At 38.4% G+C, this 84,231-nt stretch carries 77 protein-coding genes and 1 riboswitch; of the genes, 52 read left to right on the top strand and 25 right to left on the bottom strand.

Annotated features, from left to right (window positions below; translation table 11 throughout):
* The first annotated feature begins 252 nt into the window (after positions 1-252).
* The 5 genes from ACERII_RS18375 to ACERII_RS18355 all read left to right on the top strand — a co-directional run bounded on the left by ACERII_RS18375 (position 253) and on the right by ACERII_RS18355 (position 6,504).
* Positions 253-1,926 (top strand): CocE/NonD family hydrolase, encoded by a 1,674-nt coding sequence (locus ACERII_RS18375; RefSeq protein WP_373644237.1) that lies wholly within the window; start codon positions 253-255, stop codon positions 1,924-1,926.
* Between the two features lie 132 nt (positions 1,927-2,058).
* Positions 2,059-2,763 (top strand): response regulator transcription factor, encoded by a 705-nt coding sequence (locus tag ACERII_RS18370; protein WP_373644236.1) that lies wholly within the window; start codon positions 2,059-2,061, stop codon positions 2,761-2,763.
* Entirely contained in the window at positions 2,760-4,118 is a 1,359-nt protein-coding gene (locus tag ACERII_RS18365) for a sensor histidine kinase (RefSeq protein WP_373644235.1), read from the top strand. Before ACERII_RS18370 ends, ACERII_RS18365 begins: the two co-directional genes overlap by 4 nt.
* Before the next feature lie 3 nt (positions 4,119-4,121).
* Positions 4,122-4,856: a PepSY domain-containing protein gene (locus ACERII_RS18360; RefSeq protein ID WP_373644234.1), complete on the top strand. Its 735-nt coding sequence runs from the start codon at positions 4,122-4,124 to the stop codon at positions 4,854-4,856.
* An 898-nt stretch (positions 4,857-5,754) separates the two neighbouring features.
* A complete protein-coding gene (locus tag ACERII_RS18355; protein WP_373644233.1) occupies positions 5,755-6,504 on the top strand; it encodes a PepSY domain-containing protein in 750 nt (249 codons plus the stop codon).
* 157 nt (positions 6,505-6,661) lie between these two features.
* On the opposite strand, the gene ACERII_RS18350 is transcribed toward ACERII_RS18355, so the two are convergent.
* Positions 6,662-7,381 (bottom strand): 2OG-Fe(II) oxygenase, encoded by a 720-nt coding sequence (locus tag ACERII_RS18350; RefSeq protein ID WP_373644232.1) that lies wholly within the window; start codon positions 7,379-7,381, stop codon positions 6,662-6,664.
* 423 nt (positions 7,382-7,804) lie between these two features.
* On the opposite strand from ACERII_RS18350, the gene ACERII_RS18345 reads away from it, so the two are divergent.
* The gene (locus ACERII_RS18345; protein ID WP_373644231.1) at positions 7,805-8,365 is read left to right on the top strand and encodes a GNAT family N-acetyltransferase; all 561 of its coding nucleotides are present in this window, start codon (positions 7,805-7,807) and stop codon (positions 8,363-8,365) included.
* Between the two features lie 19 nt (positions 8,366-8,384).
* Here ACERII_RS18345 and ACERII_RS18340 read toward each other — a convergent pair whose 3' ends face one another.
* From ACERII_RS18340 to ACERII_RS18330, 3 genes are all read right to left on the bottom strand, one after another.
* Entirely contained in the window at positions 8,385-9,257 is an 873-nt protein-coding gene (locus ACERII_RS18340; RefSeq protein ID WP_373644230.1) for a metallophosphoesterase, read from the bottom strand.
* A gap of 178 nt (positions 9,258-9,435) precedes the next feature.
* Complete coding sequence (locus tag ACERII_RS18335) at positions 9,436-10,797, bottom strand: PFL family protein (protein ID WP_373644229.1); 1,362 nt, start codon at positions 10,795-10,797, stop codon at positions 9,436-9,438.
* 15 nt (positions 10,798-10,812) lie between these two features.
* Positions 10,813-11,088, bottom strand: coding sequence for an ACT domain-containing protein (locus ACERII_RS18330; RefSeq protein ID WP_373644240.1), 276 nt, complete (start codon positions 11,086-11,088; stop codon positions 10,813-10,815).
* Positions 11,089-11,180: 92 nt separating this feature from the next.
* A riboswitch (glycine riboswitch) is annotated at positions 11,181-11,256 on the bottom strand.
* Between the two features lie 379 nt (positions 11,257-11,635).
* Here ACERII_RS18330 and ACERII_RS18325 point away from each other — a divergent pair.
* From ACERII_RS18325 to treR, 6 genes are all read left to right on the top strand, one after another.
* Positions 11,636-12,088 carry an NUDIX hydrolase gene (locus tag ACERII_RS18325; RefSeq protein WP_373644228.1) on the top strand — a complete coding sequence of 151 codons (453 nt, stop codon included), beginning with the start codon at positions 11,636-11,638 and terminating at the stop codon, positions 12,086-12,088.
* A gap of 107 nt (positions 12,089-12,195) precedes the next feature.
* The gene (locus tag ACERII_RS18320; RefSeq protein ID WP_373644227.1) at positions 12,196-12,738 is read left to right on the top strand and encodes a histidine phosphatase family protein; all 543 of its coding nucleotides are present in this window, start codon (positions 12,196-12,198) and stop codon (positions 12,736-12,738) included.
* A gap of 102 nt (positions 12,739-12,840) precedes the next feature.
* Positions 12,841-13,656 carry a FixH family protein gene (locus ACERII_RS18315; protein WP_373644226.1) on the top strand — a complete coding sequence of 272 codons (816 nt, stop codon included), beginning with the start codon at positions 12,841-12,843 and terminating at the stop codon, positions 13,654-13,656.
* Positions 13,657-13,888: 232 nt separating this feature from the next.
* Complete coding sequence (locus tag ACERII_RS18310; RefSeq protein WP_373644225.1) at positions 13,889-14,308, top strand: hypothetical protein; 420 nt, start codon at positions 13,889-13,891, stop codon at positions 14,306-14,308.
* Positions 14,309-14,556: 248 nt separating this feature from the next.
* On the top strand, positions 14,557-16,245 hold the full coding sequence (treC, locus tag ACERII_RS18305) for an alpha,alpha-phosphotrehalase (protein WP_373644224.1): 1,689 nt from the start codon (positions 14,557-14,559) through the stop codon (positions 16,243-16,245).
* Between the two features lie 24 nt (positions 16,246-16,269).
* Complete coding sequence (treR, locus tag ACERII_RS18300; RefSeq protein ID WP_373644223.1) at positions 16,270-16,986, top strand: trehalose operon repressor; 717 nt, start codon at positions 16,270-16,272, stop codon at positions 16,984-16,986.
* A 64-nt stretch (positions 16,987-17,050) separates the two neighbouring features.
* Here the strand turns inward: treR and ACERII_RS18295 are convergent, their stop codons facing one another.
* The 5 genes from ACERII_RS18295 to ACERII_RS18275 all read right to left on the bottom strand — a co-directional run bounded on the left by ACERII_RS18295 (position 17,051) and on the right by ACERII_RS18275 (position 19,932).
* Complete coding sequence (locus ACERII_RS18295) at positions 17,051-17,923, bottom strand: hypothetical protein (protein ID WP_373644222.1); 873 nt, start codon at positions 17,921-17,923, stop codon at positions 17,051-17,053.
* A 122-nt stretch (positions 17,924-18,045) separates the two neighbouring features.
* A complete protein-coding gene (locus ACERII_RS18290; protein WP_373644221.1) occupies positions 18,046-18,258 on the bottom strand; it encodes a PLDc N-terminal domain-containing protein in 213 nt (70 codons plus the stop codon).
* A gap of 206 nt (positions 18,259-18,464) precedes the next feature.
* A complete protein-coding gene (locus tag ACERII_RS18285) occupies positions 18,465-18,629 on the bottom strand; it encodes a YfhD family protein (protein WP_373644220.1) in 165 nt (54 codons plus the stop codon).
* Between the two features lie 38 nt (positions 18,630-18,667).
* Positions 18,668-18,793, bottom strand: a complete 126-nt coding sequence (locus tag ACERII_RS18280) for a YfhE family protein (protein ID WP_373644219.1) — start codon at positions 18,791-18,793, stop codon at positions 18,668-18,670.
* A gap of 239 nt (positions 18,794-19,032) precedes the next feature.
* Entirely contained in the window at positions 19,033-19,932 is a 900-nt protein-coding gene (locus ACERII_RS18275; RefSeq protein WP_373644218.1) for a TIGR01777 family oxidoreductase, read from the bottom strand.
* Positions 19,933-20,365: 433 nt separating this feature from the next.
* Here ACERII_RS18275 and recX point away from each other — a divergent pair, with 433 nt between their 5' ends.
* The 3 genes from recX to ACERII_RS18260 all read left to right on the top strand — a co-directional run bounded on the left by recX (position 20,366) and on the right by ACERII_RS18260 (position 23,589).
* Complete coding sequence (gene recX / locus ACERII_RS18270) at positions 20,366-21,184, top strand: recombination regulator RecX (RefSeq protein WP_373644216.1); 819 nt, start codon at positions 20,366-20,368, stop codon at positions 21,182-21,184.
* A 193-nt stretch (positions 21,185-21,377) separates the two neighbouring features.
* The gene (locus ACERII_RS18265; RefSeq protein WP_373644215.1) at positions 21,378-23,048 is read left to right on the top strand and encodes an L-lactate permease; all 1,671 of its coding nucleotides are present in this window, start codon (positions 21,378-21,380) and stop codon (positions 23,046-23,048) included.
* A 226-nt stretch (positions 23,049-23,274) separates the two neighbouring features.
* Positions 23,275-23,589, top strand: a complete 315-nt coding sequence (locus tag ACERII_RS18260) for a YfhH family protein (RefSeq protein ID WP_373644214.1) — start codon at positions 23,275-23,277, stop codon at positions 23,587-23,589.
* Between the two features lie 92 nt (positions 23,590-23,681).
* On the opposite strand, the gene sspK is transcribed toward ACERII_RS18260, so the two are convergent.
* Entirely contained in the window at positions 23,682-23,834 is a 153-nt protein-coding gene (gene sspK / locus ACERII_RS18255) for a small, acid-soluble spore protein K (RefSeq protein WP_373644213.1), read from the bottom strand.
* A 148-nt stretch (positions 23,835-23,982) separates the two neighbouring features.
* On the opposite strand from sspK, the gene ACERII_RS18250 reads away from it, so the two are divergent.
* Entirely contained in the window at positions 23,983-24,249 is a 267-nt protein-coding gene (locus ACERII_RS18250; protein ID WP_373644211.1) for a YfhJ family protein, read from the top strand.
* Between the two features lie 52 nt (positions 24,250-24,301).
* Here ACERII_RS18250 and ACERII_RS18245 read toward each other — a convergent pair whose 3' ends face one another.
* The gene (locus ACERII_RS18245; RefSeq protein WP_373644209.1) at positions 24,302-25,285 is read right to left on the bottom strand and encodes a metal-dependent hydrolase; all 984 of its coding nucleotides are present in this window, start codon (positions 25,283-25,285) and stop codon (positions 24,302-24,304) included.
* Between the two features lie 172 nt (positions 25,286-25,457).
* Here ACERII_RS18245 and ACERII_RS18240 point away from each other — a divergent pair, with 172 nt between their 5' ends.
* The 9 genes from ACERII_RS18240 (at position 25,458) to ACERII_RS18200 (ending at position 35,598) form a co-directional block, all read left to right on the top strand.
* Positions 25,458-25,763 (top strand): hypothetical protein, encoded by a 306-nt coding sequence (locus tag ACERII_RS18240; RefSeq protein WP_373644208.1) that lies wholly within the window; start codon positions 25,458-25,460, stop codon positions 25,761-25,763.
* A 39-nt stretch (positions 25,764-25,802) separates the two neighbouring features.
* A complete protein-coding gene (gene mutY, locus ACERII_RS18235) occupies positions 25,803-26,903 on the top strand; it encodes an A/G-specific adenine glycosylase (RefSeq protein ID WP_373644207.1) in 1,101 nt (366 codons plus the stop codon).
* On the top strand, positions 26,904-27,662 hold the full coding sequence (locus tag ACERII_RS18230; RefSeq protein WP_373644206.1) for an SDR family NAD(P)-dependent oxidoreductase: 759 nt from the start codon (positions 26,904-26,906) through the stop codon (positions 27,660-27,662).
* Positions 27,663-28,497: 835 nt separating this feature from the next.
* Positions 28,498-29,256 (top strand): DeoR/GlpR family DNA-binding transcription regulator, encoded by a 759-nt coding sequence (locus ACERII_RS18225; RefSeq protein WP_373644205.1) that lies wholly within the window; start codon positions 28,498-28,500, stop codon positions 29,254-29,256.
* Positions 29,253-30,164: a 1-phosphofructokinase gene (gene pfkB, locus ACERII_RS18220; RefSeq protein WP_373644204.1), complete on the top strand. Its 912-nt coding sequence runs from the start codon at positions 29,253-29,255 to the stop codon at positions 30,162-30,164. The genes ACERII_RS18225 and pfkB overlap by 4 nt, the downstream gene beginning before the upstream one ends.
* Positions 30,165-30,181: 17 nt before the next feature.
* Positions 30,182-32,062 (top strand): PTS fructose transporter subunit IIABC, encoded by a 1,881-nt coding sequence (locus ACERII_RS18215; protein ID WP_373644203.1) that lies wholly within the window; start codon positions 30,182-30,184, stop codon positions 32,060-32,062.
* A 594-nt stretch (positions 32,063-32,656) separates the two neighbouring features.
* Entirely contained in the window at positions 32,657-34,270 is a 1,614-nt protein-coding gene (locus tag ACERII_RS18210; RefSeq protein WP_373644201.1) for a gamma-glutamyltransferase family protein, read from the top strand.
* A 222-nt stretch (positions 34,271-34,492) separates the two neighbouring features.
* Entirely contained in the window at positions 34,493-35,062 is a 570-nt protein-coding gene (locus ACERII_RS18205; RefSeq protein WP_373644200.1) for a chromate transporter, read from the top strand.
* Entirely contained in the window at positions 35,059-35,598 is a 540-nt protein-coding gene (locus tag ACERII_RS18200) for a chromate transporter (RefSeq protein ID WP_373644199.1), read from the top strand. Before ACERII_RS18205 ends, ACERII_RS18200 begins: the two co-directional genes overlap by 4 nt.
* Before the next feature lie 110 nt (positions 35,599-35,708).
* On the opposite strand, the gene ACERII_RS18195 is transcribed toward ACERII_RS18200, so the two are convergent.
* The 3 genes from ACERII_RS18195 to ACERII_RS18185 all read right to left on the bottom strand — a co-directional run bounded on the left by ACERII_RS18195 (position 35,709) and on the right by ACERII_RS18185 (position 37,533).
* Positions 35,709-36,050, bottom strand: coding sequence for a DUF4181 domain-containing protein (locus tag ACERII_RS18195; RefSeq protein ID WP_373644198.1), 342 nt, complete (start codon positions 36,048-36,050; stop codon positions 35,709-35,711).
* Positions 36,051-36,217: 167 nt separating this feature from the next.
* Positions 36,218-37,174 carry an NADPH:quinone reductase gene (locus tag ACERII_RS18190; protein WP_373644197.1) on the bottom strand — a complete coding sequence of 319 codons (957 nt, stop codon included), beginning with the start codon at positions 37,172-37,174 and terminating at the stop codon, positions 36,218-36,220.
* Positions 37,175-37,308: 134 nt separating this feature from the next.
* Positions 37,309-37,533 (bottom strand): cytosolic protein, encoded by a 225-nt coding sequence (locus ACERII_RS18185; RefSeq protein WP_373644196.1) that lies wholly within the window; start codon positions 37,531-37,533, stop codon positions 37,309-37,311.
* Positions 37,534-37,670: 137 nt separating this feature from the next.
* On the opposite strand from ACERII_RS18185, the gene fabL reads away from it, so the two are divergent.
* The 6 genes from fabL to ACERII_RS18155 all read left to right on the top strand — a co-directional run bounded on the left by fabL (position 37,671) and on the right by ACERII_RS18155 (position 44,508).
* Positions 37,671-38,426 carry an enoyl-[acyl-carrier-protein] reductase FabL gene (fabL, locus tag ACERII_RS18180; RefSeq protein WP_373644195.1) on the top strand — a complete coding sequence of 252 codons (756 nt, stop codon included), beginning with the start codon at positions 37,671-37,673 and terminating at the stop codon, positions 38,424-38,426.
* Between the two features lie 173 nt (positions 38,427-38,599).
* The gene (locus ACERII_RS18175; RefSeq protein ID WP_373644194.1) at positions 38,600-38,776 is read left to right on the top strand and encodes a gamma-type small acid-soluble spore protein; all 177 of its coding nucleotides are present in this window, start codon (positions 38,600-38,602) and stop codon (positions 38,774-38,776) included.
* A gap of 1,305 nt (positions 38,777-40,081) precedes the next feature.
* On the top strand, positions 40,082-40,546 hold the full coding sequence (locus ACERII_RS18170) for a DUF3939 domain-containing protein (RefSeq protein WP_373644193.1): 465 nt from the start codon (positions 40,082-40,084) through the stop codon (positions 40,544-40,546).
* 23 nt (positions 40,547-40,569) lie between these two features.
* On the top strand, positions 40,570-41,097 hold the full coding sequence (gene ntdP, locus ACERII_RS18165; protein WP_373644192.1) for a nucleoside tri-diphosphate phosphatase: 528 nt from the start codon (positions 40,570-40,572) through the stop codon (positions 41,095-41,097).
* A gap of 250 nt (positions 41,098-41,347) precedes the next feature.
* The gene (locus ACERII_RS18160) at positions 41,348-43,090 is read left to right on the top strand and encodes an ABC transporter ATP-binding protein (protein WP_373644191.1); all 1,743 of its coding nucleotides are present in this window, start codon (positions 41,348-41,350) and stop codon (positions 43,088-43,090) included.
* Between the two features lie 506 nt (positions 43,091-43,596).
* A complete protein-coding gene (locus ACERII_RS18155; protein ID WP_373644189.1) occupies positions 43,597-44,508 on the top strand; it encodes a glycoside hydrolase family 43 protein in 912 nt (303 codons plus the stop codon).
* A 206-nt stretch (positions 44,509-44,714) separates the two neighbouring features.
* On the opposite strand, the gene ACERII_RS18150 is transcribed toward ACERII_RS18155, so the two are convergent.
* From ACERII_RS18150 to ACERII_RS18140, 3 genes are all read right to left on the bottom strand, one after another.
* The gene (locus ACERII_RS18150) at positions 44,715-44,930 is read right to left on the bottom strand and encodes a hypothetical protein (protein ID WP_373644188.1); all 216 of its coding nucleotides are present in this window, start codon (positions 44,928-44,930) and stop codon (positions 44,715-44,717) included.
* A gap of 472 nt (positions 44,931-45,402) precedes the next feature.
* Entirely contained in the window at positions 45,403-46,281 is an 879-nt protein-coding gene (locus ACERII_RS18145) for a carbohydrate ABC transporter permease (RefSeq protein ID WP_373644186.1), read from the bottom strand.
* Between the two features lie 26 nt (positions 46,282-46,307).
* Entirely contained in the window at positions 46,308-47,159 is an 852-nt protein-coding gene (locus ACERII_RS18140) for an ABC transporter permease (protein WP_373644239.1), read from the bottom strand.
* 208 nt (positions 47,160-47,367) lie between these two features.
* Between ACERII_RS18140 and ACERII_RS18135 the strand changes: the two genes are divergently transcribed.
* The 3 genes from ACERII_RS18135 (at position 47,368) to ACERII_RS18125 (ending at position 52,626) form a co-directional block, all read left to right on the top strand.
* Positions 47,368-49,083: a sensor histidine kinase gene (locus ACERII_RS18135; RefSeq protein ID WP_373644185.1), complete on the top strand. Its 1,716-nt coding sequence runs from the start codon at positions 47,368-47,370 to the stop codon at positions 49,081-49,083.
* A 9-nt stretch (positions 49,084-49,092) separates the two neighbouring features.
* Positions 49,093-50,715, top strand: a complete 1,623-nt coding sequence (locus tag ACERII_RS18130) for a response regulator transcription factor (RefSeq protein WP_373644184.1) — start codon at positions 49,093-49,095, stop codon at positions 50,713-50,715.
* Between the two features lie 228 nt (positions 50,716-50,943).
* A complete protein-coding gene (locus ACERII_RS18125) occupies positions 50,944-52,626 on the top strand; it encodes an extracellular solute-binding protein (RefSeq protein WP_373644183.1) in 1,683 nt (560 codons plus the stop codon).
* 112 nt (positions 52,627-52,738) lie between these two features.
* On the opposite strand, the gene ACERII_RS18120 is transcribed toward ACERII_RS18125, so the two are convergent.
* Entirely contained in the window at positions 52,739-53,818 is a 1,080-nt protein-coding gene (locus ACERII_RS18120; protein ID WP_373644181.1) for an FUSC family protein, read from the bottom strand.
* Positions 53,819-54,204: 386 nt separating this feature from the next.
* Here ACERII_RS18120 and ACERII_RS18115 point away from each other — a divergent pair, with 386 nt between their 5' ends.
* The 4 genes from ACERII_RS18115 (at position 54,205) to ACERII_RS18100 (ending at position 58,631) form a co-directional block, all read left to right on the top strand.
* Positions 54,205-54,909: a response regulator transcription factor gene (locus ACERII_RS18115; RefSeq protein WP_373644180.1), complete on the top strand. Its 705-nt coding sequence runs from the start codon at positions 54,205-54,207 to the stop codon at positions 54,907-54,909.
* A complete protein-coding gene (locus ACERII_RS18110; RefSeq protein WP_373644179.1) occupies positions 54,906-55,907 on the top strand; it encodes a sensor histidine kinase in 1,002 nt (333 codons plus the stop codon). The genes ACERII_RS18115 and ACERII_RS18110 overlap by 4 nt, the downstream gene beginning before the upstream one ends.
* 83 nt (positions 55,908-55,990) lie before the next feature.
* Positions 55,991-56,755 carry an ABC transporter ATP-binding protein gene (locus ACERII_RS18105; RefSeq protein ID WP_373644177.1) on the top strand — a complete coding sequence of 255 codons (765 nt, stop codon included), beginning with the start codon at positions 55,991-55,993 and terminating at the stop codon, positions 56,753-56,755.
* A complete protein-coding gene (locus tag ACERII_RS18100; protein WP_373644176.1) occupies positions 56,730-58,631 on the top strand; it encodes an ABC transporter permease in 1,902 nt (633 codons plus the stop codon). The genes ACERII_RS18105 and ACERII_RS18100 overlap by 26 nt, the downstream gene beginning before the upstream one ends.
* Before the next feature lie 661 nt (positions 58,632-59,292).
* Here the strand turns inward: ACERII_RS18100 and ACERII_RS18095 are convergent.
* Positions 59,293-63,792 carry a glutamate synthase-related protein gene (locus ACERII_RS18095; RefSeq protein ID WP_483867433.1) on the bottom strand — a complete coding sequence of 1,500 codons (4,500 nt, stop codon included), beginning with the start codon at positions 63,790-63,792 and terminating at the stop codon, positions 59,293-59,295.
* Positions 63,793-64,081: 289 nt separating this feature from the next.
* Positions 64,082-65,377, bottom strand: coding sequence for a glutamate-1-semialdehyde 2,1-aminomutase (locus tag ACERII_RS18090; RefSeq protein ID WP_373644175.1), 1,296 nt, complete (start codon positions 65,375-65,377; stop codon positions 64,082-64,084).
* Positions 65,378-66,013: 636 nt separating this feature from the next.
* Between ACERII_RS18090 and ACERII_RS18085 the strand changes: the two genes are divergently transcribed.
* The 3 genes from ACERII_RS18085 to ACERII_RS18075 are packed head-to-tail and all read left to right on the top strand — an operon-like array spanning position 66,014 to position 68,607.
* Positions 66,014-67,024, top strand: a complete 1,011-nt coding sequence (locus ACERII_RS18085; RefSeq protein WP_373644174.1) for an ABC transporter ATP-binding protein — start codon at positions 66,014-66,016, stop codon at positions 67,022-67,024.
* A complete protein-coding gene (locus ACERII_RS18080) occupies positions 67,017-67,817 on the top strand; it encodes an ABC transporter permease (RefSeq protein ID WP_373644173.1) in 801 nt (266 codons plus the stop codon). The genes ACERII_RS18085 and ACERII_RS18080 overlap by 8 nt, the downstream gene beginning before the upstream one ends.
* Positions 67,818-67,821: 4 nt before the next feature.
* Positions 67,822-68,607: an ABC transporter permease gene (locus ACERII_RS18075; RefSeq protein WP_373644172.1), complete on the top strand. Its 786-nt coding sequence runs from the start codon at positions 67,822-67,824 to the stop codon at positions 68,605-68,607.
* Between the two features lie 1,563 nt (positions 68,608-70,170).
* Here ACERII_RS18075 and ACERII_RS18070 read toward each other — a convergent pair.
* Together ACERII_RS18070 and ACERII_RS18065 are read right to left on the bottom strand one after the other, a co-directional pair.
* Complete coding sequence (locus tag ACERII_RS18070; RefSeq protein ID WP_373644171.1) at positions 70,171-70,473, bottom strand: hypothetical protein; 303 nt, start codon at positions 70,471-70,473, stop codon at positions 70,171-70,173.
* Between the two features lie 57 nt (positions 70,474-70,530).
* Entirely contained in the window at positions 70,531-70,758 is a 228-nt protein-coding gene (locus ACERII_RS18065) for a hypothetical protein (RefSeq protein WP_373644170.1), read from the bottom strand.
* A 1,462-nt stretch (positions 70,759-72,220) separates the two neighbouring features.
* On the opposite strand from ACERII_RS18065, the gene ACERII_RS18060 reads away from it, so the two are divergent.
* The 3 genes from ACERII_RS18060 to ACERII_RS18050 all read left to right on the top strand — a co-directional run bounded on the left by ACERII_RS18060 (position 72,221) and on the right by ACERII_RS18050 (position 75,469).
* Positions 72,221-72,649 carry a potassium channel family protein gene (locus ACERII_RS18060; protein ID WP_373644169.1) on the top strand — a complete coding sequence of 143 codons (429 nt, stop codon included), beginning with the start codon at positions 72,221-72,223 and terminating at the stop codon, positions 72,647-72,649.
* Between the two features lie 74 nt (positions 72,650-72,723).
* Positions 72,724-73,194: a thioredoxin-dependent thiol peroxidase gene (bcp, locus tag ACERII_RS18055; protein ID WP_373644168.1), complete on the top strand. Its 471-nt coding sequence runs from the start codon at positions 72,724-72,726 to the stop codon at positions 73,192-73,194.
* Between the two features lie 346 nt (positions 73,195-73,540).
* Positions 73,541-75,469, top strand: a complete 1,929-nt coding sequence (locus ACERII_RS18050; RefSeq protein WP_373644167.1) for a hypothetical protein — start codon at positions 73,541-73,543, stop codon at positions 75,467-75,469.
* 89 nt (positions 75,470-75,558) lie between these two features.
* Here the strand turns inward: ACERII_RS18050 and ACERII_RS18045 are convergent, their stop codons facing one another.
* Together ACERII_RS18045 and ACERII_RS18040 are read right to left on the bottom strand one after the other, a co-directional pair.
* Positions 75,559-76,386: a hypothetical protein gene (locus ACERII_RS18045; protein ID WP_373644166.1), complete on the bottom strand. Its 828-nt coding sequence runs from the start codon at positions 76,384-76,386 to the stop codon at positions 75,559-75,561.
* A 14-nt stretch (positions 76,387-76,400) separates the two neighbouring features.
* Positions 76,401-77,207, bottom strand: a complete 807-nt coding sequence (locus tag ACERII_RS18040; RefSeq protein ID WP_373644165.1) for a hypothetical protein — start codon at positions 77,205-77,207, stop codon at positions 76,401-76,403.
* A 166-nt stretch (positions 77,208-77,373) separates the two neighbouring features.
* Here ACERII_RS18040 and ACERII_RS18035 point away from each other — a divergent pair, with 166 nt between their 5' ends.
* The 7 genes from ACERII_RS18035 (at position 77,374) to perR (ending at position 82,296) form a co-directional block, all read left to right on the top strand.
* Positions 77,374-77,742 carry a GntR family transcriptional regulator gene (locus ACERII_RS18035; protein WP_373644164.1) on the top strand — a complete coding sequence of 123 codons (369 nt, stop codon included), beginning with the start codon at positions 77,374-77,376 and terminating at the stop codon, positions 77,740-77,742.
* Positions 77,739-78,620: an ABC transporter ATP-binding protein gene (locus tag ACERII_RS18030; RefSeq protein WP_373644162.1), complete on the top strand. Its 882-nt coding sequence runs from the start codon at positions 77,739-77,741 to the stop codon at positions 78,618-78,620. Before ACERII_RS18035 ends, ACERII_RS18030 begins: the two co-directional genes overlap by 4 nt.
* Positions 78,607-79,302 (top strand): hypothetical protein, encoded by a 696-nt coding sequence (locus ACERII_RS18025; protein ID WP_373644161.1) that lies wholly within the window; start codon positions 78,607-78,609, stop codon positions 79,300-79,302. The genes ACERII_RS18030 and ACERII_RS18025 overlap by 14 nt, the downstream gene beginning before the upstream one ends.
* A 181-nt stretch (positions 79,303-79,483) precedes the next feature.
* Positions 79,484-79,936, top strand: coding sequence for a hypothetical protein (locus ACERII_RS18020; protein WP_373644159.1), 453 nt, complete (start codon positions 79,484-79,486; stop codon positions 79,934-79,936).
* 490 nt (positions 79,937-80,426) lie between these two features.
* A complete protein-coding gene (locus ACERII_RS18015) occupies positions 80,427-81,377 on the top strand; it encodes a D-2-hydroxyacid dehydrogenase (protein ID WP_373644158.1) in 951 nt (316 codons plus the stop codon).
* 23 nt (positions 81,378-81,400) lie between these two features.
* Complete coding sequence (locus ACERII_RS18010; RefSeq protein WP_373644157.1) at positions 81,401-81,694, top strand: cyclic-di-AMP receptor; 294 nt, start codon at positions 81,401-81,403, stop codon at positions 81,692-81,694.
* Positions 81,695-81,858: 164 nt separating this feature from the next.
* Positions 81,859-82,296 carry a peroxide-responsive transcriptional repressor PerR gene (perR, locus tag ACERII_RS18005; RefSeq protein ID WP_373644156.1) on the top strand — a complete coding sequence of 146 codons (438 nt, stop codon included), beginning with the start codon at positions 81,859-81,861 and terminating at the stop codon, positions 82,294-82,296.
* A gap of 104 nt (positions 82,297-82,400) precedes the next feature.
* Here the strand turns inward: perR and ACERII_RS18000 are convergent, their stop codons facing one another.
* The gene (locus tag ACERII_RS18000; RefSeq protein WP_373644155.1) at positions 82,401-82,754 is read right to left on the bottom strand and encodes a YgzB family protein; all 354 of its coding nucleotides are present in this window, start codon (positions 82,752-82,754) and stop codon (positions 82,401-82,403) included.
* A gap of 154 nt (positions 82,755-82,908) precedes the next feature.
* Here ACERII_RS18000 and ACERII_RS17995 point away from each other — a divergent pair, with 154 nt between their 5' ends.
* The gene (locus tag ACERII_RS17995; protein ID WP_373644154.1) at positions 82,909-83,799 is read left to right on the top strand and encodes a nucleotidyltransferase-like protein; all 891 of its coding nucleotides are present in this window, start codon (positions 82,909-82,911) and stop codon (positions 83,797-83,799) included.
* Positions 83,800-84,231: the final 432 nt, after the last annotated feature.

Below are 84,231 nucleotides of genomic sequence, written 5' to 3'. Positions count from 1 at the left end.
AATTGCTAAACCCGCACATATATTCACCAAACCCGCACATAAAATTGAGAAGCCCGCACATAAATCGTAAAAATTCGTTCCACCTGAGTAAAGATCGTACACAAAGTGAGAAAAAACAATTACCTTTTTAAAAAATCTTTTAAAAGCACACTTAATCTCTTTCAATTTGTAAATCCATCACATTAAATTAGAGGAATAACCTCTCGAAACTCGAAATAATAGAGTAATAACGAAATGAAGGAGTGTGTTTGTGTGGCTCGACAAGAAAAAGTAGAAACTAGAGTAATTCGTAATGTTCGTATACCTATGAGAGATGGTGTGGAGCTATCGGCAGATGTGTATCGACCGGTTCAGGAAGGGGAGTATCCTGCAATTGTTGTGCGAACTCCTTATTTAAAAACGAGTGATGTAATCCATAAAACAGGTACCTATTTTGCAGAGTACGGATATGCCGTTGTATACATTGATGTGCGCGGTCGCGGTGATTCTGATGGCGCCTTTGTTCCTTATCGAAACGATGGAATTGATGGGTATGATTGTATTGAGTGGGTTGGGGCTCAAAGTTGGTGTACTGGAAAAGTAGGTACAATGGGTGGTTCCTATCTCGGACGAATTCAGTGGTTAACTGCGCTTACAAAGCCACCGAGTTTAAAAGCGATGATTTCTGCCGTAACTCCATCGGACCCATTTGTAGAATGGCCAACAGGATTACCGAACCCTCAACATCTTTGTTGGGTGTATATGACAAGTGGGCGAGTCATGCAGAATGTGGATGTAGTTGAGTGGGAGAAAGTTTATGATCACTTACCTATGATCAACATGGATAAAGAAGCAGGATTTGACTTTCCACAATGGAGAGAAGAAATTAGTCATGCAAAACTCGATGACTGGTGGAAGCATATTTGTTATCAAGATAAATTTGATCAAATTGATGTTCCAGCCCTGCACGTATCTGGTTGGTACGACGATGAGCAGGTTGGTACACCACTAAACTTTATGGGAATGACCAACTCTGGAGAAACGGAGCACGCAAGAAAAAATCAGCGAATGCTGATGGGACCATGGCCACATCAAATCAATAAATCTACGAAGTTAGGTGATCTCGACTTTGGTCCAGATTCTCAGATTGATTTAAACGGCTATCAACGTCGTTGGTTTGATTATTGGTTAAAGGATTTTGATAACGGGATCATGAAAGAGCCATCCATTGACATGTTTGTGATGGGTGACAATGAGTGGAGACAAGAGAATGAATGGCCACTTGCTCGTACGAAGTGGACACTATATTATTTACATAGTAAAGGAAATGCGAACAGTCGCTTTGGAGACGGTCGATTAGATACCGAACCACCGACAAACATTAATAGTGCACCAAACGATGAGTATCTTTATGATCCAGCAAATGCCGTTCCGTTTATCACAGATATGATTTCTGCACAGATTGGTGGTCCAGATGATTATGCTGCCATTGAACGAAGAGACGATGTGCTTGTTTATACAACACCGCCACTCGAGGAAGATACGGAAGTAACAGGGCCAATTAAGGCAACACTGTTTGCGTCCTCCGATGCGAAGGACACGGACTTTATGGTAAAGTTATTGGACGTACGACCAAATGGTTTTTCCCAGCGGTTAACAGATGGAATGGTGCGAGCGAGGTTCCGCGAAGGGATGGAGAATCCGACTCTTATTGAGCCAGGGAAAATTTATGAGTATGAAGTAGATTGCTGGAATACGTCTCATGTTTTCAAAAAAGGTCATTGTATCCGAATTGAAATTGCATCTAGTGCATTTCCTAAATATGACCGAAATTTAAACACAGGAGATGTGTTGGGTCAAACAACAGAAATGAAGGTAGCGAAGCAAACAATTTATCACGATGAGGAGCATCCATCTTCTGTATTGCTTCCAATTATTCCTAGATAAAACGAAGGGGTTATCGTTAGTCAAAACGATAGCCTCTTTTTATATTGGAAAATTTGTTTCCTTTTCCATTTTGACAGTTTTGTGTAATATGATAAGTAAAATCGGGAAAAACGAAAGGGAACGGTGGAGAACATGAGCCAGGAGCGTATTTTAGTTGTGGAGGATGAAGTGAATATTGCCCGGGTTATTCAACTAGAGTTAGAGTACGAAGGATATAAAATAGATGTGGCGGAAGATGGTTTGATAGCGTGGCAAATGCTTCAAGAGGGTACGTGGGATCTAGTTTTATTAGATGTCATGCTGCCGAAACTCAGTGGGATGGAAGTGTTAAGAAGACTACGTGGAAGTGGGAATAGCACACCTGTTATCATGCTTACAGCCAGAGATGCTGTCGTAGATAAGGTAACTGGGTTAGATCAAGGGGCGAATGATTATGTGACGAAGCCATTTGAGATTGAGGAGCTCCTTGCGAGAATTCGTGCTTGTTTAAGAGTAAACGGAAATCAAACAGCGGCTAACGAAGAGTCAGAGCAAGTTTTCCAGTTTTCTGATCTAAAAGTAAATACAGTCACAAGGGATGTTGTTCGGGGAAAAACGGAAATTGAACTAACACCGAGAGAATTTGATCTGCTCGTTTTTTTACTACAGCACCCAAATCAAGTGTTAACGAGAGAGCAATTAATGGATAAGGTTTGGGGATTTGATTATGTGGGAGACACGAACATCGTGGACGTGTACATTCGATATTTGCGACAAAAAGTTGATAAGGCCTTCGATAAACCTATTATTCAAACGGTTCGTGGTGTTGGATATGTGATGAAGGAGTTAAAGGAATGAAGTTATCTCATCGTATTAGCTTGTTTTCCACATTTTTTCTTCTAATCTTACTTTTACTAGTGAATATGAGTATTTATTTTGTGTTCGAAAGTCAAACGACGAATGCGGAGCTGAACCGTGCCGTATCGAGAGCCCATACGATCGTAGAGGCGATTCGTCCAACAGGAATGGAATCTCATAATCCTAGTGAGATGCTTCAAGCATATGTACCTGGAGATGGGATGGTCCGAGTTATTCGGGAAAACGGAAGACCCATTGTTTCCGTAACGAAAGAGCTTCACCTGAATGATATAGAAACGATGTACACCAATCAGGAGCAAATGGAAAAAGCCAATTTTGATGGGTCTTATTATGCTGTCGTTCGGACTCCTGTTATTTGGTCGGATGGATCCATCGTAACTCTTGAAGTATATGAACCCATGGTATTCTACGAAGAAGCTGTAAGTACGTTACAGATTATATTGATTGTCGCATCATTATTGATTATCGTACCGTCGTTTTTTGCTGGAAGAGCGTTAAGTCGATTTATTCTACAACCGATAAAGGCGTTGGTGGCAACGATGAATGAAATTCGGGAGCAAGGAACCTTTAAGAAAATTGAGGTAAGAGAACAGTCTAAGGACGAGCTCGATCAAATGGGGATCTCGTTTAATCATATGATAGACTTGTTGAAGAAAAACTTTGAGCGACAACAGCAATTTGTGTCAGATGCGTCTCATGAATTAAAAACTCCATTAACGGTGATTGAAAGTTATGCGCGATTGCTAAAGCGTTGGGGTATGCAAAAGCCAGATGTGCTGGAGGAAGCTGTCGAAGCTATTTTTTCTGAATCGCAGCGAATGAAGGAAATGACGAATCAGATGCTTGCCCTTGCCACAGATGATTCGGCAGCACATAGTAATGTGAGTCCTGTTGAGTTGAAAAAAATAGTGGAAGAAACAGCGCATAAATTGGAGGTTGCTTTCCAAAGAGATATCAACGTGCAGTCGCAGTGGGAGCGATTAGTGGTTCAAGGTGATGAAGGGAAGTTAAAACAGTTACTGTTCATCCTACTGGAGAACGGATTGAAATATAGTGACGAAAAATTGGATGTTGTTTTAGCCGAAAAGGGAGAGTCGGTGGAAATAGCGGTTAAGGATTATGGTGTTGGGATTCCGGATGAGGATATTCCACGGGTGTTTGAGCGGTTTTTCCGTGTTGATAAGGCGCGTAGTCGGAAAACGGGTGGTTCTGGCTTGGGTCTAGCGATTGCGAAGGGGATTGTGGATGTTCATATGGGTGATATTCGTGTGGAGAGTTTGGAGGGTGTTGGTTCGACGTTCTTCGTTACTTTGCCTAAAGGGGAAGGGGGGTGATTTGTGGTGAAGAGGTTGTATTTGTTTCTTGGTGTAGGTGCGGTGTTGTTGGTTGGTGTGGTGTTTGTGTTGATGATTTCTTCGACGGATGCTGCGTTGTTGGAGGAAGAGGTGGCGGAAATTGTTAGTGATCGATTCTCTGGTCAAGTCACTTCCATTGAGTTGGTGCAGCGAAATGGTCATCCGTATTATGATGTGGAGTTTCTTTCGCCGAACGGGGTGTATTACATTCAAATGGATGGGGAGTCGGGGCTGATCCATATTATGAATAAGTTGGCGGACCGGGATGATGAGTATGTGGACGGTCCTGGGCATGAGATTTCTCCAATTGGAATGGAAGAAGCGGAGCGTATTATTAAGGAAACGGTGTCGGAGGATTCTCGAGTTCTCAATTTGGAGTTAGTGGAGCAGGAGGGGAGACTCATTTATCGGATTCAGTTGGAGCAACCGGATGGTATTGGTCGATTTGAAGTGGATGCTTTGACGGGAGAGATTTTGCTTTATTCTATTGATGCTGTGGAGGATGATGATTCTTCGGCTGGGCCAATTACTCGTGATCGTGCGATTGAGATTGCGTTAGGTGAGGTCAATGGGGAAGTGGATGACGTGGATTTAGAGGAGCAGAATGGCAGGCTTGTTTATGAAATTGAGATTGAAAACAAGGAGACGGACAGAGAAGCGACGTTAATCATTGATGCATATACGGGAGAGATCCTTTCGGTTGAGTGGGATGATTGAGGATAGGTAGTAGGGGCAAACGCTAATGGTGAGGAGATTAGCGTTTGTTTTTTGTTTTGGGGGAGCAAAAATATCGTCCCTCTGTCTAGAACTAGGCGTCATGGTGACCGAACGAGGAAGAAAAAGGTGAGTTGGGTAACTATGAAGGTTTGATGGTGACCGAACCAGGAAGGGAGGGCGAAGTTGGGTAACTATGAAGGCGTTAAAGTGACCGAACCGGGAAGAAAAAGGTGAGTTGGGTAACTATGAAGGTGTTAAAGTGACCGAACCAGAAAGAAAAGGCGAAGTTGGGTAACTATGAAGGCGTTAAAGTGACCGAACCGGGAAGAAAAAGGTGAGTTGGGTAACTATGAAGGTGTTAAAGTGACCGAACCGGGAAGAAAAAGGTGAGTTGGGTAACTATGAAGGTGTTAAAGTGACCGAACCGGGAAGAAAAAGGTGAGTTGGGTAACTATGAAGGCGTTAAAGTGACCGAACCGGGAAGAAAAGGGTGAGTTGGGTAACTATGAAGGTTTGATGGTGACCGAACCAGGAAGGGGGGCGAAGTTGGGTAACTATGAAGGGGGTAAAGTGACCGAACCGGGAAGAAAAAGTTGAGTTGGGTAACTATGAAGGTGTTAAAGTGACCGAACCAGGAAGGGAGGGCGAAGTTGGGTAACTATGAAGGGGGTAAAGTGACCGAACCGGGAAGAAAAAGGTGAGTTGGGTAACTATGAAGGTGTCATGGCACCCGATGGAGGAAGAAAAGAGAAAGTAGGGTAATCATGAAGACTCACTTCATTCGGCTTCCAATTCCCACATTCTATTAATTCTCATCAATTTCTCATTTTTCTCTAAGGGTGTTTTCATTTTCCTTGATTAAGATAAGAGTATCAAAGAAATCAAGGAGGAAACAAACATGTTAAAGAAAGTAATTGTTATTTTAGTAAGTGTGTTTTTAGTTGGTGGAGCTGCGATTGGTTTTGCATCGAGTCAATTCAATGAGGATGTGGATGACAGAGATGTGAGTAATGAGGTGAAAAGTGTTGCTGGTGAGCTGAACGATGATGATTCTAATGATAGCAGAGTGATCATTACTGCAGGAGAAGCGGTTAGAATTGCACAAGGTGTAGCTGAAGGTGATAGTGATTCGAACGATGATGATCGTGGCAATGTCTCTTCTGGAAATGGAACGATGATCAATGTAGATCAGGCAGTGTCCATTGTGAGAGAGCTTTTCGAGAATGGAAAAATCGATGATATTGAGCTTGAAACAAAAAGAGATCGTCTTGTTTATGAGATCGAAGTAGAGTTTAATGACAATGATGGTGATGTTTATATTGATGCATTTACTGGTGAAGTGATTTATATTGAGGATGATATTCGTAAATATGCGAAAACAACTGGGAATGTAAGCACGAATCCTACTCGTTCAGAAAGTAGATCTTCTGTAAGTACACCGGCTAATTCTGAGATGATAACTCCACAGCAAGCAGCTGATATTGCGCTTAACTTTGTAGGTAGAGGGTATGTTGATGATATTGAGCTAGAAACAAAGAATGGAAGACTAGTATATGAAGTGGAAGTAGAATTCGGAGATGACGATGATGATGTAGAAGTTTACATCGATGTTTTCACTGGAGAAATAGTTTATGTTGATTATGATTGATTAGGTAGTGAGATTTTCCAGGGATAGGTTCTCTTGAAAGATACAAAGGGGTAAATGATACATGAAAAAGGCATGGGGAAACTGGTAGTCCAGGTGCCCATGCCTTCTTATATATTATGAAAAATATTTTGTTAATTTTCGTAGCTAGCGACTCTTCTTAGTTTACTTGCTTTCTTCTCATCCACTGGGTTGCCGCCCATTTATCCCCTATGATTACAGGTGCTCCACCATGTAATGTAAGCTCGTTCAAAGCTGGATCATTATAAAAGTATTCAAAATACACGGCCATTCCCTTTTGTGGAGATACGGAGAATTTAAGTTTCGGAAAATAGGTTTCTCCACCATGCTCCACATCACTTAGATACATAACAAGCGTGCTAATCCGAGGGTTATTTACTCGATTGCTTGCCGATGAGAAATAGTCAAAATGAGCTTTGTATTCTTGACCAATTTGATAATGGAGAACTTGAACGCCTTCTCCATGTTCTACAGGAATACTCATGATTTGTGAGATTCTTTTTTCTATTCTAGCAACAACCTCGTTTTCTCCTTCTTGTAAAAACGTGCTGCTACTAGTTCGCAGTTCATCTACTGATCGTGTATTTCCTATTTTCGAACGTTCCATTTTATCTTTGGATAACTGAATTAATTCATCACACTCTTCCTCACTTAATACATTTCCTAGAATGACGATGAGAGGTTCCTCTAACCTAGCAATAATCTTAATTTCACGATCATCTGTTATAATCTTATTCCCAACATGACTAAATATCGTCGCTTCTTTCATTGGAAGATCTTTCGCATCCATTGTCAACTTTTCATCAACCTCTTTACTAATAATTTGATATTTCAGAAAAATTAAGATTGATTTATACATTCGTTTTTCTATTTATCCTGTACTTCCCTCCTGTATGTCGAAATGGATAAGATATTACTGTGGAAATGTATATTCATTTTACATCTTGTAAACTAGTATTTCTACTCTTTTTTTAGGGGAATTAATGATGTGATGTGGGGCCCTTGTTGTTAATTAAATATCCTTAAAAATCAAGCACGGTTTTGTCAAATAAAGCACGTTTTCTTGACATATCGAAGCTTCTTCAGGACGGTTTTGTCAAATTACAAGGAACGTCATACTCTTTTTTTTCAAACAATAGCTTATCAAGGAATCGCGGACCTTTCGGAAATTAACATTGAATTAAAATAAACGTTCTCCATTAACAAAGCTTTTCAAAAAAAGAAAGCATTTGTGAGTGTATCATGTTAGAATACTCTTTAATATCGAAAGGGGGCGAAGCGAGTGAAGCCAATTTTGTTAGATTTCCCAAATGAGTTTTACACAGAAAGATTATTAATCCGTATGCCGAGACCAGGTGATGGAAAGGTAGTTCACGAGGCAATGACTGCATCAATGGAGGAATTAAAGCCTTGGATGCCGTTTGCGCAAAAAGAGCAAACAGTAGAAGAAGTGGAGCAAAACATTCGCGAAGCACATGCGAAATTTTTAACTCGAGAGGACTTAAGGTTACTAGTTTTTCATAAGGAAACGGGTGAATATATCGCATCTTCCGGGTTACATAGAATAGATTGGGATGTTCCTAAGTTTGAAATAGGCTACTGGATCGATACTCGTCAAAGTGGGAAAGGTTATATCACCGAAGCAGCTGGACGTATTGCGGAATTTGCCTTTGAAGAGTTTAAAGCAAGACGTGTAGAAATTTGTTGTGATGAGAAAAATATAAGAAGCCGCGCTGTAGCGGAGAGGTTGGGATTTTCACTTGATGTTATTTTAAAGCATGATGATGTTTCAGCAGATGGTACCGAGCTTCGAAATACTTGCATCTATTCAAAAATCAGGTAGAGGAATATCTACCTGATTTTTACTTTGCTACCAACTCCACTACAATAATCTCTGGTCGATTAAATAGTCTTTGAGGAATGATGCTATTTCCGAGACCACGATTCACAATGAGAATAGAGGAGTCTAGCTCATGCATTCCTGCAGTATACGTTGGGAATAAGCCCTGGTTAGGAGCAACTAACCCGCCGATAAACGGCAAACGAACCTGTCCTCCATGCGCATGACCGGAGAAGATAAGGTCCATTTCATGGGAAGCATAAAGACCTAAATGCTCAGGACGGTGAGATAAGAGAATAGTATAGTTGTCTGGAAACCCTAGTTCCTCAGTTATCGAGGAGAGTTGGTCGTTAATAAACTCTCTATCATTTCCGGGGCTGCTCATAGGATCATCGATGCCTAGAATAGTTATATGTTGATCACCCATAGCAACTTGTTCAAATGTATTTCTTAGAACGATAACTCCATGTGTCTCTAATTGTTCTTCCAACTCTGAAAATCCAGTACTATACCATTCGTGATTTCCTGTAACGAAATACACTGGTGCTAGTTCCACAAGACCCTCCATTAACACAATACCTGCTTCTAAGTTTGGTTTAGAATGATCTACTAAATCCCCTGTGAAAACAATGATATCCGGTTCAAACGTTTCTACTTTTCTAATAAGAGTCTTTTGATTTTCTCCAAAGTATTTGTTGTGCAAATCGGAGAGCTGAACAATTTTATATCCATCGAAGTTAGATGGTAGTTTTTCAGATTGTATTTCAAGTTTCGTCACGGTTAAAACATTGTTTTGTACATATAGAAATATGGATGTTGCCCCAATCAAAATAACAGCAGTGATAAATACTTTGATCCATTTATGTTTTTGAAAAATGAGAAGTTTCCGTTCCACCCTATTTTCTCCTTCGAATGCTAGATTTTCAGTTTAGTATAGCACTAACTTTTGGAAGTGAATAGTGGGCAGGAGGTTCTTGAGTTGGGGGCCATTGTAGTATCACCTACCACGGTAGCAGGTTAGACAGGATGGCATGTAATTGGTGTAGTTCCACCAATCACACGCCTCCCACAAGTTAATTAATCAACGCCTGCAAAGGAGCTGGGATTCTTCCACCACGGCTAATGAGTTTTTCCGAACTAAATGGGTTTACGCCCATAACAGGTGCACGACCCAATAGACCACCAAATTCGACCATTTCCCCTTCTTTTTTCCCAGGAACAGGAATAACACGAACAGCTGTTGTTTTCTTATTAATCATGCCAATCGCAGCTTCGTCAGCAATAATCGCCGATAACGTTGCAGGAGTAACATCCCCTGTTAGGGCAATCATATCGAGTCCGACGGAACATACACAGGTCATTGCTTCGAGTTTTGATAGTGTTAGGGCACCTTCTTCAATTCCACGAATCATCCCGTTGTCTTCGCTAACAGGGATGAAGGCCCCGCTTAAACCACCAACATAAGAGCTGGCCATAGCTCCACCTTTTTTCACAGCATCATTCATTAAAGCAAGAGCAGCGATTGTTCCATGAGTTCCAACTCGTTCTAACCCAATTTCTTCAAGGATTTCTGCAACACTATCGTTCATGGCATTTGTTGGAGCTAATGATAAATCCATGATTCCAAATGGTACACCAAGACGTTCAGCAACAACACGGCCTAGTAATTCTCCAGCGCGAGTAATCTTAAAAGTAGTCTTCTTAATAACATCAGACACTTGACCTAAGTCAGCATCGGGATAGCGTTTCAATGCATTTAGTACAACACCCGGTCCACTAACACCAACGTTGAGAACGACTTCCCCTTCGCCAGCACCGTGAAAAGCACCAGCCATAAACGGATTGTCTTCCACAGGATTACAGAATACAACGAGCTTGGCACATGCAATTCCGTTCTGGTCCTTTGTTAGCTCAGCGGCATTCTTGATAATTTCTCCCATTTGGCGAACCGCATCCATATTAATTCCCGTTCGTGTTGTAGCAACGGAAATAGATGCGCATACTCGTTCAGTAACGCTAAGGGCTTCGGGTAGTGCGTCAAGTAACACTTGATCTCCTTTTGATATTCCTTTATGAACGAGTGCCGAATATCCACCAATAAAGTCTACCCCTAATTCCTTGGCTGCGCGGTCGAGGGTTTTCGCTAATTCAATTGCTTCTTCCTTCGTTGCATTTCCAAGAATTTCAGCAATAGGGGTAATAGAGATACGCTTATTAATAATAGGGATTCCATACTCTTTTTCTACTTGCTCAGCAACAGATTTTAAGTTGCTTGCATAACCAGTAATTTTTTCATAAACTCGTTTATTTAATTTGGAAAAATCGGAGTCAGCGCAGTCTCGAAGGTTGATTCCCATTGTCACAGTTCGAATATCTAAGCTCTCCATTTGCACCATTCGTATCGTTTCTTGTATTTCCGCAAAAGCTATGTTCATCCTCAATCTCTCCTTTTACACTCGGTGCATTGCTTGGAAGATATCTTCTAGCTGAATATTTATTTTCAAACTGAGTTCTTTACTAGTTTCTTCAAATTTTTCATGTAATAAGTCTAAGTCATCTAGCTCTGACACATCTACTAACATCATCATCGTAAAGAAATCTTGTAGAATCGTTTGGCTTATGTCGAGTACATTGATATTGTTTTCTGCTAAAACTGTTGTTACCTTCGCGATAATACCAACTTGGTCCTTTCCAATGACACTCACTATTGCACGTTTTTGTTCCATACTAGTCACCTCTATCGTGTTTTTAAAAATAAAAAAAGATTGGATTACATCCAATCTCAAATAGGCAATAGAATAACGAACAAAAATCATCCTGTTACTCTCCTGTCCTTTTGCCTGAGATTGTGAATCCTTCGGCGCCGCTTATGCGGACTCTCCAGAAGCTGCTCCCGCTATAGTTTTATCCATAGCATTCACCGCGTTTTATTAAAGTGTGTGTTCAAAAAGGAGGATAAAAAGGATCGAGAAGTTCGAGGCGGCGTAGCTTTGAGTACCGGAACGTATACAGGTAATACGTGAGGAACGTAAAAGCAGGCCAACGAAGAAATTCGATGTGTGAATTTTACCGGACTTTTTGAACAACCTATTAAAGTGTTAAAGTGATAGTATCAGTTTTTCCCTAACTAGTCAATTTAGTTCATAAACTTCAATATATCGTCATAATTTGAAATTGCAATCAATATATAAAAATATACTGTAAAAAATTCAAATTATTTGGTAAATATGATACTATTTGATTATTGCGTATGTAAAACATAGAAGGTGAAGTATGGAGTATGTGAAAGATTTACGTAAATTAGTAGGAACGAGACCATTAATTTTAGTTGGTGCAGCAGTTCTAGTATTTAATGAAAAGGAAGAGTTGTTGTTACAACAGCGACCAGACGGTGAGTGGGGATTACCAGGAGGACTAATGGACTTAGGAGAATCGCTAGAAGATACCGCAAGAAGAGAGGTTCAAGAAGAAACTGGATTACTTCTTGGAAAACTTAGGTTTCAACGCATATTCTCTGGACCAGAGTTCTATATCAAGTTACCAAATGGAGATCAATTTTATTCTGTAACCGCTCTCTATGAATCAAATGATATAGTAGGAGGTTCTTTGAAAGTAGATGGAATAGAATCTATACAGGTGTCCTACTTTCCTATCGAGGAACTTCCGAAAGAGATGAAGAAAAATTTTCGTACATATATAGAATGCTATCTAAAGGGATATAATTAGAAAGAAATTATATGTAATCTTTGAAAGAAAGACAGTCCATTTACCTAAAAAAGAGTAAGAGAAATAACATTACATTTCTTTATACTTTAAAAAGGAGCACTGTAAACATGCAAAAAATTTACATTGTAAGACATTGTCAGGCAGAGGGGCAGCCACCAGAATCTTTGCTTACGGAAGATGGGGTTCAACAATCCTTTGCTTTAGTAAAATTATTTTCAAAGATTCAAATTGATCGTATAATAACAAGTCCATTTCAAAGAGCAATTGATTCAATTAAGCCTCTTTCTGAGGATAGAGACATGGATATAGATATAGACCCAAGACTTTCTGAAAGAATTTTGAGCACGGAAGATCTGGATGATTGGTTGGAAAAACTAGAACGAACCTTTGAAAACATGAATATAAAGTACGTAGGTGGAGAATCCAGTGAAGAAGCATTAAGTCGTGTGGTAAGTGTCATAGACGACATCGTGCAAAGTGAAGATGAATCTACTGTAATCGTTACTCACGGAAATTTAATGGCATTATTATTATATTATTTCGATCATAAATTTGGTTTTGAACAATGGAAACGGTTATCAAACCCAGATGTGTTTTTATTAACTTTAGATAAAAAAGGTGTGAATGTGGAAAGAATATGGAAGGAATAACATATTCTTTCCACTATTTTTATGCAGTTAATTATACATAGTAGCTACTATCGTATACAATATAGGGGATAGAGAGTACATGTGATAACTGAGGTGTGTAAAATGAGTCGATATTGGAAAATAGGTCTATTTGTTTTGTCTTTCATTATATTTTTAACTGCGTGCGGTGATTCAAATAATCACCAACATGGTTCTCAACCGGAGCTTAATTTTGCTCCACTAGAAGTAGAGATTATTGCTCCTGAAGAAGCAGATCCTTTTGAAGATGTGATATTGCAAGCCTTTGTTACTCAAGGAGATGAAAAGGTGAACGATGCTAGTGAAGTGTTGTTTGAAATTTGGCAGCGTGGAAACAAAGACGAAAGTGAATTTGTGGAAGCTGACTTAACAGAGGAAGATGGAGTCTACGAGATCGTCTATCAATTCACCGAAGAAAATCTTTATTTTATTCAACCACATGTGACAGCGCGTGACATGCACGTGATGCCAGTGGGCGAAATCATCATTGGTGATGTACCTGAAGATATCTTGGACGAAGATCATGAAGAGCAGGGTGGTCATCATGATCATGGCGATCACGGTCATGAATCTCATGGTGGCGATCATGGCCACCACGAACTTCATGAGCACATGAACGTGGAGTGGAAATCTGCTGAAGAAGTTTCAGTAGATGGGGAAGTAGACCTTATTGTTGCAATTGAGTGGCATGGAAGTCCTTGGTCAAATGGAGAAGTAAGATTTGAAATATATCAGCACGGTGACGAAGTTCATCAATGGCTAGATGCAGAAGAAGTGGAGAACGGAGTATATTCTCTAACACATCGCTTTGAGGACGCGGGTGACTATCATGTTGTCATTCATATAGAAGATGATGAATTACACGAACATGTGGAGCGGAAAATTATTGTGGTAGACTAAATCGTTTAAGTGTTGACCCATGGTTCCTTTAAGGAACCATGGGTTTTTTGGTTAAAAGATAAGAAACCTTTTTGAACTTAGAAAGTTGTCTAGCTCCAGGCGTCATCGGCTCTTCGTAATCTCGTTTGCAAAGATACATAGAAGCATATTCACTTCAATTCCCGAAGGAGCGGAAAGAAGGTGGCAAGGGGAATCGAAAGTCCACTTCAATTCCCGAAGGAGCGGAAAGAAGGTGGCAACGGGAATCGAAAGTCCACATCAATTCCCGAAGGAGCGTGAAGAAGGTGGCAACGGGAATCGAAAGTCCACTTCAATTCCCGAAGGAGCGGAAAGAAGGTGGCAACGGGAATCGAAAGCCCACTTCAATTCCCGAAGGAGCGAGAAGAAGGTGGCAACGGGAATTGAAAGTCCACATCAATTCCCGAAGGAGCGGAAAGAAGGTAGCAACGGGAATCGAAAGTTCACTTCAATTCCCGAAGGAGCGAGAAGAAGGTGGCAACGGGAATTGAAAGTCCACATCAATTCCCGAAGGAGCGAGAAGAAGGTGGCAATGGGAATCGAAAGTCCACTTCAATTCCCGAAGGAGCGGAAAGAAGGTGGCAAAGGGAATCGAAAGTCCACTTCAATTCCCGAAGGAGTGGGAAGAAGGTAGCAACGGGAATTGGAAGTCCACTTCAATACCCGAAGGAGCGGAAAGAAGGTGGCAATGGGAATCCCAATTTCCAATTCATTAACATGATCATTTGACTTAACTTGTATATACAAATTACAATAGAATTACAACAAAAACTAATCCCACACCAAATTTTACTTTTGAGAAATGAAATGTAGGGCATGACTAAAATAGGTCACCTTATAAGAAAGAGAGACAAATAGTGTTTTCAGTATGGAGGGTATGCTATGAACATGAACGAATGGTGGAGAAAGTCCGTCGTTTATCAAATCTATCCGAAAAGTTTTAACGACACAACAGGCAATGGTGTAGGAGATATTCAAGGGATAATCGACAAATTAGATTATTTAAATGAACTAGGCGTAGATGTGATCTGGCTTACACCTATTTATAAATCACCCCAAAATGATAATGGTTACGACATAAGCGATTATTACAACATCCACGAAGAATATGGCAAGATGGAGGATTTCGATAGGTTACTAGAGGGTGCACATAATCGCAACATAAAAGTAATCATGGACATCGTGGTGAACCACACTTCCACAGAACATCAATGGTTCAAAAAGGCTGCTTTATCAAGAGACAACCCATACCGTAATTATTATATTTGGAAAGATTCAGTGGACGGAGCAGAACCAACAAACTGGGAGTCCAAATTTGGTGGCTCCGCTTGGGAATTCGACGAAAACACAGGCCAATATTTCTTACACCTTTTTGACGTAACACAAGCTGATCTCAACTGGGAAAACGAAAGTGTTCGTGACGATGTGTATGACATGATGCACTATTGGTTCCAAAAAGGAGTGGACGGCTTCCGACTAGATGTAATTAACTTAATCTCCAAAGATCAGAGGTATCCAAACGATGATGGCTCTACCCAACCAGGAGATGGTCGCAAGTTTTACACCGACGGACCACGGGTGCACGAATTTATGCAAGAAATGAACAAACAAGTTTTTTCCAAATATGACGTCATGACTGTCGGAGAAATGAGTTCCACAACGATAGATCATTGCATTCAATACACAAACCCTGAACGAAATGAGCTCAGCATGACATTCAACTTCCATCATTTGAAAGTGGATTATCCAAACGGAGAAAAGTGGACAAAGGCTCCTTTTGACTTTCAAAAGCTAAAACAAATCCTTTCCACATGGCAAGTGGAAATGAATAAAGGTGGCGGCTGGAACGCCCTATTCTGGTGCAACCATGACCAGCCAAGAATCGTAAGTCGCTACGGAAACGACGAAACGTATCACAATAAATCAGCCAAAATGCTCGCAACAACCATACACATGATGCAAGGAACCCCGTACATTTACCAAGGGGAAGAATTCGGAATGACCAATCCGAAATTTGAATCAATTGACCAATATCGCGACGTAGAAACCTTAAACATCTATAAAAAAATGAAAGAAGAAGGCCGCACAGAACAAGAAATCATGGAAATCATCAAAGAGAAATCCCGTGATAACTCACGAACACCTGTGCAATGGAACAGCACAGAGCACGGCGGCTTCACAACGGGCACACCGTGGATCAATGTCACAAACAACTATAAGGAAGTTAATGCAGAGCAGGCAATCTATGATCCAGACTCCATATTTTATTTTTACAAAAAGCTCATTCAGCTCCGAAAAGAGTACGACATCATCACCCACGGAGATTATCAACTCCTGCACGAAGGCGATAAACAGCTATTTGCATACATTCGCGAATACGACGACGAAATACTCTTGGTAGTCAACAACTTCTACGAAGAAACTGCCAAATTTACTTTTTCAGGAAAACAAAAGTTAGCGGACTATCACTGTGAACTAATCCTATCGAATTACGATGATTCTGAAGCAAACCCATCTCACATAGCGTTACGACCGTATGAGTCGCTTGTTTATCATTTAAAGAAAGAATGATACACTTATTGATGGTGATGCAGAATGAAAAATAAATATCTTCAGATTTATCAGGACCTTGCAGACGATATTCGTAAGGGGAAATACGCTCCACAATCGAAACTTCCATCAGAGCATGATTTTATGGAAATGTTTGATACATCGAGAGAAACTATTCGAAAAGCATTAACGCTTCTTGCACAGAACGGGTTTATTCAAAAAGTGCAGGGGAAAGGTTCCATTGTTTTAGATGCGAAGAAATTTGATTTTCCTATTTCAGGTCTCGTCAGCTTTAAAGAGCTTGCCGACCAATTAGGAGGGAACCATCAAACCCATGTAGAGAAGTTAGAGTTAGTTACACCGACTGTTGAACTTGCAACGACCCTCAAACTCCCAACAAAGGGAAAGGTATGGGAGGTTCATCGAGTAAGGGAAATCGATGGAGAGCGAATTATCCTGGATAAAGACTTTTTTAACCAAGAATATATTACTACACTTACGAAAGAAATCTGTAAGAATTCTATTTATGAATATATTGAAAATGAATTAGGCTTAAAAATAAGTTTTGCGAAAAAAGAAATTGTTGTCGTTGAACCAACAGAAGAGGATAGAGAATTGCTGCATCTCGAGGGATTTTCCAATATCGTCGTTGTGAAAAATTTCGTCTATTTTGATGATGCAAGTATTTTTCAATATACAGAATCTCGCCATCGACCAGATAAATTTCGTTTCGTGGACTTTGCAAGACGAACACATCAATAAAAAAGGGGCTGGAAAAGTTGAAATACAACTCTTTCAGCCCCTTGTCTGTTGTTGGGTGATTTTATTAACCTGTTTTCTTCTTTAATTCTTTCACAATGGAATGTTTCAAAGTTCGGTCTTGAATCATTTCTTTTAACCAATCCTTTGGTGCTTCACCAGTTTCCTTTTTCACACGGTTGAAAAATTTCCCAAGTACATGACGTAAAACATTGGAATAATATATATGATCCATTCGTTTCGCTGTTTGTAATAGCTTCTCAATCAATGCTTGTTCTTGCATTGGAATATGTTTTACTGCTTCATAAAGGAATTCTTCAACAATGTCCTTGTGGTCATGACTTAAATAGTAATTGGAGATTTCATCAATCAGTTGTGGCTGACTTTCAATATGCTTTCCTAATATAGGGATAAGAGAATCGAATCTGTGTAGAGTTAAAAATTGGAAAGACTTTACTGGGTTTGCTTCATCCACAGCAATCCTTAGTGCGTCTATAATTAAGGAGTTTTCTGATTTACCTTCTGTTATTTGAAGAGTCAGAAGACGAGAGGGCCATAGGTGTTTAATATCTTCTAAATGCTCATCTATTAGATGTTTTTTGATGTGCTCGTTTTTCATTTTTGCATCATCTACGGATTTTAAAGAGTCCCTCAAATCGTCTTGAGTAACTTTATGACGTTTTTTTCTTTCTACGATTTGTTTGTATCTTTCTAATGCTTGAGCTGAATCTTCTGTTGTTTTGTTAGACAAGTAGAAAGAATCAAGGAATTTCCCATCATGATTAATGACTGCAAAAATAACCGGGGCATCTTGATCAAACAAGAGGACATTCTTCTTTTTTTTGCCGCTATGTTCCTCATATTTCACGACATAATAACGTTGATTTGTTCCATCCATAAATACTTTTTTTCCTAACAAGCAAGGCGTTAATGAACTCATACGCTCACCTATCCTTTCATTAATTCATATTTTTTACAGTTCAGTACGTGTATTGAAATGTGTACTTACTTTTACAATGGAGTTGAATGAAAGGAATTTTCTTAGATGTATGGTTCTTTGAATCATGCATCCTTCCGAATCACTAAATAAACGATAAGGCCAACTACAGGGAAAAATAATGTGCCTATTAAAACAACGATACTGAATTCTTTACTATTTCCATGCCGCAATGAATCTCGATAAGCCCAAATACTTGTAACGATGTTAAGTATAAATAACCCTAGGCCGATCAAGAGAAACAAAAATAGAAAAACTGGAAAATCCACCATCATCATTTTGATCTATTCCCCTTATATAAAAATTAGTTACACTCTAATGATACCTTTAATTTCTTCTTTTGAACACCGAAAACGAAAAGAAAGTTTATAGTGTCACAATATTTTAAAGGGGGAGGGGATCTTACATGAAGTTTTTCTTTGATAAAAAAAGCGAAGTTCTTTCATGATTGCAAAGAGGAACCATGAAAAAGCTTCGCTTTTAATTATATATTATCTTTGTGTACTCTTGTATCTGCTGCTTTTGCACGTGCTTGAGCTTCACGATCTTCTACATCAGCAAGTTCCTCGGAATACTCTTCCTCAATGTTTACAGAGATGTCTTCTGTGTCTTGATTGTTTGTATTAGTGCGATCTTTTTCATTATGCATAGAAGGTCACCCTTTCATCTGGTTGTTGGAAAGCTAGATTATAAATTTCCTTTTGAACGGTTAAAAGCTCGATCAGCAGCTTTAAACTCATGTTGATATAATACTTCTTGAGTTTTACTTAACACTTTTCGCTCGTCTTTAATCTTTCTTTTCTTGCTTTCCATTTCGCTCACCTCATTGTTTTATTGTCCTAACTAGTATGACCATCAACAGGAAAAGTTATACAAATGTCGACACTTTTCACATGCAGTTTTGGCTGGAGCTTCAAGGAGCACGAACGGAGAAAAGAAAGAAGAGTTGGAGTTGCATGATCGTGGTGCAATAGTTGCGAGACAATCCCAAGATTGGAAGTGGAATTGCCTCGTCGCCGCAACATCGTCATAAAGAATGAACATAAAGTACTCTATGATAATAAATCTTTAATAGCTGGAGTCAACTCAGGAAATTGGAACTGAAAATTCGCTTCTTCTAATTTTTTCGGTAAAACACGCTGGCCTTCTACAACCAACACGCTCATTTCGCCTAATGCCACACGCAGGAAGAACCCAGGAACAGGTGCCCAGTATGGGCGTCCTAACTCAGCAGCAACTGTTTTACCAAACTCTTTCATCCGTACTGGATTTGGAGCAGTTACATTAACAGGGCCTTCTAATTGCTTGTTTTCTATGCAAAAAATAAGTGTGTTTGCTACATCTTCAATGTGTACCCATGACATCCATTGTTGACCAGATCCTAAGTTTCCTCCAATAAACAATTTGAAGGGAAGTAACATTTTTTTGAGTGCGCCTTCATCTTTGTCGATCACCATTCCGAATCGGGAGAATACCACACGCACGTCGTCCGATGCCTTTGAAGCTGTATTTTCCCATTCACGAACAACCGTAGCTAGAAAATCACTGCCGGGATGACTGTCTGCCTCGGTAAAGGTGTTCTGTATGGATGTTCCGTAAAAACCGACAGCAGATCCATTTACTAGTACTTCCGGTTTCTTTTTAAGGGCTTTAATAATTCGCACAACTTCGTTTGTAGCTGAAATTCTGCTTTGTAAGATTTCTTCTTTCTTTGCTTTCGTCCAACGTCCACTATTTAAATTTTCTCCTGCTAGGTTTATGAAAGCATCAATTCCTTCTAGCTCTTTCTCGGGCGTAGAGCCTTTAGACAACCATTGAACAAACTGAACACCTTTTTTTTGTTTATTGTTAGGATTTCTTGTCAAAATATAAACGTCATGATTCAATTCAATTAATTTCGAGCTAACCGTTTTTCCTATGAATCCAGATCCACCTGCGATTGCAATTTTCATAGAAACCCCTCCTCATATAGCTAAATTATATACACCACATTCCCTTTTTAACAGAAATACGAAACATTTTTTCAAGGACCAGCTCTTACACAGACTCTGATATACTTGATAGGTTAACCACTTATTGAGGTTACGGATTTTCAGTAGACTTCCATCAAAGTGATTATTTCACCATGGAATATGAAAATACTCAATGAGTATTGATAGTATTTTTAACTATATATGCAATGGGCGCAGGTCCACGAACTCCGGTGGGAAGCAGAGTAAAGGCGAGACACCGCAGCGACGGAGTCGTGAGGAGGCTCAGCAACTCCCCACTGGAAAGGAGTGGGCTGAATCGAATGGAATAATAAACAACAAAGTTAGTATTACTAGATAGTCTGTGATACGTATTTTCAAGGTAGATATGATAGTATAAGGAGGAGGTGAGAGCATGCCCATAATATCCAAAATAACAATTGCTAAAAAAAGAAAAGATAGATTTCACGTATACATAACAGATCCAAAATCCAAGGAAGAGCAGTACGGTTTTACTGTCTCAGAGGACATTTTAATACGTCGTCACTTAAGCAAAGGATTAGAATTGTCGGAAGAAGATATTGAAACAATTCGCTCGGAGGATAATATAGATAAAGCTTTTCAAAAAACGCTAAACTATCTTTCCTATCGGATGCGCTCGGAAAAAGAGGTATTGGATTATCTAAAAGATATGGATATCCCAAACGAGAAGGCTCTACAAATTTTAGACAGACTAAAGGAGCTACAGTTTTTGGATGATCAAATGTTCGCTAATGCTTTTGTTCGAACGAAAAAAAACACACAGAAAAAAGGTCCTAAGCTTATTGAGCAAGAATTGTATGAAAAGGGAATTTCTCAAAAACGAATTGATGTAGCACTTCAAGAATATCCGCTACAAGAACAAATAGATAATGCGATTGCTGTTGCAATCAAAAAATCTTCTAGTTATCGTTCTGATGGTCTACGCATGAGAAAACAAAAGCTATATCAATTTTTGCTTCAGAAAGGATATACTTCCAATGTTATCAATGAGGCCATAGAGGTTAGTTTGAAAGAGCAAGATGTAGAAGATGTTGAATGGACGGCGCTGAATAAGCAAGGAGAAAAGGCACTTAAGAAGTTTAGTAAATATGATGAGTGGGAACAAAATCAACGGATAAAGCAGCAGTTATATCAAAAGGGCTTTACTATGGATTTAATTGACCGTTGGCTTCAGGGAAATAAAGAGAGATGAACTACATTTTTCATAAATTAGGGTGGAATAGGGGAATGTAACAAGTATGTATAGAGGTCTCTTACATGCTTTTTATACATAAGAAATACTTAACCTTCTAAAGGGGTAAAGCATAAAACCTATGTTGTTGCTATTAAGTACTTTGCGATAAGCTAAGTATTTAATAGATTTTACATAAAGAAAGGAAATGGATATGAAGACGATTGTAGCACTCACTCCTATTATATCTGTCATGTTATTTCTTGTTGTATTTCGATTTCCAGCAGTGAAAGCAATGGCAATTAGTCTATTTGCAACGGCTGTATTAGCTGTAGTTTATTGGCAAGTACCGTTTCAAATTATTGCAGCTTCCATGATTGAAGGCATCATTGTAGGTATTTCTATTTTATATATTGTTTTTGGGGCGATCTTATTATTAAATACGTTAAAACTTTCAGGAGCAATAGACACGATTCGAACGAGTTTTATGGGAATAACAGGGGATCGGAGAGTTCAATTAATTATTATTGCCTGGCTATTTGGTGCATTTATTGAAGGGGCAGCAGGATTTGGAACACCACCTGCAATTGGTGCTCCTTTACTTGTAGCGCTTGGTTTTCCACCACTAGCTGCAGTGGTTCTAGCGTTAATTGCTGATAGTAGTCCTGTTTCTTTTGGGGCTGTTGGTACTCCCGTAATTGTCGGGATTGATCAAGGGTTGCAGGAAGGCGCAACAATAACGCAAGTTGCTCAATCGTATGTAGCGGAAAGCGGAGGTATGTTTTTTTTCCTTCGAGAGATAGCTGCACAAGTGATGCAAATTGACATTATCGTTGGAACAACCATGCCTCTAATAATTGTCGCTATGCTTACTCGTTTTTTCGGGGAAAACAAATCATGGAAAGAAGGACTAGCTATCTGGAAATTTGCCATTTTTGCTGGTTTAAGTTTTACTGTTCCAGCTTTTCTCGTTGCTACGTTTTTAGGACCTGAATTCCCTTCTATCTTTGGTGGATTAGTGGGCCTAGCTATTGTGGTTCCAGCGGTGAAAAAAGGATTCTTGTTACCAAAAGAGGAATGGGATTTTCCTAAAAGAGAAAACTGGCTTGAAGGATGGATTGGTAATTTAGATGCAAATGATACGGATATGAAACCAAGAGTTCAATTGTCACTAGTAAAGGCGTGGATTCCTTACTTGCTTGTTGGCTTTATTCTTGTTTTAACACGACTAGAAGTTTTACCTTTGAAAACATTCCTAAGAAGTATTCAAGTAGGCTGGTCTGATATTTTGGGTTCCAATATAAGTGCAAATTTAGAGCCCTTTTATTTACCAGGCTTTGTTTTTCTAATCGTTGTAATTTGTACAATATTTATTCATGGAATGAGCGGTAAGATGGCCATGGCTGCATTTACACGTTCAGGTACAGCGGTTGTAGGAACTGCAATCACACTATTTACTGCCGTTCCTATGGTGCGAATTTTTATTAATTCAGGTGTAAACGAAAGTGGATTGCTCAGTATGCCACTTGAATTAGCGAACACAGTATCTGCGTTAATGGGAGGAGCTTGGCCTGTCGTTGCTCCATTCATTGGTGCGTTGGGCTCGTTTATCTCTGGTAGTGCAACCTTTAGTAACATGATGTTTTCTTTGTTTCAGACGAGTGTTGCGGATCAAATCGGAGCTGACCCTCGGCTTATCCTTTCCCTACAGATATTAGGAGCTAATGGAGGTAATATGATCTGTGTTCTAAACGTGGTTGCAGCAGCTTCTGTAGTTGGACTTGTTGGAAAGGAAGGAACGATTATAAGAATGACCATCGTTCCAATGCTCTATTACGCGATTTTTACAGGGGTAATAGGCTTAGTGTTGTCGGTGTTGAGGTGATGACACTCTTAGGGGTGGAAAAAAGTACTTTGTTTTCCATATGTCATTGGGTTTTAGCGGAAATGGAAAACAACGTGCGTTTAATTTCCGTTAAGAGCTGGGATGAGAGCAGAAATGGAAAAACACCCGAAGTTTTCCAAAACAAAATGCAAATTCCTTTTCCACAATTTGTTCTCCATTTATAATATGATTAAATGGGACTACAAAGTTTTAAGAGGGGGCCATAATGGATAAGAAATACAGTGAAATGACACACCAAGAGCTAATGGACGAAATTGCTCAACTAAAAGTAAAAGCACAAAAGGCCGAACAAATGGGGATGATCAACGAATTTGCTGTGCATGAACGTAAAATTACAATGGCACAAGCGTATATGATGGATCCATCTGTATTCAAGCCAGATGATGTTTATGAAATTAGGAATTCAGAAGCAGAAACATTTCGTATTGTTTATATGAACGGGGTATTCGCCTGGGGGCATCGAAATAATGGTCAAGAGGAAGAGGCATTGCCAATTTCCTTGTTGGGATCGAAAAAGTAGTAAAAAGCTTCTGGAGCAAAGCAGATGATTTGAAGGTAAAAAGTATCAAAAGGTCGGAATGACCCTTTGATACACACAACAAATCGAAGCTCTTACTCATTTTCTCTATGAGAAGATGCTTGCATTCTTTCCGCTGGATGAGTATTTATGGTTCCATCTGCTCTTCGTGAAGCATATTGAGCCTTTGCTCGTGGTACACCATCAATGTCCTTATGATGTGGAAAACCTTTTGCTTTATTTCGCAATGAAATACCCTCCTTCAATTGTAGGAAGTAACAAACTTCCATGGAAAACCACACTGTTTTTCCGAAAAAAAGTTTAATGGAGCATTTATAGTGTGCGATGCTTACAAAATAAAATGAATTGTAATTCTTGACAAGGGGGTTCAAAAAGGTGAATGATTATTTCGAAAGATTAACAAATCGGTTGTTGGAGCACAATGACAACATGTCTTACTCGGAAGCAAGAACGTGGATTGAACTCTTATGGGAAGATTTTGAATCCACTTACGCGAAAGCTGGACACAAATATAAAGGGAAAGATATGACAGAAAAAGTCTTATTAGAATGGATAGATCACTACGGACCTCGGCTTCATGAAGTGCTGCTAGAGAAGCCGAAATACCGTGAGTTGTTTGAAAAAAAACGTTTTTATCATTAAGAGGGAAAAGGGTGTCTAAAAGGTTACAATCAACCTTTCGGACACCCTTTTGTTAGGTGGGTATAAATTCCAATTTCCGCTGAAGTGTTTCTGTGTTATAAATCCATCCCGTATAAGAAGAGAGTATATTCAAGTTTGAATCAAGACGAACGATAGCGATAAAGGGATAGTGTCCTTTGCTGCGATATCGTAAATCAACAAATTTTACTGTATAGCCATGATCCTCTTCTGTAACTTCCCACCTATAGGCAGGGGAAAAAGATAGAAATGCTTTTAGGTTAGCATCGTCTTTACGTGCCGCATTGATGATTTCATCATCTGGTATTGGTTCAAATGGATATGTTTCAAAATACTGGACGTCTAAACCTCGCACCTTGGCAACATGCATTTTTTCCTTCGTTCGAATTACAACATGCCAAGAACTCCAACGGAACGTAGGTGAAATAAAGATATGAGTGGAATCAGGATGTTTTCTTTTTAACTCTTCATACACTTTGCGATGGGTCCAAATACGCCATAAATAATAGCCAATTATGATAATGTACATAGTAAGGAATGTCCAGCCAGGGTCTGATCCAAATCTCCACATGACAATACCTATGATATGTGCAATGAAAATGAAGGGATCAAAAATATTAATAATCCCTAATGCAATCCATTTATCTTGTATTGGTGCTAATGCTTTTGTTCCATAAGCATTAAAGATGTCGACAAACACATGTAAAAACACTGCTAAAAATGTCCACATAAACAAGTGGAATAGCTGAATATTTGGCATTAATGATCCTAATAAAAGGGTAATTGCTGTTGGCCAAATAAACAAAAATGGTATAGAGTGGGTGACGCCACGATGATTTCGGATGTAAACAGCATTATTTTTTAACTTCAAAATAGTATCAAAATCTGGCGCTTGAGATCCGACAATGGCTCCAATCATAACTGCTTGGGTCATAGCGGGGTTGCTTGAAACAACTGGATCAAGTGTTGCTAATCCTCCGATAGCGACCCCCATCACCACATGTGTTCCTGTATCCATTTTCTTCACTCCTTGATGATGAGAATGGGGTTTCTTGATACAATAATACAATGAAGAAGTAAATTGTATATGTAATTTAGATTTGAGCTTCGTAAATTTCCGAAACACGTGAACAATTTTCTATATCTTTATTATTACCCAAAATAGATAGTTTTCAAAAGGAGAATATTGAATGAATCAACAAATTCAAGTTTTTATGGAATATAAAATTAAGCCTGAACTCGTAAAAGAATACGAACAAGCGATGGAAAAAATCGGTGCAGAAGTTGGGGATTATGAAGTGACTGATTTCCAGTGGTATAAAGCAGCCGATCAAGGAGCTTTGTATGTAGAAATGTATAAGGTTCCTACAATGTCTCATTACAACTCTATAAAAAAATGGAGAAAAGACAAGGACCACCCTGTGTTTGGAAAACTAAACGAGTATGTGCCAGGTGGCATTGAAAAGGTACATTGCTGGGCATTTTTGAAAAAATAGAAAAATCACCTTTTTAAACATATGAGGAGGAACCAATAAGTGTCAACAAATGAAGTACTTACGGAGTGGAACATCGAAGAATTTCAACAAGACCTTCTAGAGTGGTACAACGAAAACAAACGTGATTTACCTTGGAGAAGAGAAAGAGATCCATATAAAATCTGGGTATCTGAGATTATGCTACAGCAAACAAAGGTAGCAACTGTTATTCCGTATTTTGAACGATTCATGAGTCTTTTTCCAACGGTGGAAGACTTGGCAAACGCGGAAGAAGAGAAGGTATTAAAGGCATGGGAAGGTTTAGGATATTATTCTCGCGCGAGAAACCTCCACCAAGCGGTGAAAGAAGTGAAAGAAACGTATGGAGGAAAAGTACCTGACAACTCTGAAAAAGTACATCAGCTAAAGGGTGTTGGCCCATATACGGCTGGGGCGATCTTAAGTATTGCCTATAATATTCCCGCACCTGCGGTAGATGGAAATGTGATGCGAGTATTATCGCGAATTTTTCTCATCGAAGACGATATTATGAAGGTCTCAACTCGGAAAAAGTTTGAGAGTATAGTTGTAGAAATTATTTCTCAAGAAGATCCTTCCTCCTTTAACCAGGCAATGATGGAATTAGGAGCAACCATTTGTACTCCAACTTCACCTGCATGTTTAATCTGTCCAGTACAGACTCATTGCAAAGCCCGTGAAGAGGGAGTGCAAGAATCCCTTCCAGTGAAAAAGAAGAAGACACCTCCAGTGGGGAAAAATATGAAAGCAGTAGTTATTACGAATGAAAAAGGACAAGTACTTATCGAGAAACGACCTGATTCCGGATTACTAGCAAAGCTTTGGCAGTTTCCAAATATGGAGTCATATGAACAAGGCATTACGGACCTTACTGCTTTTTTGGAAAAACAAGGTGGTGTTACTGTGGAAATAGGTCCAGATGTTGTCCAGAAGGTAAAACATGTTTTTTCCCATATAGTATGGGAAATTGATGTGTATGTAGGATCTCTTTCTAAGATCAGTGATGAAAGTAAGTTTTCAGAGAGCTCTATGGTGTTTGTCGATATGAATGATGTAGATCAATATGCCTTTCCAGTTTCGCATCAAAAAATTGCGGTAGGTGTTTTAGGAGGAGGAAAGTAAATGGATTTAGGATTGGAGAATAAACGAGTACTCGTTACTGGCGGATCAAAAGGTATCGGAAAAGGAATTGCGGAAGCATTTTTAGCAGAAGGTGCGAAGGTAGCAGTTGTAGCGAGAGGGAAAGAAGCGTTAGATAAAGTGAAGGGTGAATTCCCAGAGGTCGAGACGATATCAGCTGATTTGTTGGAGAAGTCAAGTCGGGAAGCAGCATTTCAACAATTTGTTTCTACGTTTGGAGGTATAGACATCTTAATTAATAATGTTGGGGGAAGTAATGGGTCTACAACGATGGAAACTTCCCTGGACTTGTTTGAGGAAGCGATGAATCTAAACTATTTTTCGGCGGTTCACTTTAGTCAGCTAGCTGTTCCATATATGAAGGATGCAAAAGAGGGGGCGATTGTAAACATTTCTTCTGTGTTCGGACGAGAATCAGGAGGAAAGCCCACGTATAATAGCGCAAAGGCTGCAATGATTTCCTTCACGAAGTCATTGGCTGATGAATTAATAACAGATGGTATTCGAGTAAATGGTGTTGCCCCTGGATCCATTCTTCACCCAACAGGAAACTGGCAAAGAAGGATAGAAGAGAATCCAGAAAAAATGGCGCAGTTTGTGAAAGATGAAATTCCTGCAGGGCGTTTTGGAACGGTAGAGGAAATTGCGGATGTAGTAGTTTTTTTATCTTCGAAACGAGCAAGCTGGGTAGTAGGCGCAACACTCAACGTTGATGGTGGACAGTCAAAGTCGAATTTTTAGGCTGGTGATTTGAGGAGGGGGCTCTCATGTGGAGGCTCTCTTTTTTTGAGAGGTTTTGACTAGGTCATTTTGTAGGCGCTACCGTGGTAGCGCCTACCGGAGTCGCAGGTTAAATCCGCGAGTAAGAGCGAGTATGAGGGAGCTTTTGACTAGGTCCATTTGTAGGCGCTACCGTGGTAGCGCCTACCGGAGTCGCAGGTTAAATTCGCGAGCATGCGCGAGTATGAGGGAGCTTTTGACTAGGTCGCTTTGTAGGCGCTACCGTGGTAGCGCCTACCAGAGTCGCAGGTTAAATCCGCGAGCATCCGTGAGTATGAGGGAGCTTTTGACTAGGTCCATTTGTAGGCGCTACCGTGGTAGTGCCTACCGGAGTCGCAGGTTAAATTCGCGAGTATGCGTGAGTATGAGGGAGCTTTTGACTAGGTCGCTTTGTAGGCGCTACCGTGGTAGCGCCTACCGGAGTCGCAGGTTAAATCCGCGAGCATGCGCGAGTATGAGGGAGCTTTTGACTAGGTCGCTTTGTAGGCGCTACCGTGGTAGCGCCTACCGGAGTCGCAGGTTAAATCCGCGAGCATCCGTGAGTATGAGGGAGCTATAACTAGATGCTATTTCAGCCAACCCTGATTGAGAATCTTTCAGTCAAAAACAGCCAACAATATTGTTCTACAGTGTGTTTTCTTTAGTTTACATAATCAAAAAGTAGCACCGGATTGATCGTTTTCGAATGTTTAGGTGTATCGGTGTGAAATATTTTGAACGAAAGTGAAAGAAAATGATTGATTTTTGAAAGCGTTACAATTATACTGAAAATACAAAGTGAGGAGAGGGATAACAAATGCTCACATTTGAGAGACAACAATTTATATTGTCATTGTTAGAAGAAAAGGAAATTGTGAAAATACAGGAATTAGTAGATGCTACCAATGCTTCTGAATCTACTATCCGAAGAGATCTGACTGAATTAGAAAACAGCAGACAGTTAAAGAGAATTCATGGTGGTGCAAAGCTAGTCGCAAACAAAATAGAAGAGCCAACCATTGAAGAGAAAGAAACGAAATATAATGCAGAAAAAGAAGCGATTGGGGAATATGCTGCTTCTTTGATTAAAAAAGGCGATAGCGTATTTATCGATGCAGGTACGACAACAAAGGCAATGATTCCATACTTGCGGGATAAAGATATCGTGATTGTCACGAATGGGTTAAACATCCTAACAATAGCATTGCAGAACAACATAAAAACCTATATTGTCGGTGGTTTAGTGAAAAGTGGCACCCATGCAATGATAGGAAGAGGCGCGATGGAATCGTTACAAATGTATCAATTCGATAAAGCGTTTATTGGAACAAATGCATTGGATGTGGTCCATGGTTTTACAACACCGGACCCAGAAGAAGCTCATGTAAAAGAATTGGCAATAACAAGAGCAAACAAAGCGTTTGTAGTTGCTGACCATTCGAAATTTGATGATTCGACTTTTTCGAAAATTGCGGATCTAACAAAAGCGACGATTATTACCTCTAGTTATGTAGAAGAGGAGATCATTGTGCCGTATGAAAAAATGACAGAAGTAAAGGTGGTAGATGTGAAATGATTTATACACTTACATTAAATCCATCTGTTGATTATATTGTTTCCGTTGAAAACTTTGAATTAGGGAAAACGAACAGAACATCATCAGAGATGAAAAATCCAGGAGGAAAAGGAATTAACGTTTCCAGGGTTTTAAACAACTTAAATATAAAAACAAAAGCTTTTGGTTTTGTTGGTGGCTTTACAGGTAGATTCATTAAAGACGCGTTACGAAACGAGCAAATAGAAACGGACTTCATCGAGGTAGATGGAGATACAAGAATAAATGTGAAATTAAGAACCGAGCAAGAATCTGAGGTAAACGGACGCTCGCCAATAATTCATGAAGAACAAGTAAACAAATTAAAAGAGCAACTTCAACATCTCGAAGCTGGAGATTACTTGATTTTAGCAGGAAGCCTTCCTGAATCTTTACCAAAAAACTTTTACTTTGAGCTAATGAATGAGCTTGAGGGAAAAGGCATCTACACAATTTTGGATACAAGTGGTGATGCACTATCTGAAAGCATACATGCGAAACCATTTTTAATAAAACCAAATCATCATGAGCTAAATGAGTTATTTGGAAAAAGTCACGAATCAATAGAAGAGATTGTGGAATCAGGCAAACAGCTAGTGAAACAAGGCGTTCAAAATGTCATTGTTTCTATGGCTGGAGATGGTGCACTTCTTATCAACGAAGAAAATGTACTATTTGGTAACGTGCCAAAGGGAACGGTGAAAAATTCCGTCGGTGCTGGTGATTCTGTAGTAGCTGGTTTTATCGCTTCATATCATCAACATCAGGATATAGAGAAAGCATTTCAATTTGGAATTGCTTCAGGTAGTGCTACAGCCTTTTCTGACGGATTTTGTACAGAAAAAAACATTAATGAGCTTCTCCAACAAATTTCTATAAAACATTTATAAAAAGGTGGGTGTATTCAATGAGAATTTCTGAATTATTACTGAAGGAGACGATGATTTTAGATTTGAGATCGTCAACAAAAAACGATGTAATTGAAGAACTTGCTAGTGAATTAGACAGAGCGGGGCGCTTGAAAGATAAAAGTAAGTTCATTGAAGCAATTCATGAAAGAGAACAACAAACAACTACGGGGATTGGAGATGGAATTGCAATTCCTCATGCAAAAACCAGCGCGGTAAAGCATCCAACGATTGTGTTTGGTAGGTCTCACAAAGGAATAGATTATGATTCGTTAGATGGAAAACCTAGCCACTTATTTTTTATGATAGCTGCAAGTGAAGGAGCAAATAATGCACATTTACAAACATTATCACGCCTGTCCACTTTACTAATCGACGAAGATTTCAGACGTATATTGATGAAAGCGAATTCAAAAGAAGAGGTTTTAACGGCAATCAATGAAAAAGAGAAAGAAAAATTAGCATCTGAAGAGAATGATGTAAAGATGAGTGACTCGAAAGAAAAGTTTGTTGTTGCAGTAACTGGTTGTCCTACTGGAATCGCACATACGTATATGGCTGCTGACTCTCTTAAAGATAAGGCAAAAGCTCTTGGTATTAAGATTAAGGTAGAGACGAATGGTTCCGATGGTGTGAAAAATAGATTAACAGATGAAGAGATTCGTAAAGCAGATGCAATAATTATTGCGGCGGACACAAAAGTAGAAAAAGAACGATTTGCTGGAAAGCGTTTAATTGAAGAACCTGTAACTGCAGGAATTCGTAAACCGGAAGAATTATTGAAACGAGCGATTAGTGGTACTGCTCCTGTTTTCCAAGGAGAGGGTGGAAGCTCTACTAGTGAAAGTGGAGAGAGAAAGAAATCTGGATTCTACAAGCACTTGATGAATGGTGTATCAAACATGCTCCCATTCGTTGTAGGTGGAGGTATTTTAATCGCAATATCCTTCTTCTTTGGAGTTGAAGCATTTGATCCGGACAGTCCGGAATTCCATCCTTTCGCACAGTTATTAATGGATATTGGTGGCGGAAATGCGTTCTATCTAATGGTCCCAGTACTTGCTGCATTTATCGCAATGAGTATAGCTGATCGTCCCGGTTTCGCACCTGGTATGGTTGCTGGTTTGATTGCGTCGACTGGTGGCGCAGGGTTCTTAGGTGGTATTATTGCAGGTTTCTTAGCTGGTTATTTAGTAGAGTTACTAAAAGTTATTTTTAAATCAATGCCACAATCGTTAGCTGGTATTAAAACAATTTTACTTTATCCGTTATTTGGTATCTTCTTATCTGGTTATATTATGATGGAATGGATCATCGGTCCTGTAGGCTGGTTCAATACAACTCTAGAAAACTGGTTATCTGGAATGGGTACTGGAAACATCGTTTTACTTGGATTATTACTTGGTGCAATGATGGCAGTAGATATGGGTGGTCCAATTAACAAAGCAGCGTTCACATTTGGTATTGCAATGATCGATGCAGGAAACTTCGCTCCACATGCGGCGATCATGGCTGGTGGAATGGTTCCACCACTTGGAATTGCTTTAGCTACCACTTTATTTAAAAATAAGTTTACGAAGCAAGAAAAAGAAGCAGGGAAAACGAACTACATTATGGGTGCGTCATTTATTACAGAGGGTGCAATCCCATTTGCAGCAGCAGACCCTGGTCGTGTAATCCCATCGATTATTGTTGGTTCTTCCGTTGCTGGTGGTTTAGCAATGTTATTCGGCAACACACTGATGGCACCTCATGGTGGATTGTTCGTAGTATTTGTTGCAGTTGGAAACTGGCCACTATACTTGTTGGCGGTATTAATCGGTGCAGTGATAACAGCATTAATGATTGGTTTTTGGAAAAAGCCAGTTGATTTGAAGTAGGGTCGGTTTGGTTGGATAAGGACGACGAGGCATTATGCCTGGTCGTCTTTTTTGCAGCTTAAGAAAGCAACTTTATTAGACATGGAAGGATGTCTTCAACGAGTAAATGGTATATAATACGGTTTAATTTCCGTTTTGACTTTATTTCGATGTTGAAAAGGAAATTAAACTCAAATATTTTCTATTTCAACTTTGTTTTCACATCAAATGTTCTTTAACAAACATTAACTATTAGCTATAATGACCGAACAGAGAAAACTAGCTAGCTCGGTAACGATGAAGCCACCAAGAAGCCACCATAAGGCCACTGTGGTATCACCCTAAAGCCTCCATGATGCACCCCCGTCAACAATCCCAGTTCTTTGGCTAATGAAGGGTCTTGCTTGAAGTTACTAAAATGTATTTCCCCCCTGCATCGGTTTTCAAAACAGAAATACTCCTCGCCAAAATAATTGTAATGTTCCCCAAATATTAAGTGATAATAAGAGAAGGATGTGTTAGATTGAATGGTAGATATCCATTCATTTACATTCCTTCGATACCCGAAATATGCTACTATTAGTTTTAGTTAAAACATAGGAGGTTTTTTAAAAGATGGTCTCATTTGATAGTTCTTATTATCCTTATGCTGCTCAAAGAAACGTTACATACGGCAAGAATGGAATGGTTGCGACATCACAACCACTAGCAGCTCAGGCTGGTCTTGATATTTTGAAAAAAGGTGGCAATGCAATTGATGCGGCGATCGCTACTGCGGCATGTCTAACAGTTGTTGAACCTACATCCAATGGTATTGGTGGAGACGCGTTTGCACTCGTTTGGACAAAAGGAGAGCTACACGGATTAAACTCGAGCGGTCCAGCGCCAGCTGCGATCTCCATTGAAAAACTGAAGGAACGAGGAATTGATGAAATTCCAAAGTTCGGATGGATTCCAGTAACTGTGCCTGGTGCTCCTGCTGCATGGGGAGAGCTCTCGAAAAAATTTGGTAAGCTTCCACTGACGGAGGTACTAGAACCGGCAATAAATTATGCTCGCAACGGATACCCATTGAGTCCAACTTTAGCTCACTATTGGAATGGCGCAGCAAAGGCATACAAAAATGCGTTGAGCGGTAAAGAGTTTGATAGCTGGTTTGAAACATTTACACCGAATGGAGAAGCACCGAAAGTAGGAGAGGTATGGAAATCGGAAGGTCATGCTACAACACTAGAAGCGATTGCAGAGACAAATGCTGAAGATTTTTACACTGGTGAACTTGCAGAAAAAATGGATGCTTACTCAAAACAATATGGTGGCTACTTATCAAAACAAGATTTAGCTGCATTCAAACCAGAGTGGGTAAAACCAATTAGTGTAAATTATAAAGGCTACGACGTGTGGGAAATTCCTCCGAACGGTCAAGGGATGATCGCCCTAATGGCTCTGAATATGCTGAAAAATGATGAGTTCCAAGCTCGTGATGAAGTAGACACATTCCATAAGCAAATCGAAGCGATGAAGCTTGCATTTGCAGATGGTGAAAAATATATTACGGAAGAGTCAGAAATGTCCGTTGCAGTTTCCCAATTATTAAGTGAGGAATACGGAAAAGAGCGACGTGCTCTAATCGGAGACGAAGCACTAACACCAACTGCAGGTGAGCCTTCTAAAGGCGGAACGGTATACTTAGCAACAGCGGATGGAGAAGGAAATATGGTTTCCTTTATTCAAAGTAACTACATGGGCTTTGGTTCTGGCCTAGTTGTTCCAGGCACAGGGATTTCGTTACAAAACCGTGGCCACAATTTCAGTCTAGATCCTAACCACGATAATGCATTAAAGCCAGGGAAACGAACGTATCATACGATTATCCCAGGCTTTTTAACAAAAGGAAATGAAGCTGTTGGTCCATTCGGCGTAATGGGAGGATTCATGCAGCCACAAGGTCACATGCAAGTTGTCATGAATACCATCGACTTTGGACTTAACCCGCAAGCTGCATTAGATGCACCAAGGTGGCAGTGGATGAAAGATAAGCACGTTATGCTTGAGCAAGCAGTACCAAATCATATAGCTGTTGCCTTGTCTGGCAAAGGCCACAACATTCAGGTTACCCATCAATCAGGCAGTTTCGGTAGAGGGCAAATTATCTGGAGAGATCCGAAGACAGGAGTTTTAGCCGGGGGAACCGAATCAAGAACGGATGGTTCCATCGCTGTTTATTAATACACTTTTTTTGGGAAAAATAACGTGAAATAATGAATAAAATATTTTGGGAAAAATATAGTAGAAAAATGAAAACGTTGAGCGCCTAAACAAAGGCGCTTGCGTTTTGCATCTAGAAATTGTCTTTCCTAAAAAAGTTAAAAGTATAAGACAAACAAAGGCTTTCGCAATGAATGTAGTGATAAGCCCAGAGTTTTTCTAAGTAAATGAAGGAGCAATAGTATGAGTCAAGCTCAAATTTTTATGGCATTTTTACGAGTAGGGCTGTTAGGATATGGCGGTGGGCCAGCCTCCATCCCTCTTTTTCACAAAGAAGTTGTCGAACGTTATAAGAGTATGACAAGTGAAGAGTTTGCTGACATTTTAGCAATTGGTAATACGTTACCAGGACCTATCGCAACAAAGATGGCAGGTTATATCGGATATCGTGTAGGTGGCGTACTTGGAATGTTTAATGCAGTTATAGCATCCGTTTTTCCTACTGTAATTTTAATGATAATTCTACTAACTTCCTTAGCATCATTTCGAGAATATACATGGGTTCGCGGGATGACCCACGGAGTAATTCCTGTCGTTGCAGTGATGATGGGGGTTTTAACATGGAGCTTCATAGACAGCTCAAATAAGGCATTCGGGTGGATGAAAGTCATTTTTCTTCTGGTCTTTTCTTTTCTTTTTATTGAAATTTTGAATTTGCACCCGGCCATTGTTATCGGTGGTTTAATACTTTTCGTATTTTTGAAGAAACCGTCAAAAGCTGCTACGAAGAAAAAGGACGGTGAAACGTCATGATCTATTGGGAGATATTTTTAGCATTTTTTATCCCTGGCATTGTGGGCTACGGTGGAGGTCCTGCAACCATTCCTCTTATTGAGTATGAAGTAGTACACCGTTACGGCTGGATGTCCGTAGAGGAATTTGGGGAAGTATTAGCACTTGGAAATGCTCTACCTGGCCCAATCGCAACGAAAATGGCGGGATATATAGGCTTTGAGCAAGGGGGGATTTTAGGTGCTTCTGTAGGACTATTTGCTACCATAGCTCCATCGCTTATTTTAATGGTTATCTTACTAAGTATCTTATATAAATTTAAGGATTCACCAAAGGTAAAGCTATTGTCCAATATCGTGCGTCCGACAATTGCTGTGCTTTTAGGGATGCTTACCATTCGGTTTGTTGAAACTTCATATTTAGAAAGTGGATGGCTACAAACAATCTTTTTACTAGGAGTAAGCTATTATCTTTTGGAAAAAAAGAAGGTGCACCCTGCATATGTGATTTTAGGTGCGTTAGTATATGGAGCGGTATTCTTAGCACCAGCGGGGTAGAGTGACAGAGATTGGTGTTATTGTGAACAACCAGATAGTCTAAATGTATACGTTATTAATGAGGGACCTGAACTCTTCTTCAGGACCCTTATTTTAGGTGGAAATTTATATTATATGAACATATATACAGTAATGCCTAGGAATAACCACGCGGCGCCATCAAGTAGATATAGGAGATATTGCTTTTCTTGTTTCTTAAATAAATATTGTTCTACACTAAATAATAAATTTATTAGTACTCCTAAGAATGGGAACAAAAGAAAGGGGTTTGCATTGTCATAGAGAACACCAAAGAGTACAAAGCTTATTAGCATAAGATAAAATAGAATTGCGAAGCTTTTCCTTTCATGTTTGTAGCCCCAAGTTCTTTTCGGTATATGTAACTTTTGCTTTACTAACCGTCCAATGAAAAACCATAACAAGGTAATTACGAAAATACTTACCCAAATCATAGAAACACCTCCTGAATAAAGTGTACCATATCTTCCATATGATGGGTTTTATTAAGGACTCTATTTTCACTTCAGGATGCCACTAAGTTCAAAGAAGAAACTTGTTGTTTTTAACAATAAAAATGGCCCTGTTCAAATGAACGGAGCCATTATATTAATTAGGACCTTTATGGTATGAGTACGATACTGCCGTTCAGGGTGTGGGCTTCTATCGCTTGATGAGCTTTCGCTGCTTCTTCAAAGGGATAGGTTGCTCCAACATGTGAATGGATGGTCTTTTGTGATAGTAAGCTACTAATTTCCTCTCCAGCCTTCACTAATTCTCCTTTAGGAGCAGTAAATAAAAGTACGCCCATTAAAGACGCGTGCTTTTGGTTCAAGACTCGCCAAGGTAATATAGGGGCATTATTTTTCGGGGAGCCGATGGTGATGATTCGTCCACCTACTTTGATTATCTCTAAATCAGACTCCATATTTTCACTTAAGGACATATCTAGAATGACGTCTACGCCATCCGTAATTCCTTTCACCTTTTCAACAACATCTTCTTCTGTATATAAAATTCCGTAATCAGCGCCAGCTTTTTTGCAAAGCTCGAGTTTTTCTTGTGTACTGGCAGTAGCAATAACCTTTGCTCCTGCACGTTTTGCGAGTTGAATTGCTGCGTTACCAACTGCGCCTGCACCGCCATAAATGAGTACGAATTCTCCTGGCTGGACTTTAGCACGGAAATGAAGCGACAAGTGAGCTGTCATAAATGGCATTGCCAGTGCAGCACCTTCGACTTCTGAAACAAAATCTGGTAGAGGAAAAACTTGATCTGTGGAAACAACAACGTATTCTGCGCATGTTCCAGGTATATTCGTGCCCCACACTTTATCGCCTATTTTATATTCTGTCACTTTTTCTCCTACTTCAACAATCGTTCCACCTAAATCAAAATGAGGGATGTGAGGAAAAGATGGTACTTGTCTTATCCCTTTTCGGAAGTATGTATCAACCGGATTGATAGCGCTGCCTCCTACTTTTATTAAAACTTCATTTTCCTTAGGCGATGGATTACTCATTTCTTTTACTTGTAAAACTTCAGGACCTCCGTATTGCTCATAAACAACTGCTTTCATATAAGCCCCCACTCCCAACATTTGGATTTATCTATATTGTATAGGCTTTTATAAAAGAAATCACGATTTATTGATAAGGGGAAGCAATAAATCGTGTAAAAATAGAACATGTTATTTTTCCAAAAGCCTAAGCTCTAGTCAAAATGAATTCTCGTTCCACTCGTCCATGTTGCTTCTGTGTGAGTTAATCCACCACGATCCATCAGTTCAACCACGATTTCATTATGAATGGTTACACCTTCTGAATTGAGATAAGGAACCATTTGCTGTAAGCTGTGGTGAAAATAAGCTAATTCTTTTTCCGTCCATTCGGATTTAGGTAACATGGATAGTTCTGTAAAGTCACGCCCAACGTACATAGAATTACCTCCTTGAATGTTAAACTATTTCTAGTTTTCCTAGATGATTGTCTACATATTCGATATAATGAGGTCGATAACTGGATACATAACCAAAATTAAGATAATACATTGATTGTTAATGGAGGGTATATTTGATGAGCGAAAAAAAAGTGGCACTTATTACGGGAAGTAGTAGGGGAATTGGAAAACGAATTGCGATGAAATTAGCAGAAAAAGGCTACAATATCGTTTTAAATTACGCGCGAAGTCGTTCGAAAGCGGAAGAAGCAGCTGCTGAAATTGAGAAGTTGGGAGTGGAAGTACTAACCTTTAAAGCGAATATTGCCAAAAAAGAAAAAGTAGAAGAGATGTTCCAAGCGATAGATGAAAAATTTGGAAGAATGGATATTTTAGTTAACAATGCTGCGTCTGGTGTTTTGAGACCACTGTTGGAACTAGAGGAAAGTCATTGGGATTGGACAATGGATATTAACAATAAAGGGATGCTGTTTTGTTCGCAGCTAGCTGCAGAGCGTATGAAAAATGCTGGAAATGGAGGAGCAATTGTCAGTTTAAGTTCGTTAGGGTCACAGAGGTATTTGAAAAACTATACAACAGTAGGAGTTTCTAAGGCTGCTGTAGAGGCTCTAACACGTTATTTGGCAGTAGAACTTGCTCCCTTTCAAATTCGAGTGAATGCAGTGTCTGGAGGTGCTGTAGACACAGATGCTCTTACACACTTTCCAAATCGTGAAGAACTATTGAGTGATGCTATCAGTAGAACTCCTGCTGGGCGGTTGGTGGAACCCGATGATTTAGCTGATGCAGTATTATTTTTACTTTCGGAAGAAGCCAAAATGATTTGTGGACAAACTATTGTTGTTGATGGTGGGATTTCATTATTGACGTGACGTTTTTGAAGGGGTAAATCAGACAAAAAAAGGAGAAAATTGGTATCGTTATATAACTTAGTGTTAGTACTGCATTTCATTAAAGTCTTAAAAATTTGTTTAAAAAATGACGTTTTTTTTTCGGATAAAAAATTACCTCGTGGAGATGATAATCTCTGTGGAGGTGATACAAGATGGCAAAGCGAGCTTCTAAAACGAACGCACAGCAAGTACGTCAACAAAATGCACAATCTGCACAAGGGCAAAGCAATAACTATGAATTTGCTAGTGAGACTGATGCACAAGAAGTACGTCAACAAAACCAACAATCTGCACAACGTAAGCAACAAGCTTCTTCTAAACAACAGTAATATCTTATGCTAATGTAATTCATTAGTGTCCTAGCACCCCTTTTTCCTATTCGGAAAAAGGGGTGTTTTTAATGTTGGGAAAGGCTTGATGGGTGCTCGAATTAGGAAGGATTAGGTGAGTGGGGAATAATAAATGGTGCCAAAGTGACCGAACGAGGAAGAAAGGGGTGGATTGGGTAACTATGGAGGAGTTAAAGTGACCGAACGAGGAAGCAAAGGAGAAGTTGGGTAACAATGGAGGTGTTAAAGTGCCCGAACGAGGAAGAAAAGGGTGGATTGGGTAACAATGGAGGAGTTAAAGTGACCGAACCAGCAAGAAAAGGAGAAGTTGGGTAACAATGGAGGAGTTAAAGTGACCGAACCAGGAAGAAAAGGATGGTTTGGGTAACAATGGAGGAGTTAAAGTGACCGAACGAGGAAGAAAAGGGTGGATTGGGTAACAATGGAGGAGTTAAAGTGACCGAACGAGGAAGAAAAGGAGAAGTTGGGTAACAATGGAGGAGTTAAAGTGACCGAACGAGGAAGAAAAGGGTGGATTGGGTAACTATGGAAGAGTCAAAGTGACCGAACGAGGGAGAAAAGGAGAAGTTGGGTAACAATGGAGGAGTCAAAGTGACCGAACGAGGAAGCAAAGGAGAAGTTGGGTAACAATGGAGGAGTTAAAGTGACCGAACCAGGAAGAAAAGGATGGTTTGGGTAACAAAGGAGGAGTTAAAGTGACCGAACAAGGAAGAAAAGGAGAAGTTGGGTAACAATGGAGGTGTCAAAGTGACCGAACGAGGGAGAAAAGGAGAAGTTGGGTAACAATGGAGGTGTCAAAGTGACCGAACCAGGAAGAAAAGGATGGTTTGGGTAACAATGGAGGAGTTAAAGTGACCGAACGAGGAAGAAAAGGAGAAGTTGGGTAACAATGGAGGTGTTAAAGTGACCGAACCGGGAAGAAAAGGATGGATTGGGTAACAATGGAGGAGTTAAAGTGACCGAACCAGGAAGAAAATGCGAAGTTGGGTAACAATGGAGGTGTTAAAGTGCCCGAACGAGGAAGAAAATGCGAAGTTGGGTAACAATGGAGGTGCCAAAGTGACCGAACGAGGAAGAAAAGGATGGTTTGGGTAACAATGGAGGTGTTAAAGTGACCGAACCAGCAAGAAAATCCGACCTAGTCAATGCCTATTTCTAATAATCATTTTAAAATTTGGAAATCAATAGTATAATGAAGTTGAATTGAAGAAAGAAAAGGGTAAAGTGTATATATGTGCTAGAGAGGATTACCAACTTTAACCACTAGATGGTGGGAGGGATATAATGTTCTTTTGGAAAAGTGGGAAAAACAAGAAGAAAGAAGATGATGGGAAGTCAAAAGAGATACCTATAGTCACTGTTACGATTGATGATGTGAGAAAGGCAGTAAATGATTATGCCTCCAATCTCCCTAAAGGAGTTTCGCTTCGAAGTATCGTGTTAGATACTCATGAAATTGACTTTAATTTACTTCACACCCACTTAGGCGGAAAACCAGATAAGAATTTCTACATGTCAAAAGAGACATTTGAAATTTTTGAAGAACAAGAATACCCTAAATACATCGATTTATGTCAAATTGCTTGTGATCAATATTTTTTGGAAAAAGGAGAGTATCCCATAACTCCCGGAGATCCATATCAACAGATTAGTTATTTTAAGCTGAAAGATTATTTAACCAAGAAACCACCGTTTGATCTATACTTACATGCAAAAGATCGAATGGTTACCCACCGTGCTTCAAGATAATTAATTAAGAAAGGAGAAGAAATGTGAGTTTTCCCAAGACAGGCAGTAACATACAAGTACATAGCTATAAGCACAATGGGCAGCTTCATCGTGTTTGGGAAGAAACGATAATATTAAAAGGAACTTCTCATGAAGTGATTGGTGGAAATGACAGGATTATGGTTCAAGAGTCAGATGGAAGACAGTGGAGAACGAGAGAACCTGCAATCTGCTATTTTACCGCTCATAATTGGTTTAATGTGATTGGAATGATACGAAATGACGGGATTCATTATTATTGTAATTTAGGAACCCCATTTACATATGATGACGAAGCATTAAAATATATTGATTATGACTTAGATATTAAAGTGTTTCCGGATAAAACGTACAAGCTGTTAGATGAAGATGAATTTGCTCTACATAAAAATCAGATGAACTACCCGGATGAAGTGGAGGTTATTCTCCGTCGTAGTGTGGACGAGCTCGTATCTTGGGTAGGACAACAAAAAGGTCCTTTTGAGCCAGGTTTTATTGAGTATTGGTACGAAAGATTTTTACAATATCGCTAGAAGTTTCTGCATATAATACAAGGGAGGACGGTTAAATAAACAAAACCGTCTTTTTCTTTTTGGATCAAGTAGGTTCAAAAGTAATCATGTCCATTCACGACGACCGAAGAATAAAAAAGAAAAGATTATCATCAGCCCTTCCAATTATCGAAACACACAAACCAGCTATAATAAAGCATAATTGATATTCTTTCTTTCGGGAGGAAATAGTAGAAAAAAACAGTGTGAAAGTAAGATTAGGGGTGTCAGCTTGGATAGTATAAAACGTTATTTAAAATTTATAAAACCTTATTGGAAACAAATAATTATAACCATTTTAATTGGATTATTTAAATTCGGAATTCCTCTTATGATTCCTCTTGTATTAAAATATGTCATTGATGATATTATCGGAGCACCTAACTTATCGGTGGATGAGAAAATGACATCATTGTACTGGCTAATGGGAATTGTACTCATTGTTTTTATCGTATTACGTCCTCCAGTTGAATATTATCGCCAGTATTTTGCCCAGTGGACTGGGAGCAAAGTTCTATATGATATACGAAATCAGCTGTTTGAACATTTGCAAAAGCTAAGCCTGAAGTTTTACTCTAATCGGAAAACGGGAGAGATCATTTCTCGAGTTGTTCATGATGTAGAGCAGACAAAAAACTTTGTCATCACAGGAGTTATGAACATATGGCTTGATATGTTCTCTATCATTGTTGTCATTATTATTATGTTCACTATGGATTTTTGGTTAACGATAGTAGCGATTTGTTTATTGCCGTTTTATGGGGTGTCCATTAAATATTTCTTTAGTAAATTACGTTTACTTACGAGACATCGATCTCAAGCATTAGCCGAGGTACAAAGTCATCTTCATGAACGACTTCAAGGGATGAACGTGATTCGAAGTTTTGCAATTGAAGAGCATGAGCAGAAGCAATTTGATAAGCGGAATGAGAATTTTTTAGACAAAGCAATTGATCATACACGGTGGAATGCAAAGACATTCGCTGTTGTAAATACACTGACTGATATTGCGCCTATCCTTGTTATTGCAGTGGCAGGTGCGTTAGTTATTCAGACAGACTTAACAGTTGGAGCAATGGCAGCATTTGTTGCTTATATGGACCGTCTTTACAATCCGTTACGTAGGCTGGTTAATTCATCCACAACATTAACACAATCCATCGCTTCTATGGACCGTATGTTTGAGTTAATTGATGAGGAATATGACATTACGGATAAAAAGGGAGCCGTGCCATACTCTCATCCGCAAGGGGAAGTAATTTTTGATAATGTGAGTTTTAGCTACGACGATGATCAAAATGTGCTTCATGATATTAATTTTCGAGTGGAGCGGGGAGAGACAGTAGCCCTTGTAGGAATGAGTGGGGGAGGAAAGAGTACAATTATCAGTCTTATTCCTCGATTTTACGATGTTTCGGATGGTCGGATTGTCATTGATGGAAAGGACCTTCGTGATTATCAAATGCGCTCGTTGCGTGACAGAAGTGGGATCGTATTACAAGATAATGTGATTTTCAGTGATTCTGTACGATTTAATATTTTAATGGGGCGTCCAGAGGCTACCGAGGAGGAACTCATTGCTGCTGCAAAGGCTGCAAATGCCCATGACTTTATTATGGAGCTACCAGAAGGATATGACACGAATATTGGAGAGCGAGGAGTAAAGCTTTCTGGTGGGCAAAAACAACGTGTAGCAATTGCACGAGTGTTTTTGAAGAGTCCAGAGATTTTAATATTCGATGAAGCAACGAGTGCGTTGGATTTGGAAAGTGAGTATTTAATCCAGCAATCGTTAGTTCGATTGGCGGAAAACAGGACGACATTTATTGTCGCTCATCGATTATCCACCATCACACACGCAGACAAGATTATAGTTATTGAAGATGGACGTATGGTAGAAATGGGATCGCATGAAGAATTGATGAAGCAAGAGGGAGCGTATTATAACTTGTTCCAGGTGCAGACGTTGGAATAGAGTGAGAGTGCGTAGTTATAGTGAAGGGGAGGTCATCATAGTGTAGGGCTATGGTGATCTTCTTTGGATTTCGGGGGATCGTGACCTTTGTGGCGGTTAAGGGGGAGGAAGGTAACCATAGGGTGTTATGGTTACCTTCGTTGGTATTACAGGGGAAGGAAGGTAACTAAAGAGGTGTTATGGTTACCTTCGTAAGCTTGAAGGGGGTGGAAATGTCTCGAATCCGCATCTTTCGAGACAAGAAAAGATAATAAAGGAATTTATTGATTACCTTCAGGCGGAGTACAAAAGGAGGAAGGTAATCAAGGTCCTTGTTGAGATAAATCGTTTCCATTCAGAGAACCTTTTGCGTTGTGAAGATCGATAAATAATGGTAACGTTTTACTATGAGTAAATGAAGGTCTGGTAACATAAGGATATTAAAACAGCATAGAGACTTCCTTCACATTGTACGGGTGTGCCCGTGTAACAAAAACACAATTTTTTTCAGCAAAGGGGAGCAGGAAATGTCAGAATTGAATAACGAAGCATATTTGTTTGTGCATTTTATCCACCAGGATGAGGGTAGTGCCGATTCAGAGCAAGTGTATTTTTCAGTAAGTAAGGATGGACTGAAGTGGGATACTCTCAACGACAAAAAGCCTGTATTAAGGTCTACACAGGGAGATAAGGGAGTAAGAGATCCATTTATTATCCGTTCGCCGAAGGAAAAGAAGTTTTACATAATTGGTACTGATTTATCGATGCATTATCGTAAGGATTGGGAAGAGGTGCAAAGATCGGGAAGCCAGCATATTGTCGTTTGGGAGTCGGAGGATTTAGTCCATTGGTCAGATCAACGCTTAGTGAAAGTTGGACCTGAAACAGCGGGCTGTGTTTGGGCTCCAGAAACGATTTATGATAAAGAGGCAGATGATTTCCTAGTGTTTTGGGCATCTCGTGAAAACTTTGGGGAAGAGAAACAAAGAATTTATTTTTCCAAGACAAAGGATTTCAATGAGTTTACGAAGCCTGAGTTATATATTGAAAGAGAGAATCACGTTATCGACACGACGATCATTGAAGAGGATGGGAAGTACTATCGTTTTTCCAAAGACGAGACAGTGAAAACGATTACGGTAGAAGTTTCCGATAGTTTATTAGGCGAGTTCACTCCGTTAGATACGAATCTGAAAGATGTGGTGGGAGTAGAAGGGCCAGCGTGCTTCAAAGTAAAAGGGGAAGAAAGATGGTGCTTATTATTAGACCATTATGCGGTGGAGAAAAAATATTTCCCTTACTTTACAGCGGATTTAAACTCAGCGCAATTTACAAAAGGTGAGGATTTGGACATTCCGGTTAACTCGAAGCACGGTGGCGTCATGCCGATCACGATGGAGGAGTACGATGCATTGGTGCGAGCTTATGGAGCTAGGTAGGGGGCGTTAAGCCACTTATATTCATATTCAAATGAAAGACCACATTAGTGCTGTTTTTCTCTTTGTATCGCACAAGGAAATCAAAAGGTGCTTTATTTGTGAATCTCACACCATATCAAACAACTTTCACAACCAAAATCACAGTAGTAATCGCATTGAAAGAGACACGAAGAATAGTTCTTCGTGTCTTTAAATATGTTGTTGAGTTAGTTTAACTGTACGGGTTTAAATATTGGAATATTCATGTGAAAAGGTTTAAGTGTTAGATAACTAACAGCTAAAACATAAATGAAAAATAAAATAACAATGATTTCTCTATGAATATCAAAGTTCTCTTTATTTTTAACATAATTTTTTCTTCTAATATATAGAAAAATAGGTATTAACACTAGTAACATATTTAATAAATTTAGTCTTATCATTTGTCTTCCCCTTACTTTGATCTAATTTTAAAATGCTATTCTCTATCTTTCGTTTGACTTAGTAGTTTAGAACTATGAACTTCCTATGTAATGAGTGGAGGTCAGTGCCAGCGAGACTCATTGAAAAATGCATACGCAGTATTTTGCGTGAGTTGTTGTTTTAAGGAAGCTCATTCAAAGTCTTGAGGGAAGCAGAGCCAAGGCGAGATGTCAAAGAGTGCTTGCACTCGAAGGTAGCTCGCTCGGAAGCACCTCTAGGAATGCAGGCACACCAAAGCAAAATGGAATACTAACGAACAAAGGTAGTTAAATTATATATTTGACTAATTATTGAAGCGTGTTTTTCGAGGCTAACCAAATAAAACAAAGAGCAAGTTCAAAATGCAGAACTGCTCTTTGTTTATTACATATAAAAACTATATTTCAATATGAAATCAAAGAAATATGTGGATGTTCTAAGAGCAGTATTGGTTTATTCTTTTACTGAACCTAGGACTATTCCCTTTACAAAGAACTTTTGTAGGAAAGGGTATACTGCTAAAATCGGGAGCATCGCAATGAAAATTTGAGCTGCTTTAACTGTTCTATCTGATAAATTCGCAATATCCTCAGAACTCAAACCTGCATTACCAAAGTCTTGCCCTACAACAATGGATTGTATTAATGTTTGTAAAGGCCAATTACTTTGGGAATTCATAAAAATCATTCCATCAAACCAAGCGTTCCAGTGAAATACCATTGTGAATAAAGATAATGTTGCGATGGACGGTAAAGATATTGGAACATAAATTCGAAATAGGATGCTAAAATCCGAAGCACCGTCCATAATTGCTGCCTCATCAAGTTCTTTAGGTAAATTTCTAAAAAAGTTCAACATTAAGATAATGTTAAATACGTTGACGAGACCAGGCAAGATTAGGACCCAAAAAGAATCTATTAAACCAAGATTTTGGATTAGTACATAGGTTGGAACAAGACCAGCATTGAAGATCATTACAAACAGGAAAAACCAAACATAAACATTTCTTGTACGGAAGTCTCTTGGATCTTTGGATAGAGGATAAGCTACTAACATCGTAATTAGCATTCCCAAGATGGTACCAACCACTGTTCTTGATACGGATATTCCAAAAGCTGTAAAAAAGAGAGGGTTAGAAAATGTCTTTTCGTAACTCTCCAAAGTGAAGCCAATAGGAAAAAAGGTTACAAGGTTTGCATCAGCAGGTGCTTGACTACTTAAAGAAACTGCAAAGATATGGACTAGTGGTAATAAACAGAGAATAGATAACAGTAATAAAAATACTATATTAAAAACATAGAAAATTTTGTATTTAGGATCTTTATAGTACATGGATGGCTCCTTTCTATTACGTTTTATTAGAAGATACGATAATTTGCCCAACGGCCAGCACTATAATAGGCAAAAGCTATTAAGACAAAGCCTACAACTGATTTAAACAACCCAACAGCTGTTGCAAAACTAAAGTTACCATTGGTAAAGGTTCGATATACATAAGTGTCGATAATATCACCCTCACGCATAACCAGTGGTGTGATTAAATTGAAAACTTGGTCGAAATTGGCATTAAGCATGTTTCCTAAAGAAAGCGTCATAACAACGATTACTGTAGGTAAAATTCCTGGAAGGGTAATATACATAGTTTGTTTTAATCGAGTAGCTCCATCCATCTCAGCTGCTTCATAAAGAGAAGGGTTAATACCGGCTAAAGCAGCAAGAAAGATAATAGCTGAAAATCCAAACTCTTTCCACTGATCACTAGCTATTAATGTAAAACGGAACCAGTTTCCTTCTCCTAGAAACATAATAGGTTCTATACCTATAAAACTAAGGAATTGATTGCTGATTCCTTCTAGTGAAAGGATGTCGAGAAGAATACCTCCTAATATAACCCATGACATAAAATGGGGAAGATAAACCATCGTTTGAATGGAACGCTTAAGAGCCATTTGTCTGATTTCATTTAACAAAATGGCAAAAGATACTGGAACTAGAATTCCGAATAATATTTTTAAGGATGAAATTAATAGTGTGTTATAAATGACTTGTACAGAGTTATCCATTGTAAACAAAAGCTTGAAATTGTGCCAACCAATCCATTCTGAATTAAACATTCCAGTCCAAGGTTTGTAATCCTGAAAGGCAATAATGATACCTGGCATTGGAGCGTAATGAAAAATTAAGGCTAATATAACTCCTGGCAATAACATTAAATGAAGACGCCAGTTTTTCTTCAAATTACTAAGTAGGTTCTGGTTCGTTTTCGGCTTGTATGGTTTAGCGTCCAATGGTATATTTGTTTTAACTTTCAATTCTTTTCCTCCTTTATACTAATCTTATTTTCATCATATTTTGTAAGCGCTATTATGTATAGAAGATATTTTTAAGGTACTATTGTTTTTTTAAGGGGTGAGTAGGTTGCAAAAGAAAAGGTCCTTCTTTATGAGTTTTATTGCAATAATAATATTACTTTTAATTCCAATAATAGTTTTATATTTTTATTCTTATCAAACTAGTGTTTTAGTGGTTAGAGAAGAAGTACTTACGAACCATGAGAATCAGTTAAACTTTTTAAAGGAACAGATGGAAGAAAACATAGAAAGTCTAACATTTATTCCAAGCGTTTTGGCGCGTGATTCATCTTTAGTAGATTTAGAGAAGGCTTTTATTACAGAAGACTACTATCAATCGATAAGAACCTATCCACTCGTTAGGGAAAAATTGAATTTACACAGTTTTGCGCAAACTTGGGAGAATGATATCTCAGTTTATCTAAGAAGTCTTGATCGAGTAATATCAACTAGAATAAGTCACAACGATTTCGAGTTAGCAATAAATGGTTTTGGGAAGTGGAGATTTATGGAAGAGGGTGGAGGGTATTTTCAATTTCTATACACGGAACCATTCTCATTTCGTAGTCAACCACAAGATGCTAATGCAATATTTGAGGTAACTTTCCCTGTTAAAAATATAGAAAACATTCTAAGCAAAAACAAAATGAGTGGGTATCGAAATACATTTCTATTAACTGAAACAAATCATTTTATTTTTCCTAATCGTATTGAAAATCAGGAAATAGCGTACGAAATTATAGGTGAATTGTCTGATGAATTAGAAGACGGAGGTTTATTTGAAAAAGAAATTGGTGGTCAGAATCTTCTTGTGATCTACACCGAATTACCACAGTTAAATGCACATCTTTTTGATTATATACCTATTGAAAGTGTATTAGAGCCAATTGCTAAATCAAGGAACTATTTTTTTGGTAGTTTGAGTTTTTTAATTATAATGGCAACAACCTTATTAATATTACTTTACAGATTTGTACAAAGGCCATTAAAAGAACTTATTGGTGGATTGCAACAATTTGAAAAAGGAAATTATAGCTATCGTATTATACATCATTATCAAAATGAGTTTGATTATGTGCTAAACAGTTTTAATAAGATGGGGGATCAAGTCCAATATCTGATAGAAAATGTGTATGAAGAAAAAAGTCGTTCTAGATTGGCAACTTTAAAACAGCTACAGTCCCAAATAAATCCCCATTTCCTCTATAATTGTTTATCGTTTATTGCAGGAGCATCAAAATTAGGGTACAGGGAAACAGTGATGAGTATGGCATATCACTTAGCAGATTATTACCGTTATACAACAAAAGTTGAAAATCAACATCCTACAGTAGGAGAGGAACTGACTCATGTACGAAATTACTTAGAGATAATATCAAAAAGGGTTGAAAATCTTACATATGAGATAGATGTAGAAGAAAAAATGTTAGATCAAACGTTCCTATTGTTGATTGTCCAACCTGTTGTAGAAAATACCTTTATTCATGGGATAGAGCCGAAAATAGGCGGTGGCAGCATTTCTATTAAAGGCTGGGAAGAAAAAGATCAAATGGTTCTAACAATTGAAGATGATGGTGTTGGATTATCTGAGAGTCAAATGGAGAAATTGCAAGAGTCAATGAATATGGAGGAAAGCAAACACCATGGAACTGGTGTTTGGAATGTTCATCAAAGACTTCTTCATAGTTTTGGGGAAAATTCGGGTGTATTCTTCTCACAATCAAAACATTTATCAGGACTCTGTGTAACATTAAGGTGGAATAAAATAAAACCTATAAATTGAGGTGTTTCTATGTATCAATTATTACTTGTTGATGATGAGCCTATGCAATTGAAAAGTATGGAGATAATAGAGTGGGAAAAATTAAATATAAGAAAGGTACATACAGCGAGGTCTGGAGTTGAGGCGTTGGAAATACTTGAGAGACACTCGATTGATGTTGTAGTTACTGATATAAAAATGCCAGGGATGAATGGGTTAGATTTGATTAACCACATAAAGTCTAATTATAAAAAAACTCGATCCATAATCTTATCTGGATTTGCAGAATTTTCCTATGCAAAGAAAGCAATTGAGTATGAAACAGTTAGTTATTTAATAAAACCTGTAAAAGATGAGGATCTAATAGAAGCTGTTTCAGAAGCGCTATCGAAGATTAAGTTGGAATGGGAGCAAATTAGCTCCTATCAAAATGCCATGAAACTCTTAAAAGAGAACTTACCTTTTTTAAGGGGGAACTTACTTAATCAGCTGTTACAGGGAGTAGATATGCATGAAAAGAGGTTAGAAGAAAAAATCGCTGTGTATCAGATACCCATAAATATAGGTGATGTTGTAACAATGGTTGTTGTGCAAATTGAAAAATGGTTTGATGATTCTAATGATGGAGAATTAGCATTATATGAATTTGCTCTATCAAATGTTGCTAGAGAAATATTGAGTGAGCAGTTCTATTACTGGGAAGGAAAAGATCAGTTAGATTATCAACTTTTTCTCCTAAAACCTAAAAAAGAAAAACAAGGTAAGGATTTAGAAAAGCTACTTGAGGATACTATGGAGCAACTTCAACTAAGTTGTCACAAGTATACGGATGGAAAAGTATCTTTTGTAATTAGCCAACCAACAGTTTTTCCCAATGAACTTACCGAGAGATATCAGCAGTCTATAAATGAACTTAGGAAGGCACCTAGGACTGACCAACCTTTTATTTTAAAAGTAAATAGTGAGAAAACGTGTCTGGAAATGAAAGCGTTAAACCAAATTTATTCTATACCTAATTTATTTCAACTGTTATTGGTTGGGAAATGGGAAGAAGCCAGAATAAAGCTAACCAATGTGTTGGTTGAAATGAAAAATCGAAATTTGGAAACGGAAGAACATAAAATGGAAATTACGTATTGTATTCTTAATGATTTCCTGCACTTCGCTCATATAAAAGGTGTTTCTATTTCAGAATTCATTGGTAACGATATTGGTCCAATCAGAGAATCCAAATCTTTTAAAAGTATAGATGAGGTAATTAGTTGGTCCATAATGGTTGTTGAAAAATTAGAAGTAAGTAGTTTAAAAGAATCGAATGATACACATGATTTGTTAATAGAGAAAGTGAAAAAATATATTCATGATAATATTCGTGATGTTTCATTACAAACTATAGCGGAGTCTGTAAATTTACATCCGGTATACTTGTCTCAACTGTATAAACAAAAAGTGGGAGAGAACATTAGTGATTATATTCAAAGATACCGAATGGAAATAGCAAGTGATCTACTTTTATCAACTAATTTAAGAATATATGAGATATCAAATGAATTTGGTTTTCAAAATCCTCCTTACTTTAGTAAGATCTTTAAAAGTTACTATGGAATTACTCCTCAAGAGTATCGGGATAAAATGGTTAATACAGGTAAGTAACTAGTGAGCTATCTCTATTATTATATGAAAAATATATAATTAAGGGTATTCGTAAGGAACTTGAACTTATGTATACCCTTAATTATTTTAAATTTTCAGAACAAAAGGAAATATCTTAATAATTTTGCAGGTATCTTAAATTTTTATATCTTATTAAAAAAATATAGGTAACTTATGATTGTGATGTAAGCGTTTTATATAACCGAAAAAAATGATAGGAGGTTTATTATGAAGAGAAATTATTTCATAGTTTTTAGCATTATTTTGGTCTTGTTACTTGCAGCATGTACCTCAGATGAGCCTACTAGTGAGGCGACAAACAACGATGTGGAGGTTGATGAGGAGAAGGTTAGTCAAATTCAGGATGGTACTTATAAATTTGATTCCCCTGTGACAATCACATCAATTCACGCATTGGTTAATCAGGAATATAGAAACGGGGAAACCTATGATGATAATGTCCACACTCGCTGGGCACATGATGAGCTGGGAATAGATATAGATTATTTATTTAGTGCACCATACGATCAAGCTACTACGAGAATAAGGCTTATGTTATCATCTGGTGAAAAAATGCCTGACGTTTTACACACTGTAACTAATGAACTGATCAAGGATCTGATAGAATCTGGTCAATATCGTGATATTTCTGAGGATTTTGAAAGATATGCATCACCGAAGTTAAAAGCGGCTTATAGTCATGAACCTGAGCAATGGCTTCAGTTTGCACACGATGGTGGAAGATATGGGATCCCAATATTTAAACCAATGGGTAATGATAGTAGTTTAATGTGGATTCGCCAAGACTGGTTAGATGAATTAGGGCTTGATGCACCTGAAACTCTTGATGAACTGGAGCATGTTTTAAACGAATTTAAAGAGAAAAAACCAGGTGGTACGGATAATATTATCCCTCTAGGTTTAAGCTTAGGTTCAAATCGTCCTCTAGTAAATTGGTATGGTGAAAGTTCACCAATCTTTGGGATGTTTGATACCATCCCATCTATATGGCATGTTACTGATGATGGTACATTAGAGCACGGATCAATTAGACCTGGGATGAAAGATGGTTTAGCATTACTTGCAGATTGGTATGAAAAAGGATACATGCACAGGGAAGCTGGGTTACATGACGAAGGTCGCGTAATGGAACTTGTTACGGAAGGAAGAGTAGGTGTGGTGTTTGCTCCAGCTTGGACAGGAATCCATCAAATACCTCAAATTGCAGAAAACCTTGGAGATGAAAATGCTACAATGAAGCCTCATCGTATTCCTGAAAATAATGGTATAAGAGGAGGAGAAGATACGGGATATCACTTTGGAGGAATAATGGTTCATAGAGACTTCGAACATATAGATGCTCTATTTCTCTATATAAATCGTTTATTTGAAGCACATGATCCTGAACCTGGCAGTGAATTTGAACATGGATATGGTTATGAAGGGTATGATTATGTAATTCTTGAAGATGGAACAGTATCTAGAGAAGTAGAAGATTTTGAAGAGGATCCAGTTAAAACAGAAGGATATGGTATGACAAATAATACAACACTAATGGATCCTTTTCGTGAAGCAGAATTACTTTCAAAACTGGCATCTGGAGAAGAACCAGAAACTCCTGGAGAGAAAATAGCTGCAGCAAAGTGTATTGATTTATGTATAGAACCTACTAGCTTAATTAATGAGCATATAAGTGATTATATTTCAACCGCTCACGTAGGCGCTCCAACTCCAACTCAAACTTCTCAACGTGATGTATTAAATTCTATGGAGTTTGAAATGGTTCTTAATATTATCTACGGACGTGCTCCACTTGATTCTTATGATCGCTTTGTTGAACAGTGGTTCAATGCCGGTGGTGAGCAAATAACAAAAGAAGTAAATGAAGCATATTCTGCTAGGCAAGAATAATTTAGCAAGAAACGAAGAATAGTAGTTTTACTAAGAAGATGCTACTTAGGACGAACTTAAGTAAAGCTATCCCCCAAGTGAGGCAGTTGACTGTCACTTGGGGGATTTCTATTTATAACTCCTTCTCCTGTACCTTCACTTCATTCTCAGACTGGTGATAGCGGAAGAAGCCGTCTACTAATCGGTCTAGCTGCTCCAGTTCTTCCCCGTACTCGATGATCAGTGCGACAACTGGGAAAAAACGAATCCACTCGTCTCGATCGATTTCTGGATCTTCATGAAAAATAAGGAAAAGGTCTGTAATCTTTCGGTTGCCTACTTCTAATTCTTTGTCATACTCCTTGGTGGAATGGGATTTCACTTTCCCAGTATATTTTAATAATATCCGCTCATGGTAGTTCGTTAAATAATCTAACTGATCACGAATAACATCTTGCATTTCATCTGGGAATTGAGAAATCACATTATCATATTTACTAAGAATCTTTAAAATGTCAATCGCCTTTTTGGAACTCGAAATCATATGGCGGAAGAGTACAACCTTTCGTAAACGAGAGTACTCATTTTTTTTCAAATAATTTCGTTCTTCCCGATATAAACCGTAAATATCTTCTATTTTTCCGATTGAGTCTGATAATTTATCAATATCCTTTTTGAGGGTGACGACTTCTGCCTCATGTCGTGCGACTAACCGAATCCACTGGATAACTTGCTCGTTCGTATTTACGATTTTATGATAAAGCAAATTCTCGTGCTTTGGTGGCAAAAAAATAAGATTAATAATAAAAGCAGAAAATACTCCGATCATAATTAGGAAAAATCGGTTCGTCGCAAAATGAATAAATTCATCTGTGGGACTTCCCATAATAACAACGGCAGTAACTACTGCTAATGGGATGATAGCTTCTTTTTTTAGCTTAATATGAATGGCGATAATGAGCATAACTACCACACCGACAACAAATGGTTCGTGGCCAAAGGCAAGCACGAATGCGACAGCTAATATTGCACTTAACACATTCCCTTGGATTTGGTCCTTGATGGATAGAAAGCTTTTATGAACAGAAGGTTGAACGGATAGAAATGCTGCTAATCCTGAAAATGCGGGGCTAGCAAAGCCTAACCACATGGATGCATACATTGCGAGCATAACTGCTAAACCTGTTTTAAAAATTCGGGCACCAAGCCTCATAGTGTGTCAAATTCCTTTCTTGGCCGCTGTAAAGATAGTGGCCTTTTAAAAAATGTAATGTAAGACAAGTTATCATATGATGGTGATCGTTTATTCATGCCTATAAATATGGCAACGTTGAGAATGATCGTGGTGCAAGTATATTATACCAAAATCGTACTAACACTGCTTTGATTGAACATTCAAGTCAAACTTTTTGCACAATGTATAAGCTGGTATAGCTTTGTTTTCCCACGCTTGCACAAGGGAGCAAGTAACCAAAGAGCCTAACAGAACCGTCTCTATTTGCCGCAAAATGTTGATGAGTATATGATAGAGTAAATGAGTAATGAGCGAAAAGTGAATTCTTTTGAGTTACGTTGAAAGATAGAAAAAGGAGAAATAACATGGAAAAAATAATGATTGTTGAAGACGATATGAAAATTGCGGATTTCTTAAGTTCCTATATTGAAAAATATGGATATGAAGTCACGATTGCCAAAGATTTTGAACATGTTTTGGACACATTTCGTGAAGTGCAGCCTAGTCTTCTCCTACTAGATATAAATTTACCTAGTTATGATGGGTATTATTGGTGTAGGCAAATTAGAAATGAGTCCATATGTCCAGTAATTTTTATTTCAGCCCGAACAGGTGAAATGGATCAAGTGATGGCATTAGAAAACGGTGGGGATGATTTTATTACAAAGCCCTTTCATCCCGATATTGTTATGGCGAAAATCCGAAGTCAGATGCGAAGAGCATACGGAGAGTATGCAACTAAGTACAAGGAAAGGGTACTTGTAAAAGAAGGACTAAGTTTGTATCCAGAACGATTAGAAATAAGTTTTAAAAATGAAGTAACACAACTAACAAAAAAAGAAAGCGATATTATCGAGAGTTTGCTAGAACGTTATCCTCGTGTTGCTGGTCGGCAGGATTTGTTGGAAAAACTTTGGGATGATCAAGTCTATGTGGATGAGAACACGTTAAATGTGAATATTACTCGCGTACGGAATAAGTTTCAAGAGATAGGAATCGAAAATGCTGTGGAGACGGTTAGAGGGGCAGGGTATCGGTTACGCATTTCATGGAAAGAGGAGAAGTCATGAAACTATTTTTGCGTGAGCATATTACTTTCGTTCTACTATATATCATTCAAAGCATTATGATTCCAATCCTATTTTGGTTAGATGGCTACCGTGGAATAGGTGTAGTAGTCTATACTTTGTTTCTCTCCATATTATTTATAGCAGCTTTTCTAATCTATCGTTACGTAAGTAGAAAAAACTTCTATCATAAGTTACAGAATCCAATAGAGAATATGGATGAATCGCTCGAGACTACGGAACAGGCGCCCATATCAGAAGCACTTGATCGATTACTGATGACACAATATCGGTTATATCAGGAAGAACTTCAAAAAGCGGAAGATCGTCAGGACGAGCATCTGTTATTTATGGATCGCTGGGTTCATCAGATGAAGACACCACTTTCGGTTATTGAATTGACGGCTCAAACATTGGATGAACCAGAATCATCTAGTATTCGTGAGGAAACAGATCGGATGAGAAGTGGTTTAAATACAGTACTCTATATGGCAAGGCTCCGGACAATTTCAGAAGACTTTCAGATTAAGCCAGTCCTTCTTTCTAAGGTAATCCATGAAGTGAATCAAGAAAACAAGCGTTTTTACATTCGGTACGAAGTGTACCCACAAGTAAACGAACAAAGAACAGGCATAGCAGTGGAGACCGATGAAAAATGGCTTTTCTTCCTGTTAACTCAACTTATACATAACGCTGTGAAATACTCTACTGGAAAAGCAAAACATCTTACCCTATCTCTTTATGAAAGCGATGGCGAAGCGATTCTTGAAGTGAAGGATTATGGAATCGGTATTCCTGTTGTGGATAGGAAGCGGGTATTTCATAAATTTTTTACAGGAGAAAATGGTCGGAAGTATCGGGAATCAACTGGGATGGGCCTTCATTTGGCAAAAGAAATCGCGGAAAGATTAGAGCACCGTATTGAACTTGAATCAGAGGTTGGAGAGGGAACGACAATTCGAATTATTTTTTCCAAAACACAAAACCTTACATCCATGTAAGGTAAGTGAAAGCATAATCAATAGTTTGAGTTCAAATCCTTCGGCTATACTTATTCTAGAACTTATAGATGAGGAGAATGATTATGCTTAAACTTACAAAAGTAAGTAAGGTTTACGAAGGGAAAGTGGCCTACCGTGCCCTTACTGATATTAGTTTAGAAATAGAAACAAGTGAATTTGTAGCTATTATGGGTCCATCCGGCAGTGGGAAAACCACGCTACTAAATATTATATCGACGAACGATTCACCAACTACAGGGGAAGTAGAGATCGATGGGGCAAATCCACATAAGTTGAAGAAAAATAAGTTAGCTAAATTCCGCAGAAATGAATTAGGATTTATCTTTCAAGATTTCAATTTACTACACACATTGAATGTGGAAGAAAATATTGTACTCCCACTTACACTAGACGGAACGGGCGTAAGAGAAATGAAAGAGAAGGCACAAAAGATTGCTGAAAATCTAGGTATATCTTCCATCATGAATAAACGTACGTATGAAATATCTGGAGGTCAAGCACAGCGGGTAGCAATCGCAAGGGCTATGATTCACGAGCCTAGGTTACTTTTGGCTGATGAACCAACAGGAAATCTAGATTCAAAAGCATCAAAAGATGTCATGACAATGCTTGAATCTATTAATAAGAAGGAAAAAACGAGCTTGTTAATGGTAACACATGATCCACAAGCAGCAAGCTATTCTGATCGAGTTGTGTTTATCCGAGATGGGAAACTCCATTCAGAAATTCATCGTGGGGAGAGTAGACAAGCGTTTTTTCAAAAAATAATTGACATGCTTTCCTTGATGGGAGGCGACGGTAATGACTTTTCGACAGTTCGCGTTTAATAATGTAATACGCAATAAGCGACTGTATATTGCCTACTTTCTTAGTAGTATGTTTACGGTGATGGTATTTTTCACTTTTGCCATTTTTGCATTCCATCCAGCGTTTTCCGGAGGTTCTATTAATAATAACGCTCTATTCGGAATGGGGGTTGCAGGAGGAATCATTTATGTGTTCTCTTTCTTTTTTGTTCTATACTCCATGAGTTCATTTTTACAATCACGAAAGAAAGAGTTTGGTTTGTTAATAATGCTAGGTGCCTCCAATAGACAAATCCGCCTGATGGTATTCTTGGAAAATATCATAATTGGCTTTTTTGCGACAATAGGCGGAATTTTGTCTGGACTAGTATTCTCAAAGGCAATTCTCTTAATTGCTGAGAATGTATTAATTATTGATGAAACACTGGACTTCTATTTTCCCATACTGGCAATTGTTGTAACATTTATTAGCTTTATTATCTTGTTTTTCTGTATATCGATTTTTGTTTCGTTTATTCTACGTACGAAAAAACTGGTCGATTTAATGAAGGGTGACAAACAGTCTAAAGGGGAGCCGAAAGCTTCTATTATACTATCCATTTTTGCGGCATTATTACTAATCGGGGGATATGGAACTGCACTTTATGTTGAAGGAGCAGCTGTTATCTATGCAATGATTCCAGTTATTATCGTTGTGACACTTGGAACGTATCTCTTATTTACTCAATTAAGTGTGTATATCATCCGTGTGTTGAAAAATAATAAATCTATCTTCTGGCGAAAAACAAATATGCTATTGTTCTCTGATCTATCCTTTCGTATGAAGGATAACGCAAGGACCTTTTTCATGGTTGCCATCATATCTACCGTTGCTTTTAGTGCAATTGGAACATTATATGGAGTCCAGTCTTATCTTACCAAAGGTGTAAAGGAGATGAATCCATACACGATGACGTATAATCCGTCCCTGAATGACAGTAAAGAAGTCATCGAGGATGATATTAGTAGAATTAATGCCGTCTTCCAGGATGAAAAGATGGAGACTAAGATGGCAACGATGGAGTTGAACTATTTTGAAGTACTCGAAGATAATAATGTGATCATTGTGAGAGCTTCCGACTACAATCGTTTTGCAGTCTTAATTAACGAAGAGGAACTTCAGCCTGGGAAAACGGAGGCAATTGTAGTGGAACAGAGTGGTGCAGTTGTCATGGTAGGGGAAAAAGCTAGTGAAAGGCTGATGAGAAATAGTATCCAATTAGAAAGTGGTGATAAGCTCCAACCTACTAGAGTGTTGGAAACTGATATATTACCCCTTATAAGTGGCTATTATGTTGTTCATGATGAGGTTTATGAGCTGCTTGGACCGCCTGTGAGAAGTGATTTTAGTGCCGTATGGCAAGCGCAAGATGTTCGAACGGAACAAGTGATCGAAGTGGGAAGAAAAATGAATCAACTAGATGATAATTTGCGGTATAAATCCCATGTTGTTGATTACACTTTATTTGAAATCAATAAAGGGTTTGGACCGATATTATTTATCGGCTTGTTCATTGGAATTGTGTTTTTCGTCTCGGCAGGAAGCTTCCTATACTTCCGATTATTTTCTGACTTAGATGAGGAAAAACGTAAATTCCGTGCCATCGCAAAAATTGGATTGACGCAAAAGGAGTTAAATACCGTAGTGAATCGCCAAGTTGCACTTCTATTTTTCTCCCCAATTGTTATCGCACTCGTTCACGGAGTCGTTGCACTTACGGCCTTATCTCATCTGTTTGACTATGATCTAACAGTGGAATCATCTCTCGTATTAGGTAGTTTTGCGCTCATTCAAATTATTTACTTTATGATCGTACGATATTTCTATGTGAAACAGATAAGAAGAATGATTTTTTAGAGATTGACACACTAATTTCACAACGTTTCGTAATAGTAATACTAAGTAAATCAATAAAAGCAGGTAGCGATAGCTATCTGTTTTTTGTTAAAAGGTGAGAAAGTATAAAATTTTTGAACTTTGAAAATTGTCTAGCTCCAAGCGCCATCGGCTCGTGCAAAGGTTCTGACCGATTAAAAGTAAAAAGCACTTTTCAACTGAAAGAACATTTTTCTTCGCAGATATGCAAGCGGATTCCGCTTTTCGTTCGTCCAGAACATTTGCATTTCGGTGGGAAACAGGATGTCGATTTGACGCCGTGCCCACAGGACGTGGGCTGCTTTTAGGCGGAATTGGGGCGCTTTGCGCTTTTCTTACGAATGGTTTGTTTGCACCTCTGAAGTAAAAAACCTGTTACATGAAAAGAAGGGAGTTTCTATCCTTTGCTGGAACAAAGTGAGATATGCAGGGAGGAATCAGAACAAAAACTATTCGCTTAGAATATATACTTTTTCCGCCGCGAGCGCCTGGTGACCCGCCCAGTGCTTAATCACTCCTGAGACCTCACCCTTGCCTTTTCATCCGCCGGAGTCTTCGTATATTTCCTACGCTCAAGCCTTAGCAATAAACGAACGTGAAAAAAACTCCCTTACTCGATAGAGAAGGGAGTTTCTGGATAATCTTACTCTGTAGATACAGAAGGATCTGCTTGTTCTTTTTCAGGAACAACTTGTAGGAAGTTCGCTGCAGGATCTTTTAGTAATTCTTCGATAACTGCAACTTCTTCGTCTTGACCTTGGTTTTTCAAATCAGTCAAATACGTTGTTAATAATTCAGTAACATCAGCCAATCCTTTTTCTGATAATGATTCGAGTGCTACTTTTGCACCTTTTGCGATACGAGTGTAAAGGGCTTCTTTATCAAGACCCATTTTGTCGTCTTGACGTAAGTAAACAACTCCACCTGTCATACCAGCACAAATCCATGGACCTGGATCTCCAAGAACAAGACCTCTACCATTTGTCATATATTCGAACGCGAAACCTTTGATATTTGAATGAATACCAATGTTATAGTCACGGCCTTTTTCAAGAGGCTGAGTAATGCGCCCACCGAAGATCATGTCTGCACCAGATAAACGGATACCAGCACGAGCGTCAGCATTTCCTTGAATAATAAATAGTCCTTTTTGAGCACCGTATCCAGCACCTTTACCAACAGAACCATTGATGAACTGACCATGACGACCTTTTGCTTTGAAAATCTTGAACGAGCCACCGAACGATGTTTTTCCAACACCATCTTGTGCACCACCATTGATAAGGATATTAACCCCATCACTGTTGTAAGCACCAAGTCCATTACCAAGAATAGAACCTTTTGTATACTTAAGGTCGATCTCAGGTAATTGACGGTAAGATCCATCAAGTTTTCCACGAACACGGTGACAAGCAACACGGCTACCAATCACTCGTTGTTCAGCAGTAACTGCTTCATACTCACGAGAAGAAGTTAGGTCTTCTACATTTCCATCTAAATACTCTGCACCAACAGCAAGAGCTAATTGAGGAGTTTCTTTTTCTACTTTAGGTACTGACTTAAATGTTGCAAGTTCTTGTTCAGGAAGAGTAGATAATAGCTCTGTTAAGTCCATGAAGCTTTGACCTTCAATCGCTTCTAATAGATCAGCTCTACCAACTAAGTCTTGCGTACGTTTAACGCCTAATGCAGCAGTTAATGCTTGTAATTCTTTCCCGAAGGCAGTGAACATGTTTGTTAATCCTTGTACAGCTAAATCAAATTCACGTGGTACGAAACGACGTAAGCCATGCTCTTTCGCTTGTGCTTCTGATTCAATCTGAGTAGCGATACCAACGTGACATGTGTCTAAGTGACACCCACGACATGCTGTACAGCCTACCGCGATCATAGAAAGTGTTCCGAAACCAATACGGTTTGCACCTAGTAGCATTAGTTTAATGGAATCTAATGCACTCTTCACTCCACCATCAGCCCAGATTTCTACTTTATCACGAAGACCTGATTCAAGAAGAGCAAAGTGAGCAGCTTTTACACCGATCTCTGCTGGAAGTCCAACGTGCTGAAGTGCGTGAACACGTGCGGCACCTGTACCTCCGTCAAAACCACTTAATGTAATGAAGTCTGCGCCAGCTTTTGCAACACCAACTGCAATGGTACCGATGTTAGGCACGATAGGTACCTTTACACAAACTTTCGCTTGGTCATTGGCAGTTTTGATCTCAGTAATGATTTGAGCTAAGTCTTCAATAGAGTAAATATCATGGTTATTTGATGGTGAAATTAAATCAGATCCGGTTGTAGCATTACGAGCAGCTGCAACCTTATCTGTTACTTTCGAACCTGGTAAGTGTCCACCTTCACCTGGTTTTGCACCTTGACCAATTTTAATTTCAAGTAGGTTCGTAGAGTTTACTAATTCCACGTTTACCCCAAAACGTCCAGAAGCAATTTGCTGTCCGCGAGTATTCGGGTATTTACCTAACATATCTTTGATTTCTCCACCTTCACCGTTGAAGCTAATCATGTTTAAACGATCAGCAGCTTCAGCATAGGCACGGAAAGCAGTCTCATTTTGAGAACCGAAGCTCATGGAACTAATCATGAATGGAAGATCATGTTTGTTAACACTCACATCAACATCTTCTGGTTTCACATTAGATTCAACTGATTTTAGCTTCGTTAAATGACGAATGCTAATCGGATTCTTATCTTCTTGTTCTTGTAATTTTTCACGGAATTGATCGTAATCTCCGCGACCAGATGCTAAGTCGCCTAATGCTTTCCATAGACGTGGGAAGATATGGAACGTTTTCCCTGGTCTTGCTTTATCGTTATTATATTCCTCTTTACGAGCAACACTATCTTCTTTCATTTGTTCAAAATTATAGCTTAACTCTTTTCCACCAAGGAAGTTAACGATATTAAGTTCGTCAGCAATCTCATCATTTAAACCGATAGAAGAGAAGAGGCGACCATAACCACGTAACTCATGAATACCGATAGTAGAAATAACTTTTTCTAATCCTTTGTTTAACGCACTATATAGTTTTACAGCTGGAGCACCGTCTTGATCTACTACACTTGAGAACATTACATATGGGTGAATTAAGTCTGCACCTAATCCGAATACAACAGCGATGTCATGTAGAGAACGGATGCTTCCGGAACGAAGTACGAATGAACACTCTCGACGCTTTTCTTCGTGAGTTAACCCTTGGTCCACAGAAGAAATTGCTAGATGTGGATCTATCCAGTATTTATTGTCTGTGTGAGTTCCTTGGTCATCAAAAACTAAGAATGTTTTTCCTTCATCGATGGCTTTACTTGCTTCACTGTTCAAACGTTTTAAAGCATCTTCTACAGATTCATCTTCGAAACGAACCATTTCAAGGATGTGAGCTTCGTTTGCATTTTCATATAAAGCTAGTAATCCTTCATAAGAAGGTTGGTTTGAATCTGCCTCTATAGCTTTACCAGTAATCCCTTCACCGATAAGTGGGGATTCAAGCTGAACGATAGTTTTCAAAGATTCCTTGTTAAATAGAGATGGACGCTTACCGATAACTACACGTGTAGAGAAGTGCTCCATTTCTCTATCTCTATCAATCGCAGGGTTTGTAACAACCGCAACACTTTCTTTAATAAAGTCAGCAACATTTTTTCTACCTGGATGAAGGGCTGCTAATGGTGCATCATGCCCTAATGAACGGATAGGCTCGACACCTTTTTCCGCCATTTGTTCAATTAATTGAATGTGCTCGCGATCCCATCCGTTTGCAGCATAAACAGAGTTGTTCACTACTTGCTGGAATTTGCTAGCTTCAGCTGGTGTATTTAGGCTTGTAGATAAACGTTTACGTGCATCCGTAATTTCTAAACGATCAGACATACGTTTGTATACTTCTTCTTGAAGGTCATCATGCCAGAAAACATCGATAACACCTTCTTCATTTCGGAAAAGACCAACTTTTTCCCCGGGAGCTAATGGTTTTGGTTCAGCTAAATAATGATCTGAAGTAAAGATACCTTGCTCAGAAGAGAATGCATAGCTCGTTTCAGTTGTAAGCATCCAAACAGGACGTAAGCCTAATGCGTCTACACTAAATACAGCTTCTTTTCCATAGCGAGAAATAATACCAGCAGGTCCTTGTGCAAAATGACCCCATGCTTCACGAATATAACTATATAAATCTTTCAAATGGCTTGGGAACTTCTTAATTTCGTTAACGATAGGTGGGAAAACAACTTCCATTGCTTCAAATAGAGATAAATTATGTCTAGAAATGAAAGTATCTAGTACTCTATTTAAGTCTTGAGAGTCACTTCCACCATCAACTAATGGTACTCCAAGCATTTCTGCTTCATCACGAAGCTTTGCAATCGTGTTAATTTCTCCATTATGTCCAATTACACTAAATGGTTGTACACGGAAGAAATTGGATAGTGTATTTGTTGAATAACGGTTGTGTCCTAAAGTAGCAGTAGATGCCACAAGTGGATCCGCTAAATCATTGTAAAACCTAGGAAGAATATCTCCTGCACCCATTACTTTGTAAACAGCATGGTCTTGACTTAAAGAAGCTACGTGGATTGCAGTGTTTTCTTCAATTTCAACTGTTAAATCAAATAATGTTGAAGATAGTGTTTCAGCAGGAACATTGTTTCCTACAAGCGCAACCTGCCAGAATACAGGTTCAGCCTTTAGTGCAATTGGACCTAATGCATTACTATTTGTAACATCTGTGCTTTCGAAAACAAGAGTTAGTCCTTTTGCAGATAACTTCGTACGAACTTCTTCTTGAATCTTAGCAACGTCATGGTCTTGGTCAATGAAGAAATGACCAACAGTAAATGTTTCGTTTTCTACGTAGTCAGCAGTAATGTTTTCTGTTTCTAGCTTCTTTTTCCATAGAGCTTTAGGGACGTCGATATGAATACCAACACCGTCACCTTCTTCATTAATGAACCCAGCTCGGTGGTTCATCTTTACTAAAGCTTGAATCGTATTGTCAATGTTATCTTTTGTAGGCTTATTTTCTTTTTCAATAAAAGCTACAATTCCACAACTATCATGCTCAAGCTTCGTCGCGCCTCGAAATGATTGGATCAGTTTGTTATTGTTCTTTGTCAGATTTGTCAACCTGACCCACCTCCTAAAAAGAATCTAGTAATATATTCTTCGGAAGATAATCTCACAAATTTTCGCAAGACTACTCCGTAATTACAGAATTATCAGAATTACTTACTACCTTACCATTTTTGATAAGAAAGATCAATTAATTATACAATAAAACGGATAGAACATACAATGGATGCGGGATAGAAAATAAAGGAATAGAAAACGGGATGTTTATGCAAGCGTTTACAATAGGATTGGTGGAAAAGAAATGGATGTTTTGTGAACACATCCATTTCTGTAGAATGTATATTTATGCATTTTTCCAATTAGAGAAAACAGAAGTAACTGCTTTTAAAGTTTGGTCGATATCCTCATTCGTGTGTGCAATGGTTAAAAACCATGCTTCATATTTGGAGGGAGCTAAGTTAATACCTTGCTTCAACATTTCTCTGAAAAAATATGCGAATAGCTCTCCATTGGAGGCTTCTGCATCGTCGTAGTTTCGAACATTCTCCACACCGAAATAGATAGTTAGAGCACCTTTTAATCGGTTAATGGAGATAGGGATATTATACGTTTGTGCTGCATCGAGTATTCCTTTTTCGAGAGTTGCTCCATGCTTGTCTAGGCGGTCGTAAAGGCCTTCTTCTTTTAGCACTTCGAGACACGCAATTCCTGACCTGATCGACGCTGGGTTACCAGCCATTGTACCAGCTTGATACGCTGGGCCGAGTGGGGCAACCTGCTCCATAATTTCTTTTCTTCCACCATAAGCACCGATTGGTAAACCGCCGCCGATTATTTTTCCAAGCGCAGTAATATCAGGCTCTACACCGAGAAGGTTCTGTGCACCACCGTACATGAAGCGGAATGCAGTGATTACTTCGTCATAGATTACGAGAGCACCAGCCTTATGGGAAATATCGTTTATTTGTTGGAGAAAACCAGGCTCAGGCTCTACGATACCAAAGTTTCCTACGATCGGTTCCACAAGCACTCCAGCAATTTGATCGCCCCAATGATTTATCGCCTCTTGGAAGCTGTCTATGTCATTAAAAGGTACAGTAATTACTTCTTGAGCAATACTTTTTGGTACTCCTGCAGAGTCTGGATTCCCTAGAGTTGACGGGCCTGATCCTGCGGCTACGAGTACAAGATCCGAGTGTCCGTGGTAGCATCCAGCAAATTTAATGATCTTGTCTCGACCAGTATAAGCACGTGCAACACGAATCGTTGTCATCACAGCTTCTGTACCGGAATTTACAAAGCGAATTCGTTCCATGGATGGAATTGCTTCGCGGATCATGTTTGCAAACTTATTTTCATAAATAGTAGGTGTACCGTATAATATTCCATCTTCGGCTGCCTCTTGGATCGCTTTTGTAATATGTGGGTGGGCATGTCCAGTAATGATTGGTCCGTATGCTGCAAGGTAATCTATGTACTTGTTGTCATCCTCATCCCAGAAGTACGCTCCTTTTGCTTTTTTCATGAAAACAGGGGAGCCACCGCCAACCGCTTTATAGGAACGCGATGGACTGTTCACTCCACCTAAAATCACATCTAACGCATCTCCGTATAATCGTTCAGAATTTGAAAAGTTCATTTTGGGAAATCCTCCTTCTTCCTAGTTCATCCTTTCACATTGTAACATTTTGCGAGGGGGATGGGGAAATCGGGTGTGTAGGTGCGTTACAGGGGAGGGAGGGGAGCAAGGGCAGAAGTGGGGATTCGCACATATAATGGGGGAATTCGCACATATATTGTTGAAAATCGCACATATATTCCGTGAACCCGCACATATATTCGTTCAACCCGCACATAAAATTGCCAAACCCGCACATATATTTTTTGTTTCATTAAAAAAAGCAAATTTTGTTTTTTTAGGGAGGACGGTACAGGACTGGGGAACAAGATTTAGGTAAGTATAGTAGTTCTGCGTAATAATCATGATGAATCGTAAACCACGAACAAGCGAGAGAGCGGTTCTCCCTTCTAAATTCGGAAAGTGCACATATATTTGCGCGATCCGCACATATAATCAGAATTTCGCACATATAATCCTTGAATTCGCACATATATCGCGCAAACCCGCACATATATTACCGCTCCCCCTCAAAATTAGAACCAAAACCTCATTAATTACCCAAAACATTTTTCAAAAAAACTCCATTATCTAATTATTGCTCAAAGTCCTTCGTTTCGGTAAACTATTATCGTTGTAATCAGAGGAGGGTGACAAATGAATGTGATTGAGGTTAAGGATCTTCGTAAAGAGTTTACATCGTATTCTAGTCGTTCTGGTTTAAAAGGAGCGTTTCGCGACCTTTTTACGAGAAATTATAAAATACTACGTGCGGTTGATGATATATCCCTTCAAGTGAAGCAAGGGGAGATGGTTGGCTATATTGGTGAAAATGGTGCAGGGAAGTCCACCACTATCAAGATGCTTACTGGCATTCTGACGCCAACTTCGGGAGAGGTTATGGTAAATGGGATGAACCCTCATAAGGAAAGAGAGAAGTTTGTCCAAACGATTGGCGTAGTTTTCGGACAAAGATCGCAGCTTTGGTGGGATATTGCGGTACAAGAATCGTTTCGCCTTTTGAAAAAAGTTTATAAGGTTTCGGATGAAGACTACGATACTCATATGAAGGAAGTCATTGAAACGTTAGAAATTGGCCCGTTGTTAGATAAGCCGGTCAGGAAGTTGTCCTTAGGTCAGCGGATGCGCTGTGAATTGGCAGCAGCACTCATTCACAATCCACCGTTATTATTTTTAGACGAGCCAACGATTGGACTTGATGTTCTTGTAAAAATGAAGATTCGTGGTTTTCTAAAAGAAATAAACAGAAAATACAAAACGACTATTTTACTTACGACTCATGATTTAGCGGACATTGAAGCGCTGTGTGAACGGGTTGTCCTATTAGATGAAGGAAGTATTATTTATGATGGGCGTTTGGATGAGCTTCAGAAAAATTGGGTAGAAGGAAAGCAAGTCCATTTCGAGTTTCAACATGCGGTGGAGAAATCTCAATTGGAGGAAGTGAGTACTCACTTCGATGTAAAATGGCGTTGTGGAGAACGGGAGAATCAGTGGATTGCGATGATCGATGGAGATGATGATGCGATTTCCAAGTTAATGAGTCAGGTGATGCTGCATCATTCTATTTCCGATGTGAAGATAAATCGAGTCTCCACCGAAGAAATAATAAGAAATATTTATGAAGAAGGGATCAATCATGGGTAATGTATCTTTGTACTTAGAAATGATCCGAATCCGGTTTCTGATGATGCTTGCGTACCGGACGAATTATTATAGTGGGATTTTAATTTATTCTATTAATATAGGTGCGTATTATTTTTTATGGCAAGCGATTTATGGGGCGCAGGATAATATTGCAGGCATGAGTGTGAGCCAAATGACGACGTACGTAGCGGTTGCGTGGATGGCTCGGGCATTTTATTTTAATAATATTGATCGAGAAATTGCGAACGAAATTCAAGAGGGAAAAGTGGCAATCGAAATGATTCGCCCGTATCACTACCTTGGTGTGAAAACAATGCAGGGGTTAGGAGAAGGCTTGTTTCGATTACTCTTTTTCTCCGTTCCAGGGATGGTCATTATCTGGTTAGCTTTTCCTATCGATTTTTCCAATAGCTTAAATGTATGGATATTATTCTTCGTGTCGATAATATTCGCCTTTATTGTGAACACGCAATTGAACCTTCTGACAGGGATTTTAACTTTTTTCCTTCTATATAATACTGGTTTGATTCGTGGAAAACGGGTAATCATTGATTTGTTCTCAGGTTTGCTCTTGCCAATCTCGTTTTATCCCCTATGGGCGCAGGATATTATGGGCTTTCTACCGTTTCAGGCGATCAGCTATATTCCTTCGATGATTTTTACGGAAGGTTTTGTAGGTGCGGAGGTATATTCAGCGTTAGGTATTCAACTTTTTTGGTCTTTATTTTTAATTATTCCGATTCAATTGCTTTGGATGGTCGCTAGAAAACAATTGATTGTACAAGGAGGTTGATGGTGTGTTTTATTTTTCTATCTTTTTTCAATATGCAGCTCAGTACTTAAAGACACGCTTATCGTATCGGACGGACCTCGTTATAGAATTGTTTTCGGATCTTTTATCCCAAGCGGTTAATTTGATATTTATTCTTGTTGTGTTTGGACACACCACCTTGTTAGCTGGTTGGAATCGAGAAGAAATTATCTTTATTTATGGATTTTTCCTCGTACCATATGCGTTATTTTCTTCGTTTTTTAACATATGGGATTTTAACGATCGGTACATTGTGAAGGGAGAAATGGATCGAGTTTTAACAAGGCCGATTCATAGCTTGTTTCAAATTGTCATCGAGAGAATGGAATTAGAGTCCATGTTCGGGGCTGTGACGGGGATCGTGATTATGTTTTATGCGGGATCTCGGCTGGGGATGGAGTTGAGCTGGTACGACCCGTTTGTGTTTTTTGTGTTTGTTGTGGGCGGGGCATTTATCTACGCTGGGATATTTATTTCGCTGGCTGCGATCAGCTTTTGGTCGGACAGTAAGACCGATATTATGCCTATGATGTACAACATCGGGAACTATGGTCGATATCCAGTGGATATTTATAATTCGGTGATTCGGTTTGTGCTGACATGGGTGTTGCCATTTGCGTTTGTTGGTGTGTATCCGGCAGCGTTTTTCCTAGGGCGTTCGGAGTGGTATGGCTATGCGTTTCTGACTCCATTAATGGGTGTGATTTTTCTAGGGTTGGCCATTTTCCTTTGGAATGCTGGGGTGAAGAGGTATCGCGGGGCAGGGAATTAGGATGTGTTTTTGCTTTGTTTGGTGAAAAATAGGGTTGGATTGCATTGGGCAGCGTTCTGGCGATTTCACAACTTGAATCATAGGATAATAAAGTGGCACGAAGATTCTTCGTGCCGTTGTTTTCGTGTTTGCTTATCGAACTAACACTTATCCGATTGTTTAAATCATTCCTTATTCATGGACCCACTCGGACCAATGAGGGATCAGCAACATGGATTGATATAATAAGGGGAGAAATTTCCCTTATTTAGAAAATGACACCGAAAATAGTGAAAATAGCAGGAGAATTTTCCGCTATTTACTTAATAAACATGATAATTTGCTTATTTTGGCAGATTAACCGGAAAACCTTCCCTTATTTCCCACTAACCAAACTATGTTCTGAAGTTTAAGAGGAAAAACTACGCTTATTTTAAGTAGCTTTGGATAAATCACATCAAATTCACAAAAAGGAAATATTTATTTCCACCTATGTGAATAGGGGGAGGATTACTGAGTAATTCAAATCCATTTATCAATAAAACCCTGATATAATAACAAAAAAAAACACATGTGATTCCTGCTGTGAAATCTCATGTGTTTTTGCTTGGGAATGGCATGTTTGCACCTCTGAAGTAAACCCGTTTGTTATTATAACATCATCATTTTTTATTGACCAAATGGATTAATAATGAAATAACAAGTGATAACTGAATGATTATTACTATTACTAAGGCTACTATAATCCCTAAATCATTAAAAACATGCACTAAACCTATACCAATTAAAAATGTTAACATCAAAAATAAAATAGACGATATAAGAAAATAACTAATTACCGAGTTCATTTTATCGCCTCCTTTATTGTGCAAAACTTCTCGTAAGCGCCATACTTTTTTTCGTCCTAGTTAAATTTATTCAATATTAATGTGCTTTTTTAATTCTTTCTTTAATTTCTCAAAGTCATCAACACTGATATACTTTGAACCTAGTTCAACCTGTTTTTCGTATTTTAACATTAAAACGAACCTATCATCTACGATATTTCCTTTCTCTATATTGGAAATAATTATCTTTTCTCGCGGTAATGGAAAACCATGATGAATTGATAAGGAGCCGTATTTGATCCTTATATAATCAATGTTTTGGATTGAAAACCACAAAAATGATAAAAATAAACCTAGTAACAAACCTAAAAAATTTAAGGAGGAAATAAAGAAAGGATAGTCTAGAATTCTACTACTAATGAAAAGAAGCAATTGTGTAATAGAAATACGAACCACATAACACCAATAAACACCGTTGCTCCTCTTGCTCTATATTTAATTATCAAAATAATTAACCTCCCCAGGTGCCTTAGAAATTTGTTTGTTAGGATCTAGGTGTTATTTTTTTTCCTAATCTACCTTAAGCTTTATTCTTCTTTCTTATGAAAAGAATGCCTGCCAGGATTACTATATCTAGTAGCACCAAAAATGATGGATGAAAAACAAAGAAAGTGGTGTCTTGGTATTGGTAAGTTGCTGATGGATAATCCATTGAGACCAACCTCTCTTCTAGTATGTTTTTTAATGCTACCTAAATCTACTTTTCATCGTTTTCATAAGAGGCAGTTTTTCTCCAAGGCTTAAATGCCAAATAGCAAGTTACAGCAAAAAAGAGAATTCCACCTATCCATAAGTATAATGTGTTTGGTAGGTAATCCCAAGGAGATATGGAAATGTTAAAGTATGTTGATATTGCATTTCCAATAAAACTTAACAGAAATAAGGTTACAAATAGTAGTACACATTCTATTAGAACAGGAACTGGTTTAAACTTTTTTTGTTTGCTTCCTCGAAATAAAAACCATGCTATGGCTGCCAATACGAAAAATCCGAAATCCATATCTACACTCCTTGTTTAAAAAGTTGTTTTTACAGGTTCTGCATTTTTTAGGGGGGGTTATTTTTTGATAAACTCAATATATAAAGACTCCATCTCTTGTAATTTTACGTCTTCATATCTATTTTTCTTTGGATTAAATACACCTCTAGTTTCATTAAGTTCATAATCCTGTGCGAGTTGTTTTAAGACTAAATTTGGTTTTACTAAGCTACCTTGAGGATTTTCCATTATATAATTTCCGTCCTTAAATGATGCAACAACTTTTATATAATTACGTGGTTTCATTTCCTGGATTCTCCTTCTTCACATCTGTTTTTGGAGGATTCAAAAGAATAATGCTTATGTAGTTCCTCAACTTCAACAATTCTCCGAGTTTCTTCATATAACTGTCTATTTTCTTTCCTTTTATTTTAACATAAATATCCAATTTTGTGGACGCATAGAAATTTAGGCGTTATGAGCACATAATTACACGTTACATTCCCGAAGGAGCGTTTGGGAGAGTTGAACCGGAAGTGAATGTGGTATTCAATTCCCGAAGAAGCGTTTGGGAGAGGTGAACGGGAAGTAGAGGTCGTGTTCAATTCCCGAAGGAGTGTTTGGGAGAGTTGAATGGGAAGTGGAGGTCGTGTTCAATTCCCGAAGAAGCGTTTGGGAGAGTTGAACGGGAAGTGAATGTTGTTTTCAATTCCCGAAGGAGCGTTTGGGAAAGTTGAAAGGGAAGTGGAGGTCGTGTTCAATTCCCGAAGGAGCATCTGGAAGGGGTGAATGGGAAGTGGAGGTCGTGTTCAATTCCCGAAGGAGTGTTTGGGAGAGGGTGAACGGGAAGTGGAGGTCGTGTTCAATTCCCGAAGAAGCATCTGGAAGGGGTGAACGGGAAGTGAAGGTCGTGTTCAATTCCCGAAGGAGCATCTGAAAGGGCTGAATGGGAAGCGAATGTGGTTTTCAATTCCCGAAGAAGCGTTTGGGAGAGGTGAAAGGGAAGTGGAGGTCGTGTTCAATTCCCGAAGAAGCGTTTGGGAGAGTTGAACGGGAAGTGAAGGTCGTGTTCAATTCCCGAAGGAGCATCTGGAAGGGGTGAACGGGAAGTGGAGGTCGTGTTCAATTCCCGAAGGAGCATCTGGAAGGGGTGAACGGGAAGCGAATGTGGTTTTCAATTCCCGAAGGAGCGTTTGGGAGAGGGTGAACGGGAAGTGGAGGTCGTGTTCAATTCCCGAAGAAGCGTTTGGGAGAGGTGAACGGGAAGCGAATGTGGTTTTCAATTCCCGAAGGAGCGTTTGGGAAAGTTGAACGGGAAGTGGAGGTCGTGTTCAATTCCCGAAGGAGCATCTGGAAGGGGTGAACGGGAAGTGGAGGTCATCTTCAATTCCCGAAGGAGTGTTTGGGAGAGGTGAACGGGAAGTGGAGGTCGTGTTCAATTCCCGAAGAAGCATCTGGAAGGGGTGAACGGGAAGTGAAGGTCGTGTTCAATTCCCGAAGGCGCGGTTGGAAGAGTTGAACGGGAAGTGAATGTTGTTTTCAATTCCCGAAGGAGTGTTTGGAGGAGGTGAACGGGAAGTGAAAACAAAAATTCACTTTTCTGAGCCATCCCCCCCTTTAAAATAGGTAATTGATCTACCTTTTAGATGGCTGAAGCGTCAGTAAAGGCAAGTAATCCACCACGATTCCAAAGCGAACCACCAAAACCAACAAAACTTCTTGTCCTATTTACCTCCTTTTTTTCATAGACTAAATGGAGGTGATATAGATGAAGTACCTCCTTTTGTTAATAGTTGTGATTGTGGCAGTAGCTGGGGTGATTTCAAGTATATATTTGTTGTTGAAAAATCAGCAATCAACTGGGCGGAAATTGTCACTGCGACATTTTATCGTTCTGTTCTTAGTATACGCGACGATAACCGCAGGATTTGGAGTTGTTTATCTTAGTCTGGAATTAACAGGACTTTCTGTTTTAGTGGAGGATGGACAATATCATTATGATTCCTTCTTTCATTTAGTAGAAGATGTGATGTATTTTAGCGCAGTTACACTGTTGACGGTAGGTTATGGAGATATTACTCCGCAAGGGATTGGACGCTGGATTGCGATAGTCCAAGCACTAATCGGGTACCTGCTTCCTGCTGCTTTTGTTGTTACCTCTGTTTTTATTTATGAAAGGGAGCGTCAACGTTTGTAGGTTTTCGATAGATTGGTTATCCTTATAGAAGAGGGATAACTAATTTTTTCGCAAAAAAAAGGAGGAACTTACATATGACAGTAGAGGTTGGACAACAAGTACCTGACTTAACATTGAAAGCAAATGGTGGAAAAGAAATAAGTTTATCAGATTATCGTGGGAAATATGTAGTACTTTATTTTTACCCGAAAGATATGACGCCAGGGTGCACGACGGAAGCTTGTGATTTCCGAGACAACCATGAAAGCTTCAAAGATGTGAATGCAGTAATTTTAGGAGTTAGCCCAGATCCAGTGGCACGTCACGAGAAATTTATAGACAAGCACGATTTACCTTTCGAGCTTCTTGCTGATGAGGAAAATCAGCTCGCGGAAGCGTTCGGTGTTTGGAAGTTGAAGAAAAACTTTGGGAAAGAGTACATGGGAATTGAGCGTTCTACCTTTATCATTGATCCGGAAGGAAACCTCATCAAGGAGTGGCGCAAGGTCAAGGTGAAGGGGCATGTCGAAGAGGCGTTGCAATATTTGCGTGAGCAAGGGAAATAATATATTGTTGGTAAAAAACGCAGTGAATTCACTGCGTTTTTTTTAGGTGGAAGCAATGGGGACGGTTCTCGCTGCTTCCTTCGCAAAAAAAGGAAGCAAGGAGAACCGTCCCCGCTGCTTCCCCGCTGCTTCTCTAGCTGAAACTTACCTTAATGTGATTCGTAGAATACAATGTTGCTGAATCTTCTACTTGAGGAACAGGACTTACTACGTGTCATTTCGAAATATTTGGAGTGAATAGTCTGTTCATGAAAAAGAGTAGAGTCGTGATTTTTCCAAAAAAAGCACCTATACCTATTAAAATATCAGAGTGTTAATCAATGTTACTTTTAAAGGAGTGATGATAATGGATGAGTTGATGGCTACCATTTTTGTCTGGATTTTGCCTGTTTTACTTGTTTGTTTTATTATTAGCATTATCAAGCGCAATGGCTGGTTTGGACGAATATCAATCATACTATATCTTTTATTTGTGACGACAGGAATGTTCTTTGTTTTTTCCAATCCTGTTGAGTGGTATCACGAGGTATACATTATTTCGTTTGTTTCATTATTTTATTTTTGGTGTGTTTTTACATATTATATGGTGAAAGATAAAAGTAAGAAAATACCTGTTGTGTTTAGTATTATATCTGGAGCTCTTATGATTGTTTCCAGCTATTTTAATCCAGAACCAGGGATGCTATCCGAAACGATCAGCATGGTTGTTGCTTTTTTTATTCTATTTCCAATTGCATCAATTATTTTTTCTATCATTATTACAATGGTAACAGGGAATGTAAGATCCTCTAAATTAGTGGATAAGGCAAGAGGTACGGATAAAAAGGTGTTCTCAGAGTATAAACTTCCAACATATTCAGTTGGAGTCAGTGTTCCGATTATTCACGGGATGAAGGAGTATCGGCTCGTTGGTGATAGTTCAATGTTAGGAGATTTATTTATGCGGTTTCTCGTTATCGATGAAGATGGGAGACAGGTGCATAATAAAGAATTGATTGGAAAGGTGGCTGAACCAATCTCGGAGATTCTTTTATTTAAGGCCCTTCAACAACCAGTCAATCGGATGAAGAATGGCTTAAGTAATCCTCAGAATAGAGAAGCAGAAGCAGCTGATGTATCTACTATTGACCTCACCAACCTAAATGAGGGAATCATAGAGAGGGTAAAATCAATTCGGTTGCATTATGTACAGCTTAGTCAATCCCGAGAAAGGCTAATTGAATTATTATCATTATTAGAAAGAGAAGTTTCTAACATAGAAAAAGATGGGGTTGTAAATGAGAAAAATAAGAAAAAATTTGATACCCTTTTTCCAGAGTTTCTAGAATTATGCCTACAACGAATCTATTTTTTCAAAAAATATGAATCAGATATAAAGTCTATTAATGAAGAGGATCCTTTATCCTTGGGGCCTCTAAGAAAGTGTTTTTCAGATCTTCCTTGGGATCACACTTTATATAAAATGGCACTTTCGAAGTGTCATATCACTATTACTAAAAACCAGAATCATACATTAGAAACTATCATGAGAACCTATATACAGAAAGCTTCTATTGTACATCAGAGAGAAAGTTTCAGTGAGGTTTTCGTATCTCCAAAAGAAAGAAGGGCATTTCCATTATCTTTGGTCGGAAGTGGAATATACTTCTTGGTAGTACTCCCGTTGATGATTTGGTTAATGGTGAATGTTGGAGGTATAACTATACTCGGAATCACGGTAATTTTTCTAGGCGCACCTTTAGCTTGTGTTGTTCCATTATCCTCATTTCAATATATTCACAGACTAATGTGGGAACGACTAGAACCAATTTTAGTAGGGGACGATCACATAGAAAAACCTTTGTTCCGATGTCATGTTAGAAACCATACATTAAAGCAATTTGTTTGGTATATATTCTTCTTATTCTTAATAGGGTTTGGTTTTTATTGGTTCCTTAATGGTGGAGTTGACCTGGACATGCTCATACATATATTCATACCACTGTTCATTTCTATATTTGCAATTGGATATATTTGGCCGAGAATGAAACTGAATATCCGCCGTTTTTCTATATATGAGGAATTCATAGAAATTCAAACGGATCTTCTTTCAGTAAAGCAAATGAAAGGCATAGTGTTTGAACCAAGGAAACAACATGTTGATTTTCAAGTGAATCATACTAGAGATTTAGATAGAAGTCTTCGTTTTCTGAGTCAACAAGATTTTGAAGATGCTAAAAAGTTATTGGAAAGTTGGGCATCAGAACATCAGATTCCAACAAAAGATCAAGGATAAGAGGTTCTGAGGGCAATGAAGTAGCAATGGGGACGGTTCTCGCTGCTTCCTTCGCAAAAAAGGAAGCAAGGAGAACCGTCCCCACTGCTTCACTTGTTTTCGAAGTATTCTAGGACTTCTTTCCAATCGTGTTTGTGGGTTACGAGTTGTGATTCTTCAAAGATGATATAGATTGGATATTGTTTATATTCTGCTGGTGGGTTGAATAGTTCGAACTCTTCGATAGTATTTAGGTATACCCCTGTGTAATAGTCAGAATTATTGTTACCTTGAATCTGATGTAGCTCGTACCAATATTGGTCTTGCAAGTCATGATATTCATTACTATATACCTCGTATTCCATTTCTTCGATAGCGATTACCAAACTGTCGACACCACGATAGGAATTTGAAAAGAGGAAATCATCAAAGGTGAGAGGGTAAACACGAATTTCTTCGGCTGTATAGATAGGAAGAAAGTTTCGATCATACAAAATATAATTTGATCTATCTGTTTGTACTTGCGGTTCGAACTTTTCTTCTACTTTCACGGAAATGGCGCGACCAGACCCACTATAAAAGGACCTCAAATATTCCGTGCGATTGTTAAAAATTATGTCATGGCTAGTTAAGTATACATCCAGTTCCTCACCAGTTTCATCATCAATAACCTTCGTGTCTTTTGTGATATAAACATGGTATGCCTCAACCTCGTATGTCCCATCAGGAACGGAAAAATTATCTGTATAAAATCGATCGAAATGGGTTTGCTCCAGGTCTGTACCGTTTATATTATCCTCAACAAAAACGGTGATGAGATTCATCATTTGACTCATTCCTATATTTTTTCCTTCAATATCATAGCCGTCGTCTACAAAGGGATTGCAGCCTATGAGAAGAGATGTTGCTACTAGTAGCATTATTGTCATTTTTTTCATAGTATCATGTCTCCTTACTTATCTATAACGGACTCAACATATTCAGCAGCGTCATCCCAGTCGTGTGTATCATACAAAAGACCATCTTCGTTTAATATAAAAAAGATAGGATATTGCTGATACTCGGATGGAGGATGATACTGTTCAAAGTATGGAACTTCCCACGTCTGAAAGGTTACATATGCACTAGGATCCTGGGAGCTAATTAAGGAATTCCATAATTTATCGTAATCAAAATAATAGTTATTCATATTATCTGTGCTAGGGTCGTAAACAGCCGTGATGGAAATTTCATCAGGTTGAATATGTACTGTATTCGTTAATACAAAATCATTAAAAGTTAACGGGAACAGCCGAACCTCTTTGGCTCTGTATATAGGTAAAAAACTTCGATCATACATGATGTAGTTACTTCTATTCGATGACACGCTCGAGGAAAACGTTTCTTCTACCTTCACTGCGACTTTTCGGTATGGATGAAAGAGAAGAGTAGATGCTACAGTTTCGGAATGACCAGAGAAAAATTCATGACGACTTACCATCTGGAGTTCTTCACCACTTCCCTCGTTTATAATCTTTGTGTCCTTTGTTAGAAAAACTTGATAGGCCTCTACCTCGTAATCCTTAAAGGAAGATGGATCCCATCCTTGAAGTATAACTTCATTTCCTCCTAGATTATCTTCCACAAAAACAGTAAGAACGTTAAATAAATCATGTACTCCTAAAGTTATCCCCTCAAAATCATAGTCATCTCTCTCCTGTGAGTTACAACTAACTATTAGAAATAACAAACATAGAAGTAGGACCAATGTCTTTTTCATCAAGTTTTTCCCCTTAATAAAGAAAAGAATGTGTATGTGTAAAATATTAACATGTTTTTCGTATAAATGGTTGAAAATTTCTAACAACTATATTGACAATTGGAAAATACTTCTGTAGTATATTGGTTAGTTAGTTGAGTAATTAACCATTAAGGTGGTGAACGTAGTGATTAGCAAATTAAATGAAGATCGCCCTATTTTTCAGCAGATAAGTGACATGATCAAAGACAATATACTAGACGATGCACTGAAGGAGGGAGACAAAATTCCTTCTACAAACGAATTAGCGAGTTTTTACAAAATAAATCCAGCAACCGCACAAAAGGGAATCCAACTGTTAGTAGATAAAGGCATTATTTTTAAACGGAGGGGGATTGGGATGTTTGTACAGGAGGCAGCAAAAGTAAAGTTAATTGAAGAAAGAAAATCGGAGTTCAAAGAGCAATACATTAATCCCTTATTGCATGAAGCCAAAAGGTTAGAACTATCGAAGGATGATATATTACGTTTTTTTAAAGAGGAGGAGAAAGAATGACATACTGCTTAAAGGTAGAGAATGTATCTTATCGCCATGGAAAAGTGAATGCACTGAACAACGTGTCTTTTCAATTAGAATCCGGGAAAATTTATGGACTATGGGGGCGGAATGGTGCTGGAAAAACAACGTTGATGCGCTGCATGACTGGGTTGTTAAAAACGGGGAGTGGGAATGTTTCTTTAAATGGAAAGCATCCTTATGAAAACAGAGATGTGCTACAACAAATTTGTTTTATTCAAGAAAATCATCCTCTAAATACGCAGTGGAAAGTCAAAGATGCCATGGAGATAGCTTCATGTTTCTACCCAAATTGGAACGGAGCAAAAGCAAAACAATGTCTTCGAGCGTTCCGGTTGGATGAAAAAATAAGAGTAAAAGCGATGTCCAAAGGGATGAGAACGGCGTTAGCGTTAACGATCGGTTTAAGTAGCGGTGCACCTGTTATGATTTTCGACGAACCTACAAATGGACTAGATGCTGCAGTTCGAGAAACGTTCTATGAATTGTTAGTATACGATGATAGTTTTGAAGATAGTATCATTATTCTGTCTACGCATTATATTCAAGAATTGCAACGTTACATCGAAGAAATCATTGTTTTACATGAAGGGAAATTAATTATGCAAGATTCGATTGAAGCGATTCGGGAACGCACTGGATATATTCATGGAAACAAAGAATCTAGGAAATTAGTTGTTGATGAATCTGCCATATTAGAGCGTTCTGAGATGGGGCCAATGGTTCGACTAATGGTGGAGGATATCGAGCTATCTGCTAGATTTGATGAGAAGGTAGATTTGCAAGATTATTTATTGCGAAAAACGGATCGTAAACATGGAGAGCAGAAGGAGGACCGCTATTATGAAGGAGCTTAAAGGGTTGTGGAAGATTCTGTGGTTGGATATTCGTCGATCTTATTCTATCTTCTGGTCGATTCTATTATTCTTCGTCATACTTGGGATCGGAATTAGTATCTCCTTTCCGCAGGGAGAGGTTAGCTGGAATATGGATGGGGCTGTGTTGATTTATCAAATTGTTATTGGTGCTATGTTGTTTCGTATTGCCTTTGATTATGGCTCCACATTTGGAAGTACGAGGAAGTTGATGTATGTTGGGGTTGTTTCTTTCCTATTCATCCTTAGTCTAGTAAGTGCGTTCCTGTTAAATGCACTCTATTTTTTATTACAACCTCTGCTTTCTGTACTAGATGTAAATATGGAACTAAATAGTTTGCTTCATATGTCGACTATCTCGGAGAACTTTTTTGGCTATCTCCTAATACTCTTTACAATTTACGTATTTTCATCAACAGTTAGTATGCTACTATCGATTTTAAAGCAGCAAGTAGGAGCGATTGCCCTATACGGAACGGCAGGTATTTTCGCACTTACCGTCATTCTTCCAGCGGTGAACACATATTGGGTGGATCTGTTTTACTGGTTTTCCAGAGCTCCGTTGTTAAACATGTTCTTGTGGATCCTTCTAGTTAGTGTGGTGTTGCTATGTATCCCAGTACCTTTTGTAAGACAATTTCAAATTTTCTCGGATAAAAAATAGTGTGTCTTGGTTGGAGAGAGTGGAAGTCGGTTTCGGACTTTCCCACTCTCTCTTTTTACTTTGAAAAATGTAATGGATGTGACTAGTAGGAAAAAATTGTATTCAACATAACATCCCATCTGATACAATAAAATGGACAGATTCATAGTAAATTCATTTTTTCAAAATGGAGATGAACTAGGTGAAGCAAATTTTTCCTTTTATACTCATAGCAGTTATTATCGGTGGAGCGATGTTGTTTCTTAAGGATGACTACGAAGAAGCAGCGGAATTTGATCCATTACTTACACATGAAGAATGGTCTCAATCATGGATGGCAACTTTTTTCCTTGAAGAAGGGGAAAATGAAGAGGAATATAATATTGGAGTGAAATTAGAATTGGAACGTGAAGACGTAGAAATAGATGCCATCGAATTATTTGTGGATACGCAATATGGGGGCTTCTTTTACCAGGATCTACACATAGAGGAGTTTGACGGAATGCTAATGTATTCGGAAGCTTGTAATTTATGTGGTGAAAATACAGACGGGTATATAAATGGGAATATGATGTTGAATTGGAAACAGAATGGAAACATCCGCTCCGAGTATTTTCACTTTTCCTTTAATTTGTATCATCTAGATTTAAATTAAGGGTACATGTGTCCAAACCATCTCCAACTTAAAACATATGTATATAGGGAACGGTGACAAAACGATCCCTCTTTTATTAATATGGTGCTCTCTGTTTGGATGCGAGGCTTTATGCCTCGCTTTTTTTGCTTTTATTGGGAGGGGACCTGGAGCCTTTATCGGGTCAGGGATTATGGTGTGTGGTTGGATGGAAATCGAGCGGATGAGCGACGATTAATCTTATGAAGTGCTCGATCGGATCGAAATCGAGCAGACTGGTAAACAATTTTTCCTCCAGCGAAAAGTCTTCGTAAGCGTGGTAACTAAATCAACGTAGAAAGTTTCCAACAATATATATCGCCAAAACCATCCTATGTTATGATGAAAGAAAGTGTAAAACAGCCTCACGAAATGGTGCAAACCTTATAGTCGCGCCCAAGCTAATGAAAACCGTACTATACCAAAACAACTACGTTTTTTACCCTAAAATCTAATGAAGGGATGGAATATAATGAACATTGTTTCTTCGGCAAAAATAAGAAGAGATTTGCGAGAGCATTTACATTCTACGTATCCTCAATTAGAATTTCAATTATGTAAGAATATGACGGAAGCAGAGAGCTTTTTAGCCACCGCTGAAATTTTGCTTACTAATGGTTTTGACGTAACGAAAGAACATATAATAAACGCCAAAAACTTAAAATGGATTATGGTTTTATCAGCTGGTATAGACGAACTGCCTCTTGAACAAATAAAAAATAGAAACATCCTCGTCACCAATGTAAGTGGAATACATGCCATCCCAATGGCCGAGTATACAATAGCTATGATGCTTCAAGTTTCACGAAACACCAAAGCTCTAATAAAAAGCGAACAAGACAAGCATTGGAATAGTAAACTAGTAATGAACGAAATTCATGGGAAAACAATAGGGATATTAGGTACAGGTGCTATTGGACAAGAGGTTGCTCGATTAGCGAAAGCATTTCACATGAAAACGATGGGAATGAATCGTAGTGGACGAGAAGTGTCATATTTTGATGTGATGTACACATCGGCTCAACTTCACGATATAGTAAAAGAATCTGATTTTCTCCTATCGGTTTTACCGAAAACAAAGGAAACGGACGGTATCCTCACAAAAAATGAATTTGCATTAATGAAAAAGAACGCCATACTTATTAATATAGGAAGAGGAAATGTCATGAATGATTGGGATTTACTACATGCATTGAACAATGGTGAGATAGCTCATGCAGTATTAGATGTATTTAATGAGGAGCCACTCCCAACGGATCACCCATATTGGCGTATGGAAAATGTTACAGTGACGCCTCATTTATCTGGAATATCACCAAAATATCAATCACGTGCTCTTGAAATCTTTGAAGCAAATTTAAAGGAGTTTCTAAATGGGCGAGAGAATTATATTAATAAAATTAACTTGTCAAAAGGCTACTAACCCCACTTGAAGGAGGATTTAGAATGAAATTAATGGTGTGTGTTGTAAACAACCGCTATGCGGATAAAATGGAAGAAGAATTAAAAGCAAAAGGATACCGCATGACGGAGTTAGCCAGCTCAGGAGGTTTTTTGAAAAAAGGCAATACCACTTTCTTATTTGGGGTTACAGATGAAGATGTACCAGGTCTTCGAAGTGAGATGCAGCGTATCTGTAGAGAAGTAGAATCGAAAAAAGGAAAGTTGAAGGATACAAAAAGTCGATATACTTCCTTTGTTATTAATGTAAAAGACAGTGCTCCGTTTTTCCAACAATAAAAGGACATAATCTTATCGTAAAAGTCATATTAATATGAATGATCTCTCAAATTCTATATATAATTGTTTATAAAAGGTGTATATGTTGACAAGAAAGTCGGTCCGTTAGTATACTATTTATAAATATTATAAAGTAAGAATGTTTTTTGAAAGAGGTGAAGTATATGGAGAATCATCGACTTCAAGAAGCGTTACATTCTTTAAAAAGCACTAAAGTTCGAATGACACCACAGCGCCATGCTATATTAGAATTCTTGTTCAATGCGAAGAGTCATCCAACAGCCGATGAGATTTACAAAGCGTTGGAAGGGAAATTTCCGAACATGAGTGTTGCGACCGTTTATAATAACTTACGTGTTTTTAAAGAAGTCGGTCTAGTAAGAGAGCTAACATATGGCGACTCTTCTAGCAGATTCGACAGTAACACTTCTGATCATTATCATGTCATTTGTGATGATTGTGGTAAAATTGTAGATTTTCACTATCCTGGCTTAGATGAAGTAGAGACTTTAGCAGAACACGTAACAAGTTTTAAAGTAAGAGACCATCGCATGGAAATTTACGGGCTGTGTCCTGAGTGTAATAAACATAAACAACATTAAAAGAAGCTGGTTTAATAACAGCTTCTTTTTTTGGTTGTTAGTAGGTCGGAGTGGCGACGCTCATGCTGCCTGTAAGTGCGTTCGCCCCCTATGCTTTTCAAATACTAAAACTTTTTCTTCTTATTATAATCTTCATCAAAATCTTTTCCTTCGAGTGATTTATCTAAAGTCAGTGGCTCGCTACAATACATACAAGCATCTACACGACCGAGCATCTTTGTATATTTTCCGCAATTGGGGCAAACAACTTGTACTGTTTTTGAAGAAAGCATTCCGATCCAAAAATAAATCACTGTACTAGCGATAATAGATAGAAAACCGAGAATCATAAATAAGGTCATAAATAACGGACTTCTTTGGAAGAATAATCCTAAATACATAATGATGATTCCGCCAAATATTAAAACAAGTGCAAAGGTTCTTATTTTATTAATTTTGTTTGAATATTTTATTCCCATGTCAATCCAACCTCCTAAATTGAAAGTATAGCATATTTTATAGAGAAATAACTATTTATAGATAGACAAACGATTTATTTAGAAGGTTTTTTCTTGAATTCGTCGAACATAATTAAAATAAGATGAGAATTCTGCTTTTTAGGAGGCACCAAAAATGGATTATTTTCTAAGGCAATTGTACCAAGACCGTTCCAGTGATGAACACACACTAGGGATCATTTCAGTGGAACGTAGGTCGAAAGTAGATACAAATACAGATTACTTTGATAATGTACTATTAGTTATTATATCGGATAAAAAAGAAGCAAATCCTTGGGAAATAAAACACTATGCATATAATAGTTATAAAGTGGCGATGCATCTTGTGAGATCTTCTCAAATTAAAGATTGGCTTTTAAATAGTTCCAATCGTCGTATCATCGACTGGTTAATGAATGGCAAGATTGTGTTTGATAGAAATGAGTATACTGCTAATTTTCGGAAAACAATGTTGGAGTTCCCTTTGGAGGAACGAAAAGTGAAAATCGGGGTGGAATTTTCTAAATTAATTCGTCGATTTAAAGATGGAAAAGCTTTGTTCCATGAAAAACATTATTTAGATGCCTATAATCAAATCGTTCATGCTCTTCACCATTTAGCGAGATTGTCAATCATCGACCATGGCTTCTATCCAGAAGTAACGGTGTGGCAACAAGTGAAGAAAATAGAGCCGGAGATTTATAAATTATATTCAGAGCTTGTAACAGGGTCAGAGCCTATTGAAAAGAAATTAGAGCTTCTGTTGCTAGCTAATGAATTTGAGTTGATGTCCAAAACAAAATTAGGTAGTGCTCATATTATTGATTTAATGAAAAGGAAGCAAGATTCCTGGACAATAGATGAATTGAAACAAGAAGTTGGTATGCATGAGTATTCACTAGATCTTAGCATCTTATTAGAGTATCTCGTTCAAAAGGGATATATTGACGTAGTGAATGTAGAGACAAAAGGCAAGGACATATATCATCGTTATTATGTAGTTAATGAAGCTTTGTTTCGTGGGTGACATTGTAGGTTAACAATTGAAACTCATTAAACAACTCCATAATAGAACAATGTTGATCTCATTCTATTGGAAAAAATAGAGTGGGGTCTTTTTATTATAGAAGAAAGAGGTAACTATTCCATAGGGAATGACTGAGTATGATTTCACGAAAGATTGTAAGAGGGGAGGTGACTTTACATTATTAAACTCTTTCCATCTTTTTCATGTTGAATTGTCTCGTGGAAACATGATATATTATTATTCGTCGCTCCAAACGGATTTGAATTGGGATTGAAAAAACTTTCTGAGAAGAGTTGACACTTGAAAGAGAGAATGGTATATTAATTCTTGTCGCTAAAAACAAACGACAAAATATTTTTTTAAAAACTGTTGACTTCGACAAATTATATTGATATAATATAAAAGCTGTCGTGAAAAACAGTGAGAAACATA

This window comes from Evansella sp. AB-rgal1, from assembly GCF_041820985.1.
GTDB lineage: Bacteria > Bacillota > Bacilli > Bacillales > Salisediminibacteriaceae > Evansella.
Note: the sequence above shows the minus strand (reverse complement) of the source record. Positions and strands in the feature narration are given on the sequence as shown.

What these genes read in the sequence shown, in the direction of transcription:
- ACERII_RS18370 (WP_373644236.1), top strand. Translation starts at nt 2,059, where the DNA reads ATGAGCCAGGAGCGTATTTTAGTTGTGGAGGATGAAGTGAATATTGCC.
- ACERII_RS18100 (WP_373644176.1), top strand. Translation starts at nt 56,730, where the DNA reads ATGACTTTTCGACAGTTCGCGTTTAATAATGTAATACGCAATAAGCGA.
- ACERII_RS18170 (WP_373644193.1), top strand. Translation starts at nt 40,082, where the DNA reads ATGTTCTTTTGGAAAAGTGGGAAAAACAAGAAGAAAGAAGATGATGGG.
- treR (WP_373644223.1), top strand. Translation starts at nt 16,270, where the DNA reads ATGAAAAATAAATATCTTCAGATTTATCAGGACCTTGCAGACGATATT.
- ACERII_RS18240 (WP_373644208.1), top strand. Translation starts at nt 25,458, where the DNA reads ATGAATCAACAAATTCAAGTTTTTATGGAATATAAAATTAAGCCTGAA.
- treC (WP_373644224.1), top strand. Translation starts at nt 14,557, where the DNA reads ATGAACATGAACGAATGGTGGAGAAAGTCCGTCGTTTATCAAATCTAT.
- ACERII_RS18265 (WP_373644215.1), top strand. Translation starts at nt 21,378, where the DNA reads ATGAAGACGATTGTAGCACTCACTCCTATTATATCTGTCATGTTATTT.
- ACERII_RS18110 (WP_373644179.1), top strand. Translation starts at nt 54,906, where the DNA reads ATGAAACTATTTTTGCGTGAGCATATTACTTTCGTTCTACTATATATC.
- ACERII_RS18285 (WP_373644220.1), bottom strand. Translation starts at nt 18,629, where the DNA reads ATGCATAATGAAAAAGATCGCACTAATACAAACAATCAAGACACAGAA.
- fabL (WP_373644195.1), top strand. Translation starts at nt 37,671, where the DNA reads ATGAGCGAAAAAAAAGTGGCACTTATTACGGGAAGTAGTAGGGGAATT.
- ACERII_RS18155 (WP_373644189.1), top strand. Translation starts at nt 43,597, where the DNA reads ATGTCAGAATTGAATAACGAAGCATATTTGTTTGTGCATTTTATCCAC.
- ACERII_RS18290 (WP_373644221.1), bottom strand. Translation starts at nt 18,258, where the DNA reads ATGATGATGGTGGATTTTCCAGTTTTTCTATTTTTGTTTCTCTTGATC.
- ACERII_RS18315 (WP_373644226.1), top strand. Translation starts at nt 12,841, where the DNA reads ATGAGTCGATATTGGAAAATAGGTCTATTTGTTTTGTCTTTCATTATA.
- ACERII_RS18225 (WP_373644205.1), top strand. Translation starts at nt 28,498, where the DNA reads ATGCTCACATTTGAGAGACAACAATTTATATTGTCATTGTTAGAAGAA.
- ACERII_RS18150 (WP_373644188.1), bottom strand. Translation starts at nt 44,930, where the DNA reads ATGATAAGACTAAATTTATTAAATATGTTACTAGTGTTAATACCTATT.
- ACERII_RS18280 (WP_373644219.1), bottom strand. Translation starts at nt 18,793, where the DNA reads ATGGAAAGCAAGAAAAGAAAGATTAAAGACGAGCGAAAAGTGTTAAGT.
- ACERII_RS18325 (WP_373644228.1), top strand. Translation starts at nt 11,636, where the DNA reads ATGGAGTATGTGAAAGATTTACGTAAATTAGTAGGAACGAGACCATTA.
- ACERII_RS18145 (WP_373644186.1), bottom strand. Translation starts at nt 46,281, where the DNA reads ATGTACTATAAAGATCCTAAATACAAAATTTTCTATGTTTTTAATATA.
- ACERII_RS18010 (WP_373644157.1), top strand. Translation starts at nt 81,401, where the DNA reads ATGAAATTAATGGTGTGTGTTGTAAACAACCGCTATGCGGATAAAATG.
- ACERII_RS18025 (WP_373644161.1), top strand. Translation starts at nt 78,607, where the DNA reads ATGAAGGAGCTTAAAGGGTTGTGGAAGATTCTGTGGTTGGATATTCGT.
- ACERII_RS18185 (WP_373644196.1), bottom strand. Translation starts at nt 37,533, where the DNA reads ATGTACGTTGGGCGTGACTTTACAGAACTATCCATGTTACCTAAATCC.
- ACERII_RS18320 (WP_373644227.1), top strand. Translation starts at nt 12,196, where the DNA reads ATGCAAAAAATTTACATTGTAAGACATTGTCAGGCAGAGGGGCAGCCA.
- ACERII_RS18175 (WP_373644194.1), top strand. Translation starts at nt 38,600, where the DNA reads ATGGCAAAGCGAGCTTCTAAAACGAACGCACAGCAAGTACGTCAACAA.
- ACERII_RS18120 (WP_373644181.1), bottom strand. Translation starts at nt 53,818, where the DNA reads ATGAGGCTTGGTGCCCGAATTTTTAAAACAGGTTTAGCAGTTATGCTC.
- ACERII_RS18040 (WP_373644165.1), bottom strand. Translation starts at nt 77,207, where the DNA reads ATGAAAAAGACATTGGTCCTACTTCTATGTTTGTTATTTCTAATAGTT.
- ACERII_RS18210 (WP_373644201.1), top strand. Translation starts at nt 32,657, where the DNA reads ATGGTCTCATTTGATAGTTCTTATTATCCTTATGCTGCTCAAAGAAAC.
- ACERII_RS18335 (WP_373644229.1), bottom strand. Translation starts at nt 10,797, where the DNA reads ATGAACATAGCTTTTGCGGAAATACAAGAAACGATACGAATGGTGCAA.
- ACERII_RS18275 (WP_373644218.1), bottom strand. Translation starts at nt 19,932, where the DNA reads ATGAAAATTGCAATCGCAGGTGGATCTGGATTCATAGGAAAAACGGTT.
- ACERII_RS18080 (WP_373644173.1), top strand. Translation starts at nt 67,017, where the DNA reads ATGGGTAATGTATCTTTGTACTTAGAAATGATCCGAATCCGGTTTCTG.
- ACERII_RS18130 (WP_373644184.1), top strand. Translation starts at nt 49,093, where the DNA reads ATGTATCAATTATTACTTGTTGATGATGAGCCTATGCAATTGAAAAGT.
- ACERII_RS18330 (WP_373644240.1), bottom strand. Translation starts at nt 11,088, where the DNA reads ATGGAACAAAAACGTGCAATAGTGAGTGTCATTGGAAAGGACCAAGTT.
- ACERII_RS18000 (WP_373644155.1), bottom strand. Translation starts at nt 82,754, where the DNA reads ATGGGAATAAAATATTCAAACAAAATTAATAAAATAAGAACCTTTGCA.
- ACERII_RS18260 (WP_373644214.1), top strand. Translation starts at nt 23,275, where the DNA reads ATGGATAAGAAATACAGTGAAATGACACACCAAGAGCTAATGGACGAA.
- ACERII_RS18085 (WP_373644174.1), top strand. Translation starts at nt 66,014, where the DNA reads ATGAATGTGATTGAGGTTAAGGATCTTCGTAAAGAGTTTACATCGTAT.
- ACERII_RS18065 (WP_373644170.1), bottom strand. Translation starts at nt 70,758, where the DNA reads ATGAAACCACGTAATTATATAAAAGTTGTTGCATCATTTAAGGACGGA.
- ACERII_RS18045 (WP_373644166.1), bottom strand. Translation starts at nt 76,386, where the DNA reads ATGAAAAAAATGACAATAATGCTACTAGTAGCAACATCTCTTCTCATA.
- pfkB (WP_373644204.1), top strand. Translation starts at nt 29,253, where the DNA reads ATGATTTATACACTTACATTAAATCCATCTGTTGATTATATTGTTTCC.
- ACERII_RS18230 (WP_373644206.1), top strand. Translation starts at nt 26,904, where the DNA reads ATGGATTTAGGATTGGAGAATAAACGAGTACTCGTTACTGGCGGATCA.
- ACERII_RS18030 (WP_373644162.1), top strand. Translation starts at nt 77,739, where the DNA reads ATGACATACTGCTTAAAGGTAGAGAATGTATCTTATCGCCATGGAAAA.
- ACERII_RS18295 (WP_373644222.1), bottom strand. Translation starts at nt 17,923, where the DNA reads ATGAGTTCATTAACGCCTTGCTTGTTAGGAAAAAAAGTATTTATGGAT.
- ACERII_RS18215 (WP_373644203.1), top strand. Translation starts at nt 30,182, where the DNA reads ATGAGAATTTCTGAATTATTACTGAAGGAGACGATGATTTTAGATTTG.
- bcp (WP_373644168.1), top strand. Translation starts at nt 72,724, where the DNA reads ATGACAGTAGAGGTTGGACAACAAGTACCTGACTTAACATTGAAAGCA.
- ACERII_RS18205 (WP_373644200.1), top strand. Translation starts at nt 34,493, where the DNA reads ATGAGTCAAGCTCAAATTTTTATGGCATTTTTACGAGTAGGGCTGTTA.
- ACERII_RS18125 (WP_373644183.1), top strand. Translation starts at nt 50,944, where the DNA reads ATGAAGAGAAATTATTTCATAGTTTTTAGCATTATTTTGGTCTTGTTA.
- ACERII_RS18015 (WP_373644158.1), top strand. Translation starts at nt 80,427, where the DNA reads ATGAACATTGTTTCTTCGGCAAAAATAAGAAGAGATTTGCGAGAGCAT.
- ACERII_RS18060 (WP_373644169.1), top strand. Translation starts at nt 72,221, where the DNA reads ATGAAGTACCTCCTTTTGTTAATAGTTGTGATTGTGGCAGTAGCTGGG.
- ACERII_RS18115 (WP_373644180.1), top strand. Translation starts at nt 54,205, where the DNA reads ATGGAAAAAATAATGATTGTTGAAGACGATATGAAAATTGCGGATTTC.
- ACERII_RS18190 (WP_373644197.1), bottom strand. Translation starts at nt 37,174, where the DNA reads ATGAAAGCAGTTGTTTATGAGCAATACGGAGGTCCTGAAGTTTTACAA.
- ACERII_RS18200 (WP_373644199.1), top strand. Translation starts at nt 35,059, where the DNA reads ATGATCTATTGGGAGATATTTTTAGCATTTTTTATCCCTGGCATTGTG.
- ACERII_RS18245 (WP_373644209.1), bottom strand. Translation starts at nt 25,285, where the DNA reads ATGGATACAGGAACACATGTGGTGATGGGGGTCGCTATCGGAGGATTA.
- ACERII_RS18140 (WP_373644239.1), bottom strand. Translation starts at nt 47,159, where the DNA reads ATGTTATTGCCAGGAGTTATATTAGCCTTAATTTTTCATTACGCTCCA.
- ACERII_RS18070 (WP_373644171.1), bottom strand. Translation starts at nt 70,473, where the DNA reads ATGGATTTCGGATTTTTCGTATTGGCAGCCATAGCATGGTTTTTATTT.
- ACERII_RS18050 (WP_373644167.1), top strand. Translation starts at nt 73,541, where the DNA reads ATGGATGAGTTGATGGCTACCATTTTTGTCTGGATTTTGCCTGTTTTA.
- ACERII_RS18365 (WP_373644235.1), top strand. Translation starts at nt 2,760, where the DNA reads ATGAAGTTATCTCATCGTATTAGCTTGTTTTCCACATTTTTTCTTCTA.
- ACERII_RS18350 (WP_373644232.1), bottom strand. Translation starts at nt 7,381, where the DNA reads ATGTATAAATCAATCTTAATTTTTCTGAAATATCAAATTATTAGTAAA.
- ACERII_RS17995 (WP_373644154.1), top strand. Translation starts at nt 82,909, where the DNA reads ATGGATTATTTTCTAAGGCAATTGTACCAAGACCGTTCCAGTGATGAA.
- perR (WP_373644156.1), top strand. Translation starts at nt 81,859, where the DNA reads ATGGAGAATCATCGACTTCAAGAAGCGTTACATTCTTTAAAAAGCACT.
- ACERII_RS18355 (WP_373644233.1), top strand. Translation starts at nt 5,755, where the DNA reads ATGTTAAAGAAAGTAATTGTTATTTTAGTAAGTGTGTTTTTAGTTGGT.
- ACERII_RS18090 (WP_373644175.1), bottom strand. Translation starts at nt 65,377, where the DNA reads ATGAACTTTTCAAATTCTGAACGATTATACGGAGATGCGTTAGATGTG.
- recX (WP_373644216.1), top strand. Translation starts at nt 20,366, where the DNA reads ATGCCCATAATATCCAAAATAACAATTGCTAAAAAAAGAAAAGATAGA.
- ACERII_RS18105 (WP_373644177.1), top strand. Translation starts at nt 55,991, where the DNA reads ATGCTTAAACTTACAAAAGTAAGTAAGGTTTACGAAGGGAAAGTGGCC.
- ACERII_RS18195 (WP_373644198.1), bottom strand. Translation starts at nt 36,050, where the DNA reads ATGATTTGGGTAAGTATTTTCGTAATTACCTTGTTATGGTTTTTCATT.